The following is a 115,343-nucleotide window of genomic DNA, read 5'->3' as shown; positions in this document are numbered from 1 at the left end:
AACCGCGAACTGGTCTTTCACCATGTACCCAGGTTTAAGTACAGGTTGTATGAACACCATCATGCAGTTTGGTACAGACGAGCAAAAAAATACTTATATGCCTAAACTGGTTGAAGGTACCTGGTCAGGCACCATGTGCTTAACCGAGCCTCAATGTGGTACAGACTTAGGTCAGGTCAAAACCAAAGCAGAACCAAATGCAGACGGTACCTATAAAATTTCTGGGACCAAAATCTTCATCTCTGCGGGTGAACACGATTTAACTGAAAACATTATTCATATCGTATTAGCTCGCCTTCCAGATGCGCCTGCGGGTACACGTGGTATTTCTCTATTCATCGTGCCTAAATTCATCCCGACTGCGGATGGTGGCGTAGGTGAGCGCAATGCGGTGTCTTGTGGTTCTATCGAGCACAAAATGGGGATCAAGGCCTCTGCAACTGCCGTGTTGAACTTTGACAATGCCACAGGTTACCTGATCGGTGAGATCAACAAAGGTTTACATGCAATGTTTACCTTTATGAATACAGCACGTATCGGTACCGCAGTGCAAGGTATTGCACACGCTGAACTGTCTTTCCAGGGTGCTTTACCTTATGCCAAAGATCGTATGTCAATGCGTGCCCTTTCTGGCAAGAAAGAACCTGAACGTGTAGCTGATGCGATTATTCACCATGCTGATGTTCGTCGTATGTTATTGACGCAAAAAGCAATTGCTGAAGGTGGTCGTTCAATGATCTACCATGCTGCAAAACTTGCGGACAAAATGACAGATGCATTGGTCAGTGGCGATCAGGCAGCTTATGAAGCTTATGATGACAAGCTTGGTTTCTATACGCCGATCTTGAAAGGTTTCTTGACCGAAATGGGTCTAGAAGCAGCTAACCACGGTATGCAGGTTTACGGCGGTCATGGCTATATCCGTGAATGGGGTATGGAACAAATCGCACGTGATGCACGTATCTCAACCTTGTATGAAGGCACAACAGGCATTCAGGCACTCGATCTGATTGGTCGTAAAGTCCTGTTAAGCTCGAAAGGTAAAGTGGTTCGTGATTATACGGCTGAAATCCTGAAATTCTGTGCTGCACATGCACGTAACAAATACCTCCGCCGTTTTGCATGGGACTTAACCAAGCTTTGTGCACAATGGAACACGTTAACTGTTCGTATCATGCTGGCTGCACGTAAGGACCGTGATATCGTGTCTTCAGCTTCTGCAGATTTCTTGATGTTCTCTGGCTACGTCATGATGGCTTATTTCTGGGCGCAACAAGCAGTGATTGCCTCTGAGAAATTAGAAGCAGGTAACGGTATTGAAACCCCTGAATTCTATAAAGCAAAAATCAAGGTTGCTGATTTCTACTTCGACCGTTTATTACCACGCGCTCAAGGCCATGCCGAGTCAATGGTAACAACATCTCGTACCTTGACTTCACTGGCACCAGAACACTTTAGCTTCGATTACTAATCCAGGCTGTAAAAAAAGAGCGCTTATTGCGCTCTTTTTTTATGATCAAAACAATTTTTATTCTACTCTTTTAAAGACATAGGCTTGCTGCGGAAAAGGATATTCTTTAAAGAACTTACGGTTATTGCCATTGCCTTCATTCCACATCTTGTCCAGATTTAATACCAGATCCTGCTGCTGATTGATCTGATAGTAAAGATTTAGATCTGCCGCGTCACAACGCACCATGATCTCATTCAGTTCTTTATGAACATGCCAGTGCACCTGTTTACAGGTTTGTTCGATCTTGGCCACACTACGTGTTGGATCGGAACCGAGACGCCCAAAGCTGGTATTGGTCCAGTACACTGAACCATCACTTAATAAATTCAGGATATATTCAGCTTCTTTTTCATTATTTACACAGCCTGCAAAAGGGTCTGTACATGGAATGCGGGCATGATAGCGACCGACATAGATCAGATCGGCTTCCGAGGGTTGACTATGATTATCTTGACGCACCACAGGGTGTGGCAAGGTGGCTTGTCCAGCAACCTGATTGAGCGACATCGCTTCTGTATCAGAAGTTGCTTGCTCTTGTTCATCTGCGAGTACATAACTCGCTTCATGATCCGATTGCGTCTGCGGTTGTTGTCTTACAGGTTCCGGATGATGACTATCACACGCCATCAAACTTAGACTCAATAAGACTCCTACACTAAGCTGCTGTAAGGATAACCTGAACTGCATATCTACAAATCTCTAACATCAACATCGCTATCGCGTACTTTTCACGCTGTCCCCTAGGTTTTTAACAGGACTTCATTGAGTGCTGCTACATACCTGTGATAGGTAATGTAGACCGTCGCAATAGGATGGAAATAGCAAATTAACAAAGCAGTGTGCTTTAAGTCGGTGCATTTTAGGCGATGCTGTTGTTTTTTCCAGCAAGAATTTACACAACTTAACTAATCTCTCATCTGTTTAAACTTTAAAAAAAATTCATCGCCCATATCTCTTAAATAACAGCAGCTCTTCAACTCATATTTTACTTTTTGCTGCCATTTCATAAATTTAAGGAGATACACTCGATGACCAACTCTGGTTTATATCGCTCAAACCAACAAAGCATGATCGCTGGTGTGATGGGCGGTATTGCGGAACGATTTGGTTGGAATGCAAATTTATTACGCCTGATCTTTGTTGTGATCTCGATTATGAGCGCCGCTTTCCCGGGTATTTTGGTGTACCTCATTTTATGGCTGGTCATTCCAAAACGTCAGCAAGCGCGTGTTGACCATGTTCAAGGCTATAACCAGCCTGTGAAAACTGTCTATGAAGACCAAGGCATAAAACGTTAATTTCTCACTTTCCTTTTTGGTCGCTACGGTTGAAATTACCCCTAATCCAACCGTAGCTTTTTTTAACTTAATTTTTGATTCAGCTGCTGCTGTAAGGCCGCTATCATATCGGCACGACTGATGATGCCGACCAGCCGCTGGTTTTCAACCACTGGAATATAGTTAAAAGATTTTTCTACAAAATAAGGTACCAAATCCTGAATCGGCTGTAACGGATCAACCGTCACCACTCTCCGGCTCATAATCTGTCGCACAAAATGCTGCCATGAATTACGTGGATCAGTCGCGCCCTTAAACCATTCTACCACTTCGTATAAAGCCAGCGTCCCGACCAGTTTTTCCTCTGCATTGACCACAGGCAAGCTCATCAGGTTAACCGCCTTGAATTTATCTACGGCCTGATGGATATCATCATTTTCATGCAGTTTAATCACGTCCCGACTCATAATATCCTGACAGACAAATGAATTGACCAGTCGCTCATTGGCATGCTCTTGCGCTTCTAAAATGATTTTTTCCAGATCATATTGGCTAATGTCTAACAGCTCGGTGTGATGTTCTAAAGCATATTCAATATCTTTTGGCTGGATCGAGACTTTCTGTGTCGGTGTCGGGTCTTTAGAACGTTCATTGACATGCGCAGTCAAAGGATAATGACGCCCAATCAAACGGTTAAACACCACCGCGAAAACCAGTAATAAAATCGAGTTCAGCAGCACCGGATATAATATAAAATGGAAACCCAGCCGATGGACCGCCTCCCCGCCCAACACGGCGGTAATCGCCACTGCCCCACTGGGCGGATGTAGCGAATCTGTGGTCATCATCATAAAAATTGCGAGGCCAACGGCCACACTAAAAGCAGTGGTCAGATCAGGCATTAATTGAGTACAGGCAACCCCAATCAAACCTGCCAGAGTATTACCGACCACCACATTCCACGGTTGCGCCAAGGGACTATTGGGTACCGCAAAGAGGAGTACTGAAGAAGCGCCCATCGGTGCAATGTACCAGGCATTCATGCCCCCCAGCACATACCAGCTGATGAGTGAGGAAATCGCCAGACCACATAAAGCCCCCACGCCTGACAGCATCCTCTCCCTCAAAGGCAGGACTTTATAATTAGGTTTAAGCAGATTTAGCCAGTCTGATTGGGTAGAGCTCACAATGCACCTTGCTGGAATAGTGTTGTTTTATTCGAGGCAGAAGTATACGCCGACTCAAGCTGAAGGTGTATTTAAATTATAGTTTTAGATTATGAGTAAAGCTGTTGAAAATAAATTTTCTCAGTTCAGATATTCTTTTAACTGCTCAATTCGCTCGCCATATTTTTGCATCGGGCAAAACTCATACATCGGCGAGCCAATATAGGCACCCGCATTACGGCATTCCTGATCCACAAAGTTTTTCCACAATTGTTGTGATTTCATAATGTCGTTATAGCGTTCAGGCTGCTGATATTCTTGACTCTGCTTCTTAATTTGATCCAGTAATTGTACGATCTGCTTGCTATATAATGTTTTGGTTCTACTACTACAGATTTCTACCACGGCATTATTAATATTGCCCAGTCCCAATTCCTGAATAGTTTCATCCACACAAAGGCTATAAGCATCGGTAGATTTATCCGGTGTTTCCGCCATGACCTCCATACTTAAACAGGTCATTGCCAGTAATAGGCATTTAAAACTTAATTTGTTCATTTTCTAGCTCTTGGTTTTGTCATTTTTAAAATCGTGTTAAAGCCGTAAGGACAAGCTTATTTTTTACTCAGATTCAATTAAAACTGCAAGTGGCTCTCAAGCACACTTCTTTTCAGGTCCCCGCCCGAGCATTAAAGATATTTTTCATTCAGATAACGCCAGTATCGTTTTGGCAAATATTGCACATGGAGCTTGATATTCTGCCGTTCTTTAATATTGACGCTATTGAAGTAATCTTTCCATAACTGATCATATAACGCTTCCTGCTCATCCAGTTCTAACTGGAAGCTTTGACTAAAGCCCGTTTCGATATTACGGTCGATCTCATTCACCTCCATCGAGACTTCATGAATCTCATGCAAGTCATAATACAGCCCATATTGGCGCTGCTCATCATAAATCAGCCAGCGTTGATCCTGATAACGACGTTTAAAATGCGGCTGAATGAGCGGCAATACATTAAAATCTGGTCGTACCAAACTCAGAAACAACCCATCCGAGGTTTTCTTAAAACGTATAAATGCCTCCATACGGTGTTTTTCACGCCCGACCTTTTTGGTCCATTGCGCAATAGCCAGCACACTCGGATGTGAATAGTCTTTTTCAACAGAAACTTGCTGCTGGAACACATAAATACAGTAATTAAATAAATGCTGATAGGCCTCCAGCGATTCTGATAAAGACGTAAAATAGAATTGTCTCAAGGCCGATTGCGATAATTTCTGTTGCAGGCCTGCCCAGACCCGTTGCGCCTGCCGTTCATGGGTCGGCACCTCAATCAGACTGGCAAACAGGCCATGTTGAACCTGATTGTGCAGACACAGCTGCACCTCAAATTCTTTGAACTGAAAGGCTCGAAAAACACAACTCAGCAGTCCCGCCATGGAACCATCAAAGCAATACGCCACTGGATCAGTGAACACGCTTAAAGACCTAAACTCAGCTGCGGTGAAAGTTGTTGCACGTATTTTGAGGAACCCTGCGTCAGGATTTGCTGACGGATATAATGAGGAGAGAGTTCCTTCTGAAAACGTGGGCTGTCTTCACAGCGAATAAAAAACTTTGCCCGCGAATAAGCCACACCGAGCTGTTTTAATAAATCGATATGGATCTTGCCAAAACGTCTTGCCTGCACAATTTTCTTGGCTGATTTCACGCCGATGCCGGGCACACGCAATACCATCTGATAATCGGCACGGTTTAAATCCACCGGGAACTGTTCAGGATGGCGTAAGGCCCAGCTCAGTTTCGGGTCAATATCCAGATCAAGATGCGGAAAACGCTCATCTACAATTTCATTGACCTGAAAGCCATAAAAACGCATCAACCAGTCACTCTGGTATAGTCGGTTTTCACGTAATAGCGGTGGTGCTGAACCCACAGCCGGTAAATAATGATTCTCGGTATTGATCGGGATATAACCCGAAAAATAAACCCGTTTAAGTTTAAATTCCTTGTAATGCCGATCCGCCATTAACAGCACATCCTGATCAGTTTCCTGATGCGCCCCCACCACCATTTGTGTTGTTTGTCCCGCAGGCACGTATTTTGGCACATGCTTGATCACCTGCCGCTCATCCTTCAACTGAATCAGGCGATCGCGAACCAGACCCAAATCCTTTTGTACTTCCTGATGCGATTTTTCAGGGGCAAAGGTTTTCAGTCCGGCTTCTGTCGGCATTTCCAGGTTGATACTCATCCGGTCGGCATATAGCCCTGCTTCATGAATCAGTTCTGGGGAAGCACCTGGAATGGTCTTGAGATGAATATAACCATTGAAGTTTTCTTCAAGACGCAGCTTCTTCACTACCTGCAGCATGCGCTCCATGGTGTAATCTGCGGACTTGAAAATACCTGAACTAAGAAATAGCCCTTCAATATAATTACGTCGGTAGAAATTAATGGTCAGGTCAACCACTTCCTGCACGGTAAATGCCGCACGTTTTACGTCATTAGAACGGCGTGATACGCAATAAGCGCAATCAAAAATACAGACATTACTGAACAGGATTTTCAGCAAGGAAACGCAGCGTCCATCTTCGGTATAGCTATGGCAAATCCCTGAATGGCTGGCATCTCCAAGTCCCTTGCCTTTGTTTTTACGGTCACTGCCACTGGAAGAACAGGACACGTCATATTTGGCAGCGTCTGCTAAAATTTGCAGCTTTTCACGAATGCGATCAGACATTTCAAACGACCTGAAGAAAACAGAGAAGATCGTTTAAAAATTAACATGTCCACATTGTGAAATTAAGAGCATGAGAGATGCTATACGTCATGGGGTGACGTGAGGATTTTCCTCTTCAGTACAGATTGTTGATTTCAAGGGAATATAATCTATCTATAATAAAATGAAGAAAACTTTATCTCTTCCATCTCATGTACAATTTTTTATCTTTATTGCCGAGCTTATTTTTAACCTTCCTACTAGCCGCCTGTAGCTCTAAAAATGAGCCCGAATTCATCGAAGTAAAGACTTTTCAATCTACTCAAAGCCCATATTTTATAAAAGCATTTACTTTAATTAAATATGACAGAACATGTTTTTTACAGACATCAGCAGTTCTTGAAGATGGAACTGAAATCAATAAAAACTGGGGGTTCATGCAGGGTAAGGCATTTTTAGTCGATGATAATCCACCGAGAAATCCATCCCTAACCTCCTCTCAAAGTTCAGCTGCCGATCAACAGATAGAAGAATACATTCAACAAATGAAAATTAACCAAGAAATTACCTATATGAAAGGTTTACTCTCTGCCAAAAGTAGAAATGAATGCGGAATAAAATAACTTTTTTTTATTTCTGATCAGAACTTGTGAGTGAAGCGCTCGAAGCCTTTGCCACCCACCACCAAAATCCTTATACTTAAGCACAATTTTTGTTTGATTCCAGTGGATGCACCATGAGTCGTGCTATATCGCATATTGATACCTTTCAGGGCTTGATTCTTGCCCTACAAAACTATTGGGCGGAGCAAGGCTGCGTCGTATTACAACCATATGATATGGAAATGGGCGCAGGGACATTCCACACTGCAACCTTCTTACGTGCGTTGGGGCCAGAAACCTGGAACGCGGCTTATGTTCAACCTTCACGTCGTCCGAAAGACGGGCGTTATGGTGAAAATCCAAACCGTTTACAACACTACTATCAGTTCCAGGTGGTGCTTAAGCCAAACCCGGATAATATCCAGCAGCTTTATCTCGATTCATTAAAAGCAATCGGGATTGATACGCTGACACACGATATCCGTTTCGTGGAAGATAACTGGGAATCTCCAACACTTGGCGCTTGGGGCTTAGGTTGGGAAGTCTGGTTAAATGGTATGGAAGTGACTCAGTTCACTTACTTCCAGCAAGTCGGTGGTATCGAATGTTACCCAGTCACAGGTGAGATCACTTACGGCTTAGAACGTCTGGCAATGTATCTGCAAGGCGTAGACTCAGTTTACGATCTGGTTTGGACTAAAGGTCAATTCGGTACAGTAACCTATGGTGATGTATTCCATCAAAACGAAGTTGAGCAATCGACCTATAACTTCGAATACGCACCTGTCGATAAAATGTTTGAACTGTTCGACTTCTATGAAGCTGAAGCCTCTCGTTTAATCGAAGCTGAATTGCCACTTCCTGCCTACGAACAGGTGATCAAAGCATCGCATTGCTTTAACTTGCTCGATGCGCGTGGTGCGATTTCCGTGACTGAACGTCAGCGTTATATTTTACGTGTTCGTACCTTGGCGCGCTCAATTGCACAAAGTTATGTGGCTGCTCGTGCCAAACTTGGTTTCCCGATGGCAGAACCGCATTTGCGTGATGAAGTATTGGCTCAGCTCAAGGCACAAGTTGAGGCAGAAGCAGCCCAAGCTGAAAAAGCGAAGGAGAATAAATAATGACCAAGCATACAGTTTTATTCGAACTTGGCTGTGAAGAACTTCCACCGAAAAGCTTAAAAACCTTACGTGATGCACTCAAAGCAGAAACTGAAAAAGGCTTAAAAGATGCAGGCTTAAATTTCGCCTCAATCGAAGCTTATGCTGCACCACGTCGTTTAGCATTGAAAATTGTTGATATTGATGCGGCTCAGGCAGATACACAAAAACGTTTTGATGGCCCTGCAGTACAAGCGGCATATGATGCTGAAGGCAAACCAACTAAAGCACTTGAAGGCTTTATGCGTGGTCAAGGCATTACCGTTGATCAGCTTTCTACTTTCCAAGCAGGTAAAGTTGAAAAAGTTTGCTATCTAAAAGATGTAAAAGGTCAAAGCCTTGACGCTTTACTTCCACAGATTTTACAAACTGCATTAGACAATTTACCAATTGCTAAGCGTATGCGTTCTGCTGCAAGCCGTACCGAGTTTGTACGTCCAGTGAAATGGGTTCTTTTACTCAAAGACGACCAAATTGTTGACGCAACTATTCAAGATCATAAAACAGGTAACGTGACCTATGGTCATCGTTTCCATGCTCCTGAAGCCGTGACTTTGGCGCATGCAAATGACTACTTGGCAACGTTAGAACAAGCCTATGTGGTTGCTGATTTTGCAAAGCGTCAAACCACGATTCAAGCACAAGTGAAAACCTTGGCAGATGAAGTCAATGCCACTGCAATTGTGCCAGCAGACTTACTTGATGAAGTGACCAGTCTGGTTGAATGGCCTGTGGCTTTACGTGCGACTTTTGAAGAACGCTATTTAGCGGTTCCGCAAGAAGCGTTGATTACGACCATGCAGGATAACCAGAAATATTTCTGCTTAATCAATGCCGAAGGTAAATTACAGCCTTACTTCATTACCGTTTCAAATATTGAGTCTAAAGATCCAACTCAAATTATTGAAGGGAATGAAAAAGTGGTTCGCCCACGTTTGTCCGATGCGGAGTTCTTCTTCTTACAAGACCAGAAGCAACCGCTTGCGTCTCGTAAAGAAAAACTGGCTAACATGGTGTTCCAGGCACAATTGGGTACACTTTGGAATAAATCTGAACGTATTGCCAAACTGGCTGTAGCATTGTCACCAATTACCGGTGCAAATGCAGCCGATGCAGAAAAAGCAGCGTTATTGGCTAAATGTGACTTAACCTCTGAGCTGGTGGGTGAATTCCCGGAACTTCAAGGGATTGCAGGCACATACTATGCGCGTCTTGAAGGTGAAAATAACGAAGTTGCCGAAGCTTTGGGTGAGCAGTATTTACCTAAATTTGCAGGCGATGTATTACCGCAAACCAAGACGGGTACAACCATTGCCTTGGCGGACCGTTTAGATACATTGGTCGGTATTTTCGGTATTGGTCAAGCACCAACAGGTTCGAAAGATCCATTTGCATTACGTCGTTCTGCAATCGGTATCTTGCGTTTAGTCATTGAAAATGAATTAGACATTACGATTGAAGAATTGGTGAACTTTGCATTGCAAGGTTATGGCGACATCATCAAAGATCATGACAAGACACGTACCGATGCAGTTGCTTTCCTTGAAGGCCGTTATCGTGCCAAGTATGAAGACCAAGGTGTTGCGGTTGATGTGATTCAGGCGGTTCAAGCACTTGCACCAAAATCTCCTCTTGATTTTGACAAGCGTGTGACTGCGGTCAATCATTTCCGCACCTTGCCAGAAGCAGCTGCATTGGCTGCGGCAAATAAACGTGTTGCCAATATTCTTGCTAAAGAAGCAGCGCCTGAAGGTGCTGTGGTTGAAGCGAATCTGGTTGAAGCGGCTGAAAAAGCACTTTATGCAGAACTCCAAGCATTAACACCTGTAGTTCAGCCATTGCTTGCTGCACGTAACTACACAGAAGCATTGTCTAAGCTTGCTGCGCTTCGTGCTCCAATCGATGCCTTCTTTGAAGGTGTAATGGTGATGGCAGATGATGCTGAATTGAAAGCCAACCGTTTACGTTTACTGGCTCAGTTGCGTGATTTATTCACGGCGATTGCAGATGTAAGTGTATTGCAGGGTTAATTTACTTTTTATAAAAAACCCGCTTTTAGAAGCGGGTTTTTATTTATTTTCTTTTAAAAAGATCTATAAGCATATGAATAAATACGTTCTATCATTTCTTATCCTACTTTCTGTGGGTCATACAGGTTGTAGTTTAAACCCTAGTTCTAAGACTCAGCCTCAAATAGAACATAATCAAAATATACAAAATCCTATTACTATTGGAATGGCTCGCAGTGAATTTATTAGCAAGGTAATTACACCAAGCTCAAGCAAATTAGTCGGCGATCAACGGATCGATACTTTTATATTTTATAAGCAAGGCAATACATCCAAACGATTGGGACAAGCGTTATACAATGGTTTAGTCGCAAGTACATTACCGTTTGATTCATTAATAGAAACGGTATCAATACCTGAATCAGCGACTAGAGGCGCTAAGGTAATTATTCAAGTGATCTATGACTCATCGGATCGTGTAGAAAAGGTTGTAAGGATCCAATAAATCAATTTGCGCAACCTGATGTATTCACAATTATCACATTCATTAAAGATACCATTGTGATGACGAATTTCAGTGTATGCAAGGTTAAGCTGATATTTGTAGTGCTTCAAAAAACCTGTTAGTAATAGCAGGTTTTTTTATGTGCATTAAATTTATATAAATGTCTCAATCTAAAAATTATTATCGTATCGATATCATTATTGCAGCTATACATGCCGCTTTACTCTTGATCGGTTGGGCAAGCTATACACGCTTTCCATTCATTCGAACTAAACCCGATATGAGTGGCCTGTTTTTTATGATTATTTCGATTTTAGGAGGAATGATTGCACTGATTATTTTGGCCGTTGTATTACCGCGTTTAGATCAATCTGTCAGCCAATTAGCACTCAAGAAATTTTTATGTGCCCTGCTCTACTGGATTTCGAGTAGCATTATTTTTATTCTATTCAGTAATACCCAATGGCTATTTAATCTCCCCTTAGCTTGTATCCTTGTTTTTGCACTGGTTTTTTTCAGCTCAATCTATCTGTCTGTTATACGTTTGGCAAGTTTACGCAAACAAGACTATTTTATTGTGCTCGGTATTTTTAGTTGCTTATTTCTCTTCTTTTTCTGCATAAGTTTTTGATAAAGGTTACGTAGCGTATCAATTTCATATCATCCTCACTCTTTTCTTCAACTCAACGATAAGATATAAAATCTCGATTGCGACACGATCGCTGAAAGGACAGAAAAGATGATGAATAAAGTACAACTCATATGTTTAACCACTGCACTTGCGGCCTCGTCTTCTCTCTGGGCAGCGGATACCACAAATCATACCGCAACAGTATCAAATGCCGAAGCTGAAAAAGCGATGCCATATGGCGACAACCCAAGCATCGGTCGTGTATTGCTGTATAAAACAGGCAAAGGCATGCAGAATTTGGGCAACTCAATTCAAGGTGCATCTGAAAACACCTCTCAAAAAATGAGTGAAAAATGGCAAAGCACCAAACAATATAGCGCTGAACAATCCGAGATCGTGCAAGAGCAAACCCAGAAAGCCAAACAATATACCGCTAAAAAATGGCAGGACACCAAAGATGCGGTGGTCGGAACTAACGAAGGCAATGTGCCGATTGAGCGTGCCGGACTCAGTCAGCCCTCATCGAATTAATCAAAAAACCTCTAGCTTACACTAGAGGTTTTTTTGACTTGATCAGGCAGAAACGGTTTCAGTTTGTGGTGCAACCTGACGATCAATCAGATACTCATTTAAATTAAAATGATTGAGTTGCTGGCGCATCTTAAACGTTGTCCATGGCCATACGGTACTATTGCGTCCATTACGATCAATGAAATAACTCTGACAGCCGCCTTTATTCCAGACCGTGGTTTGTAAGGCTGCTTGTACACGCTGATTAAACTGGGCCATCCGCACAGGATCAACCTCAATGGTTTGAATATTTTGCTGAATCGCCTGTTTAAGTGCATCGATAATATAGGCCAGCTGCGCTTCAATGATAATAAATGCCGAAGAACTCACCGCAATATTGGGCCCAAACATCAAGAAACCATTCGGACAATCCGCCACCATGGTTCCCATATAGCCTTCCGGACTACCCTGCCAAACTTCTGACATGCTTTGACCATGACGGTTAAACACTCGTTGGGCAATCGGCGGTTCAGCCACTTCAAACCCCGTCCCGAGAATAATCACATCCGCTTCGACGCAGCGACCATCGCTGGTAAATAATTGATTGTCTTTAACTTCACTGAGAGCAGCAGCCACCACTTCAACATTCGGTTGTGCCAAAGCAGGATACCACTCGTTGGACTGGAGAATCCGCTTACAGCCAATCACATAATTGGGCGTGACTTTACGGCGTAATTCAGGATCTTTAATTCCCTGTTTAATATGAAATTCAGCAATACGCTGTACTTGTCGCATGGCTACATTACTTTGTAAGCCGCCATTTAAGCTCTCAAAAATACCATATACCGAACCACGCATCAGCGACTGGGTAACAGGGAGATATTTAAAAACTGTCTGGAGCGGAGCAGGTAAAGGCATATCCGACTTCGGTAAAACCCAGTGCGGTGTGCGCTGAAATACCGTCAGTTGCTTTACCACAGATTGAATCTGGGGGATAAACTGGATCGCTGAGGCGCCCGTGCCAACAACGGCTACGCGTTTCCCGGTTAAATCCAGATCATGGCGCCAACGCGAAGAATGGAAGATCTCGCCTTTAAAGTCTTTTAATCCTTTGACATCCGGTATCACAGGCTCATGCATCGGGCCACACGCCATAATCGCAAACTGCGCATGAAACTCACCTTGATTGGTTTTAATGATCCAGCACTGTTTAGCATCTGACCAGGTTGCGGCTAAGGCTTCATGCTTGAAGTGAACATGCGGCATGACCTGATATTTCAGTGCAGTATTTTGCAAATATTGTTTGATTTCAGCCTGTCCAGCGAATACCCGACTCCACGCAGGATTCGGTTCAAAAGAATAGGAATACAAGGCAGAAGGCACATCACAGGCACAACCGGGATAGGTATTTTCACGCCATACGCCACCCAGCTCATCCGCTTTCTCAAGCAAAATAAAATCATGGATGCCAGCTTCTTTCAGTTTGATTGCAGCCCCTAATCCTGCAAAACCGCCACCAATAATGATGACCCGATGAAATGCTACAGCTTTCGACTTCGTATTCATGACCTCTTGTTCCCTGTACTTAAAGCCCAAAACACTATGGCATTAAGCTCTGAGACGGTCATTATCAAGACAGGCCGTTTATAGCGTTATTTTTGACAGAATTTGCCAAATCATGCTGCTGTGGGATTCATTCAAAAAAATAAGCTTAAAATTTACAGTGTTATCTCAAAACATGCATTGAACTTCACGCCCCTAGACCACACACTGAAGTGATTAATTCACAGGACCGGAATTTTGCCCATGCTGCATCGCCCCTTCAAGATCATGTTAGTCTCAGTGCTGAGTGGAATGAGTTTCACCGCCTGTTCAACCTTGCAAAACCAGAGCCCAGCTACTCCCCAAGTATTAGAGCAGATTAAAAATATTGCTGCATCTCCAACAACAGAAGGCAATATTGCGAAACTGATGAAACAGGATAAAAATTGCATTATTGAATTCACCGGCTACTTTGACGGCGGACAAGCCATAGAGCACTGGACATTCAATCACTCTGGATTAATTTCAGCGAGTTCATCGACACAACATACCACCCGCGCCTCTGCAAACACCTCCACAGCATTTGATATTGAAGATCCTGCAGTGCAGGCAAATTTCAAGAAACTGCAAAGTAATTTTAGTGCCAGCACACTGGCGCAATGCCATTGAGGCCATAAAAAAACTCGTTGCTGCTATCTCTAGCTGCAACGAGTTATGGCTTTTAAACTATTTTCTGGATCAGTCTTGAGCTGCTAAACCCAGCTTAATTCGCATTGAGACCACTGGTGGCCGCAAGTAAATCAATACGCGGGAAGATCAAACCGGTACGTTTATCGCGAATCGGCTTACCTGTTGCCTTCAAGCGGTTCACGGTCTGGTCTATCGTCTCGGATGGGCTGACATCATTGGCACGTAATAAGGCAATCGCGCCTGCAACATGCGGGGCCGCCTGTGAAGTGCCGCCTTGAGTTTCACCGCCTGCGGTAATCATGGCACCCGGTGCCAGCAAGGTTACCAGTGAACCGCCATTACTAAAGCAGGTCACCTGATCGGCTGCAGTAGTCGGATCTGAACACTTCACCGGATTTCCCCAGGAAACACCCCCAATATTACTGTCATAAACAGCGCCTACCCGTACAGCTCCTGCAACACAGGCCGGTGAGGAAATACCATCGGCAAAGCCATCATTGCCGGACGCGACTACAGGCACAACACCTGCAGCACGTGCATTAGCAAAGGCGGTGCTATAACTGCTGTTGCTACATTCAGAGGTATATTTCACCCCTGGCACCCCTAAACTCAGGTTCACCGCTTTAATGTTATAGGTCTGGGCATTGTTCACGGTCCAGTTTAAGGCCGCCAGAATATCACTGTCATAGGCAGTACTGCCCCACTGACCATTGACACGAATTTTACGGAAGGTATCGATCCCTATAATTTTGGTTTGAGGTGCAACTTTGGCAATAATACCTGACACATTACTGCCATGCCCATCATCATCCAGACTATTATCATCCGGAGCGCTGTCAAAGGCATATACCACCCGACAACTCGATGCCGGGGTATTTACCGCGGTACAGCCAAAATCAGCATGCTTATAATTCACGCCCGTGTCGATCACCACCACACTGGTTCCCTCTCCGCTAAAGCCATTTGTAACCGCTTGCGGTTGGTTAATTAAGGGAAGGCTTTCCATGGTGGTGGTTACATTTTTACGGTTTGGATACACCCCTTTAACGCTCGGATCATTTAACACTTGTGCCAAGGTTTCGCGGTTTTGAATCCGGTACAAGCCCAAAGGCAGGCCATTAAACTCACGTAAGGTTTGAAAGCCTGCGGCTTTGCTGTATTTACTTTTGAACTGATTTTTACCCACTGCAATCAGGCTGCGTTTTTCTCGCCCAAAAGTGGTGCTGGTTGCACTGTTATCATATTCGATCAATAAATCATTTGAATCATTATCGATCAGGGTTTCAATATTAATTTTACCCTGCTGTACTTTATTTAATGCCGCAGAACTCAGGCGTTGTTTGAGTTGGACTGCATTCAGTGTTGCAGCTGAGGTAGTGGTAGTTAGAAAAGCGGATAAGCTTAATAGTAATAAAATTTTATTGTTCACTGTGGATCTCCATCGTTCTTGGATAAAGAACTTTTGAGTTTTTGGTTTTCTTGGATAAAGAAATCCAGCGTATTTAAAGTTTTTTAATTTCATTCGCTGGGTCGGTTTCCGGATCAATCGGTTGTATCGAAGGATCACTTTTGGTGTCATAAAATTGAACATCTTTTTGTGTTGTATTTAATTGATTCAACATATCGGATGTAGTGTGTGTTGCTGTTTTGGCCTCCTTTGGTTTTAAAACGCTTGAACTGCTGCCTGAGTGCTCAGGACGCATCTGGTAAACTGCGGTATCGTCTGAGGCACTGCTCGGCGTTGCGGGTTCAAAATAGAACACCACCACGCCAAGTGTGATCAGGACAAATAAAAATGCGGCAATCTGTTTCATTTATATTCTCCAGTGCTTGAGTTACTGGTCATTACCTGGTTGTCAGTTGTTTTTCTATAAATAATGCGAATACAATTTAAAAATTCACTTTAAATTTCACATATACATTTCAAGTCAAAACGATTAAAAATTTCATGGGACCTAAAGCCCTTAAATTTTTTAACTCGATTTCATTCTTCAAAATGAAGAATCAGGTGGAATCGAAAATGGGTCCTAAAACTTTAAATGACTCAAAAAAGTACAACTACGATTTCACCTATTTATACCAAGCAATAAAAATGCCATGATTTTGATTATTTTTAAACCGGTTTAATCCTATTTAAATATTCTAAATTTTCATATTTGGTTCGATAAAATATAACTCGAAATGATTAAAAACCGTTTTGCCCCAAAAATATAAAAATGATGATTTACAGGATTTTATATTAATTAAAAAACATCACTTTTCACGTGCTTATTATGATAACTAGTCTTCATAATTTCTCACCAAAGTGTGTTTGAGCTGTAATCTGGATGTAATTTTTGATGAAAATCACACATTTTTTCTTTTTTGCTCGCTATGATGCACTTGCGTTAATGAAGTACCGCTTTACGGTACATCGCTTAAGGAAATCGCAATGAAAAAAATGATCAAAACAGCTATCGTGACAACAACTATCCTTGCTTCTGCCTCTGTTTTTGCACAGAGCGCTGAAGTCAATGCGAATGGCTCAGCTCAAGTCAATGTACAGTCTGGTGGCTTGCTTAAGGGTGTGACTGGCGCAGTAAAAAATACTGCTCAAGGCGTTGGTCACGTGGCACAAGGCGTAGGTCATACAGCACACAATGTCGGTCACGCTGCTGTCAATACAGGCGTAAGCGCAACTCAGAAAACCGTTGGAACAGCAACTCATATCGGTTCAACTGTCGTGAACAAAACCGGTGAAGCCGTTAAAAACACTAAAGATTATGCAGTAGAGAAAACCGTTGATGGGAAAGAGTTTGCAGCGGAGACTACTGGAAATGTCAAAAAACGTATTGAAGACAAAAAGGCATCTAACCAACCTAAATCATTAAATTTAGGTGCTCAAACCAATGCGCAAGCACAGGTAAACGGTAAAACTACCGGTGTAAATGCCCAAACCGGCTTGAATGCAGATAAGAAAGGCCTGCAAACAGGTGCCAATGTCGGTGTTAAAGTACTAGGCGTCAATGCCAATGTGAATACCAACGCAAAAATTGGTACAAACTAATCCTTTAAGTCCGTTCTAAAAAAAGCCCTTTGCAATGCAAAGGGCTTTTTTATGGCAAAGAATTAATTAAATAATTGCAGCTTGGTCTGCTCATCCACATTATTTTCAACAAAATGCGTGAAACCTTGTTCATCACAGCTTAAGCTCAGTTGCTTATAACTGATGCTACAAAACTCGGCATAACGTTTAAACACCAGCGGCGACTGATCCAAGGCCAAAGCCTCACCAACCTTGACCAGCTTGTGAATACCACGATCATTCATGGTCAATAAATAAGTTTCATCATTCAGCTCGAGTTGCACCAATGTGCTGTCCGCAACTTTTAACGGAACAAGATAATTCAGATTGGCTGCAAGCGTCTCAGCGCTATAACTTTCCAGTTTTAAACTCACCAGATTAAAGACCAGACAGCTCTGTTGAGCCGTTATGAGCGTTGGCTTCGAATGACCAGCCTGTTGTACGAAATGCGGCTGAATCCCCAACTTATGCAGGTTCTGCTCGCTGGCATGTTTCAGCTTAAATAACTGTTGTACCAGCTTCTGCTTGATGACCGCATCAAAATAGCGTTCATCCAGCTCAAACTCATTGTTTTCTAAAATCTTCAGTAAGGCCTGATGATGTCTTGCCAATAAGGCATCCAGCACATGACGATAATAGAATTTGCTTTGCTTTTTAACTTCACGTACACGCTTGTAGAAATAAGTAATTTCAAAAGGTTTTTCGACAAAATCATTCAGCAATTGCGAGCTTGCCAGCACCGAAAGTGCTTCATGGCCAGTAAATGGCAAATGAATAACATGCATCTTCGGCAATAAAGGCTGAATTTTTAAAAAATGCTCTTTATCTTCGGCAAAATAAGGGTCGTAAACAATAATATATTCACGCGATGCATCGACTTCATCGGCCTGAATCTGCATCTCTTGATGAATGCTGGCATCAAAAAACTCGGCATAACGGCGATCCTGAACCATATCGGGATCGATCGAATACTGTGGGACAAAAGCCACCACTTTTTGCATATTCAACAAGTTGGAATATTTAATTGCAGCATAGCCCCCCATGGAGCCGCCATAGCCGACAATCTGTTTAAATTGTTGCAAAATAGGCAATATCTGTTGCTGCATTTGCAGCATGCTGCTTTTAGGAAACCATGATTTTTGTTTTGGCATAATGCCAAGGACGTTGTATTGATATTTTATTAATGATTTTTCAGCATTAATGGACATTCCTTTGGCGCGACTAATCAAATCGCCGAACGAAACCACTAAAGTGTCACTTGAACCTTTTAAAAAAATAACGCGAATATGTTCATCTTCAAATACGATTTGCTTATCCATGCTCACACTGAGAAATTGATCCAGGGTCTGTAGCAAAAAGTCACCAAATGATGGCTTTGCCAAACCATAATTGCGGAGTATCTTATTTTATAGAGATAAGACAGATTAAAAAGCGCAAAAGATGACACAATCCTTACACCCTGCCGCTCAAAAAGGCTTTAGTTTAGGTGCCGAACTGTACCAGCAGGTTCGCCCCAGTTACCCGCAAGATATTGCGGTTTGGCTGCAAGATCGCCTCCAGATAGGTGAAAATTCCACTGTTATTGACCTTGGTGCCGGGACTGGCAAATTCTTACCCTACCTGTTGCAAAGCAAGGCAAAAGTGATTGCGGTCGAGCCTGTCGCTGAAATGTTACAACAGCTTCAGCACAACCATCCACAGGTGAAATGTATACAGGCATCCAGTGATTATTTGCCACTGGCAGATACCTCGATTGATGCGATTCTATGTGCCCAATCCTTCCACTGGTTTGCCAATCTTGAAACCTTGACGGAAATGCATCGGGTATTAACGCCGTCGGGACATTTAGGGCTGATCTGGAATCAACGCGACACCACGGTGGACTGGGTCAACGCACTGGCGGAGGAAATTGCTCCGCTAGAAGGAGATACTCCACGTTATCACAGTGAGCAATGGAAACAGGTATTTGAACAGCAGCAACTGTTTAACTTTGTTGAATTACAAACCTTCCAGCAGAAACATCACGGTACGGTTGAGCAAGTGGTGAGTAAGCGTTTATTGTCGACCAGTTTTATTGCCGCCATGCCGGTCGCAGAACAGCAACAGTTAAAAGCAAAGTTCGAACAAATCGTATTTGATTTTACCGGTCTAACTGCGCAAGATCAGATTGATTTCCCCTATACCACCTTTGCATATCATTTTCAGAAAATTGCAAACTAAATATTTGTCGAGTTGATCCATGCCGAGTATGAAAACCACCTTTGCCCTAAGCTGTATGCTCAGTTCAGCCCTGCTCTTGAGCGCTTGTAATAAAGATAAAGAACCGACAGCCAAACAGGAGCAGCAAAGCAGTTCGGCCCACGATGAGATTGGTCAATTAAAGCAGTTGCCGATCAAACAGTTCCCTGCAACCGCAGATGATGGCCATGATATTGCCATACTGGATGACTATGACCGCCGCTTTACCGATATGAGCGATAGCATGGAAATGGAATTGGCCAAGATGAAAGAAGCCAATACCTTAACCCCGGAATTTGAACAGCAACGCCAAAAGGACAATGTTCAATCTGCGCTGTCGATGCTGAAAGATCTGGAACTAAAAACCGAGCAAGGCCGTTATATTCAAGGCTTGCTCTATGATTATTGGGAACAGCAGGCAAAAATTTTGGACCAGACGGGTACTGCTAAAACAGAGACTCGCCAGCCGGTCGATCAGCTCAATGAATATCTACATGCTCAAAGCCAGTTACATCACTGGAGAAGTACTCAGTCCGCTGAAACAAAAGCACAGGAAGAATAATTTACATGCATAAAAAAGAGGGATTTCGCGCCCTCTTTTTTATTTAAATACAGCATCAAGTTAAATATTCTGTTTCTCAATCCACTGAATCGAGTTAACACGGAACAGTTCACAGGCCCCATCACCGACACCACCTGGGGTAAGCGATGATTTCCACACCAGATCCTTATCACGAATCTCAACCAGTTCACCTTTTAACTGCACCAGATCACCACGTTTCACCTGTTTAATCTGTTTGGCAATCTCTGGATTGGCAGGAATAATGTGCATATTCGATACCATTTTGATGGCCTGATCGGGTGGGACCGGTAAGGTTTTCATTTTCCAGTTCAGGTAACGGTCATATTGTTGAACATCAATGGTTCGTGCAATCTCGGGATTCGCAAACAGTCCCAAACTGACCGCATAATCTATCGGAGAAAATTTGGCTTGCTCATCATCATGATAGAGTTTTGAGCCGAGAATCCGGAAGTTGCCGTCAAACGGCTTGAGTACCGAAATCGACTGATATTTCACAACGGGCGCTAAACCATTGGCAATATTGTATTCTTCCCCACTGGTCGATGCATGTGTCTGCCCAATTGCAACAACCATGCATAAACTCATCAACAGACGTTTTTTCATGGCTCAATCATCCTCAACATAACGAAAAACTTAGAAAAGCACGTCTCTTCATAGTATGCTTAGATGGTGAAAAAAAGTGCTTTTTTTAGTAACAATCAAACTCACTTTGGTCATATTTTTGTGGTGCAGTGATCCTCCGCTTATTTTGAATCAATGAATGGATTTGTATGATTTACCAATTTTACCAACGCCGTATATTCCCTCATTTACTGAATCAGGTCATGCAAACCGCCAGCCTGATGGATCGACGTCGTGAATTATTGCTCCCGATCGAAGGAGAGGTCCTCGAGATTGGTTTTGGTACGGGTCTGAATATTCCCTTCTATGGCAATGTCGATACGCTCTATGCGCTGGAGCCAAATCCGGACATTTATCTGCTTGCGGTTGAACGGGTTCAACAGGCGCCATTCTTTATCAAGCATATCCAATCCAGTGCAGAAAAACTGCCTTTTGCCACCGCATCTCTGGATCATGTGGTCTCAACCTGGACCTTGTGCAGTATTGCCCAGCTTGATCAGGCACTGGCAGAAATCTATCGCGTGCTCAAGCCGACAGGGACCTTTCATCTGGTTGAACATGTCAAACATCCAGACTCTGCGAAAATACAGTCCTTGCAAACTTTACTCACCCCGATCCAAAAGCGTATTGCAGATGGTTGCCATCTCAATCGCGATATGGAGCGGCACCTGTTACAAGCCAAATTTAAACTGATCGAAAAACAATATTTTGATGCGGAAGGCATTCCGGCCATTGCCCAAAAGATGCTGTTCGCCCGGGCACAGAAATTAGAGATCCCGCATTAATCTTCAAAATCAATTCTTAAGGTCTCAAAACGGATCCGGCCTTCGCGAACCGCTTGGGCAATGGCCTGCTGTCCTTTGCTTAAGCGTGCCCCACCACTTTTGATGTCCAGCAAGATCACTTCGATATCTTCGGCAGTTCCATCACCATCACGGAAATCGGTATAACCATCAAACACCACATAATCGACCGGATCACCGAGGAATTTGGCATCACTGGGCAGATACTGGAATTCAGGCAAAATCGGTGCAAACTGTTCCGCCATTTTTCCCTTCAGCACCGCCCGGCTGGTATTGACACTGCGCTTCTGCGCATCCAGCAAGGCCTGTTTATGTTCCAGTTCCAGCTCGGCAATATACTTTTCATATTCGGCCTGTACCCGACCATTGCGGGTGCTGGACAAAATAATGGTGGTGATGACGACGCCAATACAGCCACCGATCAACATTGCGAGCCAAACCGACATAAAACCTTCCTTTTTCTGAATATCGCTATTTAACTGCAACATTAAACTTTTGTCATGTGTAACACACTCGCGCTAAAAAGATGCTAAGGTATGGTTGAATACGAGAGCCAAGTTAAATAAATCTAATTTCATGAAAACCATATTAATCGCAAATCAAAAAGGTGGCTGTGGCAAGACCATGACGGCGATCACGCTCGCTGCCGCACTCTCACAAAAAGGTTATAAAGTCGCGCTGGCCGATGCAGATAACCAGAAATCTTCTTTACAATGGTTAAAGCAGCGCCCGGCGTCGGTGACTGGCATTCAGAGTCTGGATTGGCGACATGAAAAATCGATTGGTGAAGCACCAAAAAATCTGGACTATTTAATTATTGATGCGCCTGGTGCGCTGTCAGGTGAACATGCGGAGCAACTGGTCAGCGAAGCGCATGCCATCGTGACGCCGCTGCAACCTTCGTTCTTTGACATTGATAGTCCCCGCCGTTTCCTCAAGCATTTGCAAGACATTAAACGCATTCGTAAAGGCAAGGTCCAAATCCTGCTGATTGCCAATCGGGTCAAACCGAACAGTTCCAGCTCTAAAGATATTCAGGACTTCTTTAACAAGATTGAACAGGAACCTGTGGCCTGGATTTCCGAGCGGAGTGCCTACGGCACATTGGCCATGCAGGGTCTCAGTATTTTTGATAAAACCCAGAAAAACTTTGTCAGTATCCAAAGCCAGTGGCAACCGGTGTTAAACCAGTTAGTCGACGATCCCAGTGAATGGTTTTAAATACACTGGTTCCATCTCGTATAGATGAAACCAGTGAAAGGCTTGGTTCTCGATATCGCTCGATTTAGCAAGCTTTGATGTTTATTCAGGCGTGATAAACGGTGCAGGATTTTCACTCGGCCCGTCTTTTTCAGCACTTTCATCTTTCAGATTATGCTTCATTTCGTCACGATCCAGATTTTCTGCCACTTTACGAATATTTTCATTACCATGACTTCCCTCAGGATTCTGCGAGGCCGCGCTCTGGTCTAAGCTCTGTTGCAATTGCTCGGTATCTGTCAGCCCTTCAATCTCTTGATAGCTGGCTTTATCGTTATTGAATAGGTTCGCAACGTTGTTATTGGGCTGGGAAGCCTCATTGGGATTCGTTTTTGCTTGATTCTGCGATTCTGCTTTTTCAGGTGATTGATTGTGATTATTTGAATAAGCCATCGAACTACTCCTTAAAATTCATTTATGGATGCGTGATGGATTTAATCTAACAATACGCTTTGTAACTCGTTGCCGACTCCTGTATTAAACTCGATAGTAAATGTTGCCAGCGTGAGTTCATGTATTTTGTGCTGAACATTATTTCCTGTTTTTTACATATCTCACCATCGAACGTGCTGACATTTTAAATTTTATGCTGTTGCTGGAGCAAAACATTTAAAGGTGAAATTACCGAATGAAATTTTACTGTGCAGATTTTTCAGTTAATATGATTTTATTCGTATTTTACTTTTAGAGACGGACGCTTGTGCAACAATACGCTCCCATATTACAACGCGTTTTGCTATTTGGACTGTTCTTTGTCCTGCTCTTTTTGGGATTCAGTATTCTCAAATACTTTATTGTCCCTGTGCTTTGGGCGGCCATTATTGCGTATATGACCTGGCCTGTTTATTTATGGGTACAGCGTCGTTTCTTTGGTGAAAACCGTCCTACTCTAAATGCCACACTGATGATCACGCTGGTAATTTTAGTGATCGGAATTCCTTTCATTTTTGCAATCTTCATGTTGCAACTAGAAGGACGCAATTTATATTTTAATTTACAACGTCAACTATTCTCGGGTCATATCCAGATTCCGGACTTTATCAGGAATCTGCCCATCATTGGTAAGGATATCAGCCGTACCGTAAATGAACTCAGCAATGATCCGAACAGCATTACCAAGAATATTGCGGAATGGATTCAAAGCCACTTGAGTTATGGACGTTTTGTCCTGAGTGAAATTAGCCGTAATCTGGTCAAACTGACCTTTGCCATCATGACCCTGTTCTTCTTTTATCGTGACGGGCAAATGATTCTGGCTCAGGTGAGTCGTGCCCTGGAAATGATAATTGGCCCACGTGTGCATCATTATCTGGACACCATTTCAGAAACTACCCGTGCCGTAGTCTATGGCGTTGGTTTAACTGCAGTGGCACAAGCCCTGCTGGCAGGTCTGAGCTACTTTGTGGCGGGTGTACCGAATCCGATGCTACTCACCATGGTGACTTTTATCCTCGCGCTGATTCCTTTTGGCACACCGGTTTCCTATCTGGGTGTTGGCCTATGGCTCTTTGCGCAAGGCCAAACCATGGAAGCGATTGGGGTGGTGCTGTGGGGCGTGCTGATTGTCAGCAGTTCGGATAATGTGATTCGACCGTTGGTGATTTCAGGTGCAACCCGGATTCCGTTTATCCTGATCATGTTTGGGGTACTGGGTGGTATTGCCAGCTTTGGCTTGGTTGGTCTATTCATTGGTCCTGTGATCTTGGCGATTCTATTGGCGATCTGGCGTGAATGGCTGCATGAAAATGTGGATGAACCGGTTGCAACACTGGATGCTCCATCTGAAACCAAATAGGTTTATTTTGTTTAATTTTTTGTCACCAATTGATTAACTTGCTTGCGGGATATCCTAGACTTTGTTTGAATCGTCAAATAAAGATAATTTATAAGGATATCTTCGCAATGACTTTAACGATTCAAAAACTCTCTTTACTGGGCTGTCTGGGCCTGAGTATTGCTGCCTGTTCTTCTGCTGATTTAGATCACAATGCATCAAAAATCCAGACCCAATCAACCACGCAACAACAAAAACAACTGGTACAGGTCTATCAGGTCGATGCCAAAGGTGTGGGATCTTCTATTGGTACAGTGGCTTTTCAGGAAACACCAAAAGGCTTGCTCATCACCCCTGCGCTCGGCAAGCTTTCGCCGGGTGAACATGGTTTCCATATTCATGAAAATGGCTCATGTGAAGCCGCAATGAAAGATGGCAAAATGGGTGCAGCGCTTGCAGCTGGTAGTCATTTGAATCCGAATCAGGCCCCTCATCACGGTACCCCGGAAAATGGTCATTTGGGTGATTTACCGGTTCTGGTTGTAGATGCAAAAGGCTTTGCCACCCAACCTGTGATTGCACCACGTTTAAAACTGGCTGATATTCAGGGCCGTGCCATTATGGTGCATGTCGGTGGCGATAATTATTCTGACTCACCAAAACCTTTAGGTGGTGGCGGAGACCGTATTGCCTGTGGTGTGATTAAATAATTTAGATACTGTGGGTATCTAAAAAGATATCCACAGTTTTGCTGCTATTTTGAGCAGCATAAAAAAAGCTGAGACATTGATCTCAGCTTTTTGATTAGTTGATGCCTTCTGCTTTACGCTCCAGCATCACCTGTTTTAACACCTTGCGCGGTTGTGCAAACCAGAATCCAATCAGCACCACACTCGCCAGTGCAAAGGCCCAGATATGCACATGGGTATATAGCACCCGTACCAGTTCAATGATGACAAAATAACTCACCATCATCAGCATTGAAACCGCCGCAGCGACGGTACCTTTTGACACTTCAGAAGACATCAAGGCAAAACGGTACATCACTGAGAAACTGATCCCCTCGCCTAAACTGACCAAGGTCATACCAATCAATAAGCATGGCACCAGATAAATGGGCCAGATCACCCCCAGCACCAAGAACAGCGTTCCCAGTAACATGATTGGCAAGCCCATTAAAATGGTTTTCCCTAAAGGGAAACGGTCAATAATCTTGATCAGAATCACATTACCGATAATCAGGCCAAAGAACACCGGGAACTGGGCCAGGCCATATTGCACACTGCTGAGCTTTAACTCATCTACCAGAATGATCGGTGACAAGGCGATCCACAGCATTAACGGCATACCGACCAGAGGTAAAGCAATGCTTAAACCAAGAAAACGGCGATTGCTAAACACTTTTTTAAAGTCATCAAAGATATAGCTAAATGGCTGTTTCGGCTGTTTGCGACTTTCCTGTGTGACAGGCATAAATTTCTTTAAACCAAACCAGCTCATGAAAGACACCGCCGCAATGGCGACAAAGCCCCAATGCCATGACACATAATCAATCAGGAAAGCACCCAGTACCGGCCCGAGCAAAGGAGCAAGCAAAGAGATATTGGCCATGAGTGCCATGACCTTGATGGCATCACGCTCTGCAAAGCTTTCCTGAATCGCCGCATAACCCACTGCTGAAATCACCGATAAACCCATGCCTTGCAGGAAACGTAGCGTTAAAAACTGCTCGATGTTATGGGTCAGCAAAATCAGTAAACAGCAGATCGTAAAAAAAGCTACCCCTGCCAGTAATACTTTTTTTCGTCCCAGCCGGTCTGAAAGCGGGCCAAGTAACCATGCCACACTGGCCCCACCCAATAGGTAGAACGACATGGATGAGGGTGCCCAGGTTGCACTTACGGCAAACTGTTCGGTAATGGCCAGCATGGCTGGCTGAATCAGGTCATTACCGATATAAACCGAAAATTCAAATAGCACTAAAGCTAAAGGAAACATGAGCGTTATACGGTTTAACGTCATGTTCTGATTATTCGTCATCATGTTTTATTCACAAAAATAACCAACTAGTGCCCGTCCCATTTTCAAAAAAAGAAAACAGGATCACGACCACGAGATTTTATGGTTTAGAATTAAATTTTGATTTCATGCTCTAAAAAAGCATGTGATAAATGTGAAAACACCGTATTCACTAGGTGTATATAAGAAAAACAATCTATTTACGTGAGACTGGTAAATGTTTTACCTTTTGGCACAATCGCCAGGCGCAACTTTAGCACTTTTTTAAAATGACAGCAATTTGAATCCATCTTCCACAGCGATTGTGACAATGTGAATAACCTGAAAGTTATCCACATTTTTGAATAGATTTTAGACTGGACAATAGAGTCCCGATCATTATGGGCATAACGCAAACTGGAAGGTTTCGGTATTTTCACCTCTGGCGCATTGGTAACTCTGCTTTTTATTCACGATTTTCCAGACATCCTGATCGCGCTTTAATTGATATTCGGTACGCACCGCCACCACAGAATCATCTAGTTGCGCCTGTTCCACCGTAATTTGTGCATCGGTAGGATTCTCTGCCGTATTAAACTGTTGATCTATCTTTAGATTATTATCATCGTGAAATAAATTCGGCTGATCCAGTAGTACCGCATGCATGGCCGTACTTTTTTGAACTGCCGCCTGCTGTTGCGATTCGGTGATCGGTTGATTACATGCGCTGAGGAATAAAGCACATCCCAATATTATTGCAGTTTTATACATTTTGCCCTCTGCACTTCATGTTGCTCATTTATGCTACTATACAAAACTGCATGGTTAGGCAACAAAATGTTATGCCGTGCTAGAGATTTGTTGGATTCAACAATCTGCTTATAAATAAACAAATAAATCGAAGATACTGATTTTACAACCTTCATATCACAACAATTTAGGCATGCAGAGATGTCAGATTTTACTAAAAAATTAACGATTATTTTAATCCTAGGGAGTACGGCCTTCGGTTGCTCGAAAAAAGAAGAAGGCCCTGCCAGTGATGCAGCTGTCGCGACGGAAAGTGTTGCACTCGATAGCCAAGCGGTACAACAAAATGCCGCGAAAAATCCGGAACAACTGGTGAGTCAGCAACAAAATGCCTTGGAGCAGAACCGTCAACTGGTTAAAAGTGCCCAACTCCAGTTTGAAGTCAAAGACGTATTAAAAACGACATCGACACTGGAACAGCAGTTATCGCAATACCAAGGCTATATCGAAGAGAAACAGATTAATTATCAAGTCAGTGACCGATCTGAACGGGAGCGTATCGATGGCAGTGTCGATATTTATGAAAAAATCACCCCCACGGTACAACTCACGGTCCGTATCCCCAATCAACAGGTTACGCCTTTCCTGAATCAGTTATTGCCCTTGATGTTGAACTTTAATAGCCAAAGCTATGAAGCCAAACGTTATGAATTAAAACTGCTTGAAGAAAAACTGAATACCGCCAACCAAAGTAACAGTGCATCAAATGCGGTCAACAACCAGTTGCAGCAACTGACCAATCTGGAAGTCAAAGACCGTTTGGCCTATAGCACCATCCGGCTGGAGTTTTTCCAGCAAGCGCAAGTCCGCAAGACCCGTGATCTCAATATCAATCGCATTGCAACCTTAGACAGCGATCCTTTACTCAGCCGAATCTGGGAAGCGATTAAAATCGGGCTCTATGGCTTAAGAGAGACGATCATCTGGCTCGTGATGTTATGGCCGTTGTATCTCGCGATTGCAATTTTATGGGGCATTCGCCGTTGCTATAAGGCGAAAAAATCAAAAGCTGGATAGTTTAATTGTTGATTTTTGGTCAATAGTATTTTGCTCATTTATGCATTTTTACTCATGAATAGATTTTCTAAAATACGCTCAGTTTTTAGTATATATTTTTGAGTAATCCCATGAGCAATATTTTAATTATTAACGGCGCGAAAAAGTTTGAACATTCCAATGGTGAATTGAATGACACCCTGACCGAGATGTCTCAAGCACATCTAGCCAGCTTAGGTCATCAGGTACAGGTGACGCGTACCGACAGTGACTATGACATTCAAGCAGAAATTGCCAAATATTTATGGGCAGATGTGGTGATTTACCAAATGCCAGGCTGGTGGATGGGTGCACCGTGGACCATGAAAAAATATATTGATGATATTTTTACTATTGGTCATGGCTCACTCTATGCCAGTGACGGTCGCAGCCGTTCAGATGCCTCTAAAAAATATGGTTCAGGTGGCTTAATCCAAGGTAAAAAATACATGTTGTCTTTAACCTGGAATGCACCGATGGAAGCCTTCACCGATCCTGACCAGTTCTTCCACGGTGTAGGTGTGGATGGTGTTTATCTCCCGTTCCACAAAGCCAATCAATTCCTGGGTATGGAATCGCTTCCAACATTTATTGTCAATGATGTGATCAAGGCACCGAATGTACCAAGCTATCTTGAAGCCTACAAAGCGCATTTAGATCAATTATTTGCCGCACATTAAGCGAGAACAGATCATGCTAATTATTATTGCTGAAATCCGTACCCATGCAGGCGCCGAGCATCGTCAAGCAGTCTTAGATGCATTTAAAAAAGTGACACCAACTGTACTGGCAGAGGATGGTTGTCATGGTTATGAAGCCTTGATTGATCACTTGCCTGCAATTGAGATGCAGGCCACTGATGAGAATACTATTGTCATGTTAGAGAAATGGCAAAGTACTGCTCATCTGGAAGCTCACATGCAGACTGCCCATATGCAGCAACATTTTGAAGCAACCAAAGACCATGTGGCTAATGTGAATATTCGTATTCTGGAAAGCGGGATTTAACAGATAACATCATAAATCTGAGTCCGACAAAATATGGAATCATTGAATATTTAAGTCGAACTCAGCTGACGAATAAACGCTTTGTTTTACTGATAGTAATGCTGTTTTAAATGACGGCTATAATCCGTTAAATAAGCTTCCAAACTGGCACGACGATCAGCCTTGGGCATCGGCTTTGCTGCCAATTGCTCGATCTTGCTTTCCAACAACTGAAGAATTGCAGCTTGCTCCGCTTGGGGTAGCTGTGCTTTTTCTTGTTGCTGCTTTTTAATTTCCAGATAATCTTCTGCCCAATGACGTAATGGATCATTTACATCCACTTGCGCAAACAGATCGGTTATCAGTAATTCAGGCATCTGCTCTTGGGTTGCCAACTCTGCTGACATCAAACCACGAATCGAATAAAACACTTTTTTATAGGTAAAGTTATCCGCGGTTTGCATCACTTTCATTCCACCTTTTGCCAATGATAAATAGTGGTGATACAACGCGCTATAATCAATTCGCTCTAGCAAGCCATCTCGAAAAATTTGCCATTCTGGAAAAGCATTAAAATACACTATATGCGCTCTCACCCACTCTAAAACGGTTGGATTGCTTTTTGTCAGTAGCCCAAACATTTTATCGAGGTCATAAGAAACAAAATCAAAGTCCCCATCCATGATCTCAATCAGGTCACGATATTTTCTATAATCAAAATATTGGTCTTTGCTGGGTAGATGAAAACCACGCACATCGTAGTCACTATCAGGACTGGCCATGCCCCATAAACGGCTGCCACTTTCGATATAAAACATTGGGATATCTTGACGTTGTTGAAACAGTTTTTCGATTTCGTGATGGATATTCATTGCGATGACTACATTATTTAAAAATTTATACTTGTGAGAGACAATACTATTTTATCGTACTCATTAATTTGATTTTAAAAAAATTATCGTTTGATAAAATCAATCTCTATTCAATATAACAAATAGGATCATGCATGCAACTGACTTATGCGGGACAGGTTTTCTTGGTGGTGGTTGCGATCTTGTGTGTCTGGTCTTTCGTGCTGACAAAGTTTTGGCTAAAACGTTTAGCTAAGAATCGCAACAGCAGTAAGTTTGAATTTGCTTATTTATTTGTTGTGGTGTTTAGCATCAGCTCCCTATTTTTCCCTTTTACTTATTGGGTGTCGCAAGCTGTATATGGTTTAGCAACCAAAGCGAGCTACGATGCAACTATCGTGAGCTATACCTCTGAATGTGTCGATACCGAACGTACAGATTCCAACGGGCGTAAGTATAAAACCAAAATCTTAATGCATACGGCTCAGGTGCAATTCAAAGATACTCAAAACAGAACATTAGTCTTGGACAATTCAGTCCGTTCAGGTGATGTGCCTGTCGTCGGAGACCATATTCAAGTGGTTTATGAGGCAGGTGATCAGTCTGCTCAAGAAAAGAGTTGGCGCACAGGTTTACTGTTTGCCGCTACCCTATTTATGCTGTTTATTATGGGCTATATCTTGGTCATGATTATTGCCTATGCTTTGAATCGGAATATGGAGCCTTACAAAGCCTTTGCTAACGCCTTAATTTTTAGAATTACCCTTCCACTCGGCACAATGGTGATGTTTGGGATGCTGTCTTATTCGGTTTTTGCTTATTTCTTTTTGGGCAACCCACAGAATATACCTGTCTGGGCTGTTGCGATTTGTGGCTTCTTTGCACTCTGTCTTTTACCGCTGATTTATCATATTTTGACAGGTTGGAAAGCGTATAGAAGAAAATAGGTATTCCCTCTTTATTCTCCGATTTCTGTTAGATAAGCGATTCCTACACTTTTACCTTGAAAATCCAATATTGAATAATTTTTCATCAAAGAAATTTGATCTAAAAATTGTCCAAATACAATTTCACAGACCAAGAACTCATCCAAAATTTTCTTTTCGTCATCTTTCAGATATAAGCGTATCATATGAGTTGAATCTTCTATTTTCATAAACAAGATCATACTGATATATAAATCATTATTCTTGTTATGAAAATCAACGTAGTCAGCAGCCATGTCTTTGCGATGTAAGCAAATATATCCCCGACAAATCATTTGTTTTTCTATCATTTATTCTTTCCTAATAATAAAAAAAGCGCATCTTTCGATACGCTTTTAGCAGAATTTCTTTTATTCAATCAAGCATTAAAGATCAAATAATTTACCCGGGTTCATAATCCCGTTCGGGTCAAACGCCAACTTCAATGCCTTCATATATTCAATTTCTTCAGGCGAACGTGAATATTCCAAATACGGCTTTTTGGTCATACCGACACCATGCTCGGCAGAGATCGAACCATCATATTTTTTCACGGTGTCAAACACGTATTTATTCACCACCTGACACTTGGCAAAGAACTCATCTTTGGTCAAGTTTTCAGGTTTTAGAATATTTAAGTGCAAGTTGCCGTCACCAATATGACCAAACCAGCAGATTTCAAAGTCAGGATAGTTATCTTGAACAATCGCATCAATCTCACGAATAAATGCAGGTACGTGGGTAATTAATACTGAAATATCATTTTTGTATGGAATAAACGGCGCGATTGATTCCGAAATATCTTCGCGTAAACGCCATAAGCTTTCGACCTGATCAAGGCTCTGGCTCATCACGCCATCCAGCACCCAACCTTGTTCCATACAATGCTCAAAGATTTCCATGGCCTTGTCGACAATTGGCTCATACGGCGCTTCAAACTCAAGCAATACGTAGAATGGGCATTGTGTTTCAAATGGACGTTGTACATGTCCACGATCGAGCACCTTTTGCATCGCAAGTTCACCAAAGAACTCAAATGCGGTTAAGTCAATATCTTTCTGGAATGCATGGAGTACCGGCATCACTGCATCAAAATCAGGTACACCGAGCACCAGTACTTGTAAGTTCTGTGGCTGACGCTCAAGCTTGATTTCAGCTTCAGTGACTAGGCCTAATGTGCCTTCGCCACCAATAAATAAATGCTGAAGCGAATAACCCGTTGCATTCTTAATCATGCCTTTGTTTAAACGCAGGATATCGCCTTTACCTGTTACCACGGTCAAGCCAAGGACCCAGTTACGGGTCATGCCGTATTTAATGACTTTAATACCGCCTGCATTGGTGCCGATATTACCGCCAATCTGGCTTGAACCCGCTGAGGCAAAGTCTACTGGATAGTACATGCCCTGTTCTTCGGCATAATTCTGTAATTGCTCAGTCACCACACCTGCTTGTACGCGTACCATACGATCCGCTGGGTAGAACTCAAGAATCTGGTTCATCTTGTCAAAGCTAATCACGATCTCGCCATTGCTTGCCACTGCGCCCGCAGAAAGGCCGGTACGGCCGCCCGATGGGGTAATTGCGACATTAAACTGGTTGGCAAGTTTGACAATGGCCTGCACTTGTTCGGTGCTTGAAGGGAAAACGATGACTGATGGGTTCGGATCAAAATGTTTGGTATGATCACGTCCCCAATTTTCCAAACTGTCGGCATCGGTTTTAATACGGTTTTCACCCACAATTGCCGTTAATTGGGTCAATAACTCAGGTGTTAAAGCGACTGAAGCATTCATCGTTTACAGGCCTAGCAAGAAGTAAAGATAGAGCGTCTGGATAACAATACAATATTTTTCAATATTTTAAATTGTAATATCCAACATATGGAAACTCGGCAGAACAGCGCAAACCTGAAGGTTTCAGGTTTGACTATCAGATACCTGCATTTTACATAGAAGCAGGCATGGGATAAAGCGCAGGATAAAGATACTGTAATAACAAAATGTGTTTAACCCATAAAATTCAGCTGCAACTGAAAAATTATCAGCAATTCTGCTGTGCTAATTTTAAACCAAATATTTATATCTCAAAGCTGTATGCTATAGTACTGCAACTAAATTTTGGCCTTTGTAGCGGAGCCGTAATGAGCCAACATCTATCACTACCTAAAGACAAAATCCGTTTCCTTCTGTTAGAAGGTGTGCATCAAAATGCCATCGATACCTTAAACGCAGCGGGTTATACCAACATCGACTACCACAAAACTGCGCTTGAAGGCGAAGCTTTGAAAGAAGCGGTTAAAGACGCTCACTTCATTGGTATCCGTTCCCGTACTCAATTGACTGAAGAAATCTTTGCAGCTGCGAACAAACTGATCGCGGTTGGCTGTTTCTGTATTGGTACCAACCAAGTCGATTTAAAAGCGGCAATGTCTCGTGGTATCCCTGTTTTCAACGCACCGTATTCAAATACACGTTCGGTTGCAGAACTGGTTCTTGCTGAAACCATTTTGTTACTTCGTCGTGTACCTGAAAAATCGAAAGATACACATGCGGGTGGCTGGAATAAATCTGCGGTGGGTTCATTTGAAACTCGTGGTAAGACTTTAGGTATCGTCGGTTACGGCTCGATCGGTTCACAACTTTCTGTCTTGGCAGAAAGCTTGGGTATGAAAGTGATCTACTTTGATGCTGTGACTAAATTGCCATTAGGTAATGCACGTCAAGTTGGCTCTTTAGATGAACTTTTAGAAACTGCGGATGTGGTGACTTTACACGTTCCAGATGTTCCATCTACGCGTAACTTCTTCAAGAAAGAACAGTTCGCGAAAATGAAAAAAGGCTCAATCTTCTTGAACGCAGCACGTGGTACCTGTGTGGTGATTGAAGACTTGGCGGATGCGATCAAAGCGGGCCACATTGCAGGCGCAGCGGTTGACGTATTCCCGAAAGAACCAAAAGCCAATGGCGAAGAATTCCAGTCTCCACTTCGTGGCTTAGACAACGTGATCTTAACCCCGCACGTGGGTGGTTCGACCATGGAAGCGCAAGCCAACATCGGTCTGGAAGTTGCTGAAAAATTCGTTGCGTATTCAGACAAAGGTATGACGCTTTCTGCGGTGAACTTCCCAGAAATCGCATTGCCACTTTCTGATGGTCAGCACCGTTTACTGCACATCCACAAAAACGTACCGGGTGTGTTATCGAAGATCAACACATTATTTGCTGAACAAGGCATCAACATCTCTGGTCAGTCTTTAATGACCAAAGGTGATATCGGTTACCTGGTGATGGATGTTGACGCATCTGCATCTCAAGAAGCGCTAGATACCTTGAACCATGTTGAAGGTACCATCCGCGTTCGCGTATTGTTCTAATTTATAGTTAGAACTATGCTGAAAAAGCCACAGCTGATGCTGTGGCTTTTTTATGGGCATTTGAATTATTATGTGAATATTATACCGAATGTAAAAAAATAAGATGTCTAACCCTGTACTGAAAACACCTCTGCATGCTTTATTGCTGTTGATGATTGCCATGTTATGTGTACAAGGCAGTGGTTCTTTAGCCAAAATCCTGTTTCAAAGCTTTCCTGTATTGACTGTCTCTGCCATGCGCCTGTTTTTTGGTGCGATGATTCTGGCTGTGATTTTTAAAATCTGGACTATTAATTTTAAAGTGGTGCGCTGGAAAGCCATTCTGACCTATGGGGTCGCACTGGCAGGGATGAATGCGCTGTTCTATTTATCACTTGAACGTTTACCTCTGGGTTTGGCGGTCGCCTTTGAGTTTATCGGTCCCTTAAGTGTTGCTTTATATCATGCCCGGCAGAAATACGATTTCATCTGGGTCGGCTGCGCCATTCTCGGTCTGGTTTTGCTGTTCCCTTTACAACAGGCCCAGCAAGGTCTCGACCTGATCGGGGTATTGTTTGCTGTCAGTGCAGGTGCCTGTTGGGCACTGTATATTATTGCCGGACAAAAGCCTTCCGGCATCTCAGGCAATCATACTGTTTGCCTAGGTATGTCGATTGGCATGCTGTGTCTACTGCCTTTCGCGCTCTTCTCAGGCGCAGTCGATCGGGTGTTTGAACTGCCGAATTTATATTATTTTATTGGCCTGGCAATTTTAGCCAGCGCCCTGCCTTTTACCTTGGAAATGATTGCCTTACGGAGTTTAACCCCGCTGAGCTTTGGCACCTTAATGAGTCTGGAACCTGCGGTGGCCGCGCTTTCAGGCTTTATCTTCCTCGGTGAAGTGTTACTCTGGAATCAATGGCTAGCGTTGGGTACGATTATCATTGCCTCGATTGGCTGTACCTTTACCACGCAACATGCTCGACAACAAAAAGAGGCTGGATAATTAGGCTATTCAGTAATTGTATATGGAAGAACATTTAGAACTCACGTTGATGACCTTAAAGATGTTGTCTGAGCAAGCCGGTAAACCTATTGATCAGTCAGCTTATTTGGCCTCTTTAATACGGGCTTCAGCCCAAGGCTATCTATTTGAATATCGAAACAATCAGCAATTATTAGGTTACTTTACTGTTGAGTACATGGAACAGCAGAGATGGTTTATTCCGATTTTCGTTGTTCATCCAAAGTACCGAACACGAAAGGTATTTGCCTCCTTACTTTCGCAATTCATTCAATTTATTGAAGCGAAACAGGCTACAACTTTAATAAGCCACACATTAAAAAATAATGTTTTATCTATAAAATTTCATAAACGATTAGGTTTTAAAGTCATCCGAGAGAATCAAATCGCTTTTGAATTTCAACTCGATATTAATGAGACCACCAAAAAGACATGGTGTTCTTTTTATTCATAAGGAAACCATTTTCATGGCTAAACATCCGATCGTTACCCTCTACACGAAGTGGCTATCCTAATGAAAAACCTCCAATTAGTCGCTGTGCTGTATATGGTTCTTTCCATGGTGGCTTATCAGATCAGTGCCTCATTCGCCAAGCAATTGATTGCCACACTTGACCCGCTCACCGTGACGATTTTAAGACTCTGTTTTGCCACCATTCTGGTTGCAGTGATGTTTCGTTCCTGGAAGATCATTGCCAAATTAAAAGAACTCAAATGGCGAGATTTACTCTGTTATAGCGCTGCCTTGTGCTGTATGAATATTCTGTTTTACACCTCTTTGGGCAAACTGCCTCAAGGGATTGCGGTGGGTTTAGAGTTTATTGGCCCACTCGGTTTAGCCCTACTCTCGATTAAACAGCGCAGTGACTATATTTGGGTGGCATTTGCGATTTTAGGTATTGCTTTAATGGTGCCGTGGCACGATGCCAATGCCCAAAATTTTTCCTATATCGGTGCAGTGTGTGCTCTGAGTGCCGGTTTGTTCTGGGCGCTGTATATTTATTTTGGGCATCGTGTCGTCCAGCAAAACATCGGCATGCATGCCCTGACCATTGCCATCGGTTTATCTGCGCTGACCCTGCTGCCTTTTGGGCTCTGGAATAATGCACCTGCGCTGATGGATACCCAATATTGGGGCAAAGCACTGGTGATTGCACTGCTGGCCACGGCGATTCCTTATGCACTGGATTTAATGGCACTGAAACGACTGACCAAGCTCAGTTATGGGACACTTTCCAGTCTTGCACCTGCATTAGCAGCCTTAGCAGGTCTAGTCCTTCTGCATGAACGAATCAGCCTGATTCAGTGGGTAGCTTTGGCCTGTATTATGGTGGCTTCAATTGGGGTTACCTTACGTGGCAGTCAGACAAGCTAGAACCTCATTATAGAATTTTAGCTTTCGTCTCCCCTGTTTTAAGATCGGCTTAAAACGGGCAACTTATTCCACTGTAAATAAGCTGCCTGCACTGACTCTGGATACATTATCCAAAAATGGCATTAACCGTCAGGAAAAATACAGAGGGGCCCAGTAAACAACCCAAGCCGGTATAAAAAGTTGCGACCAGTGCGCCGTAAGGCACCAGACGAACATCGGTACCGGCCAATCCTGCCGCTGTACCGCTGGTGGTACCTGCCAGCCCCCCAAAAACCATGGCTGAACGGGGACTTTTCAGATACATAAACTTTGCCAGTAAGGGTGTACCCACCATAAAGAACACTGATTTGATCAGCCCAATTGCAATTGATAATGCAATCACATCTGAACTTGCACCAATTGCGGTGCCCGTAATCGGCCCTACAATATAGGTCATCGCGCCCGCGCCAATCGTGGTCATCGATACCGGGTCGCGATAGCCCATGGCCCAGGCCACCATGACACCAATCACAAAAGGCACAATACAGCCCAGTGTCAGTGCAATGAGACCAATTCTACCGGCCTTCTTGACCTCTTTTACATCGACTTCAAATGCAGTCGAGGCAATGGCCAGATCACGGATCATGGCACCGCCCAATAATGCAAAACCAGAGAAGATGGCAATATCGGAAATACCTTTGGTGCCTTGCGTATAAACGCCGGCAAAATATGCCACCATCAGTCCTAAAGTAATGGCAATTGCAGAGCTTTGCAGCTTCCCTTTGGTCAAATATTTGGAAAGCAGATGCGATACAAACATCATCAAACCTGTGACTGCAAGCGCTGTCACTAACGCATTTTTTGTTAATACAGCAATGATAGCATCCATGATGAACATCCTTTTTTTATTGCTTTGTCAGTTAATTATGATTTTTCAGGCAATTTTTTCCTTTGCCTCAATCGTCCATTCATAGGTCTCATAATCGCCACTAAGTTTATTCAGATAACGGATTACCAGCACTGTGCCGATCAGTGATGCGACCGAGACAATCAATCCCAGCATCCCGCCTGAAAGTGCAGCCACGACGTTTTGCCCAGCTGACATTGCCACCACAATCGGAATATACATACCTGACCAGTACAAGATCCCAAACTGTGTCACTTGGGGTAAATAACCTTTTTTTGCCAATAACTCTTTAGAGAGAATCAACAAAATCATTGAGATTGCAACGCCACCGACATTGGCTTTGACACCGATCAACATGCCGAGGGTATTACCCAGATAATCACCGAGTAGGTGACAAATCGCCAAAATTGCTGTTCCATATATAATCATTGTAAATCCCTCATATCCTTGGATTACTTGGTTTTTTTAAATCACATTCCCATAGAAATATGATTTTCCTGTTATTTTTGCATGGCCATCCGAATGCTATCTATGCGCGTTCCCTGAAATGACAATACGGTTCCATCTTTAAATATCCGACGTGCAAGTGTGGTAAGTACCGTGCCGGGTAAAGCTTCGACCTGTAACCTGACACCTCGTTCCCATGCAGCCTGAAGCGTACTTTCCCAATCCACAGTACGGCTCATATTAAAAGCCAGATCATCCGCAATCTGTTCTGGCTTGCGCAAGATACGTGCTGTGGTACCACTTAAATAACCAATTTTAGGTTGCTTTAGAGTGACTCCCTCCATCGATGTCGCAAGTTGCAGTGCTTGCTGACTTAATAACTCACAGTGCGATGGTACCGCTACATCCAGTTTCTTTGCCACGACACCCTGCTGTTTCGCCAATCCAGCAACTTGATTCATGGCTTCAAAACATCCTGAAATCACGATCTGGTTCTGCGCATTGATGTTGGCGACATATACCTGTGGCGTTGTTGCCTCAACCTGTTTTATCCATGCTTCAACTGTTGAACGATCTGTACCAAGCAACGCTGTCATGCCATAGCCTGCCGGATAAGCGTTTTGCATGAGTTCACCGCGATAAGCGACCAGACGGACGGCATCTTCGTACGCTAAAACGCCTGCAACCACTGCAGCCGACCAAGCACCAATCGATAGCCCCGCAACATAGTCCGGTTTTAAGTTTTCAGCACTGAGTAGCGCTGAACTGATTACGCCAGAAATGAGGAGGCACAACTGTACTGCTCGTGTCGATTGCAATGCCGCTGCACTGTCCAGCAGCAACACATTTTGTTTGAGTGCATCCGAGGCACGCTCAAGGTGTTCTTTCACCAGCGTGCTTTGCGGCAGATCATGCAACATATTGCTTCTTTGCACACCTTGCCCTGGATAGACCCAAATTGAAGCCATGATACCTATTCCCTAATGCCATGGATTTTCGATTAAAACAGCACCATCGGGCCGTTTTAATAGTACTTTCCCGCTATTCCGTGCCCATTCTTTTAAGGCCAATCCGCCTTGGGGGAGCTGTAGCTGGATATCCACATTCAACCCTGCCTGCTGAAAAGTTTCGAGTAGCTCAATCGCCTGCTGTTTGGCAAAAGGCTGTTCAGTGCGAATCAGCAAATCGATGTCACTTTGCGCAGTGACGGTTGCAATCCCCGTTGCCAGTTCAAAGCCAAAACTTCCTGTATATCCCCAACATCCTGAAAAGTTTTTCATAATGCTGGAAATGCTCTGCAAACGTTCTGCCAGATGCTTAAACTGATGTATTGCTACCTGAGTTAGCGCTTCTGGCTTGAGTTGTCTGGTGATCGTCGATCGTGGCATCACAGCGGCGTATCGTTGATGACGGAACTGACCTCTGATCCCCACCGCAACCTGATCTGCAGCAGTTATGGCCCGGCGAACCACCACCGGATCGCCACGCTGTAATACCGCCTTCACCCACAGTGGCGCATCTCCAGCCAAAGCATCGGCTGACATACCCCACAATAAATCATGGGCTTCAAGCTTAAGTTTCATGACCATTGCTCACGCAATAATTCACGCACCCGTTTAGACATTTGACGATTTTGGCCGTGAAGTCGATGTTCCAGACCTCTCGATTGCTCGGCCTTAATGGCTTGAAATGCTCGCGCAATTACCTGCTTCGCTAACAAAAGATCATCGTTTGTCGGTTGTTCAGGGTTCTCAACAGATAAAAGTTCAGATAACAAACCCAGTGTTGCATAACTTTCAATGTCATAAGCCATTGGCGGAATGCTTGATGCCAATTGTTCAAGCTCATCCACTGATCTTAAAGTGACGCGAGCGGCGGATTCTTTCCCCATGGCATGCACCATAACACCTGAGTCTTTTAAAGCAATCATACGATTGGCTTGATAACCGTGCGCCAAAAAAGCCCCTGACATCGACTTGCCCACCAGTAAACTCACAATAGGATGCCCTGCCAGTCTGGCTCTGGCATAACTGTCTACTGCCCCTGCCAAAGCCTGATGAATTCCCAATAATTCTTCACGGCGCCCATAGGCCTGACTGGGTACATCCACCACACATAAAATGCCACGTTTGCTTTCAGCGTGTGCATCCGCCTGAATCACTTCATCAACTGCCTTTGCCAAGCTCCAGCCTTCCAGCAGCCCAACTTCACCCTGCCGTGCTCGCGGGAACGGATTATTGCTGTCCTGAACCACTGCAATAACACGTACCGCCTGTTGATCAAGCTGTCCATCCGCCACCCAGACTGAAGCCGGGAAACCTTGAGCCACCTGAAAGCCCTGTGTGACTGCCTTAAACCAGTGTGCGCCTCGGGTAGAGGCTGTTAATGTCTCAACTGCGCTATTCATGCCGACTCTCCCTGATACAAAGCCTGAACCTGTGCTGGCGTGATTTGCTCCGCAGTATCCACCTGTTGAAGCTGTGCTAAATAAAATGGGTAATTTGAACTTCGATGTTGAAGAGGCAAACCTTGCTGCAAATAATCAATCACTTGTTGCCGGATTTTATTGCGGTCATCATCCACATATGCATCGGCCAGAGCACTGGCAAAGCGCTGGCTGCCACCGGTGATACTCCAGATAAACGGACGATCTTTGGCGTTATATTCCTGTATGCCCGCTTCTTGCTCAATCACTTGCGGGCCATTGAGTCCCAAACGTCCCTCTTGGGTCATCACGATATAACTGCATAATCCGGCAGCAATCGACATCCCGCCAAAGCAGCCAACGCTCCCCGCGACCACCGCAATGACGGGCTGATACTGACGTAAATTCACGATAGCAGCCTGAATCTCAGCTATTGCAGCCAAACCCAGATTGGCTTCTTGCAAGCGAACACCACCCGTTTCTAACAGTAATACTGCAGCAGTGGGAATGCCGTTGAGGTTGTCTTCTACCGCCAGTTCCAAGGCACCCGCAATTTTGGCGCCACCGACTTCACCCAGGCTCCCGCCCTGGAATAAACCTTCAACCGAAATTAAGACTACAGGACGTTGTTGAAGAGTCCCCTTGGCAATCACCACCCCATCATCCGCTTGCGGCACAATATTCTGCTGAATAAGCCAAGGTGACATCACCCGTGCAAATGGATCAAGCAGTTCTCGGAAAGAGCCATCATCCAGCAAAGCTTTGGCGCGTGCTCTTGCACTCAGCTCAATAAAATCCTGTTTATTGAGCAAATCCTGAATGTCAGTCATGTTCAATCTCCTCGAATGCCTGTTCCAGACGTAAGCGAACCACCCCTGGGGTAGCACCAAAATCATGGATCTCAATGTTGACGGCAGGGTGGATCTGCGCCGTAAAAATTCGTTCAAATAAATTCTTCCAGCGGGTCGCACTGCCATCCACCGAAGTGACCACCTGAATAGCGGTTTTTCCGGTTTCTCCGGGTTGCATCAAAATTTCCAGGTCACCCGACCCTACACAACCGACCAAGGCTTGTTTTACAGGGGGCTCTGCGGCCATAAACTCAAAATGAAGTGTTTCCATACTCAAACTCCCGCTTTATTCCTGAACGATGATTGCTCAACACGATCGATAAATAATGTCGCGGCCAATAAATCTGCAGCACCGCCAGCGGAGGCTCTCATGCGCAGCAAGTCAATCTCTAAAAAATGTAATGCACGTCGACCTTCCAGACTTGAACTGCCGCCCAGATCCAGTACCTGCTGTGCCCCTTGCTGCATCCGTTTTAAACCCTTGGTGCCTGAACGATAAAGCACGCAGGTATCGCTCAGATCCGTCATCATGGCCAGCAAGGCATCCAAACGCGCAAAGTCTTCTTTCATCGGTTTCTGGCGACTTTGCTTCAGTTGCGTTAGACCCAAGTTCACAATGCTCGGAAAGCCTTGTTGTGCCTGTAGCTTTGCACCTGAAATACCTAGTTTTTGCTGTACCTGCTGCCCATGGCTTAAACCCTGCTCGGGAATAAAGCGGTCCTCAAGCCGGGCAATCTGCCCTGCCAGCTGACATAATTCAACCGCAGATAAATATTGCTGCTTCGCACGTGCCAAGGCTGCCGCAGTGACCATTAAGCCCAAGGCCCAGATAGCACCGCGATGTGTATTGACACCCTCTGTCGCCAACATCATAGCCTTTTCACCATGCCGACCAATTTCACCAATCTCTTCACGTAAGGCCAGACATAGGTCAGCATGATGCACGGCTGCTTGAGCCATTGCCTCGAACATGGGCTGTAAACTTTTTGCCGAACGCTCCATTAATTCCAAGGTCAGGTCAGCATGCGCCCCACTACCACGGCGATCAACCAGTGCCGGTTTTGGTGTCAGATTGACTTCATCAATCAGAGCTTCTACCGCCATCTCTGCCAGAAGCTGACTATCGCTGAGGGTTTGATATTGAACTTGTGCCATCATTACCAACTCCTGAATTTTGCAGGGGGTTGATATAAGCCATCTGACCACGTCACCAGGTCGGCAATATTTTTTGCCGCTAACAGTTCACGTGTAGCATCGGTACGGCGAATGCCTAAATCCTCAGGGAATACCACTAACCCTTCACGTCTTAATCGCGCCGTGGTTTTCGGATCTTGGCTTAAACCAATACTGGTTACACCTGCCACCGCAGCAATCATGGCTTGACGCTCTTCCTGGCTACTGGCTTTATACAGATAAGCAATGCCCTCTTCGGTCAGTAGATGAGTGACATCATCGCCATAAATCATGATCGGTGCTAAAGCTAGGCCCGCTGTTTTAGCCACATCAATTGCATCCAGACGCTCAACAAAAGTCGGCTTGCCCCCTTCCTGAAAGGTTTCCACCATTTGAACAACTAACTTTTTACCACGTGCCAAATAGGTTTCTGTTTCATTGCCACCTTGCAAACGCATATCCAGCCACGCTGGCGTATCGTGACGCCGACCGCGTGGATCATGCCCCATGTTTGGTGCACCACCGAAGCCCGCTAAACGCCCCTTGGTCACAGTCGAAGAGTGGCCCATGCCATCAACCTGCAATGTCGCCCCAATAAACAGATCAACCGCGTACTGACCTGCAAGCTGACACATCATGCGGTTGGAACGTAACGCACCATCACGGCCGGTAAAGAAAACGTCAGGGCGAGCAGCAACATAATTTTCCATCCCCAGCTCGGTACCGAAGCAATGTACGCTTTCAACCCAGCCTGTTTCGATGGCTGGAATCAGGGTTGGGTGTGGATTCAGTGTCCAGTTTCGACAGATTTTTCCTTTTAATCCTAAAGACTCACCGTAGGTGGGTAAAATCAGTTCAATCGCCGCGGTATTAAAACCAATGCCATGATTTAACGATTGCACATTATGCTTTTCATAAATACCGCGAATCGCCATCATCGCCATGAGCACATGCACAGGCTTAATATGTTTTGGATCACGGGTAAACAGCGGTTCGATATAAAAAGGCTGGTCTGCTACTACCACATAATCCACCCAGGAGGCAGGAATATCGACACGTGGCAGCTCTGAAACATCGCCCACCAGCTCATTGACCTGAACAATGACAATACCGTCGCTAAATGCTGCAGGTTCAATCAGCGCAGGAGAATCTTCAGTACTGGGGCCGGTATAGATATTGCCTTGACGGTCTGCCATAAAGCCTGCAGAGAGCACCACGTTGGGAATAAGATCGACCACAAGACGTGAATACAGTTCAATATAAGTGTGAATTGCACCCACTTCTAACAGGCCATCTTCAATCAGCTGACTGATTCTTAAACTCTGCGGGCCCGCAAAAGAAAAATCCAGCTTACGCGCAATGCCTTTTTCAAACAGATCTAGATGTTCTGAACGGCCTACACTCGGCATGATCATATGCAGATCATGCAATACATCCGGATTGGTTTGCGCTAAAGAACGTGATAAAAAATCGGCCTGTTTCTGGTTATTACCTTCGAGTACCACTTTATCACCGGGTGTGATCAGTGTTTCCAGGACTTTGATAATGTCTGAGGTGGGAATGACGACACCATCGGTGTACGGCTTGACCATATCCAGCTTGAGTTGTTTAGCCTGACGTCGCTTGTTCCATAACCCTTGTTTATTCTGAACTGAACCTTCCATGTATGCTTACCTATAGATCACAGTTTTATTCTGAATCTATAAAAGCGCTTTATGAAATTTTGATCAATCAACCTACTGTGCTAGTTATTAACCTCAGGTTAATGATTACTGAGCAAGGAGGATAATCCTAGGGCGGATAGTCTCGATGATGAATCAGCTTCCACTCAAAATCTGATAGCCCAAGCGGCAAATCAAGATACTGACCAAAATCAGGAATAAAATACGGATAAAGCCACTGCCATATTTTAAAGCCAAGCGGACCCCCAATAATGAGCCTGCAATATTGGCAACCGCCATCATCAAGCCTAATTCAAACAGCACATGACCGGTTGGAATGAAGAAGCTTAATGCCGCCAGATTGGTCATTAGATTGCCAATCTTTGCCAATGCCGAGGCATGTAAAAAATCGACCTGTAGAAAACGAATAAAAAAGAAAATAAAGAAACTGCCTGTACCTGGACCGAAGATGCCATCATAGAAACCAATGGCTAAACTACCGATTGCAGCAAGCAGCAGTAACTTTGGCGTGATCTGCTGATCAACATGGACTTGCCCAAACTGCTTTTTGGCGAAGGTATAAATCGCGATCACAATCAGCATGACCAAGACAATCGGTCTTAAGATATGAGTGGGGATCAGAGAGACACAGGCTGCACCAATAAAGGAACTGATAAAGGCAAACAGCGCAATCACGCCTAACAGCGACCACTGCAATTTCCCCCGTCGTACAAATGAAAATGCAGCCGAGCCTGTCCCAAAAATGGATGCCAGTTTATTGGTGCCAAATAAGGTGGCAGGTGCGGTTTGAGGTAAGGCCCCCATCAATGCGGGGATCTGAATCAGCCCACCTCCGCCGACAGCGGCATCAATGGTTCCGGCACAAAAAGCAAAGAACACCAGTGTCAGAATCAGTTCCCAATCCATGGACAATATCCTTATAGATTTAACAAACGTTTAGGGACCAAACGTTTTTTATCCGTGATTTCAGCCAGACCCAGACAACGTTCGCCATTAAACACCAGTACTTCGGGCGCAGCTTCATGATCAATATTGCTTTCCTGACCATTGCCGAAATATTTTTCACGGCCTTCTGGCAATTGCACGCGCGGGAAATGCTCAACAGGTGCATACACAGGTAACAATAAAGCATCGCGCTGTTCTTGGGTCAGACTTTCAAGATACTTAATGGTATAACCTGGATTAATCTCAAAATGTCCGGTTTGGGTACGATGTAACTTGGTAAGGTGTCCACCGCAACCCAAAGCCTCACCAATATCTTCACCCAATACGCGAATATAGGTACCTTTCGAACAGGTCACATCCAGCGTCAGGCTATCTTCGGTAAAATCCACTAGAGTTAAATCATAAATGGTTACTGGACGTGCTTCACGTTCAATCTCAATCCCTTTGCGCGCCAGTTCATACAATGGACGGCCTTCACGCTTCAATGCTGAATACATCGGCGGAACTTGCTGAATATCGCCTCTGAACTGTGCCAGCACCTGTTCAATACCTTCTGCCGTTAAAGCCGGTACTTCTCTCTGCTGGAGAATTTCACCTTCAACATCACCGGTCGCCGTGGTTTGTCCTAACTTGACCGTGGTTTGATAACGTTTGGTTGAATCGAGTAAATAATGTGAAAATTTGGTCGCTTCCCCCAGACAGATCGGCAATAACCCGGTCGCCAATGGATCAAGCGCCCCTGTATGGCCCGCCTTTTGCGCATTAAACAGACGACGCACCTTTTGTAGTGCCGAGTTAGAACTTAAACCTAAAGGCTTGTTTAATAGGAATACACCGCTTAAATGACGGTAAGCACTTTTTTTCATAAAAAGAAAAGTCAAAGCATAAAGACCTATTTTAGCAAAACTAGGTCGAGGATTTAGAAAAGGATTGGCTTTTAAGCACAAACAGGCATAAAAAAATGCGCCAAAGGCGCATTTTTTTGCTTTACAACAAAGTTAAAATTAACCTTGTTTACGAGCTGGTAACTTTTCACGAATACGTGCAGCTTTACCAGACAACTCGCGTAGGTAGTAAAGTTTAGCACGACGAACGTCACCACGACGTTTCACTTCGATCTTAGCAACGATTGGAGAGTGAGTTTGGAAAACACGCTCAACACCAACACCGCTAGAGATTTTACGAACTGTGAAAGCAGAGTTTAAACCACGGTTTTTCTTCGCGATTACAACACCTTCAAATGCTTGAAGACGCTCACGGTCACCCTCTTTTACTTTAACTTGAACGATAACTGTATCGCCCGGTGCAAAAGCAGGGATGTCTGATTTTAACTGTGCATTTTCAACAGCTTGAACTAAAGGATGTTTACCACTCATGTGGAATCTCCAATATGTGCGGGAGAGAAGAGGTCTCTGACGCCGCTGGGAATAGAGGCTAAAGCGCATATTTCCCGTTTAACTTTCCCCTTAGGACGGAAGTCCTAAAGAGCCTATTTTTAACTTAAACCAAGTTTAAGTAGAACTCGAAGCAAAGCTTCTCGTTGGGTGCTAAGATTAACTGATAGCAGTTTAACCTTTCGAATTTTTTAACCATTTCATTTGCTGTTTGCTCAACGCTACTTTTTCAACCAGTTCTGGTCGACGATCTAAAGTTCGTTGATAACGCTGCAAAAAACGCCATTTCTCAATATTGGCATGATGTCCTGATTTAAGTACCTCAGGCACATCTAACCCTTCGAAATGGTCAGGCTTGGTATATTGTGGACAATCCAGCAGACCATCCACAAAAGAATCTTGGATCGCAGATTGCTCGTCAGTCATGACATTCGGCAAACGGCGAATAATACTATCCAGCAACACCATGGCAGGAAGTTCACCACCCGATAAAACGTAATCCCCAATTGACCACTCTTGATCAACATAATGCTGGATTAAACGCTCATCGACGCCCTCATAACGGCCACACAATACAATCAAACCATCATAATCAACGAATTGTTGTACTGCCTGTTCATTTAAGGTTTTGCCTTGCGGTGACATATACACCACCGGGGCATGAACACAGCCTGCTTGTGAAGCAAGTTGTTTGGCATGATTAATTGCTTTTGCCAAAGGCTCAGCCATCATCACCATACCAGGGCCACCACCGAAAGGACGTTCGTCCACCCGTTTGTAATTACCCTCAGCAAAATCTCGTGGGTTAATGCAAGTCACTTGCACGATGTCACGCTTTGCTGCACGTCCGCTAATCCCGTACGCTGTAATCGCTTCAAACATTTCAGGAAACAATGTGATGACTGCAAAAAACACCGCAGACTCCTCTATTTTCCTGCTGCGCTACTTTCCCCAAAAGGATTAGTAGTCTACGCCCCAATTGACGTAAATACGACCAGCTTCAAGATCAACACGTTGTACCACATCTTTATGCCACGGAATCATTCGCTCTTCAGCATCAACACTGTCAGCAGTCGCTTTAACGACCATGACATCATTGGCACCGGTTTCAAACAGTTCGTAGATTTGACCGAGATTGACTTCCTGTTCTTCATCATCAAGACCTAATACCGTTAAGCCTTTAAGATCAGACCAGTAGTACTCGTCTACATCTGCTTTTGGAAGCTGAGATTTGGCAATCCAGATATTTGCGCCAACCAGATGTTCTGCACCCGTGCGATCATTTACGCCTTTTAATGCAACAACCAGGCCTTTGCCATGTGGTTTCCAACGTTTCACATCTATTGTTTGCCAACCTGCCTTGGTCTCAATGTACCAAGGAAGGTAGTCAAACATATTACTCATAGGTTCAGTATTTGAATAAACCCAGAGCCACCCATTCAATCCATAAGCTGAACGTAACTGTCCAATCTGAATACGATCTTCTGGCACATTCTGTGTCGATGTCATGGGCTACCTACTACTATTACGCAGCAGTTGCAGCTTTTTTAGCTTGAGCAGCTAAAGAAGCAACGCGCTCTGAAGGTTGAGCACCTTGAGCAACCCAGTGAGCAAAACGGTCAGCGTCTAAACGAACTTTTTCAGCTTTACCTTGAGCAGTTGGGTTAAAGAAACCAATACGTTCGATGAAACGACCGTCACGTGCGTTACGGCTATCAGTTACAACGATTTGATAGAATGGACGTTTTTTTGCACCACCGCGCGCTAAACGAATAACAACCATGAGAATAACCTTATAATTTTTACGGATTATCCCTGCGCCGACCATCGGCAACACTTCAAACCCCTTTCATAGAGGGCGATATTCTACGTTAAATCGACGCTGAAATAAAGATTATTTTTCGGCTTATCCACAGCTTTGAATTTAATTGATAAAATCTGCCGGCTTACCAGTCTTCCTGCCCGAGTCCACAAGCTTGAGCGGTTATATTTGCAGGTGTTTTGGTCTTACATTTAATTCCCGCACTGGTCAACAGCAAGGAATAATTTCGGGGGTTTTCACTCACCGTTGTTAAAGCCCATGTTTGCGCATTCAGCGTTAAGGTCATGGTAAATTTCTGCTTGCCACTGCTTGCATCCAAAGGTAATAACAGGCTGTTATTGCTTGCACTCGCTACCGAATAATAGGGTCCCTGATTGGTCGAGGTGCCTTTCAGCACAAAACCATCATAACTAAAGTTACGTGCCCGGTGTTTTTCCAACAGTTCTGTAACCTTAAGCATTTCCTGTTGTGCTGTAGAAAGTTCCGCACGACGAATATAGACCTCATAACTCGGAATCGCGATCGCTGCGATAATTGCAACAATCGCCACCGTAACCATCAGTTCAATTAGGGTAAAACCAGCCACGCTAAGCTTTACCAGAGCTAGTCTATGCCATTTTAAAGAGGAAGCGTGTATATCTCTCCCTCTCTTTTGAGCAAAATGATGGCATCTCTTGCTTTTATTCATTACGTTCATACCAAGTCAGTGGAACCAGTTGGCGACGCATCTGATTGACAGGTAGACCACTTAATTTGTTGTTCGTATTGCTTGAAATCAAACCCCGCGATTGTAAATTGTTTTTGCTTGTCGAGCCCGCCCCCACACTGAGTGCCACAATTCCATCACCCGATTTACCCACTAAGCCAACGGATTCCGTAAGCTGTGACTGTTCACACACACCAAATGGTAAACAATAACGATATACCTCTGTTTTCCCACGAACCTGAACTGGACAGGTAGGTGTAATGCCTCGATCATATACACTGGCGTATAAGTTCTTATTCATCACAATCATTTCATCTGTAACTTTCTTCGCATTGTCAAAAGAAACAGCCCAGCCATTTGGCATTAAAGCTTTTACTTCTGCAATATTCTTATCCTTGGCTTCTTCTTTACCTAGAATGCCACGTAATACTTTACCTGGCGTAGTCAAATCAATATCTATTGTCTCTAGTTTATCTGCTGCCAATGTATATAAAGTGCTTTTTATGACGTCTCGATCAAAGAGGTTATAAATAGCGCCCGAACTCGAATCACTGGCTGGTAAACTCCGGTTCCCTGACGCAATACTAATGACAGCTAAGGGTTGTTCATATCCATACACGCTAAAGTTGGGTGCATCAAAGAAACGGGGACTCAGCCCACCTGCTTTATGTAAATTCAGAATTCGCGTCGCACGTTGCGCAAAATCACCTGTTTTGGTATTGGTATTGATATCTACACGCCAGACTTGTCCGCCTAAATCACCAAAATACAGATGATCAACCAGTCCATTGCCATCGCGATCAGCAACACTAATACGGCTGACCACGCTATAATCCATATTTGTTACATTTAAGGCATTCTCTTTTGCGGTATCATTTTTAGTTGTTGCACTCGAACTTGCCCACCACAATAAGTCACCATTATCAGCATCAAACATATAAACCCCCGCACCTTTTTTATTGGTTTGGTTATATGTTGGGCACTCATAGCCCTTGTTACTATAAGCAGATAAACTCACACCTGTTTCCGACTCAGCACAAGCAACCGTCCCTGAGGCATCATAGCCGCCTCCCACAAACATCACCTGTTTACGTTGTCCTTTCCAATTGACATAAGCAATTGTAGGTTTAGACCAGCTTTGTCCCATATTCTCGAGTGCTGAGAAAGATTGTCCTGTTGGATTTGCCGCTGAGTAAACTTTGCCTGTATTAGGATCGATATGGAATTTAATTTCCGGTTTGTCTAGATCCGCAAGGTTCAGTGCATAATAACTACGTCCTCCCATCCGTAAGCCACCATATAAAGTTTGCTTTCCTGTTGCGATGACAGTGTCTTTATTCTTTGCTTGCTTAACAGTGGCATAAACCTTGCCCTCACTATCCATACCATACGCATATTCAGTATAAGCCGTCCAAGCACCATCTATTCCGTATGGCATATCAGGCCAATAACCTTTACGATCTTTTAGGAATGCTTTTCTTTGTTCAGCATTTTCCAGCATTTCATTTGGAACAAATGCAAATTTCTCTTTACCATCATCGGCATCGACCACATGTAATAGACCTTGGGTAGAACCAAAAGCAATGTAGTCATCCCGATCAATTTTATTTGTATCAAACTTGGCATATTGAGTCAGTTTTAAGGGCGTAGAATGCAGAGACATACCTACCTGCCAAAGTGGTTCGCTTTGAGCAAGGCTATTTCCTGTCGCGCTTTCAGGATTATCGAGCTGATAGCCCAACAAGCTCATTAAATAACCACCATAAGTATCTTTGGCAGAGGCGTTGATTGCACAACGTGTCTCACTCGAATCTGCCAAATAATTTGGTGTTACCTTCTTCAAGCTTGCACTTTCAGCAAAGCTACCATCAGTTTTACAATTTCGATTAATCCATAAATTGCGCGCTGATGTATCCGCTTTTGTAGGGCGTAAACTTTTAAGTTGATCTAGTGTCCCACCCATAAATAATTTGGTGTTTTTATCTTGATCTTCTAATTCATTACTATTCCATTGGTCTTTCCAGTCCACCATCCGGATAATATTATTTCCACTGCTCACATCTGTGACGGAGTATTTTTTAAGGTTCCCAAACCAATGCTGTTGATCCGCTGGTTTAAACATACTGTTATAGACATCATTACTTAATTGATATGGGGTTAATGGATCAGCTGGAATAGTTTGCAAACCCATAAATGGCGTTGATTCCACATCAACCATATGCTGATTAAAATTAATGATACTTTGTGCAATCCCGCCAGTGCTGGCTTCTGTATACCAACCACCTTTACCCTCTTTACCCCAATAGGCAAGATTTTCAACATCTGCAGCAGGAAGTGAAGTTGGTAACACAATATTGACCAGATTAATCAACCGATCTAAACCTAAAAGGCCCAAACTCACTACATCTACTAGTTTTAATACAGAAGTTAATAAATTTTTTACTGCACCAAGCAAGGTATCTACAATACTTCCACTTATACCTGCACCAGAGACCGTATCGCCATTCAACTGTACATAATTAAAATCTTTACCAATCCCTGCTACGCCTGTTTTGATTTCATATTTTGGAGTCGTCGTGGTATTTAACAAAGCTCTTGAATAATTAGCGATACATTGCCATGTTGCCGTATTTGAGCCTTTCGCAGCCCATCCTGGTGGAGAGTTATTACAAAAATTAGCAGAGTCATTAGTAGGCGTTTGGCCTAATGATTTCTGCATCACTCGTTGTACACCTAATGAATCTGTAGGATCAATTTTGGGAATACTGCCTGTTAATACAAAAATACCCTGCGCCTGGCATTGTGAAGTTGTTGGATCTGATTGAGCAATAGGTTTGATTGAGGCTGGTTTGACGTAATCATTCCCCGTCACAGGCACTTCAATTTTAATAGGTGCCGCTGTGGTAGTTATGCTATTCCTATAGCTAAAGCCGCTATAAATAGAATCTTGAGTGGAGGGCTGATAATAATTTTGATTATCATTCCATCCTACCGATGGATCGTAAACAGTAGTTGGCGGCGTTCCACTCCGTTGATATTCCCCCCATCCACCCCATAAAGCTACACAACCAGTGAGAATAGTACAGGTAATGGTACCAGTACGCTGCTCCTCCCATTCCCCAATTGCTAAACAACGCTGCTCACTGCTTTGAAATATATCTACTAACCCACTTTTAGGTACATATGTATTCGTGTACACAGATGTACATTTAGCGACATAGTTTGAACCAACTTTTTTGGCAACAATATTACCTGCCGTTCCTCGTGTATTTTTTCCAAGCAAATATGCGCCCGTTTCCGCATAAGTTGTTGCTAATGGCGATTCTGGATTTTGCAATAATGCTGTTACCGTACCGCCCAACCCGGTGATCAGATTTAGTATATTTGCTAATAAGCTTCCTATGCTTCCCACTAAATTTGCGGCATTTAAATTTAACGTCACGGCATTTGAGATAATTTCAAGAATCTCAACAACACTATTTAGTGTATTTCCCAATGGATCAGAACTTGGCACTAACCCATCTATTGCAGCTTTAAGTGCTTTCCGCTGGTTGCTATCATCGGCGACAATGATCCCATTCGCATCTTTATCTCCTTTTTTATAGCCTAGCTCTAGGGCAGGTACAACTATCATTCCTGCTTTTTGGTTTACAGCACTACTGTTTTTGGCAGGAGCAACCGAAAGTCCTATTGCGGTTTTAGGAGATAATGCCGTAATTCCATTTTTTGCATTACCATTTAGAACATCACGTACAGCCATTTTGATTCGGGTTAAACGACTATAACAACGATAACCTTCACCTAAGTTAATATTCACGGAAAGGATTTTATTACTTTGAACAGGCTCACTCGCTTCAAGTTTAGAAAATGGCGTACAGCTGGCACGCATGTAATCTAAGGAGCTTTGCAAACCTAATAAACTATTTTTTTGAGTCCCTGTGATGGTATCAACAGTACCCAATAAGTCTAAAACTGCTTTCGGAAAAACCACATCACAATAGGCTTCTGTTCCTGCTGGAGGAGTCAACTTAACATCCACAACAGGCAGTGCACCGACAACTGCAAAAATCTTACTGCTAATACATAATGGATAGTCTTTTAATAAATCTAATGCAGGAGACCCCATGCTTTGGGAGGTATCTACCATCAACATAATCGTACTATTTCCACCACTACTTCCTTGTCGATAGATTTCAACGTCACTCGCATGAGTTGCAGGTGAAACAACCAACAAACATGACAGTGCAGAACTGACCAATACAAACCATTTTGTACTGTTACTATTCAGATCGGTTTGTTTTTTTTGTTTTATCTTATTATTTTTCATGACTATTTCTCCCTTATGAACCTGATGGCTCAAAGTCCGATAAGAAGCGATATTCTGCGACTTGTATGTTATATATCGGTTTTTCTGTATTCTGTTTGAGGCAGTTAGCAACATCATTAACGCCATTATTATCAATACTCTTGGTCAGGCAGCCTTTATTAGGGTCATTGTCTGCCTTAAATAAAGCATCAGCCGTTAACAACCCTTGCATCACCGACACCACATAGACACGCAAGCGAATATTGTTTTCAGTTTTTGCCCCGGTTGCCTCGGTACCACGAGATAAGTCTGCAAAAGGTGAAGTTGGTGTTAAGGCTCTTTTGATATAAACCTGAGTCACCACCTGTTTACGGCCACTTGAGGTTTTTGCCGAGGCTTCATTACAAGCTCCAGCACCCGAACTATTAATATTAAAAGACTGACTATTCAGCCGGTAACCCGCTTTACTTAGTGCAAAGGAATCCGCTCCTGAAAAGCAAAATACCAGCTCTGCATCTTGGTTATTTTCATTTTTAAAGAATCCCACCACCCCATTTGCGGAAGCCAAATTCTGCTGAGCATTTGGATCTTGAAAATACATCAGGGCTGCATCCGCATTCTGGGCCAGCAAAGTCTGGATCTGATGATTACTCACCAGCTTCAATGAACTGATACTTTGACGTATCGCCAGTGTCCCAATAATCGTAATCATTAATAAAATCATGAGTACAACAATGAGTGTCGCACCACGTTGAGCCTGAATCATATTCCAGTCCCCCCATTTGTACAGGTTGTGGTTTTACTGCTATCACAACCTTCTGAAACCCACCCCATTGCATTGCGTAAAGAGACAGTTTGATTCACGACCTGACGTAAATAATTGTCCTGATAGGCCGGTGTCAGCTTGACGGAAGTCCCCAAGACCTGAAATGGTTCTTTATTGCGTTCTTTAATAATCGACTGGTTGCCCGTTTTGTCATCAGAACGAACCAGTACGCCTAATTGAATGGCATGGACATGCGGTCGGACAAGTTGTGTTACCCCATCAATATTTTTTGAAGTTGCCTTTAAAGCCATATAGTTTTTAATATCGGCATAAGCCAAGGTACTGTTGGCACTATTGAGATCACCGTCCATATAGCCCAAACGCACCTGAAAGAAATCGACATTGGGTAAAATCACCTGACTGTCTGCCCAGGCAAGTTTCAAACGATCTGTTGCGGTTTTTGCATCAAGTGAAGCCTGACGATATTGGGCTGCCTGGCAGCGCAGGGATTGACGTGTATCCTTTGCGGTTGATCCCACATAATAACGCTGCACCACAAATGTCCCGCTACTCACGTCTTTGCCCGAGCAGTCCAGTCCGCCTTGGGGTGCTTGGTAACGGATGAGTAACTGGTCATTGGTTAATAAGTCCGTTGCATTGGTTAACGTCACATTGGCATTGCCAAAACTGCTAAGCTGGTTATTGGCAAAGCAATCTGCACAATTCAGATCAATTTTTTCACCGACATTGTTTGAAGTCAGCAAAATTCCGGCATAACCAATCTGGTCATTGACTGCAGGTACAGGTGAGCTCAGATTGGCTTTACGGATATCATCGACAATAAAATTCAGGCCTAAACTGGCGTTGTCCTGAATATGTGCCATGGCTTTTTGCAATTTATAACTGGTAATTCCGGTAATAAAGAGTTGAATGGCCGCTGCAACAATCAATAGCCCTAAAGTGAGTGAGATCATCAACTCAATCAGGGTAAAGCCAGATTGGCTGTTGCTATAGGTTTTACAGTCTGTGAGGCTTTTATCCATGTTAATACGCCTCCAGAAACAGGCAGTGTGATCCGGAAACATAAGCCCCATCTTTAATACATGAGGCAATTCCATCATTTCCTGCCAGATTGGTTTCATCCCAGGCGACATAAATACATTGTCGGTTATTACCTGTTGGGCATTGATCTACAGCAAGATTCATCCCGCTGTCTTTGGCTTGTAGGGCCGCATTCTGTAAATCCTGTATCGCGATTTTTTCAGGTTTATCCGCTACATTTGATACTGACGTTTTTGGGACTTCTACCGCTGCATCCTTATATTTTCCAGTCCGGGTCGCCTGTGGATTGGCACGCATTTTCTCTGCCAGATCACGTGCAATGGTTAAGGCTATCACCTGTTTATTGGCCTCCAGACTGGAATCCACCGCCCGTAATTGCAAGGCCGCAAAACCCAATACGCTGATCGCCAATAAGACCAGCGCGACCAAGACTTCGACCAGCCCCACACCCTGTTGTTTTATCTTCATGGGCAGGCTCCTTCCGTGATAATGGTATCCCCGATTACCCCCACCCGAACACAATAAGAAAGGCCTTGTCGCTCCAACACAAAGTCTTTTTGTGCAGCAATACTGCCATTCGTTCTAAAACTGAGACTTGTCGCAGAGGCATTGGTTTGAGACACGCCATTTTCTAAACGGGCAATAAAAATGCGTTGTGTGTCAGTTTTGGGAATCGCAATTGCAGTTGCACAATCTTCGAGTGATAAAGATGCCAGACATAGGCCTGTAGTCTGGCGAAGTAAAACGGCTTGGCTTCTTGCTTCTGACACCTTCATGGTCAGTTCACGTACGGAGGACTCTAACTTTTGGCGGTTATACATGGCAGCAAATGAGGGAGCCGCCATTAAAGCAATGATTGCTAAAACAGCGATGGTGATGATCAGTTCAATCATCGTAAATCCCGAGCAAGGTTTAACCTGTGCGCCAGATAAAGTGCGATGCTCCACGTCGTAATGGGCTTGTTGCATATAGTCCTCCATATGCACAAATCTTTTTGTTGTAACAGCGCTCTCAAGTATTTTAAGTAAGTAAAATCAATTCATTATATCAATGAGAGAGGCACTATTTTTTCGTGATTGTTTTCATGTTTAGTTATCAATTTCAACCTAAAATACACGAAATGCTACCATTAGGGGATAAAAGGTATAGAACAGCAGATAAGTGATAATCTGATCACATTTGCTTGTTATTATTGTTAATAATGTTAAATGAATTAAAAAAGTATTTATAAAAAAAGCAAACCCTAGCGGTTTGCTTTTTTATCTGGCTATTAGATATAAGGTTAACGACCATCCCAGTTGCTGGTTGCGGATGGGGTACAGCTCGAACCTTTAGTCCAACATTTTTGCCCTAAATAATTTAAGATAATACTTCCGTCACCCACTTGTGAAGTACCCGTTTTAGGTATAGCTGTTAATGTCCAGGTAGATGCGGTTGTTGTCAGTGTTAAATCATACAATGCTGTTCCAGATTTTGGCGTTACTGTACTTCCGTATACTCCAAAAGTGCCTGTTAAAGCAGCGCCCGCATAAGTCCCTCGCGTAACTTTAAACTGACTGAGCGTATGAGCAATCATCATCATTTCAGACTGTGCATCTGTCCGCTTTGTTCTTTTGACATATTGCTGATAGGAAGGATAAGCAACTGCAGCAAGTATCGCGACAATCGCCACCACAATCATTAATTCAATCAGTGTGAATCCTTTTTTATAATGCACTACCAGTCCTCACTTCCTGTACCACACGCCACCTTGGCAGGGGGTGTGCTTGAACCAGGATTAATATTGATATTCACTGGAGTAATTGTCTTACACTTAATTCCAGTGCTTGTTAATAGATAAGAAAAATTCTTAACATCACTGCTAATAGCTGTAATGACCCAACTTTGTCCCATTGCGGTAGCGTTTGTGAGTAAAGGATTTGCATTTCCCCCATCTCTAATCCTAATTGTATATTTTGGATTACTGCTCTCCAGAGGTAAAGAAAGCGTCTGTGTTGTCTCTACAAAACTATCCACTCTCGGTGATGGAGGTGCTGGGTAAAGGTACCGCGCATTAAAGCCAAGGTATGTAAAATTTTTTAGTTTATGTCGCTCGAGTTGCTCAGCAATTTTATACATTTCTTGTTGCGCCTGAGCAGCAATAGCACGGCGCGTGAAATGCTGATAACTCGGAATTGCAATAGCTGCAAAGATTGCAACAATCACAACGACAACCATCAATTCAATCAAGGTGAAACCTAAACGACTTGAGATATTCATAATCTTAATTCACCTTGGCATAGCGTTCATACCAACGTTTTGGTATAAAATGCACCTGTGTATCTACTATTGGGAATCGCTTACTTACTTGACAATCATTCCCTACACATGGCGAACAACTATCTCCTACACAAATATCATTTGTATCTTGAACAATGATCGACTTACCACCGCTCACAGGCCCTACATTAAGATTGACAATACCAGAACCAAGATTCCATGTATAATCTGCATCTTCTTTACATACACCTGTCGGTAAACATAGTTTTTTAGTAAAACTATGTCCTTTTACTCCTGCACCACACCCTGATGAAGTACCAGCATTTGAAGCATCATACATTGTCACATACAAACTACCATCCATTGCAATTAATGGAGTAAGACCTTTAATCACAGCTGCATTTGCAGATACATTGGTAAAAGTTTTCTTAAATGGGTAGTACCACCCACCCCAACCTGTATCTTTATTAATCTTTGCCCCTGTAACTGTTGCACTACTTTTTACTGTAGTTTCAATCAACTTTAATTTGGTTAAACTAGCTTCTGCTGTAGTAGAGGTCTCTAATGTTCGTGCAGCAAGTTGATCCGCCAATACAGGATATCCACCACTCTTGTCAGGATGAATATCATAATCATAGATTGCATACACAGCGTCATAATCTAAACCTGTTGAACTACGCGAACCTGTTGATGCAACTGAATCTACTGTTGCAAGTAAAGGTGAACTTTTGTTTCCTGATACAAATGCAGCAACAACAATATCCCCTCCCTCTACTTTTCCACCACTATGGTGTGCAGTAAACGTTGGTGGTAAATAAAAACGCGGGCTTGTTCCATCTGATTTATGCACATTCAATACTTTACTAATCTGTGAAGTGAAAGTTTTACTGTCATTTTTAAAATCAACACGGAATGCCTGGCCAGCTAAATCACCAAAATATAAATGATCGACAACACCGTCTCCATTACGGTCCACAGTTTTTATTTCACTCACAACACTGTATTTAAGATCGCTATTACTCAGATGCTCAACTCCAGTAGTCGCTGATGCTGAATTTGAATCTGCATACCAAAGCAAATCGCCATTGTCAGCATCAAACATATAAACTCCAGAGCCTTTTTTGCCTGTACTACAAGTCAGATCATTTACTACAGTACAGTTAGCCTGTGCCTGTTTATAATTATAATATTCATAACCTGCAAAACCCGTACGATGACCTTGAGCATCAAATAAACCATTACCATCGGTACCGCCGGCATCATAGCCCCCACCAATAAACATGACGAGTTTACGCTGACCTTTCCAGTTTACATAATCCAATCTTGGTTTAGACCAACTTTGTCCCATATTTTCAAGTGCAGCATAAACCTTACCATCAGCACTATCAGCTGAATACACACGTCCAGAGTTCGGATCAATATGGAACTTCACTTTTGGTTTATTGATATCTGTCAGGTCTAAAGCATAGTAACTACGCCCCCCCATACGCATACCACCATAAACCCATTGTTTACCGCTTAAATTTTCTTTTTCAGTTGCACTTCCAACCACATTGCGTGTAGTTGCTTTAACTGTTAATGTTCCATCATCTTTAGCTACATATACCGTATGGGCTGTCCATTCACCATCCATACCGTCATACAAAGCATAGCGGCCTCCAGCCAATGAACCACCTCTCTCCCTAAAGGTCTCCGCTTGTTTGTCTAACATTTCTCGAGGAAGAAAACTAAAAACTTCTTTACCAGTACCCGCCTCAACTACAGTCAATAAGCCTTGTGTTGTACCAAACATAATATAGTCTTCACGCTTCCGACTATTTAAAATAGCTTTACCACTACTATCTAATTCAGCAAAGGATTGCCCCTCTTGGGTTAAAAGAACAGGTAAAGAATGTGGGCTACTACCCATTTGACGTAAATCTGCAGTTCTAGTTGTAAAATCAACGCCCTCAACTACTTCACTTTCAGTAAGGTTATAGCCTAATAGAGCCATCAAGTATTTGGCGTTTGGATCACTTTTAGTTTTGTCATCAGTTGTATAAGTATAAGGTACTCTTACTAAATCAAATTCATTGCTTACAGGTGTTGTGGCCGTTGCATCATAGACATAATTCGTAAATAACTTACGTCCTGTTTCTAGATTACTACTTGAGACTGTTGTACCTAGAATCAATTGGCTTAATGCTCCGCCTTTTTTATAAATTGGAGTTTGTTGTGGATAGCTTATTCCTGCTGACCACATATCATCCAGATCTTGAAGCTGACTTTTTCGGACGACAGTTTGTGTTGAACCACCACTTGCCGATGCAGATACCTCATTATTAACCACATAATATTTTTTCATATTTCCTAACCACAATTGTTGCGTATCCGTTGGATTCACTTTTGGTTCAAATTGTGGAAAATAGGCATAAGGCTGAATCATTTCAGGGTTTAAAGCATCTACAGGAATAGTTGAAGCGCCAGTACTCATACTTGGCACATCCTTAATAATATCTTTTAAGAAATTTTTAACACTATCTACTACATCCTGAGCATTCTTACCTAAATAGAATCCACCACCCCCCTCTTGCCCCCAAGTCTTGGCGTCCGCAGGAAAGGTCTCCCCTCCAAAACCAACTACTGCTGTCCTAAACTCAATTCCCACAGGATTCTTCGTAGGATCTTTTAGATAGGCAGAAAATTTTTGAATACAAGCCCAGTCATTCGCTGTACAACTAAAATTACTCGCAAATGAAGAACTAGTTAAAGCCGTTTTCATCAAGTCTGATGTATAGCTCCAGTTATTTGGCACACCATCAGTTAAAACATAAATTCCCTGACCACTACATTCTCTGGCATTACGAGCTTCTGCTGTGGTGCCTATTTGTTGCTTAATACTACTTGGTGCTTCATAAACAGTTTTTGCAGTATTCTTAGTTGCGTCATCTGAGAATAAAAAGCCTGAACCATAAGGATAAGTGGTACTCACCCCATTAATACTTTCCGATGTAGTAGCTGCAGAATGTTTTGTATGTGTCCCTAATAAATAAGCTGCTGTTTCAGCATAAGAGCGTCCTGTAGGTGTCCAAGAAGGAGCTGTCATTGCTGCAACTTTTTGGATAAGTAAATCACGCTGAGTCAAACCTGTTGTATTATCCAATACTGTACTTAATGCTCTAGCAGGAACAAGAATCTGTCCAGTATCTGTACTATCACTATTTTTTCGTCCTAAAGTTGATAAACCAATAACTAAATCATCCGCCAGCTTCGTCGTTGTCGCATTGCCATTGAGCATTGCAATCATGGCATCCTGTACGCGAGTGATTCGCCAAGGGTATTCTGATGTACCCAAGTTTTGATTTAAATAATAATACCGAGGATTTGTCCCAGTAGTAGTATAACTAGAAGACGGCTGACTAGCCCCCGCAAAGGTACAATCACTTGTATTAGTTGAATAATCAGGAGATATACTACCACTACATTTATAATAAACATACGGACTCCCTCTTTTATCAGTTCCTGTCCGTTTAAAATAATAACGTTGCTCTGTTGTAATACCCTGACAATATGTCCGCCTGTATGATGTTGAAAATCCATTATGAGAAATAGTAATATCACTCGTTTTTGTTGTACTGCTTACACCACTAGGTTCATCACAATCTTTCATACTCCCTGAAATATCAAGCATCATCATCAAGGTAGTTGCGCCTACCTTATTCGCAGGAACGACATAAATTTCTGCATCGCTGGCATAACTTGGAATACTATTACAAATGAGTGTCGTGATTGACGCGGCAAATACGCCCACCTTAATTTTCTTTAATTTGTCTGATAACGGTAGTTTTACCTGGTTTATATAATCATTCTTCATTTTTATTTTTTCCATGGTTTCACTCCTATGACGAACTACCGCTAATAGTTTGTAAAATATATTCCATCTGTTGCGTACTATATGGAACGTTTTTCTCTGATAAACAATCTGTTACGGTTTTATTTTTTGTGATTGGGTCTGAAAAGCTTGTGTAATTACTTAAACAGTTATTAATTTCTGTAGTTGATGCCTCACTGAAATTAGGAAGAATCGAAGTTGCAGTAATAGCAACTCGTGGCTTTCCAACACTTTTAGATGAATCTTTATCATCTGCTTCTAACATATCTTCCCAATCTTTTTCAGTTTCAGAAGCTCGAACTGATACTTGTGTCATCACTGCATTTCGTCCACTCAAGAAATCAGTCATTCGGTTTTTTTGACAAAATCCGTTTTTCCCAGCATCTGTATTTTTAATAGTTGTGCCTTGCCAATACACTACACTGGCAATACGACCACCTGAAAAATTATCTGTAACTGAACCACGAATACAAAAAACAAGTTCTTTACCTTTATTTTCAGGACGCATCACATAACCTAGCATCCCATCCCCACCACGCATTTCGGCTAAGGTAAGTGCATCATCAGTTTTATTTTCCAAGGTATAAAATACAGAATCACTGGTTTGCTTAAGTAAAGCCTGAGCCTGAGCGTTCGTCGCAATCTTTAAAGAGGTGATACTGCCTCTAATCGCCCATGTTCCAACTAGCGTTAAAAGCACCAGCATTATGAGGACAACGATTAGAACGGACCCAGCCTGATCTTGTCTTATATTCTTCATAACATCATCCCCATTACTCAATCCCAAATCCATTACGAATGGCGATGGTCTGCGTTACCACATCTCGTAAATACAGCTGGTTTCGGTCATTCGGTGTTAGCTTTGCACCAACATTCAAGACTTGATAAATCTGATTAGCATCAAAAAACTGATTATTTCCAACGGTATCTGTAGAACGAGCTAAAAGACCAATTTGAATAGAAACAATTTGTGGTTTTTTCCCTGTTAGAGCTCGGTAGTCTTCAATATTCATATAACTAAAACAGTCTAGACGGGTATCTGCAGCTATATTGACGATACTGCCACTCGCATCTGTTTGAGTTACAGCATTACAAGCAGCATTCGCACCATCATAAGCAACCCCTAGACGAACACTAAAATGATCAACCCGAGGAATTAATATTTCCCCTTTACCTGTTAGATCTAAAGTGGTATTGGTTTTAGCTGATTCCGCTGTATAACGTGCTGCTTTACAAGCCAATGCAAGGGGTTTATTCGGATCGTTATTATTGATATCTTCTCTTAAAAAATAGCGCTCTACCACATAGTCACTTACCGTTAGGCCAGTACCCTCACAATCAAATTGATTAGGTGTATTGACTTTATATTGAATGACAAGCTGATCACTTTTAACATCTACCAGATTGGATGCGCCGATCCCTCCACGGGTTAAAAGATCATTACTAATCGTAAAATTAGGCAAATTGGCTGATATATTGTTGGGTGTAAAAACCACGCCTCCGTACAACACCATATCGTCAATAAAAGGTTGTGAAGCATTCAAGTTTGCAATGCGTAAGTGATTAATCACCTCACCCAATCCAAATAACGTTGTATTCTGCAAGTTCATCATGCCTTGCTGAGTTGTTGCACTACGCTGACTTGTCAAAAATAACTGAATTGCAATCGCACTAATCAAGAGTCCTAATGCCAGTGAAATCATTAATTCAATTAAAGTAAAACCCCGATGCTTAGCCATATGATTATTCATTTTAAAAGGCCTCCATCACCAAGCATTTTGCGTCGACAATATAGGTGCCTGTGGTTGTATTCACACACTGACTTACGTTCGTTGCTGTAATTGTTGTCGGAGCCCATGCAACATAGACACAATTCATTGAACTGGCCACACAATTCGCCATCACAATCACCTGACCATGATCGCTTGCTTTTCTTAATATTTCGGTTGCATCATGCTCAGCCATTGCTGACGGATTACACTTGGGTAAATCTATTTTCATTGTAGCAGGGGTCGCATTGCGAGGCGTTGCCCCATTACATACAAGTTTGTTCTCATCAATGTTTTGCGCATTAATGGTCGTTTGATATCTTGCAAGAGCAGTCCGGTTCACACGAATTCTTTCAACAAGATCTCTGGCTGTATTCATGGCAACTGTTTGTGCTGTGGCTTCTTGGGCCGCATCTAATGCTCTTAACTGTAAGGCTGAAAACCCCAAAACACCTAAGGCTAAAATCACTAAAGCGACCAATACCTCAACCAGTCCTACGCCCTTCTCAATCTTTCTTTTTAACATCAACACGTCCCCGAGCTAATCCCATCGACAGTACCAATTTTCGAGACAAAAATTGTCCGGCTCTCACCCAGCTCTGCATTACACAGGGTAAATTCCAGAGGAACAATTTCAGGAATTTTACGAGGATTATTCGTCGGATCATTATCACATTCGTTTGGACTAGGTGTCGCACTACAAACCGGATTATCAACAAGCTTGGTACGTTGTTGTGCTATACCCAAACCTGAAAATACGACATCCACCTTATCACTCGTCAATTCAATGTCATCACGAAGTGAAATCCAATGTAATTCATTCGCAGTATTTGCAGGACAAACCATTTTCGTTTCACCAGTTATCGAGTCTGCCTCCGTCGGGCAAGTCAATTTCAAGGTAATCTTTTTACGTAGTGAAATGGCCTGTCCTCTTGTTTCCCCAAAAACTAGAGCAAAATCTTTAGCGGTTGTATCTAATTGCTTTCTTGCAATGAGATTGCCAAATGAAGGCACCGCCATCATCGCAATCACAGCCAGTACCGCAATCGTCACCATCAATTCAATTAAGGTGAATCCCCGAGTTTTCCCCATTTCCCCAGCACCCAATTTTTAAAAATTCACTACTCTATCTTAAATTTTATTTTTACAGAACCAATACAAAGCAGATAAGCAGCAAAAAAAACGGATGGAGTGTCATCCATCCGTTTCCAGTTCACATTTTTCTAATAAAATTAGGCTTGTATCACCTGTATACGCAACTCTTTTGGTAGACTAAAAGTGATATTTTCCTCACGTCCCTGTAACTCTTTGGGTGGTGTTGCACCCCAATCTTGTAAACGCTGGATCACCTGTTTAATTAAAATTTCAGGTGCAGATGCACCTGCCGTCACCCCAATTTTACTATCCGCTTTGAACCAGTCTTTTTGCAACTGATCGGCATTATCGACCAGATAAGCGGATTTACCCATGCGCTCGGCCAGTTCGCGTAAACGGTTTGAATTGGATGAGTTTGGTGAACCCACCACTAATACCACATCACACTGCTCCGCCAGATCACGTACGGCATCCTGACGATTCTGTGTGGCATAGCAAATATCGTCTTTACGCGGACCTTGGATTTGTGGAAATTTCGCCCGTAACGCATCAATCACTTTCGCCGTATCATCAATTGAAAGCGTAGTCTGGGTAACAAAAGCCACTTTATCAGGATGATTGACCGTTAAGGCTTCCACATCTTCTTCATCTTCAACCAGATAAATAGCGCCGCCTTTGGTTTTATCATACTGACCCATGGTACCTTCAACTTCTGGATGACCTTCATGTCCAATTAGAATGGCTTCGGTCCCTTCACGGGCATATTTAGTTACTTCGATATGTACTTTGGTGACTAAGGGGCAGGTCGCATCAAATACTTTTAGACCACGGCGTTCTGCTTCTTGCTGTACTGCTTTGGATACGCCATGCGCACTAAAAATCACAATGGAATCGTCAGGAACCTGATCCAGCTCATCCACAAACACGGCTCCACGCTGACGCAGGTCATCAACGACAAATTTGTTGTGTACCACTTCATGACGGACATAAATTGGCGGATTAAAACATTCCAGTGCCCGATTGACGATTGCTATAGCACGGTCAACACCAGCACAAAAGCCTCGTGGATTGGCCAACACGATTTCCATAACAACCTCTCTGATCAACTGAATTTTTACGCCAAACTATTTCGTTTAATGGCACGCTACACTACAATAGCCAAGATATTTTATCATATTCAGGAAAAATATCATGTCGGGTCTCTTGTTTGTCGTTTCTGCAGCCTCAGGAACGGGCAAAACATCTTTGGTCAAAGCCCTACTCGATCGAGTCAGCAACCTGCACGTTTCTGTCTCACATACTACACGCGGTCAACGTCCTGGTGAGCTCGATGGCGTTCACTATCATTTTACCAGTAAAGAAAGCTTTTTAGCACAAGTCGATGAAGGTGGTTTCATCGAATATGCCGAAGTGTTTGGAAACTATTACGGCACGTCACAAGCCAAAGTGAAAGAGCAGCTTGAACAAGGTCATGATGTTTTACTCGAAATTGACTGGCAAGGTGCTGAACAGGTTCGTCGACTTTTTCCTGAATCAAAACAGATCTTTATTCTCCCACCAACCCAGTATGACTTAAGACAGCGCCTGTCAAATCGTGGTACCGACTCTGTCGACGTGATCGAACACCGCTTGAGTTGTGCCGTAGAGGATATGCGTCATTTTGCCAGTTTTGACTATGTCATTATCAATGATGATTTCAACAAGGCCGTGCATGACCTGGAAGCGATTATTACCGCAAACCGTTTGGTGACCTTGCAGCAAAGCAATCGCCATCAGCAATTAATCCAAAACTTGATTACCCTTAATCGCGAATAACTTGAGTCTTGTATAAAAGCCTTTTATACTACTCAGTCTTTCAAATGTGATGTTCAGACGAGACAACTTATGGCACGTGTAACCGTTGAAGATTGTTTAGACCATGTAGATAACCGCTTCGAGTTGGTACTGGTAGCGAGTAAACGTGCACGTCAATTGGCACGTCAAGGCATGGAACCAACTGTAGAGTGGGATAATGACAAACCAACAGTGGTTGCATTACGCGAGATCGCAGTCGGTCATGTGACTAAAGAAATTTTAAAACAACGCGATCAAGACTATCAAACATCAAACCTTGATATGGTGTTGTCTACAAATTCATTAAACTTAGAAGGTTTCACTTTCTAAATCGAATTTGCTCTGCTGAAAAGCCCATTGTGAAGACACTGGGCTTTTTTGTTTGTTGTAAAATTCAGCGTTATATTGGTAAAAACAATATACTTCATTGAAAAAATTTACGAGTTTTTATAATGAACAAATTGACAAGCTTTGCAATTTGCTTTTCATTAGAAGATAAGCTTATTCATTACTGAATTCATGTTAAAAAGGTGTTATATGCCAGGCGAAGAAGTCAGCCAAGCCAAGCAACAGCTCAAAGTCATCATTGAAGCCTATCTCAAGGATAGTGACGTTCAACGTGTGCTTGCTGCCTGCGATTTTGCTGATTTAGCCCATAGCGGTATTACCCGTAAAAGCGGTGAACCCTATGTATTACACCCGATTGCGGTCAGTTGCATTCTTGCGCATATGCGTCTGGATGCCGATACCCTGATGGCCGCTTTACTGCATGACGTGATTGAAGACACTGACTTTACCAAAGACGAAATCGGACAGAAATATGGTCTGGTGGTAGCAGAACTGGTGGATGGCGTGACCAAACTCAGCCATTCCAGCGATAAAGAATATAATAAAGCTGCATCATTCCGAAAAATTTTACAGGCGACTCTACAAGACCCGCGTGTCATTATTATTAAACTGGCAGACCGTTATCATAATATGACTACCTTGGGCGCACTGCGTCCCGATAAGCGTGCCCGTATTGCGCAGGAAACCTTTGATATTTTTGTACCGATGGCACGTCTGGTCGGTATGAATGAAATGGCAGATAACCTTGAACATCTCTGCTATCAAAATCTTGATCTGGATATGTTCAATGATGTGCAAACCGCCTTATTGGAAACCAAACCAAAACGTTGCGAATATCAGGCCATCTGGGAACAGAAACTGACTGATCTATTAAAAAATCATGACTTAAAAGGTCGTATTAAAAAGAAAAATAACAATATCGAATTACTGCGTCACTTTGTTAAAAATGAAATCGACCTGAATGAACTCAGCCATAGCCATGCCTTTGAAATCATTTTACAAAGCATCGCTGACTGTGACCGTCTGGTAGACGCGCTCAAAGATAATTTTCAGGTTTTACAATATAGCGACCATATTCGCCGCCCTCTTCCAGGGGGTAACCAGTCCTTAATGATCAAGCTCAAAGGTGAGAAAACCACGCTTTCTCTAACCATTCAAACCGAGCTGATGCGTAAAGCTGCGCGTTTTGGAGTGGTGCTGGGTGAAAATGCGCCACAGGCCTGCCGTTCTGCGATCCAAGCATCGATGCAGAATCTGAATACCTTGATCGATAGTGGTTGTGCCAAAACCACATTTAGCGACTTGCTGGACTATTTGCATCAGGAAAAAATCTGGGTCTATACCCCACACGGGCAATTACACGAATTACCGCAAGGCGCAACGGTGGTTGATTTTGCCTATTCAGCCAGCCTATTTTTAGGTAACCATGCGGTGGGTGCCAAAGTCGATGGCGAAATCCGTCCTTTATCGACCCCTTTGCATAGCGGACAGGTGGTCGAGATCATTACCGATGTACTTGCCACACCCAATCCGGACTGGCTCAGCTTTATCAATACCCAGAAAGCCCGTCGCGCCTTACAGAACATGTTGCGTGAACAAGATATTGATGAGCAACGTCTGGTCGGTCAACAAGCCTTGAACCGGGCCTTAAAACTGTTCCAGCGTTCGATCAATGACCTGTCGCAAACCGACTGGATTAACGTACTTGAATGGCGTCACTTAAGTAGCAAAGATACCCTGTTTGAACAGATCGCAGTCGGTGATTTGCTACCACAACTGGTGGCCAATCATTTATTCTCGCAAGACTATTCACAGCATCAGGAAACGTCCGACCGCTTGATCGCGGGGACTGAAGGTGTCGATGTCAAATATGCGCATTGCTGCAATCCGGTTCTAGGCGATCCGATTCAGGGACACTTATCACGGCGCGGTTTAATCGTGCATCGCTCGCGCTGTCGCAACTTATTGCATGAACAGCATCTGCATCCAGAAAATATTATGCCGCTCAACTGGCAATCTGAAGAAATTGATGATGTCCGCTTCAGTGCCTATCTATGCATTCATATGGAAATGAATGATGAACAAATCTCTGACCTGATCTATCAATGCCGTAAGGCCAAAACAGGCGTTGAAATGGTCCATTCCCAAGACCAGAAAACTTACGTCAACATCGTCGTCAGTAACCGTAACCAGATTGCCCAGATCATTCGTGACTTACGCATGCACTTTGGTTTCCCGCGTATTGAACGCCTGAATATGCCAATTGTACAGCCCGAAGTTGCCAAAGCCGAAACAGTGCATTAACACCTAAGCTGTGCCGTAATCGACATTGCACAGATTCGAATCCAGTAAAAACTCAAGAATAGATTCAAACAACAGCGACTAAACAGTATTCAGCGCTTTCGTGTCTGCACTTTTGTGTTAAAGTCGCATTGTTTAAGAGAAAACATAGGACTTAGGAGAGCTTAATGTCACGTCAAGTTATTCATACTGAACACGCCCCTGCTGCTATCGGAACATATTCTCAGGCAATTCTTGTTGGCAACACGCTCTATCTCTCAGGCCAGATTGGTTTAGATCCGTACAGTATGGAACTTGTAGAAGGCATTGAAGCGCAAATCCGCCGTGTATTCGACAATCTGAAAGCAGTATGTACTGCTGCTGGCGGTAGCTTGGCAGATATTGCCAAACTAAATATTTTCCTGACCGATCTTTCACACTTTCAACTGGTCAACCAGATCATGGGCGAATATTTTGCTCAACCTTATCCAGCGCGTGCAGCACTGGGTGTCGCAAGTCTACCTAAAGGTGCGCTGGTCGAAATGGATGGCATTGTGATCATTGCATAAGATATTTTTAACTTATAATTATCAATAAGATAAAAAACACTCAAAATACCGCCGATAAAGCGGTATTTTTTTATTCAAATTCCCAATAAAGTTATGAACTGCATTAGAATGAAATTCATTGACAAACGATAACAATTATCAATAATATCAATTATCGCATTTATATTTGTGGATCACTCCCATGTATGTCTGTTTATGTCGTGGAATTACAGATCAGGATATCAAAGACGCTGTTGCAAACGGCGCTGAAAGCTATCGTGAAATCCGTGACCTACTCGACCTAGGCACCTGTTGTGGTCGTTGTGCACCTGAAGCACGCGCAATTATTAGTGATGAGCTTGCTGAAATTGCAGCACGTATCTCGATTGCAGCCTGATTTAATTTAAAAACGACGCATTCATGTAAGTATCTTTTACGACTCCACCGCTTCTTGCAGAATCTCAAAGGTTCCTCATCCAGCGGTTTTTTTATGAAAATCACATCCCTATAATCATCTTTGGTTGTTTCAAATACTCCTCTTATGATTGTGATTTTCATTTGCCGTTCTATAAATTACTCGCCAGAACATTATTTGTTGATTAATATAAGATAAATTGCCTTAGCTACTAGGGCATCAACACTTGGTGTTTTTGGAGTAAACGCAATGAAAGGCAATCGCGAAGTTATCAACCAACTGAATCAGGTGCTTTACCACCATTTAACTGCCATCAACCAGTATTTCTTGCACTCACGTATGTTTAATGACTGGGGAATTGAACAGTTAGGTTCAGCTGAATATAAAGAATCGATCCGTCAGATGAAACACGCCGATAAAGTCATTGAGCGTATTTTATTTCTGGAAGGCTTACCGAATTTACAACATTTGGGCAAACTCTATATCGGCCAACATACCGAAGAAGTGCTGAACTGTGATATTCGTAAAGTGAAAGAAAATATTGAAGCGATCAAGCAAGCGGTTGAGCTTGCCGAAGCTCAACAAGATTATGTGACCCGTGATCTGGTCCAAGAAATTCTAGAGAAAGAAGAAGAATATTGGGACTGGCTCGATACCCAACTTGATCTGGTTGAAAATGTGGGTATTGAAAACTATATTCAAAGCCAGATTTAAACCTGCAACAAATAAAAAAACCAAAGCTTTGCTTTGGTTTTTTTATTGTAAACAGTCTAGTTTAAGACTGTTTTACCTGTATCTTATTATTTAATTCAATAATCTCTGCCAGACTCAGCTTTTGCTTATACAGCTGCCTCAAAACCACCAACTGTTGCTCTGCTTCCTCCAACTTGTGATTGTAGGCCAGTAACTGCGCATACTTCTTCAGGTTATAAGGGGTGGCTTTATTCTTGACCATTTCTCCCAACAGGCTTAGCTCAGACTCAGACATTTTTGTCTGGGGTTTTAAAGCAATCCAGTCAAGACGTTGCTGAAACTGGGTCAGTACTATAATTTTAGAACTACCCAGAATTTCTGCTGTAGGCGCTTGGTTTTTAAAGACCTGACGGCTATTTTCCTGATAAAGCTTATAATCACGCCAGATCAGCAATACCACGATCAGTGCAAGCACTCCAATACAGCGAATGACATTTTTATTAATCGTCACACCTTTTAATTTTGGTGTTTGGGCCTGAATCAATCCCAGCAAGAAGCCCATAGGTAGCAAGAAATATGCATAGCGTTGTGGAAATTCCAGCATAGCATGAATTAGGATGGCACAGACCATCAAGATCTCAATAATCGAGCTGGTCTCCTTGGCATTCTTATTCAGCCAGAACAACCATAAGGAGATATAACCAATAATCAACAGCCCGAGTGGCACACCATTCCAGACCAGCAGATCCAGCAGTACATTATGTGCGCTGTTAAACCAGACCTGTACGGTATTGAACTGAATACTCTCGAACACCGCAATACTGGTTTGACTCCAGCCATAACCAAACCATGGCTTCTCGGCAATGGCATGTAAGATCTGCATCCACATACCTAGGCGCTCATGCCCCGACCCTGCACGTTGCGCAATCGAAGCGGTCTGGGTCACACCGGTATCAATGCCTGAGCTTAAGAGCTGGCTCAGCACAGGGAGTAAGTAACCTGCAATGATCAAGTACAGCCCGACCCAGAGCAGTAGTCTTGGGAAATTAAATCGCGGTGAATTTTTGTATTGTTTATAAATCCAGTAAAAGAACAGGAATATACACACCACCCAGGAAGTTCTGGATTGAGTCAGCGTGATGGCAAAGAGCGTGACCAAGCTTGCTGGGATTAATAACCACAAGGTCAGCCTTCTTTTTTCATATAAAAATAAGCCGCCCATCAGGCCCATAATCAAAAAGGTGGCCAGATTATTCGGTTGTCCGAAATTGGCATAAGGTCGGTTACTCTTGAGCTTTATAATTCCATCAATATAGGCTTCGAGATTTAACCACTGCACGATGGCCATGATCGCACTGATGAACGAAATACTCAGCAATAGATAGCTTACGCCCAGCATGATCCGTTCCCGTTGCTCTGCTTGTAGGCTTAAGTTGTAGCCCGCAACAAGCATTAACCAGAACACAAACAGGTAACCGAAGCTCAGGAATGCGGTACTAAAATCCGTAATTAAACCAAAAGCCCACTGGCATAGTGGAATAAACGCAATGCCCAACATCAAAATTTGAGGACGCGGGATTTTTACATTTTTATTGAACAGCAGGGCCAGTAACGCCACGCCACCACCAAAGCTTGCCAGTTCACTGGAAAAGGTCACCCAGGGATAGGTATGGACTGGAGATAGCCAGGCAAAACTAAACAAGATGCTGGCAAGTAAAAAGCATAAAAATTGCATAAGGCATCTGATAAAAAATTCTTGGCGCTATCATACAACAAAGTACTTAAAGTGATTGAAGATGTCAGATCAACTATTGTTAATTGTTTATAAATATTTTCTAAAATAGCTGGTTGGTGGAGGATCTAGCAATAGAACTCAATCATGAAACAGAAAAATCCAATTAAAGACAGTAGATACTTTAGGAAAAATTCTAACTTAAAAGAATGTAAATCATTCAAAAATTTCAATGTGTTCACTGTAGTAGATTATATTACTTATTCATCACCAATAATCTAAAAAGCATAGCTTCTGATCAAATTCATACTTTATCTAATGAGTACTCTACCATTTTTACTAAGAATAAAATCCCTCATCTCATTTATACTTCCTAAGTGCATGATTTATATACCTCTACACACGGAAGGTAAATACATTTGACTAATTTCTGATGATGCACATTCCCAACGTGCAGAACCATTACCCGCATAGTTCATCATCGCAAAAATAAGTTTTTTCCCAGCTACACCAGCATTCATACCTGTCGTATTAAATGTAAATTCAAAGGCACATATTGCTCCAGTATAGGTTGTATTTATTCCAACTTTATCCACATATTTCGCATTTACTGTTCCAGATGAGTCTAAGCCAAAATCAATTGGCGAGCTTGGACATGTACCACTTTCCCCATATTTTGCGATTAATTCAGCCTTAATTGCACCAGCCATATTCAACGCCTCTGCAACTTGTGCCCGCGTGGTATAGTTCTGATACGCTGGAATAGCGATACTCGCTAAAATACTAATAATAGCCACAACAATCATAAGTTCAATGAGTGTAAATCCTTTAGCACTGATCATTGCTTTGCTCCCCAAAATACAATTATGGAAACTTAGAATCAAAAATCATGCCAAAAAAAATAAACCAAACAATTTCAATAACATAAGACAAAATCAAGCAATAAATACATGACATATTTTGTCACAAGATGCTTTTATCAAGTCATAATTTAGCTTAAAATAATAAAATTCAATCAAAAAAAATTTTTTAGAAAAACTTATTATAAAAAATCTAAATTTAACTAGCATAAGTAAGTATAATCAATCATAAAATAGGGAAATATTTAAAATTTTCTGGATACATTAATACCAGATCCTGATATATTTCTAGCCCTTGTACGAAAGAAGTTATTAAAGAGAATAAAAAGTGGGAAAACATCATATTTTTATAGTTGGAACCAGAGCACAACTCATAAAAGTTGCACCAACTCTTAAATTTTTTGAAGATAACCAACTACCTACAAAATTCATTCTGACTGGACAACACAGAGATACTATGGGGGATCTTATCCAAGAATTTGGTATCAATACTCCTCAGACACAACTAGTTAAAAATAAAGAACATTCTTCAATTATAAACTTACTGTTATGGATGCCTATAATTTTCTTTATTTTAATAAATACATTAAAAAAAGAGAGAAAATCTTATATTTTTGTGCATGGCGATACACTTACAACTCTATTTAGTACTATAACAGCAAAGCTCACGGGACATACGGTTGTACATCTAGAAAGTGGTTTAACTTCAAATAAGCTTTTCAATCCATTTCCAGAAGAAATTATTAGACGTATTGTCTTTAGATATACAGATATTGCATGTTGTCCAAGCTTACAAGATACTCAAAATATGAAAAAATATAAAAAAGTTCATATACTCAACACCAATGGAAATACAATTTTAGATAGTATTCAATGTTTAAGGATTGGGGAGCATATTACAAAGAAGCCTAGCACTATTTTAGTATCCTTACATAGATTTCAAAATATTTATAATAAAGAGAAACTTGCAGAAATTACAAAAATGTTAATTCGTTTAAGTACTCAGAATAGAATATTTTTCGTATTACATCCAGCCACTGAAAAAAAGCTAAAATCTCACAATTTACTTACTCAGTTACAAGTACAAGAAAATATAGAATTATTACCTAGAATGACTTATCAAAACTTCTTGAATCTCGCACTTTCAAGTGCTCTTGTTATTACCGATGGTGGTTCCAATCAAGAAGAGCTTTCATTTTTTGGACATCCAACAATTATTTTAAGAGATGCTACAGAGCGACAGGATGGTATTGGAGAAAGTGCAATTCTAATAAATGATACTCACGAAATAGTGAACTATATTCAATCAAAAGGTTATCTATCCCTACAAAGGGATAAAGGTAAGTTAGGAAAGTCCCCAAGTGCTCTGATTGGCAATTACTTTAAGGAACTTAATAAGATCAATTAAGCTAAATTTGTCTCATCAAGGAATTAAAAATTTTTAAATTTTTTTTCCAATTAGGGATATCTACATTTACTTTTGTTAAATAAGTGAGTTGTTCATTTATTTTAAATGCTAATGATTCAAAATCATTAGCATCATATAGTAAATTTTGTTCTAGCATATTTTTCATGTCTCCAATATTTGTCGATATAATTGTCAAATTTGTTGCTAACATTTCATATGCTTTTTGGGGAAAACAATATCGACCAAAGTCATCATCAGGGATACATAATATCCCAATGTCTAAAGCTTGAAATAGGTAATTAACATCTGAATGAGGAAGCAGACCAAGATAAATCACTCTATTATCATCTGGTAACCGAGTGCTTTCCTCTACAGGGCCAGCAAGTACAAGATATACATCTGAGCTTTGTTGACGAATGACTTCCCAAGCATTAAATAAGTCATTAATTCCTTTAGCTTTTGTTAGACTTCCAGCAGTACCAATTAATTTCGCCTGAATAGGTAATTGCAGTTTTTGCCGTGCCTCAACCTTATTTCCTTGAAAGAATATTTTTTTATCTATCACACTGGGCATTGTCAAAACAAATGGTACATCAGGATGATCTTGTTTTAGTTTTCCTGCCAAGCTATGACTAGTCGTACTAATTAATTGTGCAGAATCTAATGCATGATGATATAAAATTTTAATAAACGGAATTTTGGCTTGATCATAGGATTCAAAATTATCATATAAGTCTGCTACAAATGGTTTATTCAACTTTTTTGCACACCATGCGCCTAAAACAATATGAGGGATATCGGATGCCGAAATAACGATATCCGGTTGAAATTTTTCTAGTTTTTTTAAAATATAAATAGGATAACTTAATATTTTTATTTTCTGATAGGCCAAATAACCTTTAGATGACCAAACCAGATGCTTATTTTCATCAGATTCATTCCAAACACCATCGGTATGGGATTGATAGCTCAGACAAAAACATTCAACCTGATGTCCCAATAAAGCCAGTTGATTCGGTATCTCATATAAACGAGCATATTTGTCCAGAATGACATCTTTAGACATGTATTGTCGTTTACATAAGAATGCGATTTTCAATTATTTTTTCTCCAGAATTTTATCCACTGCATTTAAGGCAGCACCTACAACTTGATCCATATTGTAATAACGATATTCAGCTAAACGTCCTACAAAAGTGATATTTTCCTCTAAATTTGCAAGTTCCTGATATTTTTTAAATAATGTCTCATTTTCAATACGAGGAATTGGATAATACGGATCGCCATCAGCTATCGGGTATTCTCTAACAATTGAAGTTGCAGAATGATTTTGTCCCGTTAAATGCTTAAATTCAGTAATACGGGTAAAATCAAAATCATTTGGATAATTCACCGTACCTACACTTTGACTCCACTCGACTTTATCTAAATGCTCATGCTCAAAGCGCAATGATCGATATGGTAACTTCCCAAATTTAAAATCATAAAATGCATCAATTGGTCCTGTATATACGATATGATCAAACTCATATTGTATTAATACATCTTTGAACTCAGTTGCAAGCTTCACTTGAATATTAGAATGATCCAACATGTTCTCAAACATCTTCGTGTAACCATATAATGGCATCGCTTGATAGGTATCGGTAAAGTAACGATCATCAGTATTCGTACGTGTTGGAATACGAGCCGCAACCCCAGCTTTTAATTGTGATGGCTCTAACCCCCACTGCTTCTTTGTATAATTTAAAAAGAATTTTTCATACAAATCTCGCCCTACAGAATTGAGAACTACATCTTCACTCGTTTGTATGGGATCTCGAACTTCTCGTACCTTTTCAAAATATTCAGTGGCTTGCGCTTCGGAGAGTTCTAAGTTATAGAGCTGATTTAAAGTATCTCGATTTATAGGAAATGGATACTCCTGTCCATTAACCACGCCGCGAACCCGATGCTCATAATTTCTCCACTCAGTAAATTTTGAGAGATAATTAAAAATTCGTTCGCTATTGGTATGGAATATATGTGGACCATATTGGTGTATTAAAATCCCATATTCGTCTTTCACATCATATGCATTCCCTGCGATATGATCTCGACGGTCAACAACAAGTATTTGATACCCAGCTTCTGCAAGTTCCCGTGCAACCACTGAACCAGCAAAGCCAGCCCCCACAATTAAAACCTTCATTACGTTCCTTTAATATTTTGAATGACGTCCAAGTTTGCCTTTTATACCATCAATTGTAGCAAGACACCAAAGCTTTAAACCTTTGATATTTAATTTTTTTACAATTAAAAAGTAATATGTATATCGAATCAAATCTAAAGGTAAAAGCCAAGCATTTCCATCTTCTATAAAAGCAACAGCCCTGTTCCTAAACATATAGTAGTTCTTAAAATCCGAATGAGCATCTCGCATCGTCCACAAATTGAATAATACTTTAATTCTTTCATTTTTATCAGAAGGATGGAAAAATTTTGCATCGACTAAAGTTCCAAAGCTTAGTTTATTTTTCTTCATTCTTTTTGTGTATTCAACTTCATCGCCTCGTATAAATAAATCTGAAATTGGCAAACCAATTTTTTCTACAACATTTTTTCTAATTAATAAACCATTAAATAAATTGGCTTCTTGATTAATATATTCAACATGACTTAACTGTTGATAATCTCCTATTATTTGCTGCCCATGATACGTCACAGGAAAAGCAAGCTCATTAGGTTCATTAATATTTAATTGTATTGGAGAAATTGCGTCTAATTTTTTTCTGAATAAAAAATTATAAATTTTATTTAAACATTCAGTTTCTGGATATCCATCATCATCCATTAGCCATAACCAATCATAATCTAACTCTGAAGCATACTTCATCCCTTCATGAAATCCGCCTGCCCCACCTAGATTCGTAGTTAGTTTTAAAATTTCGATTTGTTCAAAATTATGATAATATTCCTTTATAAAACCTACAGTCCCATCAGTAGAAGCATTATCTACGACTAGAATTCTATCTATCTTTAAAGATTGAGAAAGTAAGCTATCAATACATTTTTTTAACAACTGCTTTCTATTAAATGTTACGACAACACAAATGATTCTCATCAGTCTCCAACCCCATTCAAAAAAACATCCATCAGAGTATCTTTTTTATATTGACTTTTTTCAAGCAGAATATTGATATGGTGGCGATCCCCAGCAACCAACTTTATGAGAATAGGAGTTTTTTTAGGCTTTCTAAATAAAGTTAAAGTTTTTACAATATTTGTATAATGAAATGTTTTTATACCAAAAAATAAATAACGCCACGACCCTGTCATATGATAATAAAATGCTGTATCATTACATGACCAAAAAACATAACTCCCACTATAATCCCTCAATACTCTTTGTGCACAAATATAACTAAATAAATAAGGGCGCTCTTCTTTACTTATTTTATGAAAAAATTCAGGATTATTTTTTTCAACATCATGCAAATAACCAATCACACCCATTTCTAAAGCTTTTCTATACTCTTCCAACCAATTAGAAATAAATTTATTTCCTCTATTCGCTATAAGAAACCAGTTTTCCAATACAGGAAAACTTATATCTTTAGTTCTCCTTTCATTAAAAAAAGCAAAAAAATCAGACTTATATAAATCCAACTCTTCTAAAAATAAATCAACCCCCTTGAAACACATGATGCTAGCATCTATCCAAACTCCACCATAACTATTTAAAACATATAGCCTTATATAGTCAGACCTATGTTGAACTTCAGGAAAATTATATTTATCAATATCTAAGACATAGCTGCAAACAGTAGAGTCATTTAACAAAATAACTTCAAAATCCTTATTTAGTTTTAAAATTTTATCAACACACTCACTTACAATCACAGGAAAATTATCATCATGCCAAAACAACCATATTTTTTTAGGTATTAAACATAGAGAATCACCATTTTTTATAATTTTATATGGATTTTCATTTGGCTCTTTAGCCGAAAATCTTATATTAAGGAATCTAATAATAATTAAGCTTAGGACTCTAATCTTATTAATAAAAAAGTAAAAGAAATTATTCAAAATCACTTCCTTTTTTTACTCTTTTATAACCCATAAAAGAAAGTAAAATTAGGTATACATCATTTCTCACTCTATTAAAAACTTTCCAAAAAAAACCTTGCTGAAAAACTCTTTTCCAAAAAATATTTTCATAAAAGTACTCTCTCTCACACTCAATATGACTATTTTTTAAATCAACAGGATGCTTAAATAGATTAAAAAATAAAAAATTTATATTATTATTTGTAAAAATATCATACCAATGATCTGCAACTTTTAAATTATCATCATGGCTCATTAAAATTTTTTTTGCAGCTTTTTTATCGACAATATAACAACAAGTTCTTGATAAAAATTTAGTAGAAAATCTAGGAATACTAAAAATATTATTTCCAATCTCCTTCCCTAATATATATTTATCGAAACTTAAACCTTCCTGCCCGCCACACAACATTAAACTATTTTCCGGTAGTATATTTACTAGATTTTCTAATAAAATAATATCTTGATCACAACCAATCACATCATCTTCTAAAATCAAGCAATAATCTTCATCTGTTATTAAAAAATTTTTCAGCGCTTTAATATGACTAAGTGTACATCCAAGTTCGCTAGGTGTAATCAGTTTTTTATTATTTTTTAAGTATTTTTGAGCATAGAAAAAATATTCTTTTGCAGATAGTTCTTTCCCATTTATAGCCTGTATCCATTGCATTTTTTTGAAATTTATAGGAAAACGTTGTGCTAATTTAAGACGACGTTGAGCATCTTGTGCCAGAGAAATAAAATATATTTTCATCTATCAACCCAACTTATATTTTACATATAAATAAATAAGTCTAATAAGCTCTTTAAATGAAATATTTTTTGCTACATAACTAGTTAATTTTCGATTATATTGATAAACACTAATCTTATCTAAATAATAATTATTATGTAAAATATTTTTATAATTTCTATTTTCATTAGGCAGCCAACTACCATAAAAATGATGCGTTGCCACACTATTACATAGATCTAGACAAAAAAACTCTGCTGGATAAATGCATATAGTATCAATATTGTTTTGACCAATTTGAAATTCATTTTTATTAACATCAATCCTATACTCTTCACTCAAGATATCACTAATAACTATCGTGTTAGTATCTTGACTTTCTAAATACTCCCTTTCATCATAATATAACAACACTTTACGAGCAAGTGAATGGTTTGCAATTGAACCCCATAAAGCAGTAAAAGGCATCCCATTCTTTTCAAAACCAGTAAATGCTTCATGAGACAAGAATGGCTCTAATTTTTGTTTAAGCTCCACATCAACATCTAAATAGACTCCTCCAAACTTATTCAATGCATAAGCACGAACAAAATCAGAAACATAAGCGAACTTTCTTTTTTTATAAGCGGTTGCAGTGAAAATATGACTATTTACATCAAAACTTTCTTCATTCCACAATTTAATCTCATAATCTGGGCAGGAAACTTTCCAACCGTCTATATATCTTTGAAGTTCTTCAGGTATAATAGCTTCACCAAACCAGCAATAATGAATAATTTTTGGAATCATTTTTTCTCGCAATTTAATATTTTAACTCTAAAATCTTATTACACTTTTCAATAGCACTTTTCCTATGTGCTATAACAATCATAGTTTTATAACCACTGAGACTCTGAATTGCTTCATTTACTGCTTTCTCTGTCTCAATATCTAATGCACTAGTTGCTTCATCCATAAACAATATTTCTGGATCTTTATATAAGGCTCTTGCAATACCTAAACGCTGTCGTTGCCCTCCAGATAGCATGACACCTCTTTCTCCAATTATAGTATCATAACCATGAGGTAATCGTTCTGTAATAAAACTATGCAGTTGTGCCTGTTTCGCTGCTAACTCTACTTTTATTAGATCAATATTATTCTTAGCCACACCAAAAGCAATATTTTCTGATATCGATTTATCTGCCAAATAAATGTGTTGTGGGACATAACCCACCAGCTGATGCCAAGCAGATAGATTATGTACCGTTAACTCAACATCATCAATAAAAATCTTACCCTGTAATGGCTGCAATAGACCTAGCATAATATCCATCAAGGTGCTTTTACCACTACCACTTTTACCTACAATACCAACACTGCTATTTTTATTAATATTTAAATTAAAATTATCCAAAATTAATTTATTTGTGCAATTAGGATAAGCAAAGTTAATATTTTCCAAACGTATCTGACGTTTAAAATCTAAAGTACCCAGCTCTAGTGATTGTTCATGACTATACTGCTCTAGCCCAAACTCCTGTTTAATATGACTAAATACATTTTCAGAAAATTTTATCTGTGTGACAGAGCGATAGATATTCTGTGCAGCCGGCAACATTCTATAGGCAGAAAAACCATATAAACCTAATACAGGTAAAATATGAGTCACGTCTTTCCCCGATATGACCAACACAATCGCCAATATAATTAAACATCCATACCCTACAGTTTCAATAATATTGAGTGGGATCTGCCCTAAAGTATCACGTGTTGCTATATGCCTCGAAAAAACACGTGATGACTGCTCGAATTGTTCTATATATCCTTGTTTTGCACTATTAATAATTACATCTTTAATACCCGCTAGTGCCTCTTGACATGCTTGATATCGCTCTGTATTTGCCTGTGTAAACTCATAACCAATTTGTGTAAGTTTCTTCTTCACCAATGTATAAATAGCTGTATAAAATAATATGAGTACCAATGCAGTAATAACGGCAATCACTGGATCATATAGCAACAAAATACCAATCATTGCTAATAAAACCATACCATATGACATAAGTGTTAAAGCAGGTAAAATCATAGTCCAAATTAGTTGATCAACTTCAGATAAAATATTTTTTATAAGCGTTGCACTATTTCTCTGAATAAAAAATTCATAATTTTGCTGTAAATAAATCTTAAGCAATCGAGTAGAAAAATAATGACGCTGTAAACTTGCGAAACGGTTTACAGCATATTGAGTAACAATTTTAAAAAAAGCTGAAAAAACAACAATAATTAATGATAAAAAACCAAGATAAATAATAAAATTTTGTTTACTTACTGAACTTGTAAATTCATAAAAAATTTTCAAATAGTAATTTGAATCTACAATATCCGGATTAGATAAAACAGCTAAAAAAGGCATAATTGAAAGAACACCAGCAGATTCAATAAAAGCCATACCCACAACTAAAATTAAAACATAAATTACTTTACGTTTATCAAGAGGAGATAAAATCTGCCAAAGTTGTTTTAAGCTTTTTAACACAATCAATCCTATTTTTCTTTATACATAAGAGCAGTAATCTGCTCTGAAATTAAGCCCATTAAAAAAATCATGACACTCCCTGTATAAAGTAATGCACTCATATTAGTAAAACGATGAAACTCATAGAGAGTATAGCCATACCAACTTGTAGCCATTAAAAATAAAACAACAGCAATTGGTAAGAACATTTTTAAGGGTGAAAATAAAGTTGCAATCTTAAAAATAATGAGAAAAAAGCGCACCCCATCTTTAACCGGATTAATATGACTTTTCCCTATTCTTTGTGCTGTATGAATTGGAACATATGCTACAGAATAGCCTGCTCTAAAGAATGCCATAGTACTAGTCGTCGGATAAGAAAAGCCATTCGGTAACAAATAGAGAAATTCTCTAAACTTTTCTGCTCGTACTGCTCTAAAACCAGAGGTCAAATCCTCAACTCGATGCTCAGTCATATAAGTCGCAAGATGATTATATAATGTATTGGCAATCCCTCTCCCAATACTTGCTTGTGAACCTTTTTGTCTTGCACCAACAACTAAATCATAACCTTGTTCTATCTGCATCAACAGATGTGGAATATCATTTGGATCATGCTGACCATCGGCATCCATAAAAACAATCACATCACCTAAAGCGGTTCTAGCTCCAGTCTTAATTGCGGCCCCATTCCCCTTCGAATATGGATGAGAAACAACTTTTGCACCTGCTTGCTCAGCTATATCTTTAGTATTATCAGTCGATCCATCATTAACAATAATGATCTCATAGGCTAAATTAAGCTGCTGAATTCTTGCAACAGTTTGTCCTATTGCCCCTGATTCATTTTTAGCAGGTAAAACGATACTCGTTTTCATTTTCAATTCCTAGCGTTATTGGTTTCTGGCTGCAATACCTTTTTTAATCGAGGAATTTCTGCATCATACTCTTGCTTGCTGCGTCGTAGCGTTGAAATATCTTGTCGATGATAAATCTTTTCAACTTCATTAAGCAGAATCAATGCATTGGATGCAGAACTATTTGATCCTATTTCTGCGACCATCATTAATCCTGCTTCAACGTCTTTATATCGTCTTACGGCCTCAATATAAGTATTTAAAGCCTTTATATCTTCTTTCATTGCTAAGTAAATTTTGGCTTTTAAATAAGGTGTAAGTCGCCAAAACACAGATACTTTATTATATTTTGCATCTTGTTCTAAATTAGTAATCAATCCTAAAGTAAGTGAACAATACATACTACATAAGTACTGACTATTTATAATACCATCTGTTAAAACACGGAGTCCCTGAATTGCTTGAGCATCAAATGGCTGTATAATTAACCTATCAGTTGTTTGTGTAAAATCGCGCTCCTTTGCCAAACCATAAGAAACTTTTTGTAAAAGCAATTGGATGGTCAATAACGGACTATTAGGTAATCTATCTATAGTTTTCTCCAAAAACTGATTAGACTCCAAAACTTTACCTTGATCTAATAGGTTTCGGGCTAATTCACTTTGTGCACGAGGAGAATCAGGTGAGTTTTTTGCCCAGTACAATAAAAGTTGACTTGTGTCTCCCCATAACTTTGCTCGCTCATAAGTAAAAAAGCTAAGTATAGATAAAATTAAAATAGTAATAATATATACCAATCGGGGCTCCACTTTTTCTTGTAAAGCATACAACCCACTAGCAACAGGTAAAAATAAAAAAATTGCGGCAAGATAATTCCGATGCTCAAAATATAATTCTAAACCCAGTACTGTTGATTCCATTAAGTGTGCTGCAAAGAAAAATAGAGCTGCTAAAGCAAACAATGGATAGTTTCTTTTAACAAAAAAAGCAGAAACAATCAAAGTACACAAAAAAATAATCGAATATAAGGTTGTAATCGGCTGAGTTAATGAACGCGAAATATTGAAACCATCCTGATATAATCCTTTTAGCTCAATTTGTGGAATAAATAGGTTAAAGAGATATTCTGTAACGATCCGCGCCTCACTGTATAATCTTTCAATCATATTAAAATTACGATTTGGCCATGGATGCTCTGAAAAGCTCATATATTTTATAAGCAACAAGGTGATAGCAATAGATGGCAACCATAAACAAACTGCTCGCCACTGCCATATTGGTTTATTTTCTTTCCTTGGATTGCAGAATTCTATGACCAGAATAAGCAAAGGTAATAGAGCACCATTCTCTTTACTATAAGTTGCTAAAATAGTCCCTATAGCAATAGAAAAAGTCATCCAGATATATGCAGAAATGGTTTTTTTTGAAAGTAATATTCTCCCTCTTAAATAGCCAATAATTCCAATTAGGCTAAATAAAGTTGCTAATTGTGCCATACGTTGCACAACATAAAGTGTAGTTGAAACAAAATAAGGATGTAGCAACCATATAGCTGAAGAAACGAAAGCAATCCAGAGAGCATGTTGTTCTTTATAATGATAGGTTCTTAACAATAGCAGTGTTGCCCAATATAATAATACGCCATTAAGCAAATGAATCATCAAATTAGTATATTTAAAAGAATATGCAAATGAAGGCCATGTATTATCATTTAATAAAAAGCTAGCAAGTGAAATTGGTCTTCCCGTAGGCCCTGAAAAACCATTATTAATAAAATTTTGAGCTTTCTCCCAATTATCAATTACTCCATAAGCTCCTAAATCCTGTAAATTAGGAAAATCATCAAAGAGGAAATCACCTTTTAGCCCCACACTATAAATGCTATATGCTAAGAATAAAACAAAGATAAAACTGATAGCTGGAATATATTTTTTATACATGGGTCAACTCTAAAAATAGAAACGCCTATCACATTGATAGGCGTTCTCACTAATTTATATATCAATTAGTTACGGCAAGCTGTTGGATAATACTTAGCATCAACAGAGGCAGCCTTTTTGCACGTCCATTGCACTGCACCAGCTGTCGTAGTAGGACTTAAAGTAAGCGTTGCACTAGCAATACCCGATGCAACACCTGAACTTCTCATTGTTGCAACAATGATACCACCTGTTCCAACTGCTACGTCATTCACATATTTGCCATTAATTGCGGTATTAGCCGCAAGACCAGCAGCAGCGTTTGTAGTAGGAAATGAACCAGTATTCGAATATACCTCAGTCACTGAACCTTTCGCACCACTTGCTAATGTCATTGCTTCAGTCATTTGTGAACGAGCTGTATAATCCTGATAAGCAGGAATCGCAATCGCAGCCAAGATACCAATGATCGCCACAACGATCATTAACTCGATAAGTGTAAAACCTTTTTGAGCATTCATAACATTTCTCCAATGGATATTTTTTATAAGCTTTTTTCAGCTACTTAGTATTTAGCATGTTTTATGCCAGTCCTTAGCTTAGCCAATTTTACTCTAAAAAAACAGGGACTTAAAAAATTTTCATGTTGGATAAAAGCAGAGCAATTTAGACATTTTAAGAAAAAAAATGACAAATAACGTCATCTTTACTGCTTTATTATTCATTTTTTTAGATATCAAATTTGACTATTTTCTAATTGTATTTAAATTGAGCGACCTGAATCACACAAAATTTATTTCAATTATTTTTTATTTTTTCTTGCCGTTTATCGGAAGCTGATAAGAAGGCTTGCGATTCAGAAATTCATATATACAGAATGGTCTGCACAATAATTTATTTTTTCTAAAATAACAAGCCTGATATTTGATGAGAAATTAAAAACCGAACTTAATTTAAAATGATCGGTTCGTTTGGCAGTTCATTTTGATCATTCAGGTCTGATTTTACATAATACTGATCTAGAATCTGTCCAATTTCTGTCACTCCGTTAGTCACTGCTTGCAGATATTGCTTCTGGGCCAGTAACAACACCATACTTTGACAAATGCCATTCCAGATTTCAGTCTGGGTCGCATTCTTTAAACCACGATCAATCACGATTTCAACTTTACGTTCGCATAGGTTCAAATACAACAACACTCCGCTATTCATCTCAGTATCCCAGACACCCAGTTCAGCAAACAATTGCTGCGCCCGTAAGCGAGTATTCTGCTGATAGGCTTGAGAACATGGGATATGCCCTTCGATCACCACCTGTATTTCACCGACATGGCCCTTTTCTGCCTGCTGTACCGCTTTGGCAATCTCGGTCCGATCCTGCTTGCTAAAATAACGATGCGCCGATGAGACATAGAGGAAATGCTTAAACCAGCGTTTTAAACTCGGTTGAACATGCTCGTCCAGTTTCGGCTGGGTAATAATCTGTGTTGTATCTGTCTTGGTTACCATGAGCCTGATGCTCCTCCCCCGCCAAAGCTACCACCGCCACCACTGTAGCCACCGCCGCTGCCGCCAAAACCACCACCACCGCCGCCTCCGCGGCCGCCACCTGACAAGAACATCTGGAAAATCAGTTGCGCCAGTGAAGTAATCAATAAAAAGAACACCCCGACACCGAGTAACAAGCTCATCACCAGACCTGCACCATTGACCAAGCCAGCCACTGTTGCTGCCACGGCGGCAGTTGAGGCACTTAAGCGCTTGCCGATAATAAATGAGCCGACCACACCCGCAATCAGGATAAATAAGGCCATCATGAGGGTATTATCTTTGGCTTGCTGCGCATGTAAGGCCTGCTCATGTCGGTCTTTCAACTCTTGAGCCGCCTGCTGGGCAATTTCAGGGTCTAAATTCACAATACGGGTGATTTCATCAAGACCCGCTGAGATGCCCTGTGCATATTGGCCCTGTTTAAAATAAGGCGTGATCTGGTTGCGAATAATCCGGCTCAGCACCAGATCAGGAAGTACCCCTTCCAGACCATAACCGGTCAGAATCTGGATATTACGGTCATTTACCGCAATTGCCATTAACAAACCGTTATCGCGTTTGGCTGAACCCAGTTGCCATTTTTCTCCGGCACGCAGGGCAAAATCAAAAATCGCTTCCTGCCCGGTGGTCGGCACGATAATCACACCGACTTGGGCCTTCCCTTGCTGGTACAGACTCAGGATTTTCTGATTGAGCTGCTGGATTTCAGCCTCACTCAGGATTTTGGCCTGATCAATGACGGGCTGGTTTAACGTGGGTAAGCCACGAATGGACTCACCCTCCGCCATATCATCGGCGACTTTAGGCAATACTGGTGTTTCAGTATTTGAGCTGCTTGCAGGAGCAGTTTTATTGGTTTGCTGTTCCTGAATAATTTTGCCTGCAACCACCAGATCACTTTGATCCGTTGCAGTGGCAACCTCGGCCCAGACCGTATGTTGAAAACAAAGTGTCGCAAACACCAGCAACAATGCAGCCCCAAGCTGCTGTTTTAATCTTTGCGTTAACATTGCGAACATACGGTCACTCCCCAGCATTCAAAACAATTTCAGAACTTAATTAAATGAAACTGTTGGCGCCTGTTGGGCAGACTGTTCCGCCTTGAAGTTTTCCTTGGTTTTCATGCCAATCACTTTAGCGGTCAAGGCTTGAGGGAATTGACGCACATAGCCGTTATAGTCCTGAACCGTTGTAATATAACGGTTACGCGCAACCGCAATACGGTTTTCAGTGCCTTCAAGCTGCGCTTGAAGGTCACGGAACTGTTCATTGGCTTTCAGATCAGGATAGTTTTCCGAAACTGCGATCAGACGTGACAATGCACCGGTCAATTGACTTTGCGCCTGTTGGTATTTCTCAAATAATGCAGGATCTTCCAGCACTTCTTTATCAACTTTCAAGCCCGCCACATTCGAACGTGCCTGCGTTACTTCAGTGAGCACCTGTTCTTCGTGTTTGGCATAACCTTTCACCACATTGACCAGATTTGGCACCAGGTCAGCACGGCGTTGATATTGGTTCTGTACCTCAGACCAGGATGCGTTCACCGCCTCATCTTTCACTTGTAAAGTGTTATAGCCACACCCTGTGAACAGAAGCGTGCTTGCCAATACGGTTGCCAGTGCGGTTTTTTTCATGACTTTCATAAAAATTTATCCTCAAGTTTTTCTTTATATTTTTGCGTTAGTTCATTGTAATGGGATTTTTTTGCCTGCTGTGTAACATTTATTAAAGTTGATGAATGAGACTGTTTAAATAAAAAAGGCATTACTCAAGCCTGTTGATGTAATGCCGCGCTAAGCAAACTTTATTTTAAGAGGGAATTTAACTATACAACTGGGGTGGGGCGCCCTCCTGAAAGCTGACCATGTCATACTCATCCGCCATACGTGCCTTCCAGTAATTGACCAACTGCGTGTAATCATGTTTTGCGGGATGAAAATCCGCCTGATAATAGGACAAATATTCTGGAATCAGTTGGATTAACATTTTCGCCAGTAAATAGGTTCCGAACAGATTCCCCCCCAGTTTAGGCAGACTTTTCCATTTGTCCTGCCAGATCAGCCGCGACGTGGCGTAAAAAGTCAGGCTGGCAAAGCCCGTAGTCACGCTACGCATCAATAGACGGCGGATACGGTCATCACCATAGACTTGCTGATAGACATCGAAAGCCACCGAACGATGCTCAATTTCCTCAATCGCATGCCATACCCACAATTTCATGGCATCCTCATCCAGCGTACTTAAAATTTCTGGATGTTTCAGGATATAGCCGCCCAGCATGGCAGTAAAATGTTCAAAGGCACAGGTCAAGGCCAGCTGTAATTTAGGATGAATATTACGAAGCAGCTCATCGCGTTTTGCCAGCCACGCCTGAAAACGGTCTAGATTATAGTCATCGCGTCGCCATGCATCATTAAATTCGGTATGGGCCTTGGAGTGCATCGCTTCTTGCCCGATAAAAGCCGCAATTTGTGCCTGTAATTGGGGATCTTTTACTTTGTCGCGAACATTGCGGACACTATTAACAAAATACTGCTCACCAATCGGGAAAGTGGAAGACAGTGCGGTCAGCAGATGCGACATCACCGGTGAATTGGCAAAATAATGACGTTTGATTTTTTCTGGGTTAAATTGCAGACGACGTACAGTAATCCCCAATGCCTTGGGACGATTTAAATAGCTTTTTCCTACATTCGCATTTGCAAGTGCCATCGCGATTACCTTGTTCATTTTATAGTCCGTCTTGGAGTATTGCGCTGTAAAAAACTCTAGGACAGGGCAAAAAAGCTTAGAAGATTTGCCAAAACTACCAAAATGATGACTGGTCTATGACGATGAAACAGGCCCGCCATATTCTTCTGGTTTAATTTTTCTCAAGCTCAGCATGCCTATAATAAACAGTCCCCCCATGATGGCGACCACACTGTGAAAAGCTAATAACTGGGCTTGAGCCATAGAATAATGCAAGCTTGTCACCGCCCATTTGATCATAAACGCAGTCAGCGTACCCAATACTGCAATACCGAAAGTTAGACCTAGTTGTCTAAGCATATTTAAAATTGCCGCAGCAAAACTGGCATCTGCCTGCGATACGGCATGCAAGCTCAAGGTACTGGAACTGGGTACAATCAAGCCAATACCTGCTCCCAGCATGCCGCTTAAACCAATAAACAGCAGATAAGAAGCGTTACTCTGGAAACTGATCATCGCGATCAAGGCGATACCCGAAATGAACAACCCCATTTTGAGTAAGGGCAATACGCCATAACTTTGCTGTAAGCGACCAAAGCCAATAGAAACCACCGCCTGCATCAGAAATTGCGGGGCGATCAACCAACCCGCCTGGGCCGCGCTTAAATGCACCTGCTCCTGATAAAACAGGGCAAAAACAAATAAGGAACTATAGCCTGCAAATCCCAATAGAAAGGAGATCAGATTAAAACGTAAAAAAATACGGTTATGGAATAAATGACGTGGTATGAGCGGATGCGAAGCCGTGTTCTGATGTCGAATAAAAATCAGCGCAAACACCATCGAAAGCAGGAAACTAAAGATGATCAGATAGCCAATATGTGCTTGCTGTACCATGATGATGCTATAAGTTAAGCTGGCAATTGCAACTACACTATAAATCAGTCCTAAATAGTCAAACCTTATGCTTTGCTGATGCTCATCGGCAACAATACCTTTCCAGCCTAAAAACAATGCCAGCAATCCAACCGGAAGATTTAACCAGAAAATACTTTGCCAGCCCAGATAATGCACCATGAGGCCGCCCATCAAGGGCCCAACAATCAAGGCAAAGGCACTAAATGAACTCCAGTTGCCAATTTCTCGTGCCTTACGATCAACTTGGATAAAATGATGCACAATGATCGCCAAAGTCAGGGGAATCAGCATCGCCCCTGCAATGCCCTGAATTACGCGTCCCACAATCAATACGTTAAAAGCAGGTGCTGCCGCACAAATCACCGAGCCGAAAATAAAAATCACGACACCAGCCAACCATAATCGTTTACGTCCTAGCCACTGGCTTAACGCCCCCACCGCGAGCATCAAGCTCGACATGCTCAAAGCATAACTATCAATCACCCATTGTAAATCGGCAAGCTGGCTATTGAACTGTGTCTGGATTGCAGCTAAAGCCAGATTGACACTGCTCAAATCGACCAGACAGAGAAAAGTACTGGTATACAGTGCGGCAATTAACAGCCTGTCATTAAGTTTTGATGTCATTATTTTATCTACTTTAAAATGAGAATTATTATCATTTAAAGAATAACAATTTATTGCGCTTTTATTCAAGTCTTTTCATTATTCTGCTTATTGCATAGATGCTGACTATCCATCGCTTTTATCCAACCCCTTTAATTCATATAAAAAAATGCCCAAGCATGAGGCTTGGGCATTTAAAACTTAAATACTAAAAAAGAGCTTACACGCCAAGATAATCCAGAATACCTTCCGCTGCTTGTCGGCCTTCCCAGATCGCAGTCACAACCAGATCAGAACCACGTACCATATCGCCACCGGCAAAGATTTTTGGATTCGAAGTCTGGAACTTGAATTCTTGCTGTTCTGCCGCAACCACTCGGCCTGAACCATCTAGACTTACATTGGCGCCACCAAACCAGTCTGCAGGACTTGGGCGGAAACCAAAGGCAAGCAACACTGCGTCTGCAGGCAAGATTTCTTCAGAACCAGGAACAGGCTCAGGGCTACGACGGCCACGGCTATCAGGCTCGCCCATTTGCGTGGTCACGACTTTAACGCCAGTCACTTTACCGTTTTCACCGACAATCTCGATCGGTTGACGGTTGAACAGGAATTTGACGCCCTCTTCATAAGCATTCTTCACTTCACGTGCAGAACCCGGCATGTTGCTTTCGTCACGACGATATGCACAGGTCACATCATGTGCACCTTGGCGTAATGAAGTACGGTTACAGTCCATCGCAGTATCACCACCGCCCAATACGATGACTTTCTTGCCATCAACACTGATGTATTCGCTTGGATCTTTTTCCCAGCCTTGGCAACGGTTGACATTGGCAATCAGGAAATCTAATGCATCGTAAACACCATTCAGGTCTTCACCCGGGAAACCACCTTTCATATAGGTATAGGTTCCCATGCCCATGAACACTGCATCGTATTCAGCCAGCAATTGTTCAATAGTGACATCAACGCCAATCTCGGTATTTAAACGGAACTCAATGCCCATCCCCGTGAAGATTTCGCGACGACGCTTCATCACATCTTTTTCCATTTTAAATTCTGGAATACCGAATGTGAGCAAACCGCCAATTTCAGGGCGTTTATCAAACACCACTGGCTTTACGCCACCACGCGCCAGAATATCCGCACAGCCTAAGCCAGCTGGGCCTGCACCAATGATCGCGACTTTTTTATTGGTCCACTTAACGCCAGACATGTCTGGACGCCAGCCCAAAGCAAAAGCGGTATCATTAATATATTTTTCAGCATTACCAATGGTCACTGCACCAAAACCATCGTTTAAGGTACAGGCACCCTCACACAAACGGTCTTGCGGGCATACACGACCACAGACTTCCGGCAAGGTGTTGGTTTGATGGCACAGTTCAGCGGCCTGAAAAATCTGGCCTTCTGCAATCAGTTTTAACCAGTTTGGAATGTAGTTATGTACCGGACATTTCCATTCACAATAAGGGTTACCACACCCTAAACAGCGATGGGTCTGATTCGCAGCCACTTCCGCAGTAAAAGGTTTATAAATTTCCACAAACTCTGCCTTGCGGACAGTAATATCTTTTTTCTCTGGATCTTGGCGTGCTACATCCAGAAATTGAAAGTCATTATTAAGGCGCTCTGCCATGTCTCTCTCCGTGGGTAGGCGCAGCGATGTCCCTCATCTCTGCACCTGCCTATGTCTATGCAGTCGTGGAATTATTGTGGATCAGCTTGGGTGGTTTTCAAAAGCGTTTGTAAATTAGCAGCTTTTGGTTTCACCAGCCAGAACTTACGACTATAGAAGTCGAACTCATTACGGATCTTGTAAGCCCATGCACTTCCCGTTTCCTGAATGTGTTCATCCAGGATACGCAGTAAGTTTTCTTTATGGTCTTCCATCGCCTCTGTAGAGATACGATTCAGATCAATCAGTTCGTGGTTATAGTAGTCGACAAAATCATTATCAAGGTCAAGGACGTACGCAAAACCACCGGTCATACCTGCACCGAAGTTATGGCCCACTTTACCTAAGACGGTTACCACACCACCGGTCATGTATTCACAACAGTGATCGCCTGCACCTTCAATCACGGCAAATGCACCTGAGTTACGTACCGCGAAACGCTCACCGGCAGTTCCCGCAGCAAAGACTTTACCGCCAGTCGCACCATATAAGCAGGTGTTCCCGATAATAGCCGTATTTTGGGTTTGGAACGGCGATCCTTTTGGTGGGAAGATCGAGACACGACCGCCTGCCATACCTTTACCGACATAGTCGTTGGCATCACCTTCAAGCTTGATATGCAAACCACCCGCATTCCATACCCCGAGTGACTGACCCGCAGTACCGATCAGGTTCATGACCACTGGATTGTTTTCCATCCCCAGATTGCCATAACGACGTGCAATCTCACCTGAGATACGCGCACCAATCGAACGGTCACAGTTACCGACAGTGAAGTTGAATGAACCACCTGTACCCGCTTCAATTGCCGGCAACATTTCTGCCATCATTTGCTCAGCCAAGACACCTTTATCAAATGGTGCATTGCCCTGAACCTGGCAATATTGCGCCTTACCTTCAGCAGCAGGATGTGAGGTCAATAAGGCACTGAGATCAAGATGGGCATGTTTGTCTGTTTCACCTGGTAAAACTTCAAGCAAATCAACACGACCAATCAAGTCTTTCAATGAAGCAACACCCAATGCAGCTAACCATTCACGGGTTTCTTCTGCAATAAACTTGAAGAAGTTGATCAGCATTTCAGGTTCACCAATATAGTGTTCCTGACGTAAATGATCTTGCTGTGTTGCAACACCGGTTGCACAGTTGTTCAAGTGACAGATACGCAGGTATTTACAACCCAATGCGATCATTGGCGTAGAACCAAAACCGAAGCTTTCTGCACCTAAAATAGCCGCCTTGATGACATCCAGACCGGTTTTCAAACCACCATCGGTTTGTACACGAACCTTGCCACGCAAGTCATTGACACGAAGGGCTTGATGCGCTTCGCTTAGACCCAATTCCCACGGTGAACCCGCATGATGAATCGATGACAGTGGTGATGCCGCAGTACCACCGTCATAACCTGAAATGGTAATGAAGTCGGCATAGGCTTTTGCCACACCCGCAGCAATGGTTCCCACACCCGGCTCAGAGACCAGTTTGACCGAGACCATGGCTTGAGGATTGACCTGTTTCAAGTCAAAGATCAATTGCGATAAATCTTCAATCGAATAAATATCATGGTGCGGTGGTGGTGAAATCAGGGTCACACCCGGCACCGAGTAACGTAAACGTGCAATTAAGCCATTCACTTTACCGCCCGGTAACTGTCCGCCCTCACCAGGTTTTGCACCTTGTGCCACTTTGATCTGCAACACTTCAGCAGAGGTCAGGTAGGCAGGCGTTACTCCAAAACGTCCAGATGCAATCTGTTTGATTTTCGAGTTACGAATCGTGCCATAACGCGCAGGATCTTCACCGCCCTCACCCGAGTTAGAACGGCCACCAATAGTGTTCATGGCAATCGCAATTGCTTCATGTGCTTCTGGTGATAATGCACCTAAAGACATACCCGCAGAGTCAAAACGTGGCAGAATCTCTTCAATGGTTTCAACCTGATCAAGCGCAATTCCAGCAGTGGTTTTTAACTTGAATAAGTCACGAATGGTCGCCACTGGACGGTTATTCACCAGTTCTGCGTATTCTTTAAAGTCCTGATATTGGCCTGAACGTACCGCTTTATGCAAGGCATTGATCACGTCTGGATTAAACGCATGGTACTCTTTACCAAATACGAATTTAAGCAAACCACCTTGATCAATCGGCTTACGGTTCTGCCAAGCCGTGGTCGCCAATTTCTTCTGGTCATTTTCCAAGTCAGCAAAGGTTGCACCTTGAATACGGCTTGGCACGCCAAGGAAACATTTATCTACCACTTCAGAGGATAAACCCACTGCTTCAAATAACTGACCGCCACGATAAGAGGCAACCGTCGAGATGCCCATTTTAGAAAGAACTTTCAGTAAGCCTTTCTCAATCCCTTTACGGAAGTTGGCTTGCGCTTGAATTGGATCGCCCAGTAGCTCACCTTTCGCAACCAGATCATTGATCACATCATAGGCCAGATATGGATAAACCGCAGTCGCACCAAAGCCAAGTAATACCGCAAACTGATGTGGATCACGCGCAAAACCAGTTTCAACCATAATGTTCGCGTCAGTACGCAAACCGGTCTTGATCAAATGGTGATGTACCGCACCTGTGGCCAAGGCAGCATTTGCAGGCAAATACCCTTCGCGGAAATTTTTATCGGTTAATACAATCAGTGTTTTACCATCACGAACCGCCTGTGCCGATTCTTCACAGATACGCCCAATCGCGGCCTGTAAACCTTCAGCTTCTGCATAGTTCAGGTCAATATCCACTACGCCATAGCCTTCGCGATCTTTTTCTACATCACGAAGCTGCTGCATTTTTGAATTAGACAAGACTGGGCTGGAAATGATGATACGGTCAGCATGTTCCGGGCCTTGTTCGAACACATTCTGTTCACGACCTAAACAGGTTTCCAGTGACATCACGATCGATTCACGGAGTGGATCGATTGGCGGGGTGGTAACCTGAGCAAACTGCTGACGGAAATAGTCAGATACATGGCGCACTTGACGAGACAATACCGCCATTGGGGTATCATCACCCATTGAACCAACCGCTTCCTGACCACTTTCAGCGATCGGACGTAACAGTTGATCGCGCTCTTCAAATGTCACCATGAACATTTTTTGCGCTGCTTTTAACTTGTCGCCGGTTAAGCCTTGATCGACCAGTTGCTCTTCAAGCTGTGGATTGGCCTGCAGGCGAATCGCATGATCACGCAACCATTCACGGTATGGGCGCATGTTCTTGAGGTGATTGCTGACATCCTTGGTATCCAGCACTTTGCCTGTCAAGGTATCGACAACCAGGATTTGCCCCGGACCGACACGGCCTTTAGACACCACATCTTCTGGCTCGTAACCCCATACCCCGATTTCAGAAGCAAGGGTAATGTAATCATTCTTGGTGATGACCCAACGCGCTGGACGCAAGCCGTTACGATCCAGCATACAGATCGCATGACGACCATCCTGAATCACCAGACCTGCCGGACCATCCCAAGCTTCCATATGCTTCGAGTTAAATTCATAGAAAGCACGTAAGTCAGCATCCAGAGTTTCAACGTTTTGCCATGCAGGTGGAACCAGCATACGGAGTGCACGGAACAGATCCATGCCACCACCGACCAGAATTTCAAGCATGTTATCCAGACTTGATGAATCTGAACCGGTCCGGTTAACGATCGGATTCAGCTCAGTCAGGCCAGGCAATAACGGGTTTGCAAATTTCGGGGTACGTGCCAATGCCCAGTTACGGTTTGCAGTAATGGTATTGATCTCACCATTGTGCGCAAGGTAACGGAAAGGTTGCGCCAAAGGCCAACGTGGCAAGGTGTTGGTCGAGAAACGTTGATGGAACACCACAATATGCGATTTTAAACGCTCATCGGCCAAGTCGGTATAGAAGTCTGCAATCGCAGCCGGCATCATCAAGCCTTTATAGCTGATCACGGTCGAGCAAAGCGTGGTTACATAGAATGATGGGTCGTTTTGTAATTGTTGTTCTGCACGGCGGCGTGCCAGGAAAAGCTTACGGTTAAACTCAACCTCACTTACCCCCATTGGACAGTTCACAATGACCTGTTCAAATGCAGGCAGAGATTGCAACGCAATTTCACCGAGGACATCATTATTGGTTGGAACCACACGCCAAGCCAGTACGCGCAAACCATCTGACTCGATTTCTTTGGTTAAAATATTTTTGGAATGTTGCGCTAATGCCGGATCTACATTTAAAAATACGGTACCCACAGCAAAAATTTCACTCAGTGTAATATCACTCAGTTTTTTTGCTTCATCACGGAAAAATTGCTTTGGCATCGCCAATAATAAGCCGCAACCATCTCCCGTCTTGCCATCTGCGGCAATACCACCACGGTGCGTCATGCAACTTAAACTGTGAATCGCGGTTTCTACAAGATGATGACTTGATTCACCCTTCATGTGGGCGATCAGACCAAAACCACAGTTATCCTTAAACTCGTCAGGCTGATATAAACCTTGAGCGGGAGCTACAGTATTAGGCGATGGCATGTGCATAGCGTACCCTTCTTTCAACATGGCTCTTTCGAGCAACAAACATTCAATTCATTTTCTGCGATATTGCCGATCAACTCATTTAAAGTTCAATGCTTCGCGAAAACATTTTTACTGGCGGATTTGCAATATACGCCTTTCTTTTTCAAGACGCAGTGCATTTCGCCATCTAAAGTGTTTTCAGTTATTACACCCTCAAAAAAGTTTGTAAAGCACAAAAACTTTCCATTTCACGAAACTAATGAATCATTTAGTTTCAAAAGGCGCAATGAGCAGACAAATTAGCACCACAAGGATGCAAAAAACATGCCATGTAAAATTAGGTTTACTAAATCATTAAAAAAATTAAAATAACTTTAAGTTATAAGGGGCAAACAACTTGCCCCTATTTGAAAAGTGCACCAAAAATAATCAAGGTGCTATAAAAAGAATCATATGTGCACGATTTTAGTGCATTATCAATTGAATGGATCGCTGACTTCGCGTTTAGAAGAATCTGAATTTTCTTTTATTTTTTCAGCATTTGCTGGTGCTGGAGGTGCAGATTGGCTTTGTTTGACATTTACCACATTGCCCTGTGCATCACGTTGAGTCACCGTGGTTTTTACTGTGGTTGATGATTCAGCCGTCCGGTTGCTCGTTACTGGTGCTCGATTCATTAACAGGGTTTCATCAACTTTTGGCAATGCCGCAGGTCTGAGCTGAACCGCATAAAGCTGATTGGACGCCGATTTCATTTCATCAGAGCCCAAATCATTGACCAATTCAGCATAGGTCGACAGTTGTTGGGCTTTGGGTTTGACCGAATCAGGCAGCGCCAGATTAAGCTGTGCAAATTGACGGGTAGCTTCTTCTGCATTTGAAAAAGCACCATAAGTAAGCACATATTGCTCAACCTGATCTTCGCCGCTGAGACGGAAATACACAAACTTCTTGCGATCTGAACGATTGAGCAAGAAGTTTTTAATAATGGCCTCATCCGAACTGCGGAAAATTTCCACGGTCCACTGACGTTGATGGTCCTTCATATATTTGGTGCCACGAAATTCAGGTGCATGGTCATTAGCCACCACCACGCGCGTGGTCAGATCCAAAGGTTTGACTTCATCCGAGAGTGCGCCCAGATGCGCAGTCGCCGCCACTTTTTCCGGTTGAATCTGAACCTGCGCTTCAGTTTCAGCGGGCTGTTGCTCTTTCACCAATGCCTTGGTATCGGTAACGCCCCAGAATATCAACGCAGCAATTAAACAAGCCAGCGCAAAAACCAGCCAGCTATATTGTTGAATATTTTGCCAAATTGATCGTGACACAGCCATGCTTTACCCAAATAATTAATTATGCAGATTGATTCGCAAGAATAGATTGTTTCATTAGCTCAACGTCAAAGTCTTTGGTAATGACGGCCTGACCCAAGCTTTTCAATAAAACCAGACGTAATTGACCGTTTAAGACTTTTTTGTCATGCGACATATAAGCCAAGAATTCATCTAATGGAATTTTTGGACATGATATCGGTAAATTGGCACGTTGAATGATATTTTTTGTACGTTGCACATCTTCGGCTGAAATCCAGCCTAAACGATGAGACAAATCTGCTGCCATCACCATACCGGTCGCCACCGCTTCGCCATGTAACCAGGTGCCGTAACCCAGATAAGATTCTATGGCATGGCCAAAGGTATGCCCCAGGTTTAATAAGGCACGTTCGCCCTGCTCTTTTTCGTCATTGGCCACAATCCGCGCTTTATGAGCACATGAGCGATAAACCGCTTCTGCCAATAAATTTGCATCACGTCCGATCAATCCATCCATGTTTTGCTCTAGCCAGACCAGAAAATCAACATCACCCAATAAGGCATATTTAATCACTTCTGATAGTCCCGCAGACAGTTCGCGATCTGGCAAGGTCTCCAGCTGCGCCATGTCCGCCAGCACCACTTGTGGCTGCTGGAAAGCTCCCAGCATATTTTTACCCAAGGGATGATTAATCCCGGTCTTGCCACCAACACTTGAGTCAACCTGTGACAATAATGTTGTCGGCACCTGCACAAAATAAACGCCACGCTGGAAACAGGCTGAGGCAAAACCAGCCATATCGCCAATCACTCCACCGCCCAAGGCCAGTACGGTACAGTCACGGTTAAAACCGGCTTCAAGCAACGCATCAAAAATAAGATTCAAATGCTGAAGATCTTTATATTGCTCACCATCAGGCAGAATGCATTGCGCAACCTGTTTATCCAGCTGGATCAAGGCATCCATATAATGTTGTAAATACAAAGGCGCAACTGTTGAGTTAGACACCAGCATCACTTGTCGACCATGTAAATACGGTTCAAGCAATGTTTTCGGGTCTAAATGACTGCCAATAAATATGGGATAACGACGGTCACCCAACTCAACATGTAACGTTTGCATAATAACAACCAACCAGCGATTACTTAACTTGTTTAGATAAAATGACGTGCAAGATACGTTGTGCCAAATCCCGTGCCGCACCTTGATTTGTTTCAATGACGTAATGTGCGACTTCGCGATATAAAGGATCACGCAGGGCCAATAGGTCACGTAGTTTTTGCTCTGGATTTTCGACTTGTAAGAGAGGGCGATTTTTATCGCGATAGGTGCGCTGTAGCTGAAGCTCTACAGGCGTATAAAGATAGACAACGATACCACGCTGTTTAAGAAATTCCCGGTTTTTGACTTGGGTGACTGCGCCACCGCCTGTAGCCAATACCAATAATGGACGAGAGGTTAAGTCATTCAATACATTGGTTTCGCGTAACCGAAATCCGACTTCCCCTTCTTTTTCAAAAATCCATGGAATTGTGGCACCTGTTTTACGTTCGATTTCATGATCGCTATCAATAAAATCACGGCCTAGCAATTCTGCTAAATGCCGGCCAACTGTTGTTTTTCCTGCCCCCATTGGCCCTACCAAATAGATATTTGGTAGGGTTTCAAACGCTTTGCTTGGCAACGCGCCACCTATATGAATTGCGATTATTGAAAATATATTAATGATTTCTAGTCAAAGTGTCATTAACAATTCTCGGCGTAATAAAAATAAGCAGTTCACGTTTATTATCTGTTTTTAGGTCACGGCGGAATAAACGCCCGACATAAGGCAAGTCACCGAGGAACGGCACTTTGACCTGAGAACTGATATTTTCCTGCTCAAAAATACCGCCAAGCACCACGGTTTCACCATTATCCACCAGTACATTGGTATCAATCTGGTTTTTATTGATGGTGAGCTGGCCTGTCGGGGTCGGGGTACTTTGCGAGTCTTTGGTAATGTTCAGTTTCATCATCACCTTACCGTCTGGGGTAATGCTTGGCGTTACATCCAAACTCAAGGTCGCGTCAATAAATTCTGTTTTAGGCACCGCATTCGCACCACCGCCAGAAGAGGAGGTGTACGGAATTTTCTTACCTGATTCAATTTTGGCTGCCTGCTTGTCTGCGGTCATGACTTTCGGTGTCGAAATCACTTCACCATAACCATCGGCCTGTACTGCTGAAAGTTCCAGATCCAGCATAAAGTCAGAAAGACTGATCAAGCCAAAGGCAATACGGCTTGCCCCAGGGGTAACTGCACCCAAGTCGACATTCAGGTTATCCGGGCGTTCAATTTCATATTTCCAGCCCCCTGTATCACTATCTTTCTCAGGCTTTCTTAAGTTCCATAGGGTTGTATCGCTACCACCGACCAATAGGTCATTATTTTTAGTAATCCCCTGCGATAGGATACCCCATTTCACCCCCATCTCTTTGGTGAAATCGGTACTGGCACTGACAATACGTGCTTCAATCATCACCTGTTTCACCGACACATCCAGCAGGTCAACCATCTTACGGATCTGGTCAATCTTCTGTGAAGTATCATTCACGATTAAGGTATTGGTCCGCGGATCAATCGAGATGGTTCCGCGTGGACTTAACAAGCCACCCGCCAAAGTATCATTGCTGATTGAGCCGGAAGAATTACCATTCCCTGTACTCGCATTTTTGCCTTGAGTAATCAGCTTTTCAATATCGGCTGCTTTTGCATAGCTTAAAGTAATATATTCGGTTTGCAGCGGCGCCAGTTTCACGCTTTGCGCCTGCGCTTTGGCTTCTTCTTCCTCTGCCTTAATCAGTTCTGAAACCGGTGCAATCCAGATCACATTGCCATTACGACGCTTGTCCAGATTCTTGGTTTTCAGAACAATATCCAGAGCCTGATCCCATGGCACATCTTTAAGACGTAAGGTGATGTTGCCCTGTACGGTATCTGCCGCCACCATATTGATACCGGTAAAGTCAGCCAGTAGCTGCAAGACACGACGTACTTCAATATCCTGGAAATCTAGAGAAATCTTATTGCCGGTATAGGTTTGGGTCTTGGCCTTGGTTGGCGATTTATCTTCAGGACGCTTTAAACTGATAGTCAGTTTATTCTCTGCCTGATAGGCCATATATTCATAGCTACCTGCAGACTGAATCGTTACCACGCCATTGCCTTTATCGTTATAGGCATCGATACTGGCAACAGGTGTTGCAAAGTCATTGGTATTTAAACGACGCGCCAAATGGGTCGGGATTTTATTGCCCATGGTCCGCACAACAATTTTACTGCCTTGCTGTTGCACATCGACTGGCGTGTTATTGCCAAGCAAATCAATCACCACCAGACCTTCACCCTGGTTGCCACGCTGGAAACCAATATTGGAAATCCCTTGTTGAACCTGACGAACAGCAGCGACTGGGGTTGCCATAGCAGGTTTGGCTGAATTGATTTTCAGTACAAAAGTATTGCCTTCAACACGGGTGGTAAAGGCGCCTGCATCTTTTAAATTTACAATCACGCGGGAACGCTGATCATCTGCCGCAACCTCAACAGAGCTTGCTTCATTGGTAGATACAGGAATAGAGGTCTGTTTTAAACTCTGTTGTGCCTTATCAAAATCCAGAATCAAGCGGGCAGGCTGTTCCAGCTGATAAGCTTGTGGCTGCGGCGGGAACCCGTTAAACATGACACGGATCTCGGTCCCTTGTTCAGCCAAATTCATCGGCACAATGTTGGTCATGCTGACTTGTGCCGAAGCCACCTGCATCACTGCAAGCGTAATCGCAGCCATAGAAAATTGACGGAATGCATGATTCATGGTCTTCGCTTCCCCAAATAAAGAATCTTTAAACTGTTTTTTCATTGTTATTCCTTTAATCTTATGGTGCTGGTCCGATCAGAACGAGTGTTCGCGGTCTTTCCACATAACCTTCTCGTCCATCCGGTACGATTTCCACCAAATCTATCTGCGTCGGGCTAATTTTAATGATGCGCCCCTGATTCATCCCCAAATAACTCCCCACTTGTACGCGCTCGATTTGTCCATCCGGCGTTTGAATTAGAGCAATGGTGGCATTGGTTCTACCCCGCATGCTGCCCTTCATATTTAAGGATTCGAGGGCATAGCTCTCTAGTGGTTGTGGCTGACGATTGAAGTTCGGATATACACGTTTACCGGCCATAATCTTTAACTCGGCCGCCAAAGAGCTTGGCATAAACGGGCTTTTCAGCTGATGCGCCGAATAGTTAAATAAAGGTACAGGTGTAAATACCGGTGCAGGCTCAATCGGTAAAGGCGGCTGATTGCGAATTTCAGCCATCTTCTGGTTGACTGCATCAATACGCGAATCACATCCCACCAGCCCCAATCCAAGCAACAAGCTCAGTAGTAATTTATAATTATTCATGGCTTATTTTCCTCCTGCAGCAGGTGGATTATTTGTCGCTGCCGCAGCGGCATTGGCCTGATCATCCGCCCCTACATAGCGGTAGGTTTTGGCTTTCACGGTATAATTCACCACCGGAATATCCGATTTTTTCTGGGTATCCTCTTTTGCTTCTACGGTAAAGTCATGCAAGGTAACAATACGAGGCAAAGCCGCAATACCGGTAACAAATGCACCAAAGGCATGGTAGTCACCAGTTGCGTCAATACTGATCGGTTGCTCAATAAAGAACTCTTGCTTGACTTCATTTTCCAGACGGATATTTTTAAATTTCAGACCCGAATTCACTCCGGTCAGGTTAATGTCTTCAACCAGACTTGGAATTTCTGTCTCTTTTGGCAGTTGCTCTAATTGTTGATTAAAGTTCGCTTCCATTTCTTGCAGTTGCGCTTGATATTGCTGCAAGTTACGCAGCTTGGAATCTTTTTCTCTAAACTCATTGAGCAAGCTTTGTTCCTGGGCCTGAGCATTTTCAATCGCTTCGAGCTGAGATTTAATCACCACAAAATAACCCAGCGCCAGCACGGCTAGAAACACAAAAATCCAGCAGGTAATTTTGACAGATAAAGGCCAACTGCCGTAATTGTTCATATCCAGCGTATTAAATTGCTGGAAGAACTGCTCGACCGTCATTTTCTTTTTCTTGACCGCAACGCTGTCTTGATTCAATTCATCTTGGTTCATTTCGCGGCCCCCACTGCTACTACCCCTGATGCTGCCTGTTCTGATGCGGGTGCAGCTTCAGCCGTTGTACCAATTTCACCCAAATCGACAGTGACAATAAAACTGCCATAATTTTCCTCAACCCGAGGAACCAGCGAACTTGCTGCTTTATCTTTGTTTTTATCTTCATCCACTGCCAGGAATGAATTCATGAAGGCATTGCGATACCATGGCGAAGCTTCCAGGTTGCGCAACAGCTCAGCCACGGTATTCGGGCTTTCTGCTTTTCCTTCAATGGTGAATTTATCACCGGTGCGTGTGAACTTGGTTAAATACATGGTCGGTGGTGTGACCCGGACCAGTTCATCCACCAGACGCACGGTAACCGGACGCTGTCCCTGTAAACCCTGAATCAGCTTCATACGCTCAATAATCGCATTACGGCGTTCTTGCAAGCCATCCAGTGCTTTCAGTTGAGTATCCAGATTCTGGTTGGTACTCACAATCAGCTGATTGGCCTGTTCCTGATCACTGAGTTTATGATCAAAATACATCCAGCCTGAAAAGACCGAAGCAACCCCTAATGCAGCAACCCCAACACAAAAAGCGACAAACTGTTTCTTTCGTTGTTCTCTTAGCTCATCACGCCAAGGGAGTAAGTTAATCTTTGCCATTAATCAAAACTCCTCATTGCCAAACCGCATGCCACCATTAATGAAGAGGCATCATTTTCAATTTTTTTAATATCAATTTGGGGAGAAAAACCCATTTGTAAAAATGGATTGGCAATGGTCACCCGGTAACCGAGCTTTTGTTGTAATAGCTTGGCCAGACCAGGAATATTGGCATTCCCGCCAGCAAGCAGAATATGATCAATCTCATTAAACTGAGAGGATGAAAAGAAGAACTGCAGTGAACGTGCCGCTTGCTGAACAACGGCATCAAGGAAAGGCTCAAGCACCTCGGTATCATAATCGTCCGGCAGGGTTCTTTCTTTTTTGGCACGACCGGCTTCCTCAAAAGACAAGCCATAGCGACTTTGTACATCCTGAGTCAGTTGACGACCACCAAACACTTGCTCACGGGTATAGATAATTTTGCCTTTCTGCATTACAGACAGCGTGGTCATGGTATGCCCGATATCCAGAATACCCACGGTATTGGCACCCATCGGCAAGGTATCGGCAAAGACACTGAAAGCACGCTCCATGGCGTAACTTTCCACTTCTGCAATTTTCGCGGTGAGGCCAGCCAGCTCAAGCACTTCGACGCGCGTGTCTACATTTTCTGTCCGTGTTGCCACGAGCAGGACGTTTACCCGGTTTGGATTGGCCAAACGATCCGGTAAAACTTCAAAATCCAGACTCACTTCATCTAATGGGAACGGAATGTATTGCTCAGCGTCCATACGGATCTGAACTTCACGTTCCTCATCCGACATGTCAGCATCCATTTCTATGATCTTGTTAATGACCATAGATGTAGGCACTGCGATTGCAACATTGGTGGTGTGAGGATTGGCAAGGTTCACCACTCTCTCTAACGCATCCCCCACCGCCTCTGGGTTCAGAATGCTTTTTTCCACTACACTGTTTTCAGGTAATGGCATCACCGCATAACTTTCAACCCAATATCTACCGTTCTTTACAGAGAGCTCCAATAACTTAACAGTTGTCGAACTAATATCGACACCCACTAACCCCTTATTTGGTTTACGATATAACCTGAGCACAGTACTTTCCTATTTATTTTTTTATCCCCAAAAATACAACATACTAATTTTGTTTTGGTCTTTAATTGATACGGATACAATAACTCATCTAACAATCCGCATGTCTAAAGGATATACTGACCACAATTAGTTTGCCATTCGCTCTTATTAAAACTTACTTATTATGAAAAAGCTATCCAGTTCTGGTATTGTTCGCCCATTTTTTTTGATCATTATTATTATCTTAGTCTCACTTCCAATGGGATTTTATGGCATGTATCTCTATCTCGCGCCATCATTGCCAGATATGAGTTCATTAAAAAAAGCGCCTTTATTAAAACCATTGCAGGTCTATACGGCTGATAATAAGTTGATTGCGGAATACGGCGGAAAACTCTCCATTCCTGTTAAGTATGAACAGATTCCTCCAACTTTCATTCATGGTTTCCTTGCAGCAGAAGACTCCTCATTTTTTGAGCATAACGGCATCAGTTTTAAAGGCTTAGGGCGAGCTTTAACTGAATCTGTTACGGGCTCAGATGTGCAGACTGGCGGCTCAACCATTACCATGCAGGTTGCGAAAAACTATTATTTAAGTCCGGACCGTACGCTTAGACGTAAACTGACGGAAGTGTTTCTGGCACGAAAAATCGAACAGAACTTGACCAAACAGGAAATCTTGACGGCCTATGTCAATAAAATTTTCCTGGGTAAAAATGCCTATGGTATCGCTGCGGCGGCTCGTATCTATTACAACAAAAACCTGAATGAACTGACCACCGCACAAATGGCCATGATTGCAGGCTTACCAAAAGCACCGTCAAAATATAATCCGGTGGTGAATCCAGACCGTGCGCTTGAGCGCCGTAACTGGATTTTGGGCCGTATGCTACAACTGGGTTATCTCAACCAGAACCAGTATCAGCAAGCTGTTGCCGAGCCGATCAATCTCAACATGGTGGATCGCTCTGTCAGTAACGTTTTTCCCTATGTCGGAGAAATGGTCCGTTCCGAATTAGTTGAGCATTTTGGCGAACAAGCGATTGATTCGGGCTATAAGGTTTATACCACCATTGACAGCAACCGCCAGCGCTATGCAGAACAGGCGATTCAGAACGGACTGGAAGCCTATGACCGTCGTCATGGCTGGCGCGGTCCAGAAGCACATGACAAACCGTTAAAACAGTTCATGGCTTATGCCAACACCTACCCTGCGCAAGTTACCAAAGTGAATAATAATTCCTTTGAAGCCTTGATGCAGGATGGCTCAACCGTAACCGTGAACTGGTCAGGCATGTCTTGGGTGCGTCCATATCGTAATGCCAATAGCGTTGGTGGTGCGCCATCCAATGCTTCGCAGATTGTTAAAGTTAAAGATATTGTGCGTTTACGTCCAAATGAAGGCAAAACAGTCTGGGCTTTGACTCAAGTACCTAAAGTACAGGGCCAGCTTATTGCCATTAATCCGAATGACGGTGCAATTGAAGCGGTTGTAGGTGGCTATAACTTCTATCAATCAAAATTTAACCGTGCCTTACAAGGTTGGAGACAACCTGGTTCGACCATTAAGCCTTTCGTGTATGCATTGGCGTTAGAACGTGGTATGACGCCATATAGCATGGTTAACGACAGTCCGATTACCATTGGTAAATGGTCACCAAGAAACGCCGATGGACGCTATCTTGGTATGATTCCGTTACGCCGTGCGCTGTATTTGTCACGAAATTCGGTTTCTGTACGTTTATTACAAAATGTCGGCATCGAGCGTGCCCGCCAACTGTTTATGGATTTTGGTTTACAAGATGACCAGATTCCACGTAACTACACCATTGCCTTAGGTACGCCACAGGTATTACCGATCCAGATGGCAACCGGTTATGCGACCTTTGCTAATGGCGGTTACCGTATCCAGCCACACTTTATCACCCGTATTGAAGATGCGTATGGTAAAGTGATTTATGAAGCCAAGCCTGAATATGCATGTATTCCATGTATTGCCACAGCAAATAACAATGCGAAGCAAGCAACGGCGGATGCAAGCAAAAAAGATGATGTCAAAGAAATTACCAATGAGACACTGGATGATGTCAATGCGGCATCTGATGTTGAACTGACTGCTGCCGATACTGCACAGGCCAGCAAACCAAATGGTGACTACCGTCAGGCACAACGCATCCTGAAATCAAGCTCAGCCTATGATATGGCCAACATTCTTCGTGATGTAATCCAGCACGGTACTGGTCGTGCAGCGATGAAAATCGGCCGTGATGATCTGGGCGGTAAAACAGGTACCACCAATGACGCCAAAGATGCCTGGTTTGCAGGCTTTAACGGCAAATTAGTTGCTGTGGCCTGGGTGGGCTTTGACCAGCCGCGCACTCTGGGTCGTCGTGAGTATGGTGGGGTTGCTGCGCTTCCGATCTGGACCAACTTCATGGGTCAGTCTTTAAAAGACACACCATCAGCCTGGGTACGTCTGGATAAAGATGCCAAAGATCCGATTTCGCGCGATAAGTTACAGATCCAGCAAAGCGAAGACAAAAAAGAATATCGTGCTTCGCCACCGCTGGCTCGTCCAATGTATCGACCAGCGCCACCAGCGCCAACGCGTTCAACCGAAAATGACTTTTCTGATTTGCCTGGCACTACAGCACCAAGCGTCGGTGAGGAACGTCCAATCACCCCTGCGAAGAAGCAGCCGCCCGCAATGGGTTCAAACAATCCGGCACCTCAAAAAGAGCGTGACGGAATTGAAAATCTGATTAATCAGATTCAATAAGAAAAAACAAGCCATCAAATTGATGGCTTGTTTTTTTTCTGGAACAGATAAATCTGGAAGGCTGCCGTTGCTGCGAATTGTGGCGACTGCTCCAGCAGTTTGCGTCGTTCGGGATTGGCCTTATAAGCATACGGTGTCATGGCAATCAGGTTTTTTAAAGCCTGCTGATCCAGCGACATGACACTCTCCACCACCTGTTCCTGTTTGAGCTCAAACTGCGTCTCAAGCTGCTCCACAAACTTCTGTGGTTCATGCAGGTTCACCTGCTCAAACAAGGCGGCACGCAAATCATATAAATGACGTGGCGCAGGCGTGACTACAATCAGATGTCCATCCTGTTGTAACACCCGCATGATTTCATCTTGAGGAATAGGACTAAACAGACTGGTGCACAGATCAATGCAATGGTCCTGAACAGGTAAAGTGGCCCCAGTTCCTACCACCCAGGTCACTTTTGCATTCAGCTTAGCTGCTCGCTGTACCGCTGTCTTGGCAATATCCACTCCGATACATTGCTTGGTCTGAGCCTGCATGGCACTGGTGTAGTAGCCCTCACCACAGCCAATGTCCAGTACCGCTTCAGGTTGAAGCTGTTGCAGCATCTCGACCACCGCCTGCTGTAAAGGCTGGTAAAAACCGGCTTGCAGAAACTCACGACGTGCCAGTACCGATTCAGGTGTATCACCCGGTGACTTGCTATGTTTATGTTGCACCACATGTAAATTGACATAGCCCTGTTTTGCGACATCATAGTGATGTCCTTGTTCACAACGCCATGAGTTCTCTACCAAATTCAATGATTGGCGACAAACAGGACACATCAACAAACTCATCTATTTTCTCCAAACATAAAAAAAAGCTGGTCAATACCAGCTTCTTTCTTGAATCTTGGTTTAACGTAATTTTAAGGTCATTAAGCCTAACACGACCAGGAAAATCGTGATAATCCAGAAACGGATGACCACCTGGGTTTCTTTCCAGCCCTGTTTTTCATAATGGTGATGCAGAGGCGCCATCAAGAACACACGTTTGTTACGCATACGCAATGAACCGATCTGCAAGAATACCGAAATGGCTTCCATCACAAAGACACCGCCCATAATCGCAAATACGATTTCCTGACGCACCATCACCGCGATGGTACCGAGCATCGCACCGAGTGCCAATGCACCGACATCGCCCATGAAGACTTGTGCCGGATGTGCATTGTACCAGAGGAAGGCCAGACCGGCACCGACCATCGCCGAACAGATCACCACCAGCTCAGAGGTATATTTAACATAAGGAATATGCAGATATTCAGCGAAACGGATATCACCCGATAAATAAGCAAATACGCCTAAACCCGCTGCCACCATCACGATCGGCATGATCGCCAAACCGTCTAAGCCATCGGTCAGGTTCACCGCATTCGATGCACCGTTAATCACCAAATAAGTAAACACAATAAATGCCAAACCTAATGGGAATACTGACAACGGAATTGAAAGGTTCTTAAAGAAAGGAATCAGCAAGTCCAGCATATTCGCGGTATGCACTGCGCTATCTTGCTGTTTTGCAATCACATATAAGGCAATACCGGCTCCTAGAGACGCCACCGAAGTCCAGAAAAACTTCTTGCGCGCAGGTAAGCCCGCATTGTCTTTATAACGCACCTTAATCCAGTCATCAGCCCAGCCCACTGCACCAAACACCACCATCACGCCAAGCACGATCCAGACGTAAGGATTGGATAAATCCGCCCACAATAAAGTACTGATCCCGATAGAGAGTAAAATCAGGATCCCGCCCATGGTAGGGGTTCCCATTTTTTTGGCATGGTTTTCTGGCGCAAAAGAGCTGACTGCCTGACCATACTTGAGTGCCTGTAATTTACGAATCATGACCGGGCCTAAGGCCAAACCAATCGTCAAGGCAGTCAGTAAGCTCAACAAAGAGCGCAATGTTAAATAACGAACAACCTGAAACGAACTGTTATAGTCCGCCAATTGTTCAAATAACCATAACAACATTTAAATTTTCTCCATCAAGTCAGCCATCAACGTTTCCATATGGGTATAACGAGACCCTTTGAACAGGAAACTCATTGACTGGGGTTGATGTGTTTGGACTAAATTAATTAAAAACGGTAAAGCTTTTGCCTGTGTTGCAAAGGCATGTAGCTTTGCTGAATGAGATGAACCTTGTTGCGCTGCGGCAGCAAACTCACCCACCACAACCAAGTGATCAAGTGGTAAGGCCGATAAGTCACGTCCTAGATCATGATGTTCCTGCCAGCTACTGTCACCCAGCTCACCAATATCGCCCATCACCATGACTTTTAAGCCCTGCTGCTGCAAGAGCACCTGTGCTGCTGCACGCATCGAGGTCGGGTTGGCATTATAGGTGTCATCAATAAACAGGTAATTGTGCTGCTGGATAAAGTTCAGACGACCTTTGGCACCTTGTGCTTGCTCCAAGCCTTGCACAATATCATCCAGTGCAATACCCAGCGCTAAAGCAAATGCTGTAGCTGCTGCGGCATTCTGTACATTATGCGCCCCTGCAAATGGCAAATTCACCGCACGAACACCTTGTGGCGTATGCAAATTAAAGTGTGCCGATTGAGGATGAAGCTGAATCTCTGTCGCAAAAATATCACCGCCTTCACCAAAGCTCAGCGTCGGATGGGGCTGGGCATTTTCACGAATAGTGGTTGCAAAATCATCTTGCGCAGGAACAATGGCGGTGCCTTGCGGCAAAATATGCGCATAGATTTCCGATTTAGCGCGGCAAATCCCTTCGCGTCCACCGAACTCACCCAAATGTGCCGTACCGATATTCAAAATGCCGGCGACATGTGGCTGTACCAAATTCGAGGTGTAATCAATTTCACCTTGATGACTGGCACCCAGCTCCATCACGGCATATTGATGTTGCTGACGTAGTTCCAGCAACATCATCGGCACACCCAAGTCATTATTCAGGTTGCCACGCGTGATCAATGTCGGTGCTAAACGGGACAAAATACTACCCAGCATTTCTTTAGTGGTGGTTTTACCACTACTACCGGTCAAGGCAATCACTTTCAACTGTTGGTTTTGCTGACGGCGATAGGCTCCAAGGTGTCCTAATGCCAAGCGTGTATCTTTTACGACGAGCTGTGCAATATCAGCCTCGACAGGATGCTCTACGATGGCAATCTGACAACCTTGTGCAGCGACTTGCGCGACAAAGTCATGTGCATCAAAACGCTCGCCCTTTAATGCAAGAAATGCATCATCAGCCTCGGCATGACGTGAATCAGTCAAAATACGCTTAATTTTACCCTGCGGAATATTCTGCTGATACCACTCCCCTTGAGTAGCTTGTTGTAATTGTTCTGCTGTCCACGCTTCTAATGGAACAGTACTGGTTGTTGAGGTATGCATGGTTTTTTATTTACCTTTTTTCACACTATTGCACAGGATAAGCAGAATCTAGCGAATGCGGTTGCGCAGCAATGGCAGACTGCACTTCAACCACATCATCAAACCAATGACGCACGCCATCGATTTCCTGATAGTTTTCATGGCCTTTACCCGCAATCACCACGATATCTCCGGCTTGGGCTTGCGCTACGGCAAATTTAATTGCTTCACGGCGATCATGAATTTCATGTATGACGTGTGCACTAAAATCAATGCCCTGTTTCATATCGGCAAAAATCTGTTGAGGATTTTCAGTTCGTGGATTATCCGAGGTCAGCATGACCGGATTGGCATGATCAAGCGCGGCCTGCGTCATGAGTGGACGTTTGCCACGATCACGATCGCCACCACAACCAAATACCGCCCACAACTGTCCAGTGACATGACGTTTTAATGTGGTCAATACCTGAATCAAGGCATCGGGTGTGTGGGCATAATCCACCACAAATAGACGCTCGGCGTCCTGAATCACCTGCATACGGCCAGGGGCACCTTGCAGTTGCGGTACAAACTGCACTAGATCTGCCAGTGCGAAACCTGCATATTCGGCAGCAATCAGGCTCGCCAATAAGTTTTCAACATTAAAATGCCCCAGCAGTGGGCTTTGTACCACATAGGCGCCGGTTGGGCTGATCAGGGTAAAACTTGCCCCGCTTAAACGATACTGCAAATCAGCAATATGATAATCAGCCGTTGTTTGGGTCAAAGAGTAGGTCAGAATTTTGGGTTGTGACGGGTTGGCTTTCGCTGCATCCAGCATGATTTGGGCATGTGCATCATCCAGATTAATCACAACAGCTTTTAAAGTCGTAAATTTGAACAGCAAGGCTTTTGCTTCAGCATAGGCCTCAAGCGTACCGTGATAATCCAGATGGTCGCGGCTTAAATTACTATAGACCGCAATTTCAAGCTCACAACCGTTGAGACGGCCTTGCTCCAGACCATGTGAACTGGCTTCCAGGGCGACAAAACGCGCACCCTGTTTGGCATAATCATGCAGCGCATGTTGCAATTGCAAGGCATCTAAAGTGGTGTGTGTAGATGGGGTTAAGTTAGGTAAAATCCCGTTACCGGTGGTGCCCATCACTGCACAGCCTTGACCTTGCGAGCTAATCAGCTCGGCAATCAGACGAGAAATGGTGGTTTTACCATTGGTTCCCGTCACCGCAATACCGCGTAATGACGCTACCGGATCGACTGCCTGCAAATATTGCTTTTGCCATTCGCCCATGTGATAGCGAACCTCAGGACACACCCACTCATTGGCAAAGCCTAAAGCCGTTTCACTAATGATCGCCAATGCCCCGGCATCTAAGGCATTCTGGGCAAACTGGCGAGTTTTTTCTGGCTGGCTATAACTGCTCAGGGCAATAAAAATCTGCCCCTTTTCAATCTTACGACTATCCAGAGAAAAGCCCTGAAAAGGTTGGGTAGACCAAGCCGCATCAATGCTGATCGGATGTATCTGTTGAAAACTAATCGACATAATCTACCTACGGATTGGATTTTATAGAAGTATCAAGTGGTTTATCTAAAGGTACGTTGAGGAGACGTAATGATTCCTGCATGATGCGTGCAAACACGGGGGCAGCGACCAGACCACCGTAATAACGGCCTTGCGGGTTTTCAACCACCACAATGATGGCCAGACGCGGATCACTGATCGGCGCAACCCCTGCAAACAAGGCACGGTATTCACTGTTGGAGTAGCCTTTACGGTCTGCACGCAGTTTATGTGCAGTCCCTGTTTTACCGCCGACACGGTAACCCGGAATTACGGCCTGCTTGGCAGTACCGCCCGGCATGGTGACTTGCTCCAGCATGGTGAGGACCTGATCGGCAATTTTAGGTGCCAGCACTTGTGTGCCTTCAGGTGCCTTATCCAGTTTGCGCAAACTCAACGGCATTTGCACGCCATGGTTCGCCAACATGGCATAGCCTTGTGCCACCTGTAAAATGGTCGCATTCAGACCATAACCATAGGCCATGGTGCCAAGCTGGGAAGGATTCAGCTTGTTACCCGAATAGAGCAGGCCCGCACTTTCACCCGGGAACTTGACTGCTGAACGTTGCCCGAAACCTGCCCGTCTAAAGAAAGAAGGAACCGTATCTTTAGGCAGCGACAAGGCAATCTTGGCCGAACCGACGTTTGATGACTTAATAATCACGCCAGACACCGTTAAGGCACCGTAGTTATGCGTATCACGGATGGTATGCCAGCCTAAACGCATCGAACCTGGTGAGGTATTGACAATAGTCGACGGTGTATATTTACCACTCTCCAAGGCTGCGGCCACGGTAAACGGCTTCATGGTCGAGCCTGGCTCAAACATGTCAATCGCACCACGGTTACGCATGGCATCTTTGTTGCTGAGACCGTTTTTGTCATTCGGGTTATAAGACGGCCAACTGGTCATCGCCAGAATTTCACCAGTTTTGACATCAACCGCAATTGCGGTGGCAGAGCGGGCATTATTGGCCACACCTGCTGCAGTCAGCTCGCGATACATGATGTATTGCAAACGCGAGTCGATACTCAGGGTAATATTTTCGCCTGATTCGACTTCTTTAATCACTTCAGAAACTTTAAGACGGTTACCTTTTTTATCCCGAATGATTTTTTGCTCACCATCGACACCCGACAACTGTTTGTTCAGCTGCATTTCCAGACCTTCGATGCCCACCCCTTCACTATTGGTCAGGCCGATAATCTGTGCATTAGGCTGAGGTTGCGGATAGTAACGCTTATAGCTCTTCTCGGCATAAACGCCCTGAAAATTACGCTTGGTAATCAGGTCAGCCTGCTGGGGTGGAATTTCTTTTTGTAGTACCAGATAACGTGAACGAGGGCGTGCCTGCATCTGTTTCTTTAAATCTGCACGATCAACACCAACCGCATCGGCCAGTTCATCCAGGTTCAGGTTTTTATCGGGCAATTGGCGTTTTAATTTACGGTTATTCGGGTCTTTCTTTAACTCGGCTGTAATTTCATCAAACTGTTGTTTGGTTTCCCAGTAATCTCTCGGGTCGATCACGATTTTCATGATCGGGGTACTAATTGCCAACGGCACACCATGACGATCACTGATCACGCCACGCATCGCCTCAAGACGTTCGGTACGCAAGATATTGGCATTGGCCTTATTTTGTAAAAAGTCCTTATTAACCACTTGCACATAGAAGGCGCGTGCCACCAAGACCACAAAGCAAAGCAGCACTGTGCCCCACAGCAAATAAAATCGCCACATGTCCAAAGCAAGTGTTGGTCTTTCCGAAATCGACTGCTGTTTTTTTCGTATTGGTTTGCTTCTTTTATCTGCCATACAGCATGCCTTATTTATCTTGCTTTGAAGTCATAGGTAAAGAAATCACTACAGTTTGCGTAGCGGGTGGCGAGAACATACGCAGCTGGGTCACAGCCCGAGAACCGATCTGTGCTGTGGCACCAAAAGTTTGCTGCTCGATCAGTAAACGGCCCCACTCTGCATTCAGATCATCACGTTCACGCATGTAGGCGCTTAAGTCACGATAATCATGACGATATTCAAAGACCTGAAACACCACCATCATTGCACTGGTAAAGACCAATGCAACGAGTACAGCATATACAACGACTTTTTTCAGTCCCTTTTTGCTGCTTGGTAAAACGTCGTCGTCATTCTTGTTGTTCATTGTTAGCCTTTTTGCTCTAAACGCTCCGCCACACGTAGCCATGCACTACGCGAGCGAGGATTTGCTTTTACTTCTGCTTCACTCGCACGAATACGAGAAACTTTCTTTAAACGTCGAGTATCAACCTGCGCTTGAGGCATGCCCCAACCTGAATCTTCGGCCAGACTCGATTCTTTTTGAATAAATTGCTTGATCAGACGATCTTCCAAAGAGTGGAAGCTAATCACCGCCAGCTGCGCCGTTGGTTTTAACAAGGCAACCGCTTGCGGCAAGAATGTCTCGATATCATCGAGTTCTTTATTGATGGCAATCCGGATGGCCTGAAAAGTCCGTGTGGCCGGATGCTTATGCTTTTCCCATTTTGGATGTGCTGTTTTAACCACTTCTGCCAGTTGAGCTGTTGTTGTCATTTCGCCTGCCAGTTTAATGGCTTTGGCAATACGGCGGCTATAACGTTCTTCACCATATTGGTAAATAATGTTTGCAAGTTTTTCTTCTTCAATATCAAGCAGCCATTCTGCCGCAGTTGGGCCTTGCGAATTATCCATACGCATATCCAGTGGCCCGTTTT

Annotated in this window: 111 protein-coding genes and 1 pseudogene (2 of these 112 cut by a window edge); 32 read left to right on the top strand and 80 right to left on the bottom strand. The window is 42.7% G+C overall.

The window, feature by feature from the left end; translation table 11 throughout:
- A protein-coding gene (locus J699_RS07910; protein WP_005227481.1) for an acyl-CoA dehydrogenase C-terminal domain-containing protein crosses the window boundary here: on the top strand, positions 1-1,471 show its 3' portion. 353 nt of this gene lie to the left of the window's left edge; the window shows 1,471 of its 1,824 coding nt (coding positions 354-1,824); its start codon lies beyond the left edge, outside the window; the stop codon is at positions 1,469-1,471.
- Positions 1,472-1,528: 57 nt separating this feature from the next.
- Here J699_RS07910 and J699_RS07915 read toward each other — a convergent pair whose 3' ends face one another.
- Complete coding sequence (locus J699_RS07915; protein WP_005282918.1) at positions 1,529-2,200, bottom strand: hypothetical protein; 672 nt, start codon at positions 2,198-2,200, stop codon at positions 1,529-1,531.
- A 341-nt stretch (positions 2,201-2,541) separates the two neighbouring features.
- On the opposite strand from J699_RS07915, the gene J699_RS07920 reads away from it, so the two are divergent.
- Positions 2,542-2,811: a PspC domain-containing protein gene (locus J699_RS07920; RefSeq protein WP_005227485.1), complete on the top strand. Its 270-nt coding sequence runs from the start codon at positions 2,542-2,544 to the stop codon at positions 2,809-2,811.
- Positions 2,812-2,873: 62 nt separating this feature from the next.
- Here the strand turns inward: J699_RS07920 and J699_RS07925 are convergent, their stop codons facing one another.
- The 4 genes from J699_RS07925 to J699_RS07940 form a co-directional block, all read right to left on the bottom strand.
- Positions 2,874-3,977 carry an HPP family protein gene (locus J699_RS07925; RefSeq protein WP_032868629.1) on the bottom strand — a complete coding sequence of 368 codons (1,104 nt, stop codon included), beginning with the start codon at positions 3,975-3,977 and terminating at the stop codon, positions 2,874-2,876.
- A gap of 120 nt (positions 3,978-4,097) precedes the next feature.
- Positions 4,098-4,514 carry a lysozyme inhibitor LprI family protein gene (locus J699_RS07930; RefSeq protein WP_032868627.1) on the bottom strand — a complete coding sequence of 139 codons (417 nt, stop codon included), beginning with the start codon at positions 4,512-4,514 and terminating at the stop codon, positions 4,098-4,100.
- A gap of 131 nt (positions 4,515-4,645) precedes the next feature.
- Positions 4,646-5,437, bottom strand: a complete 792-nt coding sequence (locus J699_RS07935) for a TIGR03915 family putative DNA repair protein (protein ID WP_032868625.1) — start codon at positions 5,435-5,437, stop codon at positions 4,646-4,648.
- Positions 5,438-5,439: 2 nt separating this feature from the next.
- Positions 5,440-6,702 carry a putative DNA modification/repair radical SAM protein gene (locus J699_RS07940; RefSeq protein WP_032868623.1) on the bottom strand — a complete coding sequence of 421 codons (1,263 nt, stop codon included), beginning with the start codon at positions 6,700-6,702 and terminating at the stop codon, positions 5,440-5,442.
- 191 nt (positions 6,703-6,893) lie between these two features.
- Between J699_RS07940 and J699_RS0218720 the strand changes: the two genes are divergently transcribed.
- From J699_RS0218720 to J699_RS07960, 6 genes are all read left to right on the top strand, one after another.
- On the top strand, positions 6,894-7,304 hold the full coding sequence (locus tag J699_RS0218720; RefSeq protein ID WP_032882837.1) for a hypothetical protein: 411 nt from the start codon (positions 6,894-6,896) through the stop codon (positions 7,302-7,304).
- 113 nt (positions 7,305-7,417) lie between these two features.
- Complete coding sequence (gene glyQ, locus J699_RS07945) at positions 7,418-8,407, top strand: glycine--tRNA ligase subunit alpha (RefSeq protein WP_004775941.1); 990 nt, start codon at positions 7,418-7,420, stop codon at positions 8,405-8,407.
- The gene (gene glyS, locus J699_RS07950; protein ID WP_032868621.1) at positions 8,407-10,476 is read left to right on the top strand and encodes a glycine--tRNA ligase subunit beta; all 2,070 of its coding nucleotides are present in this window, start codon (positions 8,407-8,409) and stop codon (positions 10,474-10,476) included. Before glyQ ends, glyS begins: the two co-directional genes overlap by 1 nt.
- A gap of 73 nt (positions 10,477-10,549) precedes the next feature.
- Positions 10,550-10,960 (top strand): hypothetical protein, encoded by a 411-nt coding sequence (locus J699_RS0218715; protein ID WP_032868752.1) that lies wholly within the window; start codon positions 10,550-10,552, stop codon positions 10,958-10,960.
- 160 nt (positions 10,961-11,120) lie between these two features.
- Positions 11,121-11,591, top strand: coding sequence for a hypothetical protein (locus tag J699_RS07955; RefSeq protein WP_032868620.1), 471 nt, complete (start codon positions 11,121-11,123; stop codon positions 11,589-11,591).
- A 108-nt stretch (positions 11,592-11,699) separates the two neighbouring features.
- A complete protein-coding gene (locus tag J699_RS07960) occupies positions 11,700-12,122 on the top strand; it encodes a hypothetical protein (protein ID WP_032868619.1) in 423 nt (140 codons plus the stop codon).
- A 42-nt stretch (positions 12,123-12,164) separates the two neighbouring features.
- Here J699_RS07960 and J699_RS07965 read toward each other — a convergent pair whose 3' ends face one another.
- Positions 12,165-13,667: a flavin-containing monooxygenase gene (locus J699_RS07965; RefSeq protein ID WP_032868618.1), complete on the bottom strand. Its 1,503-nt coding sequence runs from the start codon at positions 13,665-13,667 to the stop codon at positions 12,165-12,167.
- Positions 13,668-13,907: 240 nt separating this feature from the next.
- On the opposite strand from J699_RS07965, the gene J699_RS07970 reads away from it, so the two are divergent.
- Positions 13,908-14,312: a hypothetical protein gene (locus J699_RS07970; protein ID WP_032868617.1), complete on the top strand. Its 405-nt coding sequence runs from the start codon at positions 13,908-13,910 to the stop codon at positions 14,310-14,312.
- A gap of 94 nt (positions 14,313-14,406) precedes the next feature.
- On the opposite strand, the gene J699_RS07975 is transcribed toward J699_RS07970, so the two are convergent.
- Together J699_RS07975 and J699_RS07980 are read right to left on the bottom strand one after the other, a co-directional pair.
- On the bottom strand, positions 14,407-15,762 hold the full coding sequence (locus J699_RS07975) for a S8 family serine peptidase (RefSeq protein WP_032868616.1): 1,356 nt from the start codon (positions 15,760-15,762) through the stop codon (positions 14,407-14,409).
- Positions 15,763-15,835: 73 nt separating this feature from the next.
- Complete coding sequence (locus J699_RS07980) at positions 15,836-16,147, bottom strand: hypothetical protein (protein ID WP_032868615.1); 312 nt, start codon at positions 16,145-16,147, stop codon at positions 15,836-15,838.
- A gap of 617 nt (positions 16,148-16,764) precedes the next feature.
- On the opposite strand from J699_RS07980, the gene J699_RS07985 reads away from it, so the two are divergent.
- Positions 16,765-17,379: a hypothetical protein gene (locus J699_RS07985; protein ID WP_032868614.1), complete on the top strand. Its 615-nt coding sequence runs from the start codon at positions 16,765-16,767 to the stop codon at positions 17,377-17,379.
- 62 nt (positions 17,380-17,441) lie between these two features.
- Here the strand turns inward: J699_RS07985 and J699_RS07990 are convergent, their stop codons facing one another.
- Positions 17,442-18,716 carry a hypothetical protein gene (locus tag J699_RS07990; protein ID WP_032868613.1) on the bottom strand — a complete coding sequence of 425 codons (1,275 nt, stop codon included), beginning with the start codon at positions 18,714-18,716 and terminating at the stop codon, positions 17,442-17,444.
- 121 nt (positions 18,717-18,837) lie between these two features.
- Between J699_RS07990 and J699_RS07995 the strand changes: the two genes are divergently transcribed.
- On the top strand, positions 18,838-19,617 hold the full coding sequence (locus tag J699_RS07995) for a class I SAM-dependent methyltransferase (protein WP_032868612.1): 780 nt from the start codon (positions 18,838-18,840) through the stop codon (positions 19,615-19,617).
- Positions 19,618-19,636: 19 nt separating this feature from the next.
- Entirely contained in the window at positions 19,637-20,197 is a 561-nt protein-coding gene (locus J699_RS08000; RefSeq protein ID WP_032868611.1) for a hypothetical protein, read from the top strand.
- 60 nt (positions 20,198-20,257) lie between these two features.
- On the opposite strand, the gene J699_RS08005 is transcribed toward J699_RS08000, so the two are convergent.
- Positions 20,258-20,821: a hypothetical protein gene (locus J699_RS08005; RefSeq protein WP_009513834.1), complete on the bottom strand. Its 564-nt coding sequence runs from the start codon at positions 20,819-20,821 to the stop codon at positions 20,258-20,260.
- Between the two features lie 167 nt (positions 20,822-20,988).
- Here J699_RS08005 and J699_RS08010 point away from each other — a divergent pair, with 167 nt between their 5' ends.
- Positions 20,989-21,624 (top strand): class I SAM-dependent methyltransferase, encoded by a 636-nt coding sequence (locus J699_RS08010; RefSeq protein WP_005227523.1) that lies wholly within the window; start codon positions 20,989-20,991, stop codon positions 21,622-21,624.
- Here the strand turns inward: J699_RS08010 and J699_RS08015 are convergent.
- Positions 21,621-22,088 (bottom strand): Holliday junction resolvase-like protein, encoded by a 468-nt coding sequence (locus J699_RS08015; RefSeq protein WP_004775965.1) that lies wholly within the window; start codon positions 22,086-22,088, stop codon positions 21,621-21,623. The two genes, J699_RS08010 and J699_RS08015, sit on opposite strands and share 4 nt — an antisense overlap.
- 130 nt (positions 22,089-22,218) lie before the next feature.
- On the opposite strand from J699_RS08015, the gene J699_RS08020 reads away from it, so the two are divergent.
- A complete protein-coding gene (locus J699_RS08020) occupies positions 22,219-22,863 on the top strand; it encodes a ParA family protein (protein WP_032882836.1) in 645 nt (214 codons plus the stop codon).
- A gap of 81 nt (positions 22,864-22,944) precedes the next feature.
- Here J699_RS08020 and J699_RS08025 read toward each other — a convergent pair whose 3' ends face one another.
- Positions 22,945-23,295: a hypothetical protein gene (locus tag J699_RS08025; protein ID WP_032868608.1), complete on the bottom strand. Its 351-nt coding sequence runs from the start codon at positions 23,293-23,295 to the stop codon at positions 22,945-22,947.
- Between the two features lie 307 nt (positions 23,296-23,602).
- Between J699_RS08025 and J699_RS08030 the strand changes: the two genes are divergently transcribed.
- A complete protein-coding gene (locus J699_RS08030; RefSeq protein WP_032882835.1) occupies positions 23,603-24,697 on the top strand; it encodes an AI-2E family transporter in 1,095 nt (364 codons plus the stop codon).
- 107 nt (positions 24,698-24,804) lie between these two features.
- Entirely contained in the window at positions 24,805-25,386 is a 582-nt protein-coding gene (gene sodC, locus J699_RS08035; protein ID WP_032868606.1) for a superoxide dismutase family protein, read from the top strand.
- A gap of 94 nt (positions 25,387-25,480) precedes the next feature.
- On the opposite strand, the gene J699_RS08040 is transcribed toward sodC, so the two are convergent.
- Both J699_RS08040 and J699_RS08045 read right to left on the bottom strand, forming a co-directional pair.
- Positions 25,481-26,716 (bottom strand): MFS transporter, encoded by a 1,236-nt coding sequence (locus tag J699_RS08040; protein WP_416202137.1) that lies wholly within the window; start codon positions 26,714-26,716, stop codon positions 25,481-25,483.
- A gap of 357 nt (positions 26,717-27,073) precedes the next feature.
- Positions 27,074-27,445, bottom strand: a complete 372-nt coding sequence (locus J699_RS08045) for a hypothetical protein (protein WP_032868605.1) — start codon at positions 27,443-27,445, stop codon at positions 27,074-27,076.
- 180 nt (positions 27,446-27,625) lie between these two features.
- Between J699_RS08045 and J699_RS08050 the strand changes: the two genes are divergently transcribed.
- From J699_RS08050 to J699_RS08060, 3 genes are all read left to right on the top strand, one after another.
- A complete protein-coding gene (locus J699_RS08050) occupies positions 27,626-28,501 on the top strand; it encodes a DUF4349 domain-containing protein (RefSeq protein WP_032868604.1) in 876 nt (291 codons plus the stop codon).
- A 110-nt stretch (positions 28,502-28,611) separates the two neighbouring features.
- Entirely contained in the window at positions 28,612-29,199 is a 588-nt protein-coding gene (locus J699_RS08055) for an NAD(P)H-dependent oxidoreductase (protein WP_032868603.1), read from the top strand.
- Between the two features lie 13 nt (positions 29,200-29,212).
- Positions 29,213-29,527, top strand: coding sequence for a putative quinol monooxygenase (locus J699_RS08060; protein ID WP_032868602.1), 315 nt, complete (start codon positions 29,213-29,215; stop codon positions 29,525-29,527).
- Positions 29,528-29,613: 86 nt separating this feature from the next.
- Here the strand turns inward: J699_RS08060 and J699_RS08065 are convergent, their stop codons facing one another.
- On the bottom strand, positions 29,614-30,378 hold the full coding sequence (locus J699_RS08065) for a DNA polymerase beta superfamily protein (RefSeq protein ID WP_032868600.1): 765 nt from the start codon (positions 30,376-30,378) through the stop codon (positions 29,614-29,616).
- 134 nt (positions 30,379-30,512) lie between these two features.
- Here J699_RS08065 and J699_RS08070 point away from each other — a divergent pair, with 134 nt between their 5' ends.
- Positions 30,513-31,304 (top strand): hypothetical protein, encoded by a 792-nt coding sequence (locus J699_RS08070; protein ID WP_032868599.1) that lies wholly within the window; start codon positions 30,513-30,515, stop codon positions 31,302-31,304.
- Positions 31,305-31,315: 11 nt separating this feature from the next.
- Here J699_RS08070 and J699_RS08075 read toward each other — a convergent pair whose 3' ends face one another.
- Together J699_RS08075 and J699_RS08080 are read right to left on the bottom strand one after the other, a co-directional pair.
- Positions 31,316-31,633: a hypothetical protein gene (locus J699_RS08075; RefSeq protein ID WP_032868598.1), complete on the bottom strand. Its 318-nt coding sequence runs from the start codon at positions 31,631-31,633 to the stop codon at positions 31,316-31,318.
- A 75-nt stretch (positions 31,634-31,708) separates the two neighbouring features.
- Positions 31,709-33,118, bottom strand: a complete 1,410-nt coding sequence (locus J699_RS08080) for an FAD-binding oxidoreductase (RefSeq protein ID WP_009514013.1) — start codon at positions 33,116-33,118, stop codon at positions 31,709-31,711.
- A 347-nt stretch (positions 33,119-33,465) separates the two neighbouring features.
- On the opposite strand from J699_RS08080, the gene serA reads away from it, so the two are divergent.
- The 4 genes from serA (at position 33,466) to J699_RS08100 (ending at position 37,076) form a co-directional block, all read left to right on the top strand.
- The gene (gene serA / locus J699_RS08085; protein WP_032868748.1) at positions 33,466-34,698 is read left to right on the top strand and encodes a phosphoglycerate dehydrogenase; all 1,233 of its coding nucleotides are present in this window, start codon (positions 33,466-33,468) and stop codon (positions 34,696-34,698) included.
- A 103-nt stretch (positions 34,699-34,801) separates the two neighbouring features.
- Positions 34,802-35,683, top strand: a complete 882-nt coding sequence (locus J699_RS08090; protein ID WP_032868597.1) for an EamA family transporter — start codon at positions 34,802-34,804, stop codon at positions 35,681-35,683.
- A 22-nt stretch (positions 35,684-35,705) separates the two neighbouring features.
- Positions 35,706-36,155 carry a GNAT family N-acetyltransferase gene (locus J699_RS08095; RefSeq protein WP_032868596.1) on the top strand — a complete coding sequence of 150 codons (450 nt, stop codon included), beginning with the start codon at positions 35,706-35,708 and terminating at the stop codon, positions 36,153-36,155.
- A gap of 60 nt (positions 36,156-36,215) precedes the next feature.
- Positions 36,216-37,076, top strand: a complete 861-nt coding sequence (locus J699_RS08100) for an EamA family transporter (protein WP_032868595.1) — start codon at positions 36,216-36,218, stop codon at positions 37,074-37,076.
- 106 nt (positions 37,077-37,182) lie between these two features.
- Here J699_RS08100 and madM read toward each other — a convergent pair whose 3' ends face one another.
- The 29 genes from madM to ispH all read right to left on the bottom strand — a co-directional run bounded on the left by madM (position 37,183) and on the right by ispH (position 65,623).
- Entirely contained in the window at positions 37,183-37,944 is a 762-nt protein-coding gene (gene madM, locus J699_RS08105; RefSeq protein ID WP_032868594.1) for a malonate transporter subunit MadM, read from the bottom strand.
- 45 nt (positions 37,945-37,989) lie between these two features.
- On the bottom strand, positions 37,990-38,391 hold the full coding sequence (gene madL, locus J699_RS08110; protein WP_005227554.1) for a malonate transporter subunit MadL: 402 nt from the start codon (positions 38,389-38,391) through the stop codon (positions 37,990-37,992).
- 71 nt (positions 38,392-38,462) lie between these two features.
- Positions 38,463-39,377, bottom strand: coding sequence for a malonate decarboxylase subunit epsilon (mdcH, locus tag J699_RS08115; protein ID WP_032868593.1), 915 nt, complete (start codon positions 39,375-39,377; stop codon positions 38,463-38,465).
- A 12-nt stretch (positions 39,378-39,389) separates the two neighbouring features.
- Positions 39,390-39,998, bottom strand: coding sequence for a malonate decarboxylase holo-ACP synthase (locus tag J699_RS08120; RefSeq protein WP_032868592.1), 609 nt, complete (start codon positions 39,996-39,998; stop codon positions 39,390-39,392).
- Positions 39,989-40,816 carry a biotin-independent malonate decarboxylase subunit gamma gene (mdcE, locus tag J699_RS08125; RefSeq protein ID WP_032868591.1) on the bottom strand — a complete coding sequence of 276 codons (828 nt, stop codon included), beginning with the start codon at positions 40,814-40,816 and terminating at the stop codon, positions 39,989-39,991. The genes J699_RS08120 and mdcE overlap by 10 nt, the downstream gene beginning before the upstream one ends.
- A complete protein-coding gene (locus J699_RS08130) occupies positions 40,813-41,664 on the bottom strand; it encodes a biotin-independent malonate decarboxylase subunit beta (protein ID WP_032868590.1) in 852 nt (283 codons plus the stop codon). Before J699_RS08130 ends, mdcE begins: the two co-directional genes overlap by 4 nt.
- Positions 41,657-41,956, bottom strand: coding sequence for a malonate decarboxylase subunit delta (locus tag J699_RS08135; RefSeq protein WP_005227569.1), 300 nt, complete (start codon positions 41,954-41,956; stop codon positions 41,657-41,659). The genes J699_RS08130 and J699_RS08135 overlap by 8 nt, the downstream gene beginning before the upstream one ends.
- 2 nt (positions 41,957-41,958) lie before the next feature.
- Entirely contained in the window at positions 41,959-42,843 is an 885-nt protein-coding gene (locus J699_RS08140; protein ID WP_032868589.1) for a triphosphoribosyl-dephospho-CoA synthase, read from the bottom strand.
- Entirely contained in the window at positions 42,843-44,522 is a 1,680-nt protein-coding gene (gene mdcA, locus J699_RS08145) for a malonate decarboxylase subunit alpha (protein ID WP_032868588.1), read from the bottom strand. The genes J699_RS08140 and mdcA overlap by 1 nt, the downstream gene beginning before the upstream one ends.
- Before the next feature lie 153 nt (positions 44,523-44,675).
- Positions 44,676-45,446 carry a sulfite exporter TauE/SafE family protein gene (locus J699_RS08150; RefSeq protein ID WP_032868587.1) on the bottom strand — a complete coding sequence of 257 codons (771 nt, stop codon included), beginning with the start codon at positions 45,444-45,446 and terminating at the stop codon, positions 44,676-44,678.
- 11 nt (positions 45,447-45,457) lie between these two features.
- The gene (gene truB, locus J699_RS08155) at positions 45,458-46,351 is read right to left on the bottom strand and encodes a tRNA pseudouridine(55) synthase TruB (protein ID WP_032868586.1); all 894 of its coding nucleotides are present in this window, start codon (positions 46,349-46,351) and stop codon (positions 45,458-45,460) included.
- A gap of 138 nt (positions 46,352-46,489) precedes the next feature.
- Complete coding sequence (rplS, locus tag J699_RS08160) at positions 46,490-46,861, bottom strand: 50S ribosomal protein L19 (RefSeq protein ID WP_004657502.1); 372 nt, start codon at positions 46,859-46,861, stop codon at positions 46,490-46,492.
- A 192-nt stretch (positions 46,862-47,053) separates the two neighbouring features.
- Positions 47,054-47,794 (bottom strand): tRNA (guanosine(37)-N1)-methyltransferase TrmD, encoded by a 741-nt coding sequence (trmD, locus tag J699_RS08165; RefSeq protein WP_005282761.1) that lies wholly within the window; start codon positions 47,792-47,794, stop codon positions 47,054-47,056.
- Between the two features lie 45 nt (positions 47,795-47,839).
- The gene (rimM, locus tag J699_RS08170; protein WP_009513842.1) at positions 47,840-48,388 is read right to left on the bottom strand and encodes a ribosome maturation factor RimM; all 549 of its coding nucleotides are present in this window, start codon (positions 48,386-48,388) and stop codon (positions 47,840-47,842) included.
- Between the two features lie 16 nt (positions 48,389-48,404).
- A complete protein-coding gene (gene rpsP / locus J699_RS08175) occupies positions 48,405-48,662 on the bottom strand; it encodes a 30S ribosomal protein S16 (protein WP_004776006.1) in 258 nt (85 codons plus the stop codon).
- Positions 48,663-48,825: 163 nt separating this feature from the next.
- A complete protein-coding gene (locus J699_RS08180; RefSeq protein ID WP_416202136.1) occupies positions 48,826-49,260 on the bottom strand; it encodes a type IV pilin protein in 435 nt (144 codons plus the stop codon).
- Between the two features lie 121 nt (positions 49,261-49,381).
- Complete coding sequence (locus tag J699_RS08185) at positions 49,382-53,734, bottom strand: PilC/PilY family type IV pilus protein (protein ID WP_032868584.1); 4,353 nt, start codon at positions 53,732-53,734, stop codon at positions 49,382-49,384.
- Between the two features lie 13 nt (positions 53,735-53,747).
- A complete protein-coding gene (locus tag J699_RS08190; RefSeq protein WP_032868583.1) occupies positions 53,748-54,479 on the bottom strand; it encodes a pilus assembly PilX family protein in 732 nt (243 codons plus the stop codon).
- Positions 54,476-55,522 (bottom strand): PilW family protein, encoded by a 1,047-nt coding sequence (locus J699_RS08195; protein WP_032868582.1) that lies wholly within the window; start codon positions 55,520-55,522, stop codon positions 54,476-54,478. Before J699_RS08195 ends, J699_RS08190 begins: the two co-directional genes overlap by 4 nt.
- Position 55,523: 1 nt before the next feature.
- Complete coding sequence (pilV, locus tag J699_RS08200) at positions 55,524-56,009, bottom strand: type IV pilus modification protein PilV (protein ID WP_032868581.1); 486 nt, start codon at positions 56,007-56,009, stop codon at positions 55,524-55,526.
- Positions 56,006-56,509, bottom strand: a complete 504-nt coding sequence (locus tag J699_RS08205; RefSeq protein WP_032868579.1) for a GspH/FimT family pseudopilin — start codon at positions 56,507-56,509, stop codon at positions 56,006-56,008. The genes pilV (J699_RS08200) and J699_RS08205 overlap by 4 nt, the downstream gene beginning before the upstream one ends.
- A 314-nt stretch (positions 56,510-56,823) precedes the next feature.
- Positions 56,824-57,222, bottom strand: coding sequence for a type IV pilin protein (locus J699_RS08210; protein ID WP_050441688.1), 399 nt, complete (start codon positions 57,220-57,222; stop codon positions 56,824-56,826).
- Positions 57,223-57,257: 35 nt separating this feature from the next.
- The gene (locus J699_RS08215) at positions 57,258-57,800 is read right to left on the bottom strand and encodes a type IV pilin protein (RefSeq protein WP_032868576.1); all 543 of its coding nucleotides are present in this window, start codon (positions 57,798-57,800) and stop codon (positions 57,258-57,260) included.
- Positions 57,801-57,804: 4 nt separating this feature from the next.
- The gene (locus J699_RS08220) at positions 57,805-61,668 is read right to left on the bottom strand and encodes a hypothetical protein (RefSeq protein ID WP_171070855.1); all 3,864 of its coding nucleotides are present in this window, start codon (positions 61,666-61,668) and stop codon (positions 57,805-57,807) included.
- A 10-nt stretch (positions 61,669-61,678) separates the two neighbouring features.
- Positions 61,679-62,431, bottom strand: coding sequence for a pilus assembly PilX family protein (locus J699_RS08225; protein ID WP_032868746.1), 753 nt, complete (start codon positions 62,429-62,431; stop codon positions 61,679-61,681).
- 13 nt (positions 62,432-62,444) lie between these two features.
- The gene (locus tag J699_RS08230) at positions 62,445-63,422 is read right to left on the bottom strand and encodes a PilW family protein (protein WP_032868575.1); all 978 of its coding nucleotides are present in this window, start codon (positions 63,420-63,422) and stop codon (positions 62,445-62,447) included.
- A gap of 1 nt (position 63,423) precedes the next feature.
- Positions 63,424-63,966 (bottom strand): type IV pilus modification protein PilV, encoded by a 543-nt coding sequence (gene pilV / locus J699_RS08235; protein ID WP_032868574.1) that lies wholly within the window; start codon positions 63,964-63,966, stop codon positions 63,424-63,426.
- The gene (locus J699_RS08240) at positions 63,966-64,532 is read right to left on the bottom strand and encodes a pilus assembly FimT family protein (protein WP_005227613.1); all 567 of its coding nucleotides are present in this window, start codon (positions 64,530-64,532) and stop codon (positions 63,966-63,968) included. Before J699_RS08240 ends, pilV (J699_RS08235) begins: the two co-directional genes overlap by 1 nt.
- Before the next feature lie 140 nt (positions 64,533-64,672).
- Positions 64,673-65,623, bottom strand: coding sequence for a 4-hydroxy-3-methylbut-2-enyl diphosphate reductase (gene ispH, locus J699_RS08245; protein WP_005227615.1), 951 nt, complete (start codon positions 65,621-65,623; stop codon positions 64,673-64,675).
- Positions 65,624-65,726: 103 nt separating this feature from the next.
- On the opposite strand from ispH, the gene gmk reads away from it, so the two are divergent.
- From gmk to bfr, 6 genes are all read left to right on the top strand, one after another.
- Positions 65,727-66,350 (top strand): guanylate kinase, encoded by a 624-nt coding sequence (gene gmk / locus J699_RS08250; protein WP_005227618.1) that lies wholly within the window; start codon positions 65,727-65,729, stop codon positions 66,348-66,350.
- Between the two features lie 69 nt (positions 66,351-66,419).
- Positions 66,420-66,698: a DNA-directed RNA polymerase subunit omega gene (gene rpoZ, locus J699_RS08255; RefSeq protein WP_004657467.1), complete on the top strand. Its 279-nt coding sequence runs from the start codon at positions 66,420-66,422 to the stop codon at positions 66,696-66,698.
- 207 nt (positions 66,699-66,905) lie between these two features.
- Positions 66,906-69,020 (top strand): RelA/SpoT family protein, encoded by a 2,115-nt coding sequence (locus tag J699_RS08260; RefSeq protein WP_005282720.1) that lies wholly within the window; start codon positions 66,906-66,908, stop codon positions 69,018-69,020.
- Between the two features lie 164 nt (positions 69,021-69,184).
- The gene (locus tag J699_RS08265) at positions 69,185-69,565 is read left to right on the top strand and encodes a RidA family protein (RefSeq protein WP_005227623.1); all 381 of its coding nucleotides are present in this window, start codon (positions 69,185-69,187) and stop codon (positions 69,563-69,565) included.
- A 181-nt stretch (positions 69,566-69,746) separates the two neighbouring features.
- Complete coding sequence (locus J699_RS08270) at positions 69,747-69,941, top strand: bacterioferritin-associated ferredoxin (RefSeq protein ID WP_004776027.1); 195 nt, start codon at positions 69,747-69,749, stop codon at positions 69,939-69,941.
- Between the two features lie 267 nt (positions 69,942-70,208).
- On the top strand, positions 70,209-70,673 hold the full coding sequence (bfr, locus tag J699_RS08275; protein ID WP_005227625.1) for a heteropolymeric bacterioferritin subunit Bfr: 465 nt from the start codon (positions 70,209-70,211) through the stop codon (positions 70,671-70,673).
- A 61-nt stretch (positions 70,674-70,734) separates the two neighbouring features.
- Here bfr and J699_RS08280 read toward each other — a convergent pair whose 3' ends face one another.
- Positions 70,735-72,387: a PglL family O-oligosaccharyltransferase gene (locus J699_RS08280; protein ID WP_032868573.1), complete on the bottom strand. Its 1,653-nt coding sequence runs from the start codon at positions 72,385-72,387 to the stop codon at positions 70,735-70,737.
- A 383-nt stretch (positions 72,388-72,770) separates the two neighbouring features.
- On the bottom strand, positions 72,771-73,226 hold the full coding sequence (locus J699_RS08285) for a pilin (protein WP_032868572.1): 456 nt from the start codon (positions 73,224-73,226) through the stop codon (positions 72,771-72,773).
- 346 nt (positions 73,227-73,572) lie between these two features.
- On the opposite strand from J699_RS08285, the gene J699_RS08290 reads away from it, so the two are divergent.
- Positions 73,573-74,652: a UDP-N-acetylglucosamine 2-epimerase gene (locus J699_RS08290; protein WP_050441683.1), complete on the top strand. Its 1,080-nt coding sequence runs from the start codon at positions 73,573-73,575 to the stop codon at positions 74,650-74,652.
- A 1-nt stretch (position 74,653) separates the two neighbouring features.
- On the opposite strand, the gene J699_RS08295 is transcribed toward J699_RS08290, so the two are convergent.
- The 25 genes from J699_RS08295 to J699_RS08415 all read right to left on the bottom strand — a co-directional run bounded on the left by J699_RS08295 (position 74,654) and on the right by J699_RS08415 (position 104,893).
- Positions 74,654-75,718 (bottom strand): glycosyltransferase family 4 protein, encoded by a 1,065-nt coding sequence (locus J699_RS08295; protein WP_228131924.1) that lies wholly within the window; start codon positions 75,716-75,718, stop codon positions 74,654-74,656.
- Between the two features lie 33 nt (positions 75,719-75,751).
- Complete coding sequence (gene glf / locus J699_RS08300) at positions 75,752-76,843, bottom strand: UDP-galactopyranose mutase (protein WP_032868570.1); 1,092 nt, start codon at positions 76,841-76,843, stop codon at positions 75,752-75,754.
- A gap of 9 nt (positions 76,844-76,852) precedes the next feature.
- Positions 76,853-77,755 (bottom strand): glycosyltransferase family 2 protein, encoded by a 903-nt coding sequence (locus J699_RS08305; protein ID WP_032868569.1) that lies wholly within the window; start codon positions 77,753-77,755, stop codon positions 76,853-76,855.
- Positions 77,755-78,723: a glycosyltransferase family 32 protein gene (locus J699_RS08310; RefSeq protein ID WP_032868568.1), complete on the bottom strand. Its 969-nt coding sequence runs from the start codon at positions 78,721-78,723 to the stop codon at positions 77,755-77,757. Before J699_RS08310 ends, J699_RS08305 begins: the two co-directional genes overlap by 1 nt.
- Positions 78,716-79,501 (bottom strand): glycosyltransferase family 25 protein, encoded by a 786-nt coding sequence (locus J699_RS08315; RefSeq protein ID WP_032868566.1) that lies wholly within the window; start codon positions 79,499-79,501, stop codon positions 78,716-78,718. The genes J699_RS08310 and J699_RS08315 overlap by 8 nt, the downstream gene beginning before the upstream one ends.
- Positions 79,502-79,504: 3 nt before the next feature.
- On the bottom strand, positions 79,505-80,269 hold the full coding sequence (locus J699_RS08320) for a glycosyltransferase family 32 protein (protein ID WP_032868565.1): 765 nt from the start codon (positions 80,267-80,269) through the stop codon (positions 79,505-79,507).
- A gap of 13 nt (positions 80,270-80,282) precedes the next feature.
- Entirely contained in the window at positions 80,283-81,998 is a 1,716-nt protein-coding gene (locus tag J699_RS08325; RefSeq protein ID WP_032868564.1) for an ABC transporter ATP-binding protein, read from the bottom strand.
- An 8-nt stretch (positions 81,999-82,006) separates the two neighbouring features.
- Positions 82,007-82,855, bottom strand: a complete 849-nt coding sequence (locus J699_RS08330; RefSeq protein ID WP_032868563.1) for a glycosyltransferase family 2 protein — start codon at positions 82,853-82,855, stop codon at positions 82,007-82,009.
- Positions 82,856-82,857: 2 nt separating this feature from the next.
- A complete protein-coding gene (locus J699_RS08335; RefSeq protein ID WP_032868562.1) occupies positions 82,858-84,774 on the bottom strand; it encodes a hypothetical protein in 1,917 nt (638 codons plus the stop codon).
- A 65-nt stretch (positions 84,775-84,839) separates the two neighbouring features.
- Entirely contained in the window at positions 84,840-85,274 is a 435-nt protein-coding gene (locus tag J699_RS08340) for a pilin (RefSeq protein ID WP_032868561.1), read from the bottom strand.
- 427 nt (positions 85,275-85,701) lie between these two features.
- The gene (locus tag J699_RS08345) at positions 85,702-86,262 is read right to left on the bottom strand and encodes a TPM domain-containing protein (RefSeq protein ID WP_032868560.1); all 561 of its coding nucleotides are present in this window, start codon (positions 86,260-86,262) and stop codon (positions 85,702-85,704) included.
- A complete protein-coding gene (locus J699_RS08350; RefSeq protein WP_032868559.1) occupies positions 86,256-87,323 on the bottom strand; it encodes a TPM domain-containing protein in 1,068 nt (355 codons plus the stop codon). The genes J699_RS08345 and J699_RS08350 overlap by 7 nt, the downstream gene beginning before the upstream one ends.
- Positions 87,324-87,359: 36 nt before the next feature.
- Entirely contained in the window at positions 87,360-87,950 is a 591-nt protein-coding gene (locus J699_RS08355) for a LemA family protein (RefSeq protein WP_032868558.1), read from the bottom strand.
- 178 nt (positions 87,951-88,128) lie between these two features.
- Complete coding sequence (locus J699_RS08360; protein WP_032868557.1) at positions 88,129-89,019, bottom strand: metal-dependent hydrolase; 891 nt, start codon at positions 89,017-89,019, stop codon at positions 88,129-88,131.
- Positions 89,020-89,133: 114 nt separating this feature from the next.
- On the bottom strand, positions 89,134-90,543 hold the full coding sequence (locus J699_RS08365; protein WP_032868556.1) for an MFS transporter: 1,410 nt from the start codon (positions 90,541-90,543) through the stop codon (positions 89,134-89,136).
- Positions 90,544-90,742: 199 nt separating this feature from the next.
- Positions 90,743-92,164, bottom strand: a complete 1,422-nt coding sequence (locus tag J699_RS08370; protein WP_004776047.1) for an FAD-dependent oxidoreductase — start codon at positions 92,162-92,164, stop codon at positions 90,743-90,745.
- Between the two features lie 71 nt (positions 92,165-92,235).
- Complete coding sequence (gene gltB / locus J699_RS08375) at positions 92,236-96,717, bottom strand: glutamate synthase large subunit (RefSeq protein ID WP_171076940.1); 4,482 nt, start codon at positions 96,715-96,717, stop codon at positions 92,236-92,238.
- 461 nt (positions 96,718-97,178) lie between these two features.
- Positions 97,179-98,036, bottom strand: a complete 858-nt coding sequence (locus J699_RS08380) for a hypothetical protein (protein ID WP_032868553.1) — start codon at positions 98,034-98,036, stop codon at positions 97,179-97,181.
- A 19-nt stretch (positions 98,037-98,055) separates the two neighbouring features.
- The gene (gene aroB, locus J699_RS08385) at positions 98,056-99,138 is read right to left on the bottom strand and encodes a 3-dehydroquinate synthase (RefSeq protein ID WP_005282683.1); all 1,083 of its coding nucleotides are present in this window, start codon (positions 99,136-99,138) and stop codon (positions 98,056-98,058) included.
- A 19-nt stretch (positions 99,139-99,157) separates the two neighbouring features.
- Entirely contained in the window at positions 99,158-99,727 is a 570-nt protein-coding gene (gene aroK / locus J699_RS08390) for a shikimate kinase AroK (RefSeq protein WP_104021896.1), read from the bottom strand.
- A 10-nt stretch (positions 99,728-99,737) separates the two neighbouring features.
- Positions 99,738-101,870, bottom strand: a complete 2,133-nt coding sequence (gene pilQ, locus J699_RS08395) for a type IV pilus secretin PilQ (protein ID WP_165569305.1) — start codon at positions 101,868-101,870, stop codon at positions 99,738-99,740.
- Positions 101,871-101,931: 61 nt separating this feature from the next.
- The gene (locus J699_RS08400; protein WP_005227658.1) at positions 101,932-102,459 is read right to left on the bottom strand and encodes a pilus assembly protein PilP; all 528 of its coding nucleotides are present in this window, start codon (positions 102,457-102,459) and stop codon (positions 101,932-101,934) included.
- Positions 102,460-102,462: 3 nt separating this feature from the next.
- Positions 102,463-103,182, bottom strand: coding sequence for a type 4a pilus biogenesis protein PilO (locus J699_RS08405; RefSeq protein ID WP_009506583.1), 720 nt, complete (start codon positions 103,180-103,182; stop codon positions 102,463-102,465).
- Complete coding sequence (locus J699_RS08410) at positions 103,179-103,835, bottom strand: PilN domain-containing protein (RefSeq protein WP_005227663.1); 657 nt, start codon at positions 103,833-103,835, stop codon at positions 103,179-103,181. The genes J699_RS08405 and J699_RS08410 overlap by 4 nt, the downstream gene beginning before the upstream one ends.
- The gene (locus J699_RS08415) at positions 103,835-104,893 is read right to left on the bottom strand and encodes a pilus assembly protein PilM (RefSeq protein WP_005227665.1); all 1,059 of its coding nucleotides are present in this window, start codon (positions 104,891-104,893) and stop codon (positions 103,835-103,837) included. The genes J699_RS08410 and J699_RS08415 overlap by 1 nt, the downstream gene beginning before the upstream one ends.
- A 163-nt stretch (positions 104,894-105,056) precedes the next feature.
- Between J699_RS08415 and ponA the strand changes: the two genes are divergently transcribed.
- Positions 105,057-107,651: a penicillin-binding protein PBP1a gene (gene ponA, locus J699_RS08420; RefSeq protein WP_079281792.1), complete on the top strand. Its 2,595-nt coding sequence runs from the start codon at positions 105,057-105,059 to the stop codon at positions 107,649-107,651.
- 14 nt (positions 107,652-107,665) lie between these two features.
- Here the strand turns inward: ponA and J699_RS08425 are convergent, their stop codons facing one another.
- The 7 genes and pseudogenes from J699_RS08425 to rsmH all read right to left on the bottom strand — a co-directional run.
- Positions 107,666-108,484, bottom strand: a complete 819-nt coding sequence (locus J699_RS08425) for a methyltransferase (RefSeq protein ID WP_032882832.1) — start codon at positions 108,482-108,484, stop codon at positions 107,666-107,668.
- A gap of 60 nt (positions 108,485-108,544) precedes the next feature.
- Positions 108,545-109,663 carry a phospho-N-acetylmuramoyl-pentapeptide-transferase gene (gene mraY / locus J699_RS08430; protein WP_005227668.1) on the bottom strand — a complete coding sequence of 373 codons (1,119 nt, stop codon included), beginning with the start codon at positions 109,661-109,663 and terminating at the stop codon, positions 108,545-108,547.
- Positions 109,664-111,061, bottom strand: coding sequence for a UDP-N-acetylmuramoyl-tripeptide--D-alanyl-D-alanine ligase (locus J699_RS08435; protein WP_032868545.1), 1,398 nt, complete (start codon positions 111,059-111,061; stop codon positions 109,664-109,666).
- Positions 111,062-111,086: 25 nt separating this feature from the next.
- Positions 111,087-112,586, bottom strand: a complete 1,500-nt coding sequence (locus J699_RS08440; protein WP_032868543.1) for a UDP-N-acetylmuramoyl-L-alanyl-D-glutamate--2,6-diaminopimelate ligase — start codon at positions 112,584-112,586, stop codon at positions 111,087-111,089.
- 3 nt (positions 112,587-112,589) lie between these two features.
- Positions 112,590-114,423: pseudogene (ftsI, locus tag J699_RS08445) on the bottom strand (penicillin-binding protein PBP3).
- 10 nt (positions 114,424-114,433) lie between these two features.
- The gene (locus tag J699_RS08450) at positions 114,434-114,772 is read right to left on the bottom strand and encodes a cell division protein FtsL (protein WP_005227681.1); all 339 of its coding nucleotides are present in this window, start codon (positions 114,770-114,772) and stop codon (positions 114,434-114,436) included.
- A 2-nt stretch (positions 114,773-114,774) separates the two neighbouring features.
- Positions 114,775-115,343, bottom strand: partial view of a 16S rRNA (cytosine(1402)-N(4))-methyltransferase RsmH gene (rsmH, locus tag J699_RS08455; protein ID WP_005227683.1) — the 3' portion only. It continues 352 nt past the right edge of the window; the window shows 569 of its 921 coding nt (coding positions 353-921); its start codon lies off the right edge, out of view; the stop codon is at positions 114,775-114,777.

The organism is Acinetobacter sp. 1000160 (genome assembly GCF_000588715.1).
Lineage (GTDB): Bacteria > Pseudomonadota > Gammaproteobacteria > Pseudomonadales > Moraxellaceae > Acinetobacter > Acinetobacter courvalinii.
Note: the sequence above shows the minus strand (reverse complement) of the source record. Positions and strands in the feature narration are given on the sequence as shown.

What these genes read in the sequence shown, in the direction of transcription:
- J699_RS08285 (WP_032868572.1), bottom strand. Translation starts at nt 73,226, where the DNA reads ATGATCAGTGCTAAAGGATTTACACTCATTGAACTTATGATTGTTGTG.
- J699_RS08025 (WP_032868608.1), bottom strand. Translation starts at nt 23,295, where the DNA reads ATGGCTTATTCAAATAATCACAATCAATCACCTGAAAAAGCAGAATCG.
- J699_RS08050 (WP_032868604.1), top strand. Translation starts at nt 27,626, where the DNA reads ATGTCAGATTTTACTAAAAAATTAACGATTATTTTAATCCTAGGGAGT.
- J699_RS08045 (WP_032868605.1), bottom strand. Translation starts at nt 27,445, where the DNA reads ATGTATAAAACTGCAATAATATTGGGATGTGCTTTATTCCTCAGCGCA.
- gmk (WP_005227618.1), top strand. Translation starts at nt 65,727, where the DNA reads ATGTCGGGTCTCTTGTTTGTCGTTTCTGCAGCCTCAGGAACGGGCAAA.
- J699_RS08230 (WP_032868575.1), bottom strand. Translation starts at nt 63,422, where the DNA reads ATGAATAATCATATGGCTAAGCATCGGGGTTTTACTTTAATTGAATTA.
- mdcH (WP_032868593.1), bottom strand. Translation starts at nt 39,377, where the DNA reads ATGGCTTCAATTTGGGTCTATCCAGGGCAAGGTGTGCAAAGAAGCAAT.
- gltB (WP_171076940.1), bottom strand. Translation starts at nt 96,717, where the DNA reads ATGCCATCGCCTAATACTGTAGCTCCCGCTCAAGGTTTATATCAGCCT.
- glf (WP_032868570.1), bottom strand. Translation starts at nt 76,843, where the DNA reads ATGAAGGTTTTAATTGTGGGGGCTGGCTTTGCTGGTTCAGTGGTTGCA.
- J699_RS08195 (WP_032868582.1), bottom strand. Translation starts at nt 55,522, where the DNA reads ATGGATAAAAGCCTCACAGACTGTAAAACCTATAGCAACAGCCAATCT.
- J699_RS08350 (WP_032868559.1), bottom strand. Translation starts at nt 87,323, where the DNA reads ATGTTCGCAATGTTAACGCAAAGATTAAAACAGCAGCTTGGGGCTGCA.
- J699_RS08065 (WP_032868600.1), bottom strand. Translation starts at nt 30,378, where the DNA reads ATGAATATCCATCACGAAATCGAAAAACTGTTTCAACAACGTCAAGAT.
- J699_RS08130 (WP_032868590.1), bottom strand. Translation starts at nt 41,664, where the DNA reads ATGACTGACATTCAGGATTTGCTCAATAAACAGGATTTTATTGAGCTG.
- J699_RS08355 (WP_032868558.1), bottom strand. Translation starts at nt 87,950, where the DNA reads ATGAAAGTCATGAAAAAAACCGCACTGGCAACCGTATTGGCAAGCACG.
- J699_RS08120 (WP_032868592.1), bottom strand. Translation starts at nt 39,998, where the DNA reads ATGGTCATGAAACTTAAGCTTGAAGCCCATGATTTATTGTGGGGTATG.
- J699_RS08090 (WP_032868597.1), top strand. Translation starts at nt 34,802, where the DNA reads ATGTCTAACCCTGTACTGAAAACACCTCTGCATGCTTTATTGCTGTTG.
- J699_RS07985 (WP_032868614.1), top strand. Translation starts at nt 16,765, where the DNA reads ATGAAAAAAATGATCAAAACAGCTATCGTGACAACAACTATCCTTGCT.
- J699_RS08425 (WP_032882832.1), bottom strand. Translation starts at nt 108,484, where the DNA reads ATGAGTTTGTTGATGTGTCCTGTTTGTCGCCAATCATTGAATTTGGTA.
- pilV (WP_032868574.1), bottom strand. Translation starts at nt 63,966, where the DNA reads ATGTTAAAAAGAAAGATTGAGAAGGGCGTAGGACTGGTTGAGGTATTG.
- J699_RS07960 (WP_032868619.1), top strand. Translation starts at nt 11,700, where the DNA reads ATGATGAATAAAGTACAACTCATATGTTTAACCACTGCACTTGCGGCC.
- J699_RS08075 (WP_032868598.1), bottom strand. Translation starts at nt 31,633, where the DNA reads ATGATAGAAAAACAAATGATTTGTCGGGGATATATTTGCTTACATCGC.
- J699_RS07920 (WP_005227485.1), top strand. Translation starts at nt 2,542, where the DNA reads ATGACCAACTCTGGTTTATATCGCTCAAACCAACAAAGCATGATCGCT.
- J699_RS08260 (WP_005282720.1), top strand. Translation starts at nt 66,906, where the DNA reads ATGCCAGGCGAAGAAGTCAGCCAAGCCAAGCAACAGCTCAAAGTCATC.
- J699_RS08400 (WP_005227658.1), bottom strand. Translation starts at nt 102,459, where the DNA reads ATGAATAATTATAAATTACTACTGAGCTTGTTGCTTGGATTGGGGCTG.
- J699_RS08215 (WP_032868576.1), bottom strand. Translation starts at nt 57,800, where the DNA reads ATGAATATCTCAAGTCGTTTAGGTTTCACCTTGATTGAATTGATGGTT.
- mdcA (WP_032868588.1), bottom strand. Translation starts at nt 44,522, where the DNA reads ATGGAAGGTTCAGTTCAGAATAAACAAGGGTTATGGAACAAGCGACGT.
- J699_RS07955 (WP_032868620.1), top strand. Translation starts at nt 11,121, where the DNA reads ATGTCTCAATCTAAAAATTATTATCGTATCGATATCATTATTGCAGCT.
- J699_RS08140 (WP_032868589.1), bottom strand. Translation starts at nt 42,843, where the DNA reads ATGATGGCACAAGTTCAATATCAAACCCTCAGCGATAGTCAGCTTCTG.
- pilQ (WP_165569305.1), bottom strand. Translation starts at nt 101,870, where the DNA reads ATGAATCATGCATTCCGTCAATTTTCTATGGCTGCGATTACGCTTGCA.
- J699_RS08225 (WP_032868746.1), bottom strand. Translation starts at nt 62,431, where the DNA reads ATGAAGAATATAAGACAAGATCAGGCTGGGTCCGTTCTAATCGTTGTC.
- J699_RS08185 (WP_032868584.1), bottom strand. Translation starts at nt 53,734, where the DNA reads ATGAAAAATAATAAGATAAAACAAAAAAAACAAACCGATCTGAATAGT.
- J699_RS08095 (WP_032868596.1), top strand. Translation starts at nt 35,706, where the DNA reads ATGGAAGAACATTTAGAACTCACGTTGATGACCTTAAAGATGTTGTCT.
- mdcE (WP_032868591.1), bottom strand. Translation starts at nt 40,816, where the DNA reads ATGAATAGCGCAGTTGAGACATTAACAGCCTCTACCCGAGGCGCACAC.
- J699_RS08440 (WP_032868543.1), bottom strand. Translation starts at nt 112,586, where the DNA reads ATGTCGATTAGTTTTCAACAGATACATCCGATCAGCATTGATGCGGCT.
- J699_RS08000 (WP_032868611.1), top strand. Translation starts at nt 19,637, where the DNA reads ATGCCGAGTATGAAAACCACCTTTGCCCTAAGCTGTATGCTCAGTTCA.
- J699_RS08040 (WP_416202137.1), bottom strand. Translation starts at nt 26,716, where the DNA reads ATGACGAATAATCAGAACATGACGTTAAACCGTATAACGCTCATGTTT.
- ponA (WP_079281792.1), top strand. Translation starts at nt 105,057, where the DNA reads ATGAAAAAGCTATCCAGTTCTGGTATTGTTCGCCCATTTTTTTTGATC.
- J699_RS08015 (WP_004775965.1), bottom strand. Translation starts at nt 22,088, where the DNA reads ATGTCGGTTTGGCTCGCAATGTTGATCGGTGGCTGTATTGGCGTCGTC.
- J699_RS08205 (WP_032868579.1), bottom strand. Translation starts at nt 56,509, where the DNA reads ATGCAACAAGCCCATTACGACGTGGAGCATCGCACTTTATCTGGCGCA.
- J699_RS08210 (WP_050441688.1), bottom strand. Translation starts at nt 57,222, where the DNA reads ATGATTGTGGTGGCGATTGTCGCGATACTTGCTGCAGTTGCTTATCCT.
- bfr (WP_005227625.1), top strand. Translation starts at nt 70,209, where the DNA reads ATGAAAGGCAATCGCGAAGTTATCAACCAACTGAATCAGGTGCTTTAC.
- J699_RS08370 (WP_004776047.1), bottom strand. Translation starts at nt 92,164, where the DNA reads ATGGCAGAGCGCCTTAATAATGACTTTCAATTTCTGGATGTAGCACGC.
- J699_RS08270 (WP_004776027.1), top strand. Translation starts at nt 69,747, where the DNA reads ATGTATGTCTGTTTATGTCGTGGAATTACAGATCAGGATATCAAAGAC.
- J699_RS08100 (WP_032868595.1), top strand. Translation starts at nt 36,216, where the DNA reads ATGAAAAACCTCCAATTAGTCGCTGTGCTGTATATGGTTCTTTCCATG.
- J699_RS0218715 (WP_032868752.1), top strand. Translation starts at nt 10,550, where the DNA reads ATGAATAAATACGTTCTATCATTTCTTATCCTACTTTCTGTGGGTCAT.
- J699_RS08315 (WP_032868566.1), bottom strand. Translation starts at nt 79,501, where the DNA reads ATGAAAATATATTTTATTTCTCTGGCACAAGATGCTCAACGTCGTCTT.
- J699_RS08190 (WP_032868583.1), bottom strand. Translation starts at nt 54,479, where the DNA reads ATGATTCAGGCTCAACGTGGTGCGACACTCATTGTTGTACTCATGATT.
- J699_RS08060 (WP_032868602.1), top strand. Translation starts at nt 29,213, where the DNA reads ATGCTAATTATTATTGCTGAAATCCGTACCCATGCAGGCGCCGAGCAT.
- J699_RS08135 (WP_005227569.1), bottom strand. Translation starts at nt 41,956, where the DNA reads ATGGAAACACTTCATTTTGAGTTTATGGCCGCAGAGCCCCCTGTAAAA.
- J699_RS08305 (WP_032868569.1), bottom strand. Translation starts at nt 77,755, where the DNA reads ATGAGAATCATTTGTGTTGTCGTAACATTTAATAGAAAGCAGTTGTTA.
- J699_RS07990 (WP_032868613.1), bottom strand. Translation starts at nt 18,716, where the DNA reads ATGGATAAGCAAATCGTATTTGAAGATGAACATATTCGCGTTATTTTT.
- J699_RS07995 (WP_032868612.1), top strand. Translation starts at nt 18,838, where the DNA reads ATGACACAATCCTTACACCCTGCCGCTCAAAAAGGCTTTAGTTTAGGT.
- J699_RS08435 (WP_032868545.1), bottom strand. Translation starts at nt 111,061, where the DNA reads ATGCATACCTCAACAACCAGTACTGTTCCATTAGAAGCGTGGACAGCA.
- J699_RS07965 (WP_032868618.1), bottom strand. Translation starts at nt 13,667, where the DNA reads ATGAATACGAAGTCGAAAGCTGTAGCATTTCATCGGGTCATCATTATT.
- J699_RS08240 (WP_005227613.1), bottom strand. Translation starts at nt 64,532, where the DNA reads ATGGGGAAAACTCGGGGATTCACCTTAATTGAATTGATGGTGACGATT.
- pilV (WP_032868581.1), bottom strand. Translation starts at nt 56,009, where the DNA reads ATGAAGATAAAACAACAGGGTGTGGGGCTGGTCGAAGTCTTGGTCGCG.
- J699_RS08010 (WP_005227523.1), top strand. Translation starts at nt 20,989, where the DNA reads ATGATTTACCAATTTTACCAACGCCGTATATTCCCTCATTTACTGAAT.
- rplS (WP_004657502.1), bottom strand. Translation starts at nt 46,861, where the DNA reads ATGAGTGGTAAACATCCTTTAGTTCAAGCTGTTGAAAATGCACAGTTA.
- J699_RS08410 (WP_005227663.1), bottom strand. Translation starts at nt 103,835, where the DNA reads ATGGCAAAGATTAACTTACTCCCTTGGCGTGATGAGCTAAGAGAACAA.
- J699_RS07980 (WP_032868615.1), bottom strand. Translation starts at nt 16,147, where the DNA reads ATGAAACAGATTGCCGCATTTTTATTTGTCCTGATCACACTTGGCGTG.
- J699_RS08150 (WP_032868587.1), bottom strand. Translation starts at nt 45,446, where the DNA reads ATGGATTGGGAACTGATTCTGACACTGGTGTTCTTTGCTTTTTGTGCC.
- sodC (WP_032868606.1), top strand. Translation starts at nt 24,805, where the DNA reads ATGACTTTAACGATTCAAAAACTCTCTTTACTGGGCTGTCTGGGCCTG.
- J699_RS08345 (WP_032868560.1), bottom strand. Translation starts at nt 86,262, where the DNA reads ATGGTAACCAAGACAGATACAACACAGATTATTACCCAGCCGAAACTG.
- J699_RS08280 (WP_032868573.1), bottom strand. Translation starts at nt 72,387, where the DNA reads ATGCAATTTTTATGCTTTTTACTTGCCAGCATCTTGTTTAGTTTTGCC.
- serA (WP_032868748.1), top strand. Translation starts at nt 33,466, where the DNA reads ATGAGCCAACATCTATCACTACCTAAAGACAAAATCCGTTTCCTTCTG.
- J699_RS08180 (WP_416202136.1), bottom strand. Translation starts at nt 49,260, where the DNA reads ATGGTTACGGTGGCGATTGTTGCAATTATCGCAGCGATCGCGATTCCG.
- J699_RS08330 (WP_032868563.1), bottom strand. Translation starts at nt 82,855, where the DNA reads ATGAAAACGAGTATCGTTTTACCTGCTAAAAATGAATCAGGGGCAATA.
- J699_RS08265 (WP_005227623.1), top strand. Translation starts at nt 69,185, where the DNA reads ATGTCACGTCAAGTTATTCATACTGAACACGCCCCTGCTGCTATCGGA.
- J699_RS07930 (WP_032868627.1), bottom strand. Translation starts at nt 4,514, where the DNA reads ATGAACAAATTAAGTTTTAAATGCCTATTACTGGCAATGACCTGTTTA.
- J699_RS08450 (WP_005227681.1), bottom strand. Translation starts at nt 114,772, where the DNA reads ATGAACAACAAGAATGACGACGACGTTTTACCAAGCAGCAAAAAGGGA.
- J699_RS08340 (WP_032868561.1), bottom strand. Translation starts at nt 85,274, where the DNA reads ATGAATGCTCAAAAAGGTTTTACACTTATCGAGTTAATGATCGTTGTG.
- glyS (WP_032868621.1), top strand. Translation starts at nt 8,407, where the DNA reads ATGACCAAGCATACAGTTTTATTCGAACTTGGCTGTGAAGAACTTCCA.
- J699_RS08365 (WP_032868556.1), bottom strand. Translation starts at nt 90,543, where the DNA reads ATGACATCAAAACTTAATGACAGGCTGTTAATTGCCGCACTGTATACC.
- J699_RS0218720 (WP_032882837.1), top strand. Translation starts at nt 6,894, where the DNA reads ATGTACAATTTTTTATCTTTATTGCCGAGCTTATTTTTAACCTTCCTA.
- rimM (WP_009513842.1), bottom strand. Translation starts at nt 48,388, where the DNA reads ATGACATCGACACAGAATGTGCCAGAAGATCGTATTCAGATTGGACAG.
- J699_RS08005 (WP_009513834.1), bottom strand. Translation starts at nt 20,821, where the DNA reads ATGAAAAAACGTCTGTTGATGAGTTTATGCATGGTTGTTGCAATTGGG.
- truB (WP_032868586.1), bottom strand. Translation starts at nt 46,351, where the DNA reads ATGAAAAAAAGTGCTTACCGTCATTTAAGCGGTGTATTCCTATTAAAC.
- J699_RS08405 (WP_009506583.1), bottom strand. Translation starts at nt 103,182, where the DNA reads ATGAACCAAGATGAATTGAATCAAGACAGCGTTGCGGTCAAGAAAAAG.
- rpoZ (WP_004657467.1), top strand. Translation starts at nt 66,420, where the DNA reads ATGGCACGTGTAACCGTTGAAGATTGTTTAGACCATGTAGATAACCGC.
- madM (WP_032868594.1), bottom strand. Translation starts at nt 37,944, where the DNA reads ATGGATGCTATCATTGCTGTATTAACAAAAAATGCGTTAGTGACAGCG.
- aroB (WP_005282683.1), bottom strand. Translation starts at nt 99,138, where the DNA reads ATGCAAACGTTACATGTTGAGTTGGGTGACCGTCGTTATCCCATATTT.
- J699_RS08220 (WP_171070855.1), bottom strand. Translation starts at nt 61,668, where the DNA reads ATGGAAAAAATAAAAATGAAGAATGATTATATAAACCAGGTAAAACTA.
- mraY (WP_005227668.1), bottom strand. Translation starts at nt 109,663, where the DNA reads ATGTTGTTATGGTTATTTGAACAATTGGCGGACTATAACAGTTCGTTT.
- madL (WP_005227554.1), bottom strand. Translation starts at nt 38,391, where the DNA reads ATGATTATATATGGAACAGCAATTTTGGCGATTTGTCACCTACTCGGT.
- ispH (WP_005227615.1), bottom strand. Translation starts at nt 65,623, where the DNA reads ATGGAAATCGTGTTGGCCAATCCACGAGGCTTTTGTGCTGGTGTTGAC.
- J699_RS08335 (WP_032868562.1), bottom strand. Translation starts at nt 84,774, where the DNA reads ATGTATAAAAAATATATTCCAGCTATCAGTTTTATCTTTGTTTTATTC.
- J699_RS08320 (WP_032868565.1), bottom strand. Translation starts at nt 80,269, where the DNA reads ATGATTCCAAAAATTATTCATTATTGCTGGTTTGGTGAAGCTATTATA.
- J699_RS08380 (WP_032868553.1), bottom strand. Translation starts at nt 98,036, where the DNA reads ATGGCTGTGTCACGATCAATTTGGCAAAATATTCAACAATATAGCTGG.
- rpsP (WP_004776006.1), bottom strand. Translation starts at nt 48,662, where the DNA reads ATGGTTGTTATTCGTTTAGCGCGCGGTGGTGCAAAAAAACGTCCATTC.
- J699_RS07940 (WP_032868623.1), bottom strand. Translation starts at nt 6,702, where the DNA reads ATGTCTGATCGCATTCGTGAAAAGCTGCAAATTTTAGCAGACGCTGCC.
- J699_RS07915 (WP_005282918.1), bottom strand. Translation starts at nt 2,200, where the DNA reads ATGCAGTTCAGGTTATCCTTACAGCAGCTTAGTGTAGGAGTCTTATTG.
- J699_RS08070 (WP_032868599.1), top strand. Translation starts at nt 30,513, where the DNA reads ATGCAACTGACTTATGCGGGACAGGTTTTCTTGGTGGTGGTTGCGATC.
- J699_RS08360 (WP_032868557.1), bottom strand. Translation starts at nt 89,019, where the DNA reads ATGGCACTTGCAAATGCGAATGTAGGAAAAAGCTATTTAAATCGTCCC.
- J699_RS07970 (WP_032868617.1), top strand. Translation starts at nt 13,908, where the DNA reads ATGCTGCATCGCCCCTTCAAGATCATGTTAGTCTCAGTGCTGAGTGGA.
- J699_RS08295 (WP_228131924.1), bottom strand. Translation starts at nt 75,718, where the DNA reads ATGTCTAAAGATGTCATTCTGGACAAATATGCTCGTTTATATGAGATA.
- J699_RS08020 (WP_032882836.1), top strand. Translation starts at nt 22,219, where the DNA reads ATGAAAACCATATTAATCGCAAATCAAAAAGGTGGCTGTGGCAAGACC.
- J699_RS08080 (WP_009514013.1), bottom strand. Translation starts at nt 33,118, where the DNA reads ATGAATGCTTCAGTCGCTTTAACACCTGAGTTATTGACCCAATTAACG.
- J699_RS08055 (WP_032868603.1), top strand. Translation starts at nt 28,612, where the DNA reads ATGAGCAATATTTTAATTATTAACGGCGCGAAAAAGTTTGAACATTCC.
- glyQ (WP_004775941.1), top strand. Translation starts at nt 7,418, where the DNA reads ATGAGTCGTGCTATATCGCATATTGATACCTTTCAGGGCTTGATTCTT.